Source organism: Pseudomonadota bacterium (genome assembly GCA_018823285.1).
Classification (GTDB): domain Bacteria; phylum Desulfobacterota; class Desulfobulbia; order Desulfobulbales; family JAGXFP01; genus JAHJIQ01.
On the sequence record JAHJIQ010000034.1, the window covers coordinates 1 to 81421 of the forward strand.

The following is an 81421-nucleotide window of genomic DNA, read 5'->3' on the forward strand; positions in this document are numbered from 1 at the left end:
GGTATCGAAATCGATCTGGCCCGGATTGGCAACAGCCGGGCAGTTATCGGTGCCATCCGGCACCGTGTCGCAATCGAGATCATCGGTGCAGCCGTCGGTATCGCAGGCGTCGCCGATCCCGTCGGTATCGAAATCGATCTGCAGAGGGTTCCCGACATCGTAACAGTTGTCGCAGGCGTCACCGACCCCATCCCCATCGAAATCATCCTGGCTGGTATTGGGTACATTGATGCAGTTGTCGGTGGAGTCAGGAATCGCATCACCGTCTGCATCGGGCTCAGGACCGGGGGCGACCGGGTCAACGATCACCCCGTTTACCATGCCATCAGCGTCACCGATCCCACCATCGGTCACGCTGTAGGTGATTTTCTTCCGATCCGGGCTGATTGAGAAACTGCCGGCTATCGTGTAGTCGAGCCAGCCGTTAACCTCGTCATACTTGTACAGATTGGTGACCGAAGCCGGGAGCGGGGTCTGGTAGAAGAGGTCAAACCAGACGGTGGCACCGGGGGTATCGACCCCCACGGTGAAATCGACCAACCCTGCCGGCAGCGCAGCCGGAAGCGCAGGTAACGTCGCCGGATCGACCAGCTCGATCGCGGAAATCCCGGTTACGTTCGGAGCGCCGCTGATATCAAGCCCTGCCTGGACCGGGTTTTCGCCGATCATCGACTGGACCGACTTGATCGTCCCCGGCTGCTGGTTGTCGAAGGTGCCATCGTTGTTCAGATCGACCGTGGCGCCGACTTCCTGCTCGTCAGGACGGCCGTCGTTGTTGCTGTCCGGGTCGCAGCCGTTCGGGAGTCCGTCAAAATCGTCATCGGCTGTGTCGTCAAATCCGTGACACTGGTCCGAACCGTCCGCCACGCCATCGTTATCGATATCGCCGGGGGTGGCGGGGGGAGTTGCCGAAAAGATCTCCCAGTCGTTGCCATCGTATCCGTCCCAGAGAAGGGTGGCACCGGAAAAGACCTGCAGGGTCTGTTCCGGCAAAGTATTGAAGGTGAGCCGGAAGACACCGACCCCGTCATGGATAAAGACATCGTTATTGGACCACCTGTTGCCGCCTCGGCCAAGCCAGGTGACCGCTCCTTCCGGGCTGATCATCGGGGTGGTGTCGTCTACGCTGTTGGCGGTGAGCTGGGAAGTTGCCGCGCCGTCATAAAGGAAGATCTCGTAATCGTTGCCGTCCCAGGCCTGCCAGACCACCTGGCCTGCGTCATTGATCTGCGGATTGAAGCCGCCGGCAGAACCCGGCAGAACGGAAACCGTCGCTCCATCGGACATCCTGATCCCGCTCTGGCTCCAGACCACCTGACCATTATCGTTGATCTGCGGGCTGAAACCGGCTCCGGAAAGACTCAGGAGCGGCGCGACGTTATGCAGGGCCCATGAACCGGTCGGTTCCTCAAGTTGACCCGGAAAAGTCGGGCCGAACTCCCCGATTGTATCGAGCCTTTTGGCGCCATCCCCCATCAGATCGGCCCAGAGGGGCATGGTCTGGCTGCCGCCGTCGGCCGGATCCCAAAGCGGGGTTCCGGTATTCTGGTCGCATTGCTGCAGTTCAACATGGGTGTATGAACAGGAAGGCGACTGCGGATCTTCCAGACTGATCGGCGAGCAGATATCGGATGCCCGGACGATGTAGTAGATCGCGTTGATCCTGACATAATTTCCGGGGGCTACCGGCGGGTGAACCGCCTGGAGCCAGTCAACCGTATAGCTGTCGGTTCTGGTCGGATCGGAAAGGAATATCTCATTGCCGGTCCCCTGCCAGACGACGGCATCGTTGTTGTTGAGCTGCGGGTTTTGGTCATCGAAACTGTTGTCGGTGATCTGAAAAGCATCCACCCCGTCAAAGAGAAAGATCTCGCTGTCGTCACCGTCGAAGGTCTGCCAGACCACCATACCGTTATCGTTGATCCGGGGATTGCTGCTGTCGAACACGTCCCTGGTCAGGGCCGATGTGGCGGAACCATCGGAGTACATGATCTCGTAATTGTTGCCGTCGTGACTCACCCAGACCGACTCTCCATTGCTATTGCCAAGGTGGCTTACGTCATCGGTCGTATTGTCGGTAGTGTTGGTGACGGTCAGGTAACTCGTCCTGAGCGGATCATCGGGAAAGGCGTCGCAGCGATCGGGGGCGGAGTCAAAATCGCGGTTGGCGTAGTCGTCACCTCCGGGGCAAAGATCTTCATTGGCGCAGAGACCGTCGTTGTCGGCATCGTTGAACGGATCATTCGGGCAGGGGTCGGAGTTGTCGCCGACGTTGTCCTTGTCGGTGTCCGCCCATTCGTTTATATCATCCGGGAAGACGTCACAGTCGTCTCCGTGCTTGTCTCCGTCAAGGTCCGCCTGTCCAGGGTTATCCAGGCCGGGACAGTTGTCGAGAACCAGCGGAGGATTCGTCTCGGAATCAGCTGCGGTTTTCTCGTCATTCCATCTGTCCGGGAAACCGTCATTATCGTTGTCTCTACTCGCAGCAATATCAGCCCAGAACTTGTCACAGCCGTTGGGAACCCCATCCAGGTCGGTATCGATAAAATCATCAGCGCCTTCACAGATATCCTTCAGGTCGTGGACCGTATCGTTATCCGTATCAACAAAGGGCACCGGCCAGGAGGGGCCAAAGTGAACAATCTCACCGCCCTCGGTACCGGACATATCAGCGGGAGTCAAGAGTGGCGTGCCCAGGACCTGATCACAGTTTTCCAGCCGGACGAAACTGAAATCATTGTAGTCAGGACCGAGCCAGTGATCCGGTGTTCCGGGAGCCACCGCATAATAATAGATGCCCCCGATCCTCACATAACTGCCGGGCATCACATTGTAATAAGGGTCTGCACTATACACTGCGGGCCAGTCGATCTGGTCGACACTGTTCGGGTTCACCCGATAGACCGACCACCATTTGTAACGATGCCAGACGGTGGCATGCTTTATTTCCAGTCCTACCGAACCGCTCATGTCCGCTTTGTCTGGGAGGCCGCCGGTTTCCAGTGGGGTGCCGTCGATCTGGTTCACCTGCTGCAGATCGGCCCAGACATTTCCGGAGGGGCAGATCAGATCGTCGCAGTTGTCGGAGTCGATCACCGCGTAATGGGTCGCACCGACCTGAAGATAATCACCCGCTCTCACCTTATTGTGGAAACGGTACGGCCAGACGATGGTTTCATTGCCGGGCCCCTGGAAACTCTCAACACCCCAACGGTACGGGAAATAGGTGTAGTGTTCGATGGCGGCGCCGACGATTCCGGGAACGAGCGTTGCCATGATCGGGCCGGTCTGGTTGACCGGGTCGGTGTACAGCGGGGTACCGGTCGCCTGATTGCACTGCTGCAGCTCTGCGGAATTGAAAGTGGCCGGATCGTTCCAGGAACCGGCACTTGAATCCGACACATAATAATCCACGCCGTCGATCCTGAGGTAATCTCCAATATGCAGCGGGTCGTGAGCGATTGCCGGCCAGTCGATGGCGCTGCCGAAAAAGCTGTTGACCGCACTCCAGGAATCGTCGGCTGGAAAACTGTATGTGATTCCCGGCCAGGTTGCATAATATTCGATTTCGGATCCCTCAGCCCCGGTCAGATCCACTTTCCAGGGATTCGTATTATAGGGAGGATCGGTGAATGCGGGTCGCCCGTTTGACGAATCACAGTACTGGAGGTCGGCAGAACCGCTGTTGCCATTGTAAACATAGTATATAGTGCCGTTGACCTTCAGGTATTCTCCCGGCATCGGGATCTCTGTTCCGGACCAGGAAATTGCACTTGGCGTAGAGCCATTCGAGCCGGTCGCCACATTTGAAATCGTGCCCCACGAGGCCTCGGCAGGGGGGATGACTGCAAAGGGCCAGCGGGCAAAATGCTCTAAAGCCAGCCCGGCCGCGCCGGTCATATCGGCAAAGAGAATCCCCCCGGGATTGTCGGGATCGGCAAGAGGCGCTCCGTTTACCGGATTCACCCGAGCAAGGTCGGCCATGATCATGTCCGGCCCAAAATAGTTTGAACCAAAGACAAAATACATGGTGTTGCCGACTCTCAGATAATCACCGACTTTTGCCACACCATGAAAAAACTTCGACCAATGGATTGTCGTGAGAAAGGGTGGATGTGCACTGTCCACCACCCAGCGGTAATTTGGGAAATAGGTGTACAGCTCGATACTGGAACCGACAATACTGCCGTCGAGGGTTGCCGCGCTGCCGGGCGCGCCTGAAAACGGATCGCAATCGACCAGGGTGGCGGAGTTGTAAGTCGCCGGATCGTTCCAGGAGCCCTCAACGGAGCTGCTGACATAGTAGAGGGTGTTGCCGATTTTGAGGTAGTCACCCGGAGTCAACACCCCGTGATTGGCGGCCGGCCAATCGATGGAGTTCCCTGAGTAACTGCTGACCGCATCCCAGGTGGCATCGGCCGGGATGTCATAGGTAATGGCGGGCCAGGACGAATAGTACCCGATGTTCATTCCCGCCATCCCCGCCATCTCTGCCATCCAGGGAGAGGTATTTGCCGGAGGATCATAGAACAGAGGCTTGCCGGTGGCTGGATCGCTCAATTGCAGTTCGGCAATGTTCGGTGTTCCGGGGGAAACACTGTAAACAGAGTAAAGCCTGCCCTCAATCTCAAGATATTCACCGATGGAAGGAACGCCGCCGACCCACGCGATTCTGCTTGCGGTCAGGGGGTTGACGGAGCCGACGCTGACCGAGGAGATTTGTCCGAACGAACTGTCGGCAGGTGGAAGCAATGCATACGGCCAGCTGGTGAAATGTTCAATATGCTGCCCTTCTGTTCCGGAAAGGTCGGCCAGCTGAAAATTGCCGCCGGAATCAATCACCAGAGAACCGTTGATGACATTGGTGTTGGCCAAGTCGGCAAAGACATTGCCCGCAGGGCAGAAGTTGCCGTCACAGTCTCCGGAATTAAACACCAGATACAACCGGTGATCAACTTTCAGATAATCGCCTGTTTTTACCTTGGCATGGACCGAACCGTCCCAGGTAATCTGCCCGGTCGCCGTAAGGACTGTCCAGGGTGGAATGGCGGAGAAATGCTCAATTTCCATCCCCTGAATCACCCCGTCTGCCTCCAGATCGGCCATGACCGCGGTGCCGGGCGGGTTTTCGAGGCCGATTCCCCTGTAGTCGCATTTCTGCAGCGACGCCATGTTGAATCCAGCCCCGTTCCATGACCCGCTTTGCGACGAATAAACCAGGTAATAAGTATGTTGATCTTCAGGTATTCCCCCGGGGGCGGAGGGTTCATTTTCGCCGCATCCCAGTCGACCTCACTTTTTAGCTGCGGATTGAAGTAACCGTAAATGCTGTTGACCTGGGCCGGATCGGGGAAAGACCGGCCGACCCATTCAATGGCGGCACCGGTCGCACCGGACATATCGGCGAATAATGGCATGGTATGACTGCCGCCGTCGGCAGGGTCCCAGAGCAGGGTGCCGTCGGATTGGTCAACCTGCTGAAGTTCGGCGTAATTATAGGCCGGATCGGGATAAGGGGGCTTCCACATGGATCCGGAGGCCATAAATGGGTCCGGAGGTCCGAAAACATTATAGAACACCCCGTTGACCTTTACATAGTCTCCCGTCCGTAAAACCCCATGTTCGGTGTCTAGCCAGTCAATGGCATGTGCCATTCCGGGATCATAGCTGTCGATGGTCCAGGAGAGTGAATCCTGAGGGCCGGGCCAGGCGGTGAGGTAGTCGAGGGTCATCCCGGCAGTAACTCCATCCATTTCCATGGATGCATAGAAAGGATGGTACATCGGGTTAAATGGGTCACTATTGTCGACCCAGGTCAACTGTTCACCGGTCATCTGGTCGACTTCGTAGAGCATCGTTCTGTTATAAGCCAGCTCGCTCTGATCAACACCGGAGCATGGCGGATTGCCCGGATCGTTCATCGGCGAACACCACGATATGCCCATTTCAGTCATATATATCTTGTTATTGACTCGGACATATCTTTGTCTGCCAAGCCAATTATGGGATGAGGCAAGCCATTCGACCTCGCTGGCCATCGCCCCGGTGATCTGCCAGGAAGAGGGAGCCCCTGACCAGTTGGATATGCTGATGACAGTATCTCCACCCTGTACCCCGTCCGTAACCAGATCAGCCTGAACCGGCATCCAGCTCCAACCATCCCAGGAATGAGAAACAGCACCGGTCGCTTGGTCGCAATCCATCAAGGGGAACCAGCCCCCCATGTTATCCCATACAAAATAATATGTTCCCCTGATCAAGACGTATTCACCGGCCATAATGTCAGCTGGTTGAGTCAACATCAGAACATCAGGAGAAGGCAGGTTGGCCACAGTCCAGGTTCCGGCTTCCGCTGAAGTTGATATGCCCCAGCACAAGATCAAACACACCATTACAGAAAGTATAATGTTCTTCATTCCCCTATCCTTATTGAATCCGGCAATGTCACAACTCATATTCCGCATTTCCTCTCCCGAATCATTAAAGCCCTCGCAGCAGATAGTGAAGATTTCGGGCTGCGCGAATGTGTCTCGCTTTGCATGCTTAACCCCATTGATCAGATGCGCAGAAGAATGCCGCCCCGCAATAAAGCAGGTTTACGCATAATGATCCCGGGCTATCATGCAAAAACAGGCCGGTTATCATCAAGACCAGGAATACAACAGAAATAAACAAGACGCCCCCAGTCTTTCGCGTGACGGGCTAACAGGGACCCATCAACATGGCCTAAAAAAACACAAATCCAATTGTCTCACAAGGTTTTTCTTTGCAGGGAAAGCCCTACAAGATTCGTACAATCAGAAGGTTAGGAGAGCAAGAACAATCTCCTTTACACGAAAAAAGCCCCGACTCATTTTACTGGAATCGAGGCTTGGAGAAAGTCACAAAGATTTATTCGGTTATTGCAGCAGAAAGGGGCCATCCCTTTTAGGACAGCCCCTTTTTTTCAACATCAACTGGTGGAAAACGGGATTACATCATGCCGCCCATGCCACCCATGCCGCCCATGCCGCCCATCGGAGGCATGCCGCCGCCGCTGCCTTTTTCTTCAGGCATATCGGCAATCATGCACTCGGTGGTGAGGAGAAGGCCAGCAACACTGGCTGCGTTCTGCAGAGCAAAACGGGTCACCTTGGCAGGATCGATAACTCCGGCCTTGATCAGGTCTTCATACTCTTCGGTGTCGGCATTGAAGCCCATCGCACCCTTCAGGTTCTTGACATGATCAACGATTACCGAGCCTTCACAACCGGCGTTGTTGGCAATCTGCCGAACCGGCTCTTCAAGGGCGCGGATCATGATTCTCCGGCCAAGCTCCTGCTCGCCTTCGAGCTTGATAGCGTTGAGAGCTTTCAGGCAGCGAAGATACGCAACACCGCCGCCGGGAACAATTCCTTCCTCAACCGCAGCACGGGTTGCATTGAGTGCATCTTCAACACGCGCCTTCTTCTCTTTCATCTCGATCTCGGTTGCCGCTCCGACGTTGATTACCGCAACCCCGCCGATCAATTTGGCAAGACGCTCCTGCAGTTTCTCACGGTCATAATCCGACTTGGTATCATCAATCTGGGCCCTGATCTGTTTAACCCGGGCGGCCAGTTTTTTCTTGTCTCCGGCACCATCAACAATGGTGGTGTTGTCTTTGTCAACCACGATCCTCTTGGCAGTACCAAGATCGTCAATGGTAACGTTCTCAAGCTTGATGCCAAGATCTTCGGTAATGACCTGGCCGCCGGTGAGAATAGCGATATCCTCAAGCATAGCCTTGCGGCGATCACCGAATCCGGGTGCCTTGACGGCGGAAACATTCAAGGTACCGCGCAGCTTGTTCACAACCAGGGTGGCCAGCGCTTCACCGTCAACATCCTCGGCAATGATGAACAGCGGACGGCCCATTTTGGCGATCTGCTCAAGGATCGGCAGCATGTCTTTCATGTTGCTGATCTTCTTCTCGTTAATGAGAATGTACGGATCCTCGACATTGACTTCCATTTTCTCGGCATCGGTAACGAAATACGGAGAGAGGTAACCGCGGTCAAACTGCATACCCTCAACCACATCGAGGGAAGTATCCATGCTCTTGGCTTCCTCAACGGTGATAACACCTTCCTTGCCGACCTTATCCATGGCCTCGGCAATGATGTTGCCGATGGTCGCATCGTTGTTGGCAGAGATGGTGCCGACCTGGGCAATCTCCTTCTGCTCTTTGGTCGGCTTGGCAATCTTGCGCAGTTCAGCGACAACCGCCTCGACACACTTGTCAAGGCCACGTTTGATTTCCATCGGGTTGTTCCCGGCGGCAACCAGCTTGCTTCCTTCAGCATAGATTGACTGGGCCAGGATGGTGGCGGTGGTGGTCCCATCACCTGCCACGTCGCTGGTCTTGGAAGCGACTTCCTTGACCATCTGGGCGCCCATGTTTTCAAACTTGTCAATCAGCTCAATCTCTTTGGCAACGCTCACGCCGTCTTTGGTGATGGTCGGCGCGCCGAATGATTTATCAAGCAGCACGTTGCGACCCTTGGGACCAAGAGTAACCTTCACGGCATCTGCCAGAGTGTTCACGCCTTTCAGGATCGATTCCCTGGCTTTAACACCATATTTCAGTTCTTTTCCAGCCATAACATCATCTCCTTTGTAAACAGAAGTAGTTCTTTATCGTATGATTAATAGTTATCTGTCCCGACGGACGATCTTCCGGGACAACGGGATCAGTGATAACTGACAGTCTTACTTGATCACTCCAAGGATATCATCTTCACGCATGATCAGATAATCTTCACCATCAAGCTTCACATCCGTGCCGCCGTATTTACTGAAAAGAACACGGTCGCCGACTTTGAGATCAACCGGAACCCGCACCCCTTTGTCGTTAAGCTTACCGGCGCCAACAGCCTTTACCTCACCTTCCGCCGGCTTTTCCTTGGCGCTGTCAGGGATGATAATTCCGCCAGATGTCTTCGTTACTTCCTCCAGTCTTTTAACCAGAATCCGGTCATTAAGTGGACGAATTTTCATTTTCAAACCTCCCAACTTTTACCATATTTTTGAGTTAATGATGCCTTTCCAGGCTGACAATTTCCCGTCTGAAATGAACAGGACGGTTATGAATGCTGCCGATAAAAATAACAACGCCTGCACAAACCCTGAGCTTTTCCCGGAAGAACCGGAAAACCCGACCCGTTAATAACGGGCCCGGATTGCCTTGCACGACAGACTGAGTTTTCAAGGCAGTTCAGAGTCTAAACAGGACGATCAAAACGCTCCCTGTTTCAGGTTGAGCGAGACTATAGTGACGGGTTTTTTAAAAATCAAGGCACCCTGTAAAAAAAATTACACCCTGATTACAGGCGCACTCTCCAGCCAAAAGGATCAGGCCGATCACCAAACTGAATCGCCTGGATTTCGTCAAAAAATCGCTGGGCCAGAGGGCCGGTTTTCTCATCATTTATCGGGTACTCCCGGCCACGATAATGTAATGCGCCAACCGGCGAAATAACCGCCGCAGTGCCACTCGCGAAGATCTCCTGCAGCGAACCATCCGCCAAGGCATCGATGACCTCATCAATGGCAACCGCTCTCTCGGTAACCTTGATCCCCCATTCCCCGGCAAGCCGGATTACTGAATCTCGGGTTATCCCGGGAAGAATACTTCCGGACAGAGCCGGGGTTACCAGTTCACCGTTGATGGAAAAGAATATATTTGAAGTCCCGATCTCTTCAATATATCTCCTCTTGATCGCATCTAGCCACAGGACCTGAGTATACCCCTTCTTCTTGGCCTCAAGGGCAGCCATGATACTGGCAGCATAGTTGCCGGCGGTCTTGACATGCCCGACTCCGCCGGGCGCAGCCCGGACGTAATCCTCGGTCACATAGATTTTAACCGGATTAAACCCCTCCGGATAATAGGCACCGACAGGGCTCATGATGACAAAGAAAAGATACTCTCCGGCAGGTCGAACTCCAAGCGCCGCTTCGGTTGCGATCATGGTCGGCCTGATATAAAGCGTTGCTCCGGGCGAACTCGGCACCCAGCTTCGATCAAGATCAAGAAGAGACTTCATGGCCGAAAGCACTTCAGGGACCGGTAGCGTCGGCATGCACATCCTGGTGGCAGAGTCGTTCATCCGGCGAAGGTTATCTTCCGGTCTGAAAAGGAATATTTCATCATTTTTACCCCGGTAGGCTTTCAAGCCCTCGAAAATAGCCTGACCGTAATGAAGAGCCATCGCAGCAGGATCCAACGAGAATGGCTGGTACCCTTTGACCTCCGGGGCTCCCCATCCTGATTTACGATCATACGCCATGGTCAGCATGTGGTCGGTAAAATACTTCCCGAAACCCAAAGCATTTTCATCAGGTTTCATTTTCAGCTCCCCTTCCGGAACCTTGGCCCTCTTTACTTTCATAAATATCTCCTGCTATCTGAAAAAAGGACCTCAGGCCCCCTTTAAACTTCACTGAATCCACCAGACACACTGCGCCGAGAAACCCATGCCCGCTCTATACAAATATGCGCCAACTCAGGTATAGCTTTGAAAAATGATGACAATATAGCTAATTAATGTTTCATTTGGAACAATATTTTTGCCGCCGTTCCGAATAGTCTTGCGGAGTCTGCTAAAAAACCGGAAGGCTCACAGGATGCGCGATTTGATGGTTAAGCATTACGGAAACGAATTTGCATCATAACAATTCTTCACTTCATCACATGTTGCCAATATTTTCTTAAGTTCCCTTTCTACAGGTATTGCCGTGGAAACCCAGAAACCTACCCAGATGGTGCTCAAATACTTCCTCCTGCTCTTCCTGCTTTCAATGCTTCTGGTTGCACGCCTGCTGTGGCCCTTTATTTCAATACTGATCCTTTCATTCATTCTGGCCGGTATTTTTCAGCCCGTTTATCAATTTATCAACAAAAAATTTTCCGACTCATTTTCGTCGATGGTTACCTGCCTGCTGGTGATCCTGATCGTTTTTATCCCCTTGTTGTTTTTCGTCGTGGCGCTCTCTAAAGAAGCTCTTGACCTTTACCACCTGAGCAAAGGCACCAATATCAGCCTCAAGATCAAGGAACTGATATTTGAGAGCAGCCTTATGCTCCGCATTCAGGATATCCTGACCGGCTACGGTATTATTCTGGAACCGGATAAGGTAGGCAAGACCCTCAGCGAATTCTCAGGCAGAACCGGCCTGTTTTTATTCAATCAGGCCAAGTCCTGGGCAGCCAATGCCATGCTTGTTGTCTTTAATTTTTTCATCATGATCATCACGATTTTCTTCCTCTTGAAAGATCACGAAAAACTGATTACCTACCTCCTCAGTCTCTCCCCTTTGCCCGACAACCAGGAGCGGCAACTGATCCAGAAATTCAAAAAGATCGCCGGCGCTGTCCTGATCGGCAACGGAATATGCGGCCTGATCCAGGGAGCCCTTGGCGCTCTGGCCTTTGTAGTGTTTAATCTCGGAGCGCCTATTCTGTGGGGAGGCATCATGCTGATTCTCGCCTTCCTGCCGATTTTCGGAATAGGCCTGGTCCTGATTCCTGCAGCATTCCTGCTGATGCTGCAGGGGCATCTTGAACAAGGCCTGGCCATGCTGCTCTTCTATGCAACCCTCTCCTTTTCCGTTGAGTACATTCTAAAACCACAGCTTGTCGGCAAAAGGGTTAAAATGCATACCCTGCTGGTGTTTCTTTCCATTCTCGGCGGGCTGAAACTTTTCGGCTTTCTCGGAATCATCTACGGTCCGCTGATCATCACCACCTTTATGACCATGGCGGAAATATACCTCGCAAATTACAACTGGTATGTAACCCACGATGGCGGACAGCAACCCGGATAGAGACACCTGAGCCGAGACAAGCTGATGTTGAAATTAACAGGAGGCCAGAGAACAGGCAGGGCTGCTGGACAAACCATACGGCACCAGATTCATCCAATTCAGAATGCCTGAGGGCGTTTCGCCCCATGGCTCTATTCAGAAAATCAATTGTGAATTAAAAGAGATACGAAAAGAATTGGTCGGGGCGGCAGGATTCGAACCTGCGGCCTCCTGCTCCCAAGGCAGGCGCGCTAACCAGGCTGCGCTACGCCCCGACTCACAAGGAAAAAGCCATATAAAAAGCGGCCTTTGAAAAAGAAGCAAACAGATACACCCGACGGCATTTTCCGTCAAGTAAAAATGGCATTATATTTCGGCCAGGTTAATTCTTGACGGCCATTTTGAAAAATGATATAAGCTTTTTTCTGATTTGATTGATCTCTTTGCGAAATCATGTCAAATAGCGGAATTGATTCATCATCCGTTTCAGAAAATGTACTACGTGATTCTATAGTTTTTTACCGTTTTCGTGTTCCCCTGTAGCTCAGTCGGTAGAGCAGGTGGCTGTTAACCACCTTGTCGGCGGTTCGAATCCGTCCGGGGGAGCCAGAGAATATAAAAAAAGCCCGGCTCATACGAACCGGGCTTTTTTGTGTGCACAGAAGTCTTAGATGCCTTTCAGGCACCGCCACTTTTCAATTTTTCCCGAACCACAGCAAACGTCTGATTAATGGTTTCCGCCAGCCCCTGCAACGGATCGCCATCACGCAGTCTTATGACCTTATTGAAATTCCCCTCCTGAATCTCCTTCAGATCCTGTTCCATCCGAAAAACCGGACCGGCAACTTTCTGGGGGAGAAATAGAGCGAGAAGCGTACCGCTGATCAGACTGACAAAGGAACCGGCCAGAATAACAGGAATCAACAGATCACTGACCTTTCTGATTTTTATATGGGCCTCATAGAATGAAGCACCAACCTCCTGCTGCGCGTAGAAATAAAGGATCAACGCGGCCACGACAGAGCTTACCACGACAGTCGCCAGTATTCGCTTCAACAGCCATATCTGAAACTTTTTCTTGACCTGGAGATTCAGCTTTTTTCTTTTATGCTTCATCGTATCTCCCTTAAAATACGCTTGTTCTGAAACCGACCCTCTTCACAGTCAGCTTCCTTTTGCAAATTGACAGGCTACATTTACCCTCCGGCAAAAGAGGATGTCAACAAGATTAGAGCTCACACCATGTCAGCATGGCATCCTAAACAAAGATCCTTTTTATGAGGTTTCAGCATTCTAAATTGAAGATTTGAAGCATGGGTGGCATGACACGACATGCATGTAATCCTCCCATCGGACAAAGTCGGATACTCGGGCGGGATCTTCATCCCCCTTTTCGGATAGACATTGATCGGGTGGGAGAGAATTTTTTTGTAATCCGCATGGCAGGAATAACAGATACTTATAGTAGTTACAGCCTCACTGTTGGTGATCACATGCTTGACAACTTCAGGCCCTTCTTTCCGTCGAGCAGCAGATTGACTGTATTTTCTGGTTTTAAGACCAATCGCAACCATTGCCGCCCGGTTGACCGTGACTTTCAAGGAATAACCATTGCCATTTCTGAATAATTCACCTGATATCTCCATTTCCCCGCCACTTTGAGCATCACTTTCGGCCATAATGTCTCGATCGGAGAATGTCTTATCTGTGGAAAAAGCAAAGGTCTTCGATTCGGATCGGTTACCTGACATATCTTCGGAAACAACCGCGAATTTATAATCCCGATTCGCCTTGATACCAGTCAGTGAAACCTCATGAACCCTGGCAAACTGGCGATCAAGAGGAGACTGCTGGCTTAAATCGTTTAATCCGTACAAAACCTTGGAACTGGCTGGTTTATCCGTCTCCCAGCCAACAGTCGCCGACAGGAATATGCCTTTACTCACTTCCAAAACCTTAACATTAGTAATGACCGGTGGATTCTGGCTGCTACTCGTAACCTGATCCAGTTCCTCAAGGGAAGGCACGGAAACCTCTTTGGTTACAACACCCTTTTGTCCAGATCTTGCCTCCAGATGAATCAAGTCCCCCTTTGTGCTGGCCTCAAGATCAAACCAGTGGGTCTTTGCAGGCGTGCGATTTCTACTCAGCCATTTAATATCCGGACTTTCGATTTTACGATCAATGTTATTGTCAAGCCTGGCATCTGCAGCGTGGCATTTTTCACACTGTTTCTCACTGAAAGGGAGATGGATGAATCTCTTGCCGATAGCATCTTGCCAGATATCGTCATGGCAGGAAATACATTTTGACCCTTCCTTATCGGACTCTGAATACTCCGCTGAAGCGTAACCGATTAGCCCAAAAGCCAGGGCAATAATGATCGCCCAACCGAAGAATTTTCTGTCCATTTTTCTCCCTGCCATGCTAATACAGTGCCATTAGAACTTTACAGATCCTCAAAAAGCCTGTTATACGCATCGGCGTTAAACAAGCAACATTGACATGAAGACACTATGATGGATAAATACAGAGTCTCGGAAGAAACCTCTCGATCAATTCCATCTCCCGGTTGTTGAAACAACTCACTCTTTCCCATGTCATCAAGTTTGCAATGAAGGATTATACCACACCATTTTACGGGCAAGAAAGAATTTATTTTTACCGCCCGCTCTCACTCGTCATAGCGCCAAACAAAAAGGCCCCGGCCGAAATAACACGGCAGGGGCCTATCGATAGCATATAAAAGAACTTACTCTAGAACTTACTCTACGGTAACTTCAGCGTCTTCCACGATCACATCATAACGGTAACCGGAACCAAAATCCTTATCGGCCGCAACCACTCCTTTAGCGAGAACCTTATCGCCAACACTGACGGTTGCCATGGTCGTTACCACGAGGTCGTCAGTACCTTGCGCTCCGGTCCCATCCTTGACATGGAGCCAGTTCTTGCCCATGATCCCGCTCATAAATTTAACAACTTTTCCTCTTAACACAATTTCCTTGCCATTCAAATCAACCCTTCCGGCAAAGACTTCTTCGACTGTCTTCCCACCTTCAGCTCTTGTCACATCACTGAAATCGGTTACGACTGCAGCTGCTGCTGTTGGCTTGTTAGCCGGTGCGCCCTGCTGATTAGCACTATCAAATGGCTGATCCGCCCCACCGACCATGATTGAGGTGGCAAAAATTATACTGTCAAAGGTCCGATTGAGAGTCTTGCTTTCAAAACCGTTGATCGGGGAACCTTCAGGGACAAAGACCTCGTCTCCAACCTTCACCACAGTTTTTGGACCGGCAGCCCAGATTTTCTCGGTCCCGGTATCAATTTCCACGTAGGTATATCCGGAAGCATCCATGGTCTCGGTAACTTTTCCGGAAATACCGGCTTCAGACTTGACCACCTGCGGCTTCGCGCCTTCGGTGGCAGATTTTTCCACGTTGTTTTTACAGCCTGCTGCTACCATCAGCAACAATGACAGAATCAAGATTAAAATACTGTTTTTCACGATCGCTCTCCTTAAAGTGAGTTCAAAATCTGAAAAGTCCTGTTATCAAGTTTGACTCAAGGACTTCATTATGCCGCAATACGGACAAGGATGAGAGTATAACATATTGCTGATAACGGTGCCACCACAATGGCACCGGTCCCTTATCCGTCCAGGCATAATCCTTGACAATTCAAGGGTTTTCGTTGTACAATTTTTACGTTTAGTTGTCTCGCAGACTTCAAAAAATGGCGCTGAATCAATTCTGAAAACACACTTCGTCTTTTTTGTTTTCAGTACTTAGGGGGGCTGTGTGATGTATACATCCAACAAGATACTGAGATTTTCCGCTATTGCGTTGGCTGCCGCCCTGATTTTTTTCACGCCTGTTAACAGCCGGGCGGCCGAAGGCCGGCTGGGCAATTACAGCCTGTTGTCCGGCCATGGCGGATACAACACCGTCGGCAAGGGAGTTTTGCGGCTGGCTGGCTACGCTGCAGGCAACTGCGGCAATTGTCACGAACAGCATGCCAGTGTCGGCGGCACCCCTACTGCCCCCTTCGGCTCCCTGCTCTTCGACACCCTGACCGGCAACGCCTTATGCAATTTCTGTCACGACAGCACCCAATCCAACGGCGCCGACAATATCGTTCAGCAGATTTCCAAAGGCTATTCTCATGATCCCGCTTCGACAATCACCACCGTGCTCTGCGTGGATTGCCATGACTCCCATGAAGCGACTCGCGTTACCCACAGCGAAGCAGTTGATGGTAACGCAGTATCGGGAGCGCTTGCCGGGGTAAGCGGAACCGACCCGGTTTGGATCAATCCGGCAGCGCCGACAGAGGGCGGGGAATCAATCAACAACCCCACTTCCTTGACCCCCGTCGATCCCGCCACCCTGGAATACCAGATCTGCCTGAAGTGCCATGGCGGGCAATTCGTTACTGAAGGGCTTGCCGATATCGGTCGGCAATTCAATCCGAACTTTGCGGCGACCCATCCCGTCACCACCTCCGCCTGGAAAAACACCTTCCTCGTGAATAACGCCGCAACCGCAATGAAAGCGCCCTGGCAAACCGCGGACACCCAGATGTACTGCTCCGACTGTCATGCCGGCGAGACCACCCTCGAACCGGTCGGCCCACATGGGTCAGCAAACATTTACCTTTTAAGAGAGGTTATCTCAGGCGCCTCCCCGGACAATCTCTGTGAAACATGCCATAATGTATCCCCTACAAACGGGGGAGCATCTAATTGGGTTTCGGAAAACGCGGCCCTGGGTTATCCACCTAATCGCGACCACGACTACGGCCCGCATCAATATCCCGCCAACGCCCTCGGCTGTGTCGCCTGCCATGGAGGAGTCGGGGATGCGTCACTCGAAAGCAGCATCCATGGTGCAAACTACCGAGGGAATGTCAACAATGCCGGAACGGATGTCGGCAGAAGATCACGGACATTTCTGTTCAACAGCTCCTTAATCACCAAGATCTACTACACCGACAACAGTAACGGAGAAGCTGCGGACGATGTCCAGGGAAACCGGTACTGCGCGGCCACCTGTCATACCACCGACGGGGGCATCGGCCATCGGTTCTAATCGGCGGACTACTGAATTACCACCACCCCCAAGGGTTTTGCGCCGACTTCTACCTTGCCGATCAGACGGTTTGAAGTGAGATCAACGATTGCAAGGCTCCCATCACATTCACCAGTTCCGACATACAACAAACGTTGATATTCGGCAACAACCATCTCTCCAGTCACACCTGAAACAGAAATCACCTTGTTGGCATTGATTTGACCACCCTTCATGACTGTTACCGACATATCCATCTCATCTGTTAAATATATGTTATTTCCACTACTGACGAACCGGGAGGGTGAATAGCCCAAAGGAAAACTCTTGACCATCTTCCGCTCATTCAGATCATAAAGAGAAACACTGCTGGTCTCTGTTTCTGCAATATACAGGTAGTTTTCCCACTCCAGCAAACTGTTCGGCGTTCCGGAGACAACAATTTTTTCCATCACATCGAGGGTTTCCGGATCAAGGAAATAGAGGGTCCTGTCCAGGGTTGAAGAAACAGCCAGTCTCTCCTGGCTGCCAAGATAGAGAGCAAACACAGGTTTCCGCCCCACTTTCATGCGGGCAAGCATCTGTCCGCTCTTGACATCCACTTTCACCAGATTCCCCATGCCATCGAGAATGAATGAACTCAGATAATCGGGCGCCATGATCATATAAATCGGATCTCTCGTCATGGGAATCCGGATCTCTTCCGACAACTCCAGACTAACAAGATCATAAACCTTGATCGTGGCCTCAGCGGACGCCAGGACAAACAACTTCTTATTCGTCGCATCCGCAACAACATAGGTCGGCCTGCCTTGAACCGCGATCGCCCCCTGGACCCAGTTCTTGTCTGCCCTGACCACATATACAGTGTCGATATCGGGGCAGGATACGTATACCTTGTTCGACGCCACTCCGGCGACCAAGAAAGAACCTGCTCTGAAAACCAACGGTTGCGTGCTTTCGGCCTGAAAGGCAGCATCAACATCCCAATTAAGCAGAATCACCTCGCTGGCATGGGGAGCAAGCTCCAGTGGATCCGGCAGTTTGATTTCAATCTCCCCCCGGTCAAGCGGTAAACCATGCCTTCCCTCGCCATCAACCTTCCCCGCATCCGAAATCACCAGTCGCATTCGCTCATATCGGCTGGCCGTAATCACTCTACTCCCCAAAAAAACCTGCCCCTTGCCGATGGTTTCCGAATCCAGAGTGATAGCCGGCTCGGAAATGGGCACCCAGTTTTCACCTTCGAGGATTTCTACTGCCGCGACGGTCGCCGTGACCCGCGGAACTTCATGCCGTTCAAGATTCAAGAAGACGGAGACTCTGCCGCCATCCGGTACGGGGGGCATTTCAGGACAAACCTGTCTTAGAGCGGGCCCGGTCCCGGTCAGGCACCCGGGCAAAAGAAATGCTGTAAATAAACAAACCAAAGCGGTGCTGATAAAAGACAACCAATTGGGTTTACGTGTCCCGTCGGAAAAAGCTTTCATAACTCCCCTCTCTATGTTTGGGTCAGGGAAAAACAGCCCTGACCAAGACGATTCTCCCGATCTCCCCGGCCGATCTCATTAGCGGAACGTAAAGGGTAATCAGGGGGCAAACCGCAATAACCCCAGGTCTGGGAACAGTTATTCGGCCAGGGCCCGGAAGATTGCCACTGAGCAAAGCTAATTTTAGCAGAAGAAGAAGTCGCAAGTCCAGAACGGAACGGCGGGAAAATAATTAAAAAAATCAAGTCGCCGCCCGGACTTTACCGGACCTGCTAAGTTGTAGGAGCGGCCTCCTGTGGGAGCGGCCTCCCGGCCGCGAATGCATTGGATGGCAATTGCCGCCCTGTGTTCGCGGCCGGGAGGCCGCTCCTACTAGGGAAGAGGCGGCGTTGCCGCCGATGGTCGGCGCCACTTGGCTGAGGCATCGCAAGTGTTGGCCGCCCCGGACAATTATAAGTTGAGGCGAGTTGCTCAATCTTTGAAGGTATGACAGTCCCCGCAGCCGTTATAGCCACTGGCGGGCCAGCTTTTATAATCCCATCTGAGACTGCTGTCAAATCGGCTGCCATGGGCTCGGTGACATGTAATACAGGTAATGATGGCGTCACCGGGAGATTTAAGCACAGTCGATTTCGCGCCACCCGTCAAATCATCACTGGCGACGGGTGTTTCCACCAGATACTGGTTGCCGGCACCGCCGTAGTCCTGATATTCCGCGCCAACCGCATCGTTCATATCATAGTCAACCGGATGCCTGATCCACGGAGAGACAAATCCTGGATCACCGACCCCGTTATTTCCGCCGCCGTTATGGAAAAATCCGTGGCAAACAGCGCAAAGATGGCTGATGGAGGAGGTGTCCAGATCATTGTCCGCTGACCGGGCAGAACCTCTGTACTGGTTGTGGTTATCGGCGGCGCTGCTGACGGTGAATTCATAGTCAAGATCCTCAAGACCCACGATCCCGTTCAAAAAACGATAACTGCTGGCAACCGATGCACCGTCGACAGGCAGAGCAGGGTTCGCGTGATGGGTACGGTACATGGCGGGAATCTGCCCGGCAACCGCCAGGTTGCCATGGCACCCATTCGTACCCGCGCAGGTCAGGGCGGTAGAAGGCGAGGTGTTATCGAACACCTTGCTTCCGCCGGGAGGAGTTCTTGGACCTTGCGCCACTATTTCTAACCCTTCAACATTGTGCCCCTTGCCGTTATCCCCCTGAGAAACCCAGTAAAACGAACCTCCAGCCAGAGTGCCGTTAACGACCCCGGCAGCGCTGGTTCCGGTCGTGCCGTAGTTCGGTTCGCCGGCGACATTTGTTACATAGGGCATCGACCCTGCAGTGTTGGTCCCGGAATGACAACCGTAACAGGTGCTGTTCAGCAGGTAATTCTGGACACCAATCCCCCCGGGTGTGACTTCCAGGCCCCCCGCGCTGTTGTGCATGGTGTGACAGTTGGCGCAAAGCTGTTTCATGTCGTTGGTCCTGCACCAGCCGGAACCCTGTCCGGCCAAAAAGAACAGAACCAGAATCGCAAACACTACAGCTTTATACCGCATAAGCCTTCCCCCTTACCGACCGAACACCTCAACCCTGCCATTGCCGGCATCAACAATGCAAAGTCTTCCCCACGGATCAAAAAGGATGTCTTCGGGGTAATAAAGTTTACCGCGGGTATGGCCCCGCTCCAGAAAACGGTACTTGAACACTCCGGATTGGTCAAAAACAGCGATGGAACCATCATGCCGGTCAAGAACATAGAGCAGATTCGCTGCCCCTATCTCAATCGCGTAGGGAAAGGCAAGGTCGCCGTCAAGTTTTATTTTCCCCGCCGGCACGCCTGCGTCGCTGAATCGGTACACAGCTTTTTCGCTCCGTGCCAATCCCCAGACCTGACCGGACTTAATGGCAAAGTCGATAAATCCACCGCTGCAATCACTACAGGCAAACACCCGGCCACTCTTAAGGGAGGAATCGAAGACGACAATGTCGCCGGACAATTTATCAAGAATATAAAATGATCCATCATGAAGGAGGATTCTGTCCGGATAGATGTCCCGACCGTCTGCTTTAAGGGATTTCGGCTCAAGCTTTTTCCCCTTGAGATCAATTTTCGTCAGGGTGTTCCGCCCTTTTTCCACGACCCACAACATGTCCTGGGCATCACGAACCAGAGAAAAAGGCTGGTTCAGGTTGTTACCCGGCTTGAAAGAGTTGAGATATTTTCCGTTTTTATCATACGAGTGCAGGCTACCCGTTTCGGCATCAGCCACATAATAGCGTTCCCGCTCCTGATCAACAAACATTCCGGTGGGGAATTTTACCGGCATGTCAGGAATGGATGTTTTCAGGCCGAACTGCCATTTCCATGGGCTAGCGGCCCCGGCCGGCAGAACTCCAACCCCCAGCAAAAGCAGGATGCACAGCAGGCTCGTGCGAACAAGAGTTCTGCAGCGAGCCTTAAACCCGGTGCCTTGATCGTAAAAAATGGATTTTCCCTGAGTCATATCAGTACCCTCTGTGACACTGGATGCAAAGGTCCTTGGACCCGTCTAATTTCAGGTTGAACTGAAAATCGGTGCCATGGGGATAGTGGCAATTCACACAGGTCATCGCCAGGCCCGTCCTCGGATCAAGAACCGTCTCTCCGACCGGATGAGTGAATTGTCCCTGGGTTTCATGACATCTGCTGCAGACCTGATTGCCGTTTCCTTTAAGCATGGCAAGATTGACCGAGCCGTGGACTTCATGACAGTCGCCGCAGGTGCCGGTATCCGGATGACTGTGCAGCTTGTCAACATAGCTGGCGAAGGTGTCCTGATGACAAGTTCGGCAGACCTGAATCTGGCGGTTCCGGAAAAGTTTTGTGTTATCAGCAGCATGGGGTGAATGACAGTTGATACAACTGTTTCCCTTTTTCCCGGTCAAATGACTATGCGTGTTTTTGACCTGGTTCCGCACCTCTTCATGGCACTCAAGGCATTTGTCGATCCCGACCTTGCCGCCTCCTTCATGACAGTCCCCGCATCCTTCGGCAAACGGCGCATGGAACACTTCCCGCATCATCCCGGCCCGACTGCTGCCATGCGGGTTATGACAAGTCAGACACGCCGCCGGTTTGCCGGGAAACCCCTGGTGCCCCCGGGGCAGTTCCCCCTTGTGACATGACCGGCAGAGCTTTTCCGGCTCACTCTTCAACAGCTGAATCTGCTCCGCCTGGTGAGGCAGATGACAGGCAGAACACTCTCCCTTGGCATAGGGAGCGTGAGAGACCTTATACTCCCTGGTCAGATCCTTGTGGCAATTGAAACAGCCGGCGCCTTGCTGTTCCTCCTTAAGCAGCCCTTTTCCCTTTGCGGCATGAGGGTTGTGACAGGCCAGACAATCTCCCAGCCGCACCGGCCTGTGGATCAGGCTGTCGTCGTGTTCATTAACGATGGGGTCATGGCAGGTATAGCACATTGCGGCAACTTCACGATGCAGAAGCCCTTTGAACCTTGCGACATGGGGATTGTGGCAGATTGTGCACTCCCCCTCGGCAACCGGGCTGTGAACCACCGCCCCGGTAAAAGCCTTTTCCGCATGACATTTGAAACAGACCACCCCGGCAAAAGCGGGCACAACCGCAACCATTACCAACAGCACCGAGAACGGCAAAACCATCATTTTCTTCATTTCCCAGCCCTCCCGGAATGACAGGGCGTGCATTTCCCCTCTTTAAAAGGCGTGTGTGCTTCTGGAAAAAGCAGCGCTTTGTCAAGCCCTCCATGCGGATCGTGACAGTTCAGGCAGGAATCCGCTGCAGGTTTGATATTCTGGTGCGCAGCCATAAAAGTCTCATTCACCTGATGACAGCTTCCACAAACCTTACCGCCCTCCTTGACCAGCAAAAAGGAGAACTGCGATCCGTGAGGATCATGGCATTTGCCGCAATCCTGCCGGGCCGGCTCATGGGCAACCCCGTCCTCCCAGTACTGGGCGACCTGCTTGTGGCAGGAGAGGCACAGAAGAGGGACCTTCTTGCCAAGATTGGCCTGGTTCACCGATCCATGCCCTTGATGGCAGGCAGTGCAATCCAGCGCGGCAACAGGAGCATGCCGCACCTTGTCGGCCGCAATCTTCGCCCCAATGGCATCATGGCATTTCAGGCACAATTCGCCATTTTTCTGCTTGAAATTCAACGGGAAATCACCGGCATGAGGCGCATGACACTCGACGCAGCCCCCTTCGGCAAAAGGAGCATGCCTCTTCTCCTCGGCCATCTCCGCCTCTTTTTCCTTGTGGCAGAGGAGACACAACCTTCCGTTCTCCTGAGGGGCCTTCAACAATGATCCCCCTTCAGCCTGATGCGGTGTGTGGCATCCCGTACACTTTCCTTCGTTAAAAGGCCGATGCAGGCTGAACATCCCCTTTTCTTCGGCAACCGGGGCATGGCAAGTAAAACAGAGCGGTTCTTCCTTGACCCGCAGCAGCCCTTTTTCCTTTGCCTCATGCGGGAAATGACACCCAAGACACTCGCCCGCGGCGGCGGGTTGGTGCGCATTCTTGCCGCCTCCATACAGCTTCCGGTCATGGCATTCTACACAAAGAGTCTTCCCCGGCGCGATCAGCAGCGGCTTCGTGATCGAGCCATGTCCAAAATGACAGGAAAGGCACTCTCCTTTTTTGAAAGGAAGGTGGGCGCTTGAGTTTTTGTCATCATCCGCCCTCTTTGTCTGTTCGTGACAGGCGGAGCATACCACCCCCTGATAAGAATTTAACATGGCCGGCTGGTCGCTCGCGTGGACCGCATGACAACTTGAACAGGCACCTTCAGCATACGGCGCGTGGAGGAGAAGACCCGGACCAACAGCCTGAGTGTGGCATGCGGAACAGAGTGAATCTGCTGCGCCTTTAGCCTTCATCACGCCCGCATCGCTCTGGTGGCAAGATCCACATTGCCCGGCAACCACGGGACTATGCACAAAGGCCTTCAGCAACCCTTTGCTGTCGGAGCTGTGAGGGGTATGACACAGACCGCACTCACTGGTAACCGGGAAATTGAAATGGGCCGTCTTGAAAGTCTCTTTGGCAGGGTCATGACAGGAAACACAAAGCGCGACATGCTCATCCTTCAGCAACGCCTGATTGTCGGAGGCATGAGAAGTATGGCAGACAAAACAGCCATTTGCCAGCGGAGCATGCACGACCTTTCTCTCAAAACCGCTGCGCTCATGGCACTGGTAACAGAGCTCGAAACCGTTGCCTTTCAGGAGTCTCGCATTGGGACTGTTGTGGACCTCATGACAGGTCGTGCACTTCCCCTTCGCGACCGGCTCATGGATAAACTTCTTGCTGATCTCGGCAATCTTGTTTTGATGGCACTCGAAGCACTGGCGCGGCGGATCCTGACGCAGATACAGCCCGCCTATCATTCCGTGCGGCTGATGACACGCCCTGCAGTCATCCTGGGCAACAGGCGCATGGACAACGCCCTGCTTGTATTTCACCGCAAGCTCTGGATGGCAGTCAAAGCAGTGTTTCCGGGCCTTTTTTCCCGGTTGGGCTGTGGTGCCGCATCCGGCCGCAAGCGCCAGCAGAATGAGAACCAATATGATCCGTTTACTTTTTGCTTTCATTCTCCGACTCTTCAACGATTTTTTTCCAGACTTTATAATCAACTTTAATGTTAGAAAGCGATCTCAGTTTTTGCAGATACTCTCTTTTCGCCTCGTCAAACTTGACTTTCCGGACCATCTCCACAACCTGGTCCCGGACCTGGTCAAACGTTTTCTTGTTTCCAGTTTTTCGGTCGAGCAATTTGATCAGCGCGTAACCCAGATCGGTTTGCACCGGGGCTGCAACCTCCCCTTTCACCAACCTGTCGGCAGCCACCCCGAGAACTGGCACCATCTTATCACGTTCTCCGCTGACAATGCGCTCCTCTTTGTCATATTTCTTCCCGAGGTCAAAAAAATCAGCGCCGGTCAAAACACCGCTCCAGATTTTGTCAATAATCTCTTTTTCGTCCTCGATAATCGCGTAAGTAATCATCTCGGCGTCATTAAAAGCGGCACCATTCTGACGGTAATATTCAAGAATATCATCCTCGGTGATCTCGATCTTTTCCTGAAGACCCTTCTCTACCTGCGCCCGCAGATGGTTCTGTCGGTAAAATTCATACCCCCATTTCAGAGGAGGCTCCTTTTCGTAGCCACGTTTTATAGATTCCTTGGTTATTAAGGTCTGGGAAACAATCCCATCCTCTGTAATCTTCTTGACCTGCTCTAGGCTGAGCCCCGGTCGGGACTTTATTTCATTGCGCAAATTCTGCAGATACAGGCCGACCGAAATTTCCATGCCCTGCATAGTAATGACCGGGCGGTCGAGAAAATCGGCGGGGTATTCCTGGTCGGGAACAATTTCTACGAGAAGTTTATCATCGACCTCCACCTCATACTTCTTTTTCAATCTCTCGATGAGCTCATAAGTCAGACGCCCCCTCTCCCGCTTGACAATCTTGCTCCTGATACTTTCCTTTCTATGGATCAGGTCGCTCTCCGCCGGCTGCTCCACACCGTCGACCCGCAACAAAACAAACTTTCCAGGCTGATCGGGAAATGTAAAAGGCTCTGCAACAGCGCCAACCTCCGTTCGTCGCACTACCTCGAGCCAGTTGACCATTTTGTTGGCGCTGAGGGCATCGGGAGTCACCTTCGACTCCTCATGAGCAAGCGGCCCACCCGCTTCACTGCCTAGGCCCTGCAGGTCGGCAAAGACAAGTCGACCGGCCGGCTGGCCCTTGTAGGGGAGCATTTTTTCATATGCCAACCTCGCCTTTTCCATATCGTCGTAAGTCTGGATCTGCAGAAGCCAGATGGGTGTGTATGCCTCCCGATAGTATTTTTCGATATCATCGTCAGAGACGGAAATCTTCGCATCGACTTCCTCACTCTTGAGAAGCATCATCGTCCTGAATTTCAAAAAAATTTCGACCTTCCGGATAAAGTCGGGCCGCCGAAAATACTCCATCTCCTCGCCCTGTTGGGCCAGCAGGTGAAAATCTACAAAACCCTCAGGGGATTGCGGCAATGGCGCGGGTTTATTGTTGTTCCAGTACAGCCACCAATGCTGAAAGTCATCAATCGTATATTCCCGGTCATTCACAATAACCATCTTGTCACTGCCCCAGGCGTACGCATCACCAACGGAAAGCATGAGAGCAGCCAGCCCAAACAGCAGAATTTTCCCGGTCACTCCGCGCATTTCTTCACTCCTCCCTCGAACCAAGTTTCAATGATTTCTGCCGCCATTTTCTCTGAAAGGGCAGTAACCGAGTTGATCAGGCCAAAATGCATTACCTTTCTGTACTCTTTGCCCTCCCGGCGTGCGTAAGTGGTCCAAAGGGTCCGCCCGGAATCGGCTTCGATAATCCTGAGGATCACAGCGGCGGAGGGATCTAGCTTCTGACCATAACGGTCTTTGTCCCGCATTTCGACCACCGAGCCGATAACGATAACCTGAACGCCCAGGCGATCGGCAATGGCCCGGAGTTGCTCCACACTGGGCATCAAGCCCGGGATGACCATCATCTGCTTGAGAATCTTGCGGACATCCCCTTCCTGGGAAAGAAGAAAGCCGGTATTGATCAACTCGGAAACAAATACACGGCCAAAAATATTATCGGCCTGGGAATAGCTCGCTTCGTTGGCAAAAGGAAGAACCGCAACCCGACAGATCAAGCCGTCATCAGGCAGGGGCGCCATCTTCATCAGGACCGGTGGTTCCCTAAAGGAGCACGATGAGGTCAAGGCTGTCAATACGACAACATTCAGGAAAACAGATATGCTTTGCCGGACTTTTTTCATACGCAGTTAAAACTCTTCATCCCAGACCGGCCTCGGAAGATTCTCCTCGCTTTGCACTTCCTGTTCAACGGCCAGCGATTCGAGATCTGATATTTTTCGCTTGGTTTCGTTGCCGAGAATATCCCGCAGGACAATAGTACATTCAACTTTCCGGGTGTCCTTGTCCTCCGGATTCGCCACATCAATAATCAGCGGGTCCGCTTCGGCAACCTTGACAATATTGCTCTTGGCTTCCGGGGGGACCAAACGTTCCGCAACCTTGATCACCTTGCTCGTCTTTCCGGCAGTTGGGAAAAGGGTGTCCGCAACCTTGATCGTCTTGCCCGGAAGCTGCAGATCCATCCTCACCGGGAGCTGATCTCCCTCGGCAACTTTGATCGTCTCGCCGGAGGAAGTGCGCATCTCCATCCGCCAGAAGGCCAGGGGGACCTTGCCTTCGTGGTCCAGGTCAACAATCATATCCCGTCCGCTGTTTTTCGCCTCAAGCACCATGGCCGGGGGAGTCCTGGCCACTGCGACCGGCTCCGAGGAGACCGCCATATTATCGGCCCGGTCCCAGACCTGCAGGCTGATCCGATAAACCCCTTCGGCGGCCGGAAAACCGTTTTTCCCCCTCCCGTCCCAGACAAAACGTTTCGGCATTTGCCCATAGCCGTTGTAACTGGTCTGCTCTTCCCCCGCCTCGTCTTCCACCGTAAGCTTCCATCTCGCCACGGGTTCCCGGCGCAGCATGCGCGGAATGATGATCACCTGATCACGAAAAGCGACCGTCCCTTCCAGCCTGACCCCCTTGAGGTCAAGGACAAGCTTCGGCGGTGTCGTGTCTACACTGTAAGCGCCAAGAAAGGCGACCTTCTTATGCCCTGAAACCCAGTTGATCACCAGAGTGACCGGATAACGACCGTCCTTGTCCGCAACCTCCCATTCGCCGGTGTATGAAGCCCCATCATCTGACTGCTCAGCCAGATAAACCCGCCCGGCGGCCTTGAAGTAAACCCTCGGCCGGTCTTCTTCCGCCCAGTTTTTACGCAAATCCACCCGGCAGACCACTTTGTCGCCACGGCGAACGTGGGAGGGAGAGAGCTCGATGCCTTCAATTTCCAGGGCATGCTGCTCCTTATCGGTAAAGGCAAGCTCTTCGGGCCACTCTCCCAGGACATTCTGGGCGAGCATCGGCAACAACCCCTCGCCATTTTCCGGCTCACCGATACCCAGGAGTTTAACGATATCCTGTTGACTCAAGCCGCCGGTGCCGGTCCAGACAGTGCGCGCATCAGTGGTCCTGACCAGATAGAGAGTAAGACCCATTGACGGTGAGAGTTTTTGTTGACGAAGAGACATGGTGCCGAAGAGGACAAGGTCTGCGCCAAGCTCTTCCCTGGCAAGCAGGATGTGGCGGGTGTCAAGAAAGCCGAGCCAGCGGACCCGGTTTCTGGCCATAAAGGAAATGATCGCCTCCGGCGCGAGAACATCGAAGCCCTTGTGGTCCATGTCCCAAGCCAGATAGCTGGTCAACTCATGGCTCACTCCGTTCTGCCCCTGGCTCAAGTCTTCGATGGGGAAAACCGCCAGGGTCAAAGCTCCAACGGGCGACGCTATCGCCAGCCAGACCAGCATCCCGGCACACATTAGATATCTGGACAACATTTTCCCTACCCCCGTTACAGCATCGGCCATAATGACCGCCCCCAAGCTGCCGGCTACACGCTGTACAATGCTAACCCCTTTTAGAACAAATCATAATATCACAAATCCCTCAATCATTCCAGTTATTTATTGCCAAGACTTTTCAGCATCTTGCCCAACAATTTCAAGGTGATATGAAAGCTGTCGGTCGGTGCTGAGCCGAATATCCTACCGGCAACCGTCTCAGAGGTCCAGCGGCCGCTGCTCTGCCAGATCACCAGCGAAGCCTGGGCATCAACAAGCCGCAGGGTGACCGCCAACTGCGGGTAAGCAGTCGAAGCTCCCTGCCTGTTGTCGATCAAGTCGATGGAGCCGAGCAGAAAGGCCTGGACGTTTAAACGCTGGCCGAGACGCTTGAGGTTGACAAGATCTACCGAGGAATTCGGATCAATCACCTCTTCGGCCATGACACTATCGACAATCCCGCGATCGACCACGTCGGCAACCCCCAGGGCCAGAAGCTGGGTGATCGCGACATTGCGGACCCGTTCCTGGACAAACTCTTCTTTGGTATAGTTTCTAAAGGGCAGTACGGCAATACGGGTCACCGCCGACAGGTCCACATCCTCCCGAAGAAACTCCTCATAGGTGAACCTACCGCTGCACCCGCAAACAAGAATGCCAACCAAAACCAGACAACAAACCAGGGAGAATCTCCGCATCCCTTTTCTCCTTTTTCGAATGAATGAATCGACGAGCTGCTCCGGTCCCGCCAAGAAGCGGGAGCGACGAACAGCGCCACTCAACAGATTGATAAACCACCGGCCACCTCGGGCCCGGCCAGGATCTTTCATAAAAATCAGCTTTAACATATACATACTACAGTGAGCACCTGAAGCTCAGGCTGGAAAAAAACTTCACATGGTTCCTCTGGGCCCCTTCCAACTGCACATAGTCAACGCCGGTCCGCCAGAAAAGCCCTTTGCCCAGGGTCCAGCGCCAGGTGAGGGTCCCGCTTTGGGTCAACAGGAGTTGCTCGGTGGCCGAATAAAGAATTTCCAACTGCATCCGATAACCGACCCGCAGCGCCAGGTTACTACCAAAAGAAATCCGATCTGTAAAATTATCACCGGTTTCATGACGCAGAGACCCATTGATCGACATCACCTCGGAAGACTGCCAGGTCCACAACAGGCCGGAGGCGTATTTTTCGCTGACGCCGGTCTCCAGTCGCGACACTTCATACCTCTCATCAAGTGTCATGCTCAGTGACGGACGTAAACGCGAGGTAAGCGAGAAGCCAGAACCATAAGACTCGGTTTTATTTTCACTGACTAACTGTTTACTCACACTATAACGGCCGTCAAAACTCGACTCAAGGTCGGGATAGAGCCTGGCGCTCAATACAAAGGAATAATATCCATTGGTTGAGGTCTTTTCTCCTCCCAGGTAATGGTCGTTGATGTTTCCGCTGACGCCACCATCCAACGTTGGCAGAAAACCTTTCTGCAACGAGAAACTGAACGCTCTGCTCTCTCTTTCGACAGACGATAAGGCAGTATCCTGAATTGTTATCCGGTCCGAAAAATTCAGGGTCGAGCCAAACCTATGCCTTGGACTGTTAAAGTGCAGGCTAAAACTGTGCCCGGTCTGGTCCGTATCCTCTCCAATGGCTTCATCGGCGAGCCGCTTATCAAATTGATAGTTCAGCTGCATCCGCTCACTGATCTTATACCCTACTCCCAGCCCGGTGCTAATGTGCGAGGTCCGGGACTCCGAGGTGGTGGTGGACCCAGGGGTCCCGGTCTGAAGGCTTGAGACCTCGACCTCGGTCACCTGAACGTTGACCCCCGCCAGCGTATTGTCCATCACGAACTTTAGATAGTTTTGCGAGATGGCGGAAGTAAGTGCGATCACGTATCGACGGTTGACGGAATCGTAGCTGACAGGGGGGGAAACGGAGATAACGGAAGTTTCATCAGTCCAGGTAAAGGGAGGCGTGTTGACCAGGATGTTCGTGTACAGCCGCCAGTTACTCAAGGCGATGGAATTCGCGCCAAGATCGACATCGGTATATAGATAAATCAGATCGACCGGACTGTTGCCGACCCGAACGATGATCGTGTGGTCGTTGGTCAGGGGTGTCGCCGTATAGGCTGAAATGGTCGTGTCGCCATCGGCCAGGGCGGGGATGTTCACGTTCGGAATTGTTGACGGCAGGGCAAAATCGTTACTGTCGATCGGGTTGGGGTCCGCCCCCGCATAGGCCTGAAACACCAGCCCGGGAACTCTCACGCTGCCGCTGCCGACGAAATGCTGGGAACTGGCGCTTGTGTTTTCCGAGAAATCCTGGCTGAAATGAAACCGCAAGCGCTTGTCGAGAAATTCACGATTTGCAGACAGCCGGGCAAGATGAGCCACGGTATCACTTTCCGAGTGCGCAACCCTGTCGGTTCCGGATTCCTGGGTAAAGTTATAATAAAATTGCACAAAACCGGCCTGCCATTCCAGCGCTGAGTTGAAGGTTTGATCCTCTTTATCAGTCAAATGAGGATCCAGCGTATCATAGGTATTACGCTGACTGACCGACATTTGCAGGGTGGGAACTAAAGGTTTCGACCACTTGCTCGACCATTGGAGTTCCGTAGTATCGGAGTCGCTGGATTGCGAAGAATCGCCAAGGGAGTGATTGGCGGAGCCTGAAACCCCCAAAAGAAAAATGTCGTTGTTCACCAGCAGGGACATGGAAGGGGACAACGTGTCCCGCCTGGCGCCGGCGGTTATACCGTACCCCTGGCTCCAGGAGGAATGGATGAGAACCGATTCTTGCGTTGTTGTCCGGTCGGAAAGCATCTGTACGGCATCAACCGACACCCTCTGACTGGAAGACTGGAGAAGCCGACCGTCCTCCATCTCGTTGACATTCTGCGACCCGTTGTAATTGATCCAGGCCTCGGCAGGCACCTGAAAAAGCAACAGAGCGCAGACGAGCAGAGCCCGGAACAGGACACAAGACAACAAACCTCCTTTAAACATCTTCCCCCCCTGGCACAACCAGGCTGGACTTAGCCATCCTGAAAACATAACGAGCCCCGGCGGCAGAATGATACGCGGGCCACCGGGGCTCAAATCTCAACGGCTCGGCTTGTTTTTTGCCTTCTTCCGATCGTAATCCTTCGGGGCATGACAGCCGACCACGCACCCGCCGCCGCTTTCGTTTTTGGTCATGTTGATCGGATAGCTCCAGGCCCCGAACGGAACCTCATAGCGAATATGCTTGGGCTGGTTGCTGGCATGCGCATCATGACACGCCGTGCAGGTCCGGCCTTTTTCGCTGTTCACATGGAAAAAGTGTAGGTTGTAGGTTCCATCCCTGAAGTTCGTCAAGGAATCCGTGTTCTTGGTTTTGGCGATGTCCTTATTATGGCAGCCGAAACAGAGGTCGTATTTTTGCGGCCCATATTCACTGTAGAAATTGGTCGGATAATACCGGGCCAAGAGCTTGGTGAACTGTGAGCCATGCACATTATGACAAGCGGTACAGTCCCCGGTTTTGACCGGACCGTGCCGGTTCTTGCTTTCGGCGATAATGTCTCCCAAGGTGTCGTGACAGGAAAGACAGAGTTTCTCCAGAGAGTCCTTGAGGATTGAGGCATAGTTGGAAGAATGGACCCGGTGACAGGCAACGCAATCACCCTCATCGACCGGGGGATGTTTGACCTTGGCGGTCGTAATCGCCTGATATATTTCCGGAGTGGCCTCAACATGACACATCTTGCAGAGTTCCCCCCCGGGGCGTTTCAGCATATATTTTGCCTTGGCGCTGTGCGGATCATGACACTCGGCACAATTCTCCTGGACCGGGGCATGGATAAATTCCATCACAAACTCCGCTTTGCGGTCTTCATGACACTCAAAACACAACTGCCCGCCGTCAGGCGGGGCGATGAGCAAACTTTTATTCGGCGAGGAATGCGGCCTGTGGCAGGCGATGCAATCACCCTCCTGGACCGGACCATGCTGGTTTTCCTTCATGAAAATGCCCTGCTCGTGGCATTTGAAGCACAGGGCGCTCACCGATTCCCCTTTGGCATTCAGCTGGTAGCGCATCTCGGACTCATGCGGATTATGGCACTCGACACACCCTTCCTCAACCGGAGAGTGGATGACCTTCTGCTCAAACTCCTCCTTTCTCGCCTGATGGCAGACCGTACAAAGCTCCTGCCCCTTGCGCTGGACGAAGCCTGGCTCCAGAGAACCGTGCGGACTGTGGCAGGATATACAGACCCCGGCGCCGACCGGCCCATGGACATGCTTTGCCTTCCCCTTATCGGAATGACATTTGGTGGTGCAATCGGAGCGCGCCGGGACAATCTTTTTATAATCATATACCCCCTTGCGAAGTCGGTGACATTCCTGACAATTTAATGCACCTGGCTTCTGATGAAGATAAAGCCTCTTGAAATCGGCAGGAGGCGCCTGTTTTTTTCGATCAGGGGTATAAAAAACCTTCAGTTCGGCCTTGTCGTTTCCGGCCACCAGCTTGATCGTGTTCATGCCCTTATTGAGAGTGATGAAGTCGCCGAAGGCGCCGCCTTCCTGGACGGGAACCTGGCCCTTGGCGGCGCCGGTATCAACCCCGCTCACCGCGACGGTTTTTGAAGTGGCTCCTGCGCCGGCCAGATACAATTTGCTTTCACTGACCCAGACTCCATTCTGTGGTGATCGCACACTGAAACCGGCAGCCAACGCTTCTTCAGACTGAAACAGCACTAAAACCATGGCCAAAGCAGCCGCCACTAAGGCCAACGCCCGTCTTCTACCCAAATACGTCATCTGCTTCCTCCCCATAATCTCCCTCTCTTAATAAAGCTGAGTTGTGCAGTTTACCTGCTCATACGAAACTTATACCCGAAGGGTGAAAAGCTTGAGTTGTGCAGCTTGCCTGCTCATACGAAACTTATACCCGAAGGGTGAAAAGCTCTGCGTTGTGCTACGCCTGCCGGTACCGATAAGCGGACCTGTGTAACATCGGAAATTATGCCCTTGCGGTATCAACGGTAAAAAGAACAGCCCAGTTGATCCAAATGACTTACGCCACCTGAAGAAACGCAATAACCGGAAAATTACTATAAGCCTCTGATTTGTCAAGAAGAAAGGTTTGCGATTGAATATTGATTCATTTCCCGGCGGCGGTAAATAAATGGCTTGAGAGGTGGTTTCCCACCGGGAGGTCGTTCCAACGAGCTGCGGGATGAACCGGCATTATGTGGGCGGGGCCTCCCGGCTGCGAATTCCACAAGGCCGGCGCGATTTACGGAATGATGATTTTACCAGGTGGTTCGCGACCGGGAGGTCGCTCCCACGGGATAAAATGTTCATGCGGGGATGCACTCACAAGAGCAGCAACCGGTTCATGGCCGCCGGGGCGAAGAAAAAAAAAAGCCCCGATCCGAAGATCGGGGCCTGAAGTGCGTTTATTACACTGTGACCGGAGTCAGCAGTACAAAATTCCCCGCAACTTCTTACATACCACTCGCACCGGCAACACCATAACCGTGACAGGATTCGCAACCCGGAGTATTGGTGCCTCCGGTGATTTGCGCCTGCTGGAGCGAATAATCAAAACGAAGCAGGTCGGCATACGGTCCGCCATGGGAGAAATGACAGGTAATACACATCAACGTGTTAACACCCGCTGTGGTAGCGCCGCCAAAAATATTGCTGCTGCTGGTGCCAAGCGGAATCACATCCTGTACGGCAGCGGTGGTATAATTGGTTAAGTAATTGTAAGTAGCACCGCCGTCATTCAACCGGTAATCCGTTGGGTGACGGAGCCAGGCAGCAGGGGTACCCTGTCCTTTATCCGGACCGCCCTGCACGGTAATTCCTGCCCCATGGAAATCGCCGTGGCATCTTGCGCAAAATTCGTTCATCGATTCGGAGTCATAGGTCGTGGCAGCGGTGTTCGGATAATTCACGCCATTCACCACATCCCCAACGCCGCCGCCGTAGTTGGCATCAGCAGCCATATCGGTTCCGGATCCGTCGAAGAGCATCCGATAGACCGTTGAAGCATTGCCGTGGTGTCCACCGCCCGCCAACGTATGGCAACGTGAGCAGGTGGCAACATCAGTTCCCGGGGTGCTGCCGGGAGGAGTGCCAGCATTTGAACCATCTGTGAACACCAGAGCAAGATCCGTGTATACGTTATGCATATTGGCATCAACATACGAAGCGGTATTCACAAAGTAACCGGCCAGGTTCGGGTTGGTAGCGTCGTTAACCTGCGGGGCGGGAACTGCACCCGTGCCCCTGCCGGTGGTGCCAGAGTTAGCTGAATCGGCGTGACATCCTTCACAGCCAGCGCCCTTGAGCAGACTGGCATTCAAAGTGTCTTCAGTAGTATTTACAGCACCACCACTTTGGCTGTTGTGCATGGTGTGGCAGTTCACACAAGGGCCGGAGACAACGCCAGCGTTTACGGCCATCGGCAGCATGAATGCCCCGGCGACCAGCGATCCAAGTAAAATCCTTTTGTTCAACATTTCTCTTTCCTCCTAATGAATTGAGTGCTTTCAGGCTCCGGAAAGGAGCACTTCCCCTTATTACTTTCATAATTCTTCGGTAAAAAAACCAGATAAATACAATCCCCAATCCACCATGGTTTTTTTACTATGCAATATAATATCACAGGCGACAATTTCAAGTCAAGCGGTTTTTACTCTGCTCCGCAACTTTACGTGGAAACCTTCGATTCTCCACACGACGGAAAAAGCACAGTGGGTACCTGCGAATCATTTTTTTAGCCGTCCACCCTCAGGCCAACTTATCTGTTCCGGTAGAGGAACCAGCCGCCCAGCAACCCCAAAGCGGCAATCGGGCCATAAACCCCCAGGGAGGCGGGCAACCGCAAGACCCGCTGCAGGGGTTCAGCTTCAACCGTACTGACCACGGCTTCCTGTTCAGGCACTGCCGCCACCACTACCGGCTCCTGAATCATCTCCGGCGCCACCGGCGGCCAGATTGCTACGACCGGGCTCTTGAACTTTCTCGGGACAAGCTGTTTCGGCGCGACGGGCAGAGGCCTTGGCGGCACCTGGTGGGCGGGAGGCAGAGAGGTGTCCGGGATCGGATTGATTCCGGCAAGGAGGCCTGGAATCTCCGGCGCCACGACGGCGCCCGGAGGCCCGGCTGCGGCAATGACCGGCGCCGGCGCAACCGGCTTGGCAGGCTCGGCCACCGTAACTTCAGGCGGAGAGGCTTTCTCAACCGGGGCGGGCAATGATCCGCTCGCGAGTTCCGGCGAAACCAGCCCGGCCAGGGGGCGCCTGGCCTGCATGTTCGGATCAATGACCTGGACCCGGCGGTTAAACAGATCGGAGACAAGCACCCTGCCCTCGTCATCAACCTCGATATGGTTCGGGAAATTGAACCACAACGGGTCGAGACCGCGCCCGCCGAACTCAAAGATGTATTTGCCGGTTTCGTATTCATAGGCGAGCGCCGTATGCCGCATATAGTCCAGCACGTAAATGGTCCGGCGCGGGTAGTCCACGGCCAGCGAGAGCGGATTGGACAGCTTGCGCGCCACCCCCCCCTTTTCCCCGAATTTGAAGAGGAATTCCTCCTTGGCATTGTAAACGTAGATGCGGCTCACCTCACTGCTGAGCAGGTAGATCCGGCCGTTCGGATCGATGACCACATCGAAGAGATAGACCGGGACCTCACGATCTGTCTCCTCTTCATCATCCCGATCCCGCTCGGACAGGCCTGGTCGCAACCCGGCAGGCAGATCCGGTTGAAGATCTTCAACCGCACCTTCGGCCGCATCCTCCCCGGCCGGGGGCAGGTCATCCTTGCCGGCAGGGGGAGGCATCTGCTCAACCGGGCGGAAGACCCGATCCATCGGCTTGATCCAGCGCAGGAATTCCCCCTCGGCGGAGAGGACCGCCGCCCCGGAGCGGTCGAGGTACGCTTCCCTTTCCCGAAATCCGACCAGGTAGATCAGCCCCTCATTGCTGACGGCGATCCGCCGGGCAATAAAATCTTTAAGTTCCGGGATTCGAGAGAACACGATCTCCCGGCTCACGAAAAAGGCGGGGTCAAAGATGGTGAGGCGCGGGGTCAAGGCCGAGCCGATGTTGGTATCGCCCTGACAGACGTAAATATACCCCTTGCCGTCGACCGCGACCCCCTGAGGAGCATGCACACCACGGCCCCGGCCGAATGAGCTCACCGGAAAATATTTGTGGTTATAAATGGTAACCCGGCCGGTGGCGCTGACCAGATAGGTTTCCCGGTTGACCGGGTCATACGCCAATTCATGGGGAAAAGATATCGGCGCCCCCTGGTCGTCGATGGTGATGACCGTAATCAGCCGGACCGGAATCAAATCATCTTTGGCCCCATAAGAGTGGGAAACAAGCATGAGGGCAAAAACCGCAAGAAGGGCAAAAACGCGCCGCACGCATTTTAATTCGCTGGATTGTATGATCGAAACCATGATCCTCACTCTGACTCCACCCCAATAAAAGCCGGCGGCAGATGACCTGTGCCGCTTTCGACCGCTCACGGGCAGGACTTTGTTAATTCCTGCCGGCTTCCTGCTTGGCGCTATGGCATTTCACACAAATGTTCCCACCCCGAACGTCGCCGATCAGCAGATACTGATACCTTGAGCCATGCGGGTTGTGGCAGCTGGTACAGGTAAAGGGAAAGCCCTTTCTCCGAGGATCGCTCTTGCCCTTGACCGGATGGTTCTGGACCGGATGCCCGTCCTCGACCCCTTCAAGGTTGGTGTGGCAGCTGACACAAAGGTCGTTGATCTCATGGGTCAGCTGAAACCTGAACTGGGTGGCGTGGGGGCTGTGGCAAATCGTGCACCCTTTGGCGTTTAAAATCCCATGCACCGCAAAGTTCTGCTGGCCCGGATCAAGATACTTCTTTTTGTCAACATGGCAGATTACACAGAGCTGCTTTTCGCCGGCGGCAGGCAACTGATAACGGTTGGCGCTGCCGTGTGGGTCGTGGCAGATCGTGCAATCGCCGGTGCCGACCGGCCCGTGGATATGGCTGTCCTTATTTCGCCACTTCCGTTCGTTGACGTGGCACTGAAAGCAGAGTTCCTCGATCTTGCCGGCCGGCACCGTCAGCAGATCCTTCTCCGGGTCTGGCTGATGACACGATCGGCAGAGCAGGGCCGATGATGGAAAATGGCGCCACTCCCTGCCGGAGACCATCGCGCTGTGGCAGGAATAACATGCCGGTGAAAACCGCCCGTAGAGTACCTTGTCGATCCTGGCCTCGCCCGGCAACTTATCCGTGTGACAGCCGCCGCATTCGGCCGGAATTGTTTCTGTTTTGTGAAAACTGTACGATTTGGGTGCGTTAAAATCGACATTCAACAGAGAACTTAAAGGATTGAAGCGGATTTTGAGCTTGTTGCCGGTGGGAGCCAAAGTAAATGTGTTTGACCCTTTTTTTAACGGGACCCGGTAATGGACATAATAGCGGTTCTCCCTCTCATAGCGGCCTGCCGGTTCGTACCCCTGGCCCGACTTTTCTTCCTTAAGGCTCAATCTGGCAAGATCGTTCTGGTCGTCAACCCTGACGACGACATTCAAGATCGTGTTCCGGGAATTCAAAACCAGATCGGTTTCAGCCGGTGCCAATACCGATATCTGCCCGGCAGAAGCGGTGGCGGCACAAAAAACAGGCAGGACAACCAGCGCCAATATTAACTTCATTGCAATGTTTCCGCCAAACACGGGGAAATAACCGGCTTTGCTTTCAGAACAGGACAAGGCTCTCTCCTTAGATTATGTAAAAAGTTACGCAGACAGGTCGCAACCCATGCTATTTGACATGTGATTTCTTCAGCAACAGTTCGTAAGCCTTGCGATACTCCTTGCCGGCTTCACCGACACCACTCTTCTCCTCAAGAAAGGTGCCGAGAACATAATGGAGGGAGCTGTCGCGGGAATGCCGCATCATCAGGAAACTGATGTCATCCATCGCCTCATCCAGAGCGCCCTCTTTAGCCTTGATCCTCGCCTGGCAGATCTGCCCGGGCAGATAATCTGGCTCCGATTCCATTCCTTTGGCCAGTGACGCCTTGGCCTCGGCAACCTTGCCCTCGTCAAGCTGCAGACATCCGAGGTAGATGTGAGCCTTACCCATATCCGGTTCCAGTTCAATGGCTTTGCCGAACTCCTTCATGGCCGACTCCGGCTGCCCGCGCTCAAGCATGGTCTTGCCAAGATTGAAATAACGCTTGGCCCCCTTCTCCTCGGCGGACTTCTCAACCATAACCGGCCGCAGTTCCTCCTCAACCTGGGCTCTGGTTTTTTCTCCCAGCATGACTTCGATTTCGCCTTTCAAGCGCTTGGAGAGATCACTGCTGTAACCCATCCCTTCAACGATCTTGCCGTCTGCCGCAACCAGCAGGATCGAAGGCATGACGAATATTCCCAGTCCGCCATAGGCCGACTTGTCGACATCGGAATAAAAAGGCAGAGTCACGGCGGTAGCCGAGATCAGTTCATTGATCACTCCGGAATCATCGCCCTGGACATCAATCACCAGACTGGTGAACCCCTTTTCCTTGACAAAGGGTTCAAGTTTCTGCACAACCTGCAGCGCCTTTATGGAACGCTCTTTCTTGGTGGGAATATCGGCGCCGATAAATACCAGCAGCAGCGGTTTGCCCTGGAACTTGTCGAGGGTCGTGTCCTGCTGGCTCCGCATATTCTTGACGGTGACTCCGGGCAGCTGGTCGCCCGGATTGATCGACCGGAACGGAAAGGAGTTGGCCTCTCCGGTCCCATGGAAAAAAAACACGAACGAAAAGGAAATACCAATACACAAGGCCGTGAAGTTGATTCTGCTGCTCAATGTCTTTCTCCTTGTCCCCGGGCCGCATCCGACCCGATTTTCCCCCTCCTTGACAAAGCCGAAAACCACCAGCATTTCAAGGCCCTCCCCCGATCGCAACTGTTTTTAACGCCGAAATCTAGCATGGAAACAGGGAATTGTCAAAATTTGTTTTCTGTCGTCCAAGACGAGAAAAAAGCAACTTCTCACAACCAAAATTGCAACAGCTACCAAGACATTTCGAGCGACTTTTTTTGTTAGGCAAAAACTCACCGCCCGGTCATATTTGCTACCATCAATTATAGCACTTTGATTCTGGGCACGGAAAGCCGACACACATTTTAAAACCTGTGTGTCGGCGAGGCTGCCCCATCATGATCCTCCGTATTTTCTTTTACCATCCCTGCCCCCCTTCCAGTTATTAAAATGAAAGAGCGCCACAAAAACAGGGACCAGCAACATCTGCTTAAAATACCTGTTCTTGGTCATATACAGCACCATATCAGAGATCCCCCTGACTCCCCATTCTAATTGCTTTAAGAGTTTTACAAACAACCCGCTTGCATCATACCCGGGAATCATTCCCTGCCATTCCAGATCATATACCCCCTTAATATATTCCCGAAAAAAGGCATCCCGATAGAATCTTTTGCTCCAGTATTCTAGTGATAAAGGGTGACTATGATAAACGGAAGCATCATGCACATACTGTATGCCAAGCCCGTCTGGTAATGTTCTGGCCCAAATAAAATCTTCCGCAGCAACTGCAACTTCATCAAACGGGTGAGAAACCAAAACCTGTTTTCGTATCGCACAGTTGGCATTTGAGAAAACAACCTTGATCTCGCCATACACATCAGGAGAGAACTGGTTCAAAAGCATTATTTCTTCAAGAGGATTGAGGCCTTTGATTGGCTCCTGCCTGCCAAATGTGGCAGCAATATCGACATCAGCAAGAAGTGGCGCCACCAAACGCTTCATCCATTGCGTATCGACAGGGATACAGTGCCCTGACAAACAGATAACAATCCCTCCTTCGGCCTTACCAATACCGAAGTTAAGGGAAAAGCCGAAACTAAACTCGGTTGAATCAATCTCATATATTCTTGTTTTGAATCGTCTTGCAATATCGAGGGTCGCATCAGTTGAACCCGAATCGATTACAATGACTTCAAAAGTCAAATCAAGTCTTTGTTTGAATATCGACTCTAAGACTTTTTCCAAAGCACAAGCTTCGTTCTTCGTTCTCAAAATGATAGAAACTATTGGTTTTTCCATTGAATTACTCATCAGCTCACCGAACATAAACAAATTACAAAAAACAGATAATTCGTATATCGAAAAACATTCGTCGTTTGAGACCCTTTTTCAAACTCACTCCATATTCACATTAGTTGAATTTTCTCATGTGTTATATTCAAACATTTGCAGGAAGACATGGAATAAAAAAAACCTACACGGCAAGCGGGCATCAATATTGCGGCCACGCCTACCGAATTGCTGGCGCACAGACTCACTCTTCAGAGGAACCACATTGAAGCATGGGACCATGCCACCACTCATCTTTTAACGTTTTGTAATGGAAAACTGCATCCGCCACCTCGGGTAACCGACAGAACTTTATCTTTCTCGATGAGAGTCCGAGATACGCATCACCATATAGTCACTTTCCCCCAAAGCAGCAAAAAAACTGTGCAGAAAGCACAAATAAAAACCCCAGGGGCAAGCTCTTTTGCTGAATGCAAAATATTCGCGTTCCTCGCAAGCGGGGTATTCAATCGTGAATATCAGGCATAAACGCAGCACGATGTAGGGAAACAACCCAACCGAGGTTTAACCCCGTTTCAACATATGACTGAGTTGACATTAACTTTCCTCTGATTTTCAAACAAATCAGCATAGTACGCGAATCACCATCACCCCGGGTTTATTATTGACACCCGACGCAATTATCCTTTACATATTCAATTGGTTGAATTGGGGTGGTCAGCCCCAATTAAAAAATTAACGGCCCTGGACAGATAATGGTTTTGACCTGTCATCCACTTATCAAGGGATAACACAATCCTTTTTTCATAGTATTTTTTTCTTCTCAGGGAAGCACAATGGCCATTCCAATTGCAACAAGCATCGCACCACGTAATATCGATTTGCAGAAAGATGCAATCTCAAGCTGGTTGCAGCTCGGTTTCAAGGTGTTTTCGGTTAATTCGAAAAATGAAATCGAGCAGATCAAAGAACATTTTCCCAATGTTATGTTTAAAGAGACGAAAAGGGATGCATCAAGTATTACCGGAAGACCCTTTATTTTTCTGGATGACATCTTTGAAGTGTTACACTCATCCAGCGCAGAAGTGTGCGCCATAATAAACTCGGATATTTACCTTGATAGTGATTCAGAATTTCAGAATTTTATCACCAACCAGGTACAGGAGGGATTGCTCTTTGGGTCTCGATTTGATGTGGAAAATTTATCCACACTTGAAGGCCAAGAATTTTACCCTGGGTACGATTATTTCTTTTTTTCCCGATCTCTCATCAAAGAATTCATTAAAACCGACTTTTGTCTTGGGGTGCCTTGGTGGGATCATTGGCTCCCTCTTTACAGTATACTTAAGAAACTCCCCACCAAGCAGTTACTGTCTCCTGTCGCATACCATGCTGAACATCCGCTTCGTTGGAATATGAGGTACATGTCAGAGTTTGGGGAAAAACTTGTTGGCTACCTTATGGAGGCCGATTTCAACAACATTATCGATAGCGACCTCATGACTCGCATTACGATATCAAAAAGAAAATCCGACTACGGACTATTGGCAAATTCAATAGTTGGCTTTATTCGCAGGGAGACTGAAAAAGTGTTTTATCATTCGGCAGATGAAAAAATGAAAAACAAGAGTGGTTCCTGCCTGGACTGTCATTTGAGAGAGCTGGAGTTGAAATACTACAGGGACAAAGAGAATCAAAGAGAATCCTATCTGGAAAAGGAGTTGTTGAAAATGAGATTAAGCCTCAGCTGGAGAATCACGGCACCTTTAAGGAAAATATACGATATAATAAACAATTAACACCCGCAACTCCTTGAGAAACAATACCAATTTCATCCACTACAAAACAACCCTCTAGAAGTGATTGCTCGATTCATCTTGAAAATAATATTGGTTAGTGAGTCCGTTTTCCCATTATAACGGATAAACAACACCTTGCATAAACGACATCTAAACTGAAACGGATATCTTGTTTTGAACTTACTCACCAATAATGCTCTTACCTTCAACAATCAGGGTTATGCAGCATAATTCAAATTGTACAATAATCGAAGGCGGCCGACGGACACGTGGATTTACACGAACACCTCGACCCGAACAACCCGTCATCAGTATCATCACTGTTGTTTACAATGGGGCAAGACATATAGAAAACGCTATCAAAAGCGTTCTGGGGCAATGTTATGAGAACGTTGAGTATATAATTATCGATGGTGCTTCTACTGACAACACGCTGGAAATAATTCGCCGCTATGACGACCAGATAGATTACTGGTTGAGCGAGCCTGACCAGGGCATATCTGACGCATTCAACAAAGGGGTCTTCCATTGCCATGGCAAAATCATCGGCACTCTCAATGCCGATGATTCCTATTTGCCAAACATACTCCGTCTGGTGGCTAAAACCCTAATTACAGGGGAAGAAGATCAGATCTTGCACGGTTCCATGATTGGGGTTTGGAGTAACAAGAGTACAGTAATCAGGCCGAGGCCCTGTCCGAAACTATATGTTTATTTTGATACACCCTATTTTCATTCTACAACTTTTATTCCAGCTTCAATATATGAGAAAATTGGCAGATATGACCCCGAATATGGTTATGCAATGGACTATGACTTGTTCTTGCGAGCCCAAAAAGCAGGAGTTAAGTTTCACGAGATTAATGCAGCGATCACCAGATACTCATTTGAGGGGAAAAGCGGCTCAAATCCACTTTCCGCCTATCGTGAAGTGTTGAAATCTCAACGCCGGAATGGACTGTTTTATCCTTTATGCCTGACAACCTATATGTTAAAAACATTGGCTAATCGTTTGAAGAAGTTTTTATTTTGATGAATGTGTGCATTCGACACTACCAAATATTTTTCTCAGATTTATGATGTGGAAAAATCAAAACGCAATGCAGACTCTCTGTCCATAAGACAACAAAAAAAATCTGAAAGCATCAGTTTCCTCTGCCATCGATCTTCTCTTTTATGAGAGCCAGTTCCTGAGCAAGAATTTTGTTTTGTTTTGAAAGCTCTGAAATGACCGTCGAAAAATGGATATTGATTATGACTAGGAAAAAGAAGGCTGTAAAAAAAATCAAGGAGGGAGGATAGAGTACACCCACCCACCCAGCAACGGCATGCAGCAATCCCCTTGAAAATGAAAAAACCAGCATCGCCGCTGTGGCCAGAAGCCAGAGGAGAGCATACTTTTCGCTCAAACGATTGCGGCGAATCAACTCGATCACCGCAAAAAAAACAAGAAAATTGATGATCACACTGAACAGGAGCAATCGATCCATAAACAAACCCACCATGACTTTAATACTTATTTCTTCCTGTACCCGACAGCACGCACCAGATCAATCATAAGGGCAAGGATCACTTTGACCATATAGTAAACGGAGCGAATCGGGGTGATGGAAGAGCGCCCCCCTGCCCTTGGTGACATCAGAGCAGGCACCTCTTTACAGTTCATCCCTACTTTTTTCAGCAGGAGGATGACTTCCGGCTCGGGATAATCATCCGGATATTCTTCGGCAAAAAACCTGATCGCCTGTGGCCCGGCAATCCGAAACCCGGATGTGGGATCCGTAATTTGCCAGCCGGTTAGAGTTGACAACACCAACGACAGAATCCGCCCCCCGATCATCCGTGCGGTCCCCTGGGCATAACTCCCCTCTGCCGTGAATCTGGAACCAACCAGCATGTCGACCCGGGCGGTGACCAACCCGTCAAGCAGAATGCCAAGCTGATCGGCACGGTGCTGTCCGTCACCATCAAACTGTACAGCCAGATCATACCCGTTGTCCCGGGCATATTTATAGCCGGCCTGCATGGCTCCACCGATCCCAAGGTTAAACGGCAGGCACAGTATCGACACACCACGTCTTCCGACAATATCTGCCGTTCCATCTTTAGAGCCGTCATCAATAACGATCACATCACATGAAGAGGCAAAAGCCTCCAGATCCGCAAGAACATCAGCAATGTTTTCTTCCTCATTAAAAGCAGGAACGATTATAAGCGTTTTCAAAGTCCGCTCCAATTGCTACACTCCCCACCCCTAATTTCAAAACCACACACATCGGTGGTGAAACATATGCTACTCAACCTGAAACCACCACTCCAGAGCCTCATTAACAGGAAACAATACTTTCTGATAAATCTCCAACCATCCGACATTAACACATTGGCTTTACAAATTGCTATTGCGCCAATTCACAACCATGTACGGAGAAAACACAATCACCCCCATCACAGAAAATCGTTTCCCGTTTTTTTCTGCTTATGCAGTATCCGCGTGACAACATTCCACCCTTTCTGCACATCCGCCCCGTCAAGCCTTTCCGTTTTATTTTCGGAAATTCCTATCAGCAAAAAGATTATCCACCACCTTTTTCTGCCGCAAAAAGAACCATCCAGGCAAAATAATCTATGGGCCAGATCTTTAAAATTGGCCTGGTCACAAAATTCACAAATCTTGCCAATGGCACATAAAACGAACAATGACTAAACGATGCCCCCTGCATTTTAATATTTTTGAATCCGGCTTCTTTCAGTTTTCGAATCATATGACCAGGGTGGAATGGCCCCTCATCTTCAACCTCTCCATACGGGTTAAATAATTTCTTTAATGGTCGGGTAACAAGATTCAACGGATACCACAGAGATGGTTCAAGAATAACCAGTTTACCCCCAGGTTTTAATATCCTAATGAACTCATCCAGAAAAGGCTCGAATCCAATTTTTATGAGATGATGAAAAAACAGGGGGCTGACTATTACATCAAAATAATTTTCCGGATAGCCTGATGAAAGAATATCACCCTCCCTCGCCTTCATTTCTTCCGGGCATGACCGAATTGCCGCAGGGGACAAATCCATACCGTATATATTGTCAGAAAAGGATTGCACATATTTATAATCGTCTCCCGATCCACACGGTGCGATCAATAGTTTGCCTGCTTTTGCATACTTGAGCTCGGATTCGAGCATCTCTTTCATTTGAATTTTAGGGAATATGTAATTGAACGAATTTCTCCCTGGCGAATAGAAAATTTTCCAATGTAAAATCCTGGCAACAAAGCCTTTCTTTTCAGCGTCCCCTTTCTCATACCAATCGATTTCCATCTGCTTTTTCTTGTCGTAATCGACGGTATTTCCAAATGGCTTTCTCAGCATATCCACATTGCCTCAAGATTGAATTGTTTTTTCGCCACCGTATCTTCACTTGCAAATTTTAATTCGCTGAATTTCATGTTTTCTTCTATATTACCGTTATTCAAAAAACACTAAAGATTATTAATCGTTCGTTAAAATAACTCCTTATTTTTTCAGTAAGGAGTGGCTCTTCCCGACGTTGTCAGGGTTCATATTTACCCACAGCTCATTGTGGATTGGGTTTTATCCATATTCAGCTTGGTACTGTTTACCGGGAGTTTCAACCAAAATGCCTGCTGTTCTTGAACCTGTCAGTGTAGTGATTCCCATGTACAATGGGGCCAAATACATCCAGCGAGTGCTGGACAGAGTGCTCAGCCAGAGGTACACCGGCCGGATTGAAGTGATCGTGGTGGATGACGGCAGCACAGACCGCTCTGCCGACCTTGTCCGCCCCTATGTGGACAGCGAACGCGTCAAATTGCTGGAACAGACCAATCAGGGCGCGGCCAGTGCAACCAACAACGGCATCAGGGCGGCCGGCAACTCCATCATCTGTCTTGTTGATTCAGATGTCTTACTGTATCCTGATTGGTTGGCCAGGGTCATGGAAGAATTTCAGGACCCGGTTGTCGGGGCCGTTCAGGGGTACTACAAAACCCCGGCATCGATTTCCATCTGGGGCCGGGCCATGGGATATGACATTGAAAAACGATATGACGACATTCGGGACAAATATGTGACCCAGGTCTGCACCGGCAATACGGCTTATCGACAAAAGGCGTTACAGGAAGTGGGCCTTTTCGACGAAGACTTCACCTACGGCTATGACAACGATATGAGCTACAGGCTTGTCCGGGCAGGATACCGTCTGGTGTTCCGCAAAGATGCCCTGTGTGACCATTACTGGAAAGAGACTCTTGCCAGCTATCTGAAGCAGCAGTACCACTCTGCCTATGGCCGGATGCAACTGATTTCCCGTTATCCCGACAAAAAAGGGGGGGACTCGGTATCAGGGCTCAGGATGATCCTGCAGGTCCCGGCAACATTGGCAGCCCTGATCCTGATTATCTCGGGAGCGATTCTCTTCTGGTCGGGGAAAACGGCTATCCTTCTTTACGGGGGGGTACTGCTTGGTCTGCTGGTTATCATCGACCGATTCCTGTTCAGCATCGGCGTATTCCGCAAACAACATGACCCGACGGCCTTCTTGATTCCCCTCGTCCATCTCATCCGCAATATTGTCTGGTGCTGGGCCTTGGCAGCCTGGAGCCTGCAAACTCGAAGGAAAAGAGCATGAAGATCTGCCTGCTTATCCCGCCGGCTTCTACACTCGAAAAAATTCCGGAAAGGGTTTATGGCTGTACCTATTCCATTTATAAACAGCCGGAGCTGCCTCTTCTCTACGTCGGCGCGATCCTTGAGCGGGAAGGCCACATCATAGAGCTGCAAGACTTTTCAAGTGATCATGATGGAAAGAGTTTTCAGGATTTCGTACACAGGCAGACATGCGACCTTTACATTCTACACACGGTGCTGCTGGCCCAGACCATCGACATCCTGGCTGGCCGCTTTATTCTGGCCAACTCGGAGGCCCGAATCATCTACTTCGGGCCTCACCCGACCCTGAAGCCGGAAGAGTTCCTCTGGGACGACAGATGCTTTGTGGTCCGGGGAGAAGCGGAACTCACTATCCGGGACCTGGTTGCCGCATTGCCAGACAAACGATTTTCAGCTATCAAGGGCATTTCGTATCTGGCTGACGGTCGTCTGATTGAAAATGAAACCAGCGGGATCATCAGCGACATCGACAGTTTGCCCATGCCGGCCAGACACCTTCTGAAAGACCGGCAAGACTATTTCAACCCGAAATTGTCTGAGCGGCCGGTATCCCTGGTCCTGACTTCCCGCGGTTGCCGCTTCCGCTGTTACTACTGCGTGCCCAACTCGATCAGCTGGGCCAGGGAGTTGGAGTGGCGTCGCTTTCACGACAACAAAAAACCACCGGTCACGCTCCGTTCCCCGGCAAACATCGCGGAAGAGTTCCGGATTATCAAGCAGTCCGGTTATCGCGCCGCGGCAATTGTTGACGACATGTTTCTTTTCGGCGGCAAAAAAAGAATCCTAGATCTGTGTGGACGTCTCGAAGGAGTAGGGTTGCCATTCGGAGGACTGGCCCGGTGCGATCTGATTCTTGACGAAGAGGTGGTCGCCGCCTTGGCCCGCGCCGGTTGCCGCTATATGGACCTGGGAATAGAGTCGCTGGATCAGGGCATCTTAAAGGACATCCGCAAAGACCTTGATGTTGCAAAGGTCAGACAGGCGATCCAGTTGCTGCATCAGCATGGGATCGAACCCAAAGCGAATATCATGTTCGGAGCCTCTCCCCTGGAAACTCAAGAAACTATCAACTCCACGATCAACGAGATATCAAGTTATCCAATAAACTACTGCATGTTCCTGATCGCCACCCCCTTCCCCGGCACGGAATTTTCGCAAAAGGCTCTAGCAAAAGGCTGGGCTTTGGAACCGGAAATCCATGACCTGGAGAAGAACCTGTCACCCACGGAAAAATCACTGATAGCTTACCAGCATCTTCCCAAAGAAGAATTGGAAAAAGCTGTGAAAAAAGCCAATCGGAGATTTTACCTTCATCCTTCACGTATTCTATATCAGCTAAAAAAGATTGATTCTTTTGCGGCACTTAAGAATTTAATCGTGACCGGCTGGCATGTGATCAAGTGACATTCCTTTTCTTCCTGTAAATCATCTCAGACAGAAGGGAGAACAGCCGCCTGATGAAAATGCGAACCCTCCCATACGGAAATTCCCCGAGACTTGCGTAGGGGGCTCCAATCTCAACAGTTTTTTCAGCCCCCCCTCTGTGCCGGGAATCATTTCCTCCCGGAGGGGTCAAGCTTTTGCGCCAGATAATTCCTATAGGTGACAATCTCACCCCCGCTCGTCCCGGTGACAGCAAACCCCCTGTCCAGCGCCGACATCGCTTCCCCGAACCTCCCCATGTTCTCCAGAGCCTTCGCCATCAGGATATAGCCGTTCATGATCCCCGGGGCCAGCGCAACGGTCCTTTGCCCGCACTCCAGGGCCTTGTCGTGTTGACCGAGAGACCCGTGGGCCATCCCCTTAAAAGCCCAGGTGTTGGCAAAGTTGGGATTGACCCTGAGCGATTCGTCGGCCTTCGCCAGCGCCATCTCCGGCTGCTCCTTCATAAGATAGGCGTAGGCCATGGCGGAAAGGACCTTGAACTCATTCCCGCCCAGTAGCCTTTGATCATTCAGGGCGTTATGGTATACCGACAGGGCGGCGTCGAACTGATTTCTTTTCATATAAACAAAACCGATATTGAGCCAGATAAGCCCGCTGGTCGGATCAAACTGAAGCCCTTTGCGCAACACCTCCATGCTCTTGTCGTATCGCCCCAGGGTATTATAGACCCGGCCCAGATTGGTATACCCCCTGGCCATTTTCGGAGACTTCTCCACCACATCCAGCCACAGACTTTCCTCGCTGGCCCACACCTTGTTGCGCTGCCAGGTGCCGATTGCCAGCAGCAAACAGAGCACGGCAGCTCCTGATCTGACCACCGCCGGCCTCTTGCCGCCCAGACTGTACACCTGGGCGGCCGTCACCAGAAACAGCAGCATCGCCGGAAGGTACAAACGGTGTTCATAAATGATCTCGATGGGAAAAACACTGGATTCGATGACCAGGTTGATCAGATACCAGAAGAGCGCAAAGGACCACAGGCGCCCCATCCGCCCCATTCGATAAAGAAGAACAACGAGTACAATCAGCAGCACAATTCCTGCAACCGCAGGCAGGGTCAACGGCGGGTTCAACAGGGAACGGGACAGGGGATAATCGTAACTGAGATTCAGTCTCGACGGCAATGGCAGAAGGAGCAGGCCAAGGTAATAAAAAATTACCCTTGATTCGGTCAGCAGCCGTTCCGCCATGGAAAATCCATACTTGACGTAACCCGCCTGAATCACCACCATCGGCTTTGAACCAAGGAATTTCAACGCGACCGCCCCCCCGACTATGGCAACCAGCAACAGGGCAAGGAGATGGGTCCGGCCGCTCTCCCCGGGCCGGCGCAGAAAATAATAGTCGTAACCGAGAAGCACGAGCGGGATGATCGCCGAGTTTTCCTTGCTGGACAGGGCCAATACCCACAGGAGCAGGGCCGCCCCCCACCATATTCCTCGCCGGGCAGCCCGCGACTCCAGACGCCCCTTAAGGTAACAGATGCAAACCCCGATGCTGAACAGGGCCGCAAAACTGGTCATCCGCTGGACCACATAAGTTACAACATTGGTCTGCAGCGGGTGCAGTGCCCAGAGGAGAACAGCGACCAGAGAAATCTCGGACAGTCGGCGCTCGGAAAACTCCAAACCGCTGTGCCGCAGAACAAGACGAAAAAACCAGTAGAGCAAAAGCGAGGTCAGCAGATGGAGGAGGATGTTGACGAGATGATATCCAAACACCTCATAGCCGCCGAAACGGTAATTCACCGCGAGACTCATCATCGGCAGCCAGCGCTGCGAACTCGGACCTTTACTGAACAGGGGGGAGAGAGACGCCCAGGAAAGGTCCCGGATCCTGATGAAGGAATTGTCGGTGATATGGGCGACATCATCAAAATCAAAAATGCCGTGCAGGGAATTTAAATAGGCAAGGGTGGTCAGGATAATAATGAGCAGAACCGAAATGATATGAAATTCCCGTGAAACGGGCTCTTCGGCAACCGATGGCATCAGCACTCCCCCTGGTTTTCTGTGTCCTGTAGAAAAGTGACAGTAACAAATTTCACGTCAATCCGGAACGCAATTTTTTTTTCTCACCCCTTCAATTTTGCTGATTTCGCAAAAAGTTGCCGCCGAGTGAAGAAGCCGGCGTTTCAGCGTTCAAGTGGGAGAGCGTTTCAGCGTGTGCAGGAAGGATTTTCTGAATTTTCGCGAATTTGTCAATCTTCCGCGCCACTATTTCTTTTTGGGAGTCTCCAGCGAGGAGCCGGTATCGATCAGGTCGATGCCGACACTGTTCAACAACTCATCCACCGCATACCGTCCGGCCATGGCATAGAAAGGATCTGCCGAAGATTTGACCGGGTGGTCGCTGTTCTCATCCTTTCGGTCCCAGATCAGAAGTTCCGTCTCTCGGCCATCGCCCTTCATGGTGATTTCGGCCAGAGGCGTTCCTTCAGGTTTTGCCGCCGATGGCGGGATGATCTCGGTCACCGAAAGCTGGGCGACATCTTCGAGAAAGCCATTTAGTTTTTCCCGGTTCAGCGGCATGCTGCTGCCCTGCAGAAACCAATCCGCCTTGTTTTCTCTCCGGATGAGAACAAACGAGTCCTTGTCGTTCTTCAACCGGATTTCGGTCAGGCGGTCCGGGTCGAGATCGAGGTAGGAGGTGCGCCACCAGGTACCGGGATCCACCTGAACCTCCCAGGCAGCCAGATCCTTCACCAGATACACCTTGTCATCCCCTGCCACCCGGACGTGAATTGATTTATGATTTGGCGCCGTACCCAGATAAAGGACAGCAGGCTCCTTGCCATCGCCTGCAAGCTCCAGGCGGCGGCCGAATTTCTGGTCGGCCACTTTCAACCGGCCATGACTGGCCCTGGTTCTGGTGACCAGCCGCGACGAGTTCAGGGTGGCGAGCTTGGTCACCAGAGAATCGACCTTGTCGCCGTCGGCCGGATACCAGACATCTTTTTCTATAGCAACCTGCCACCCTTTTTCCCTGCGGCGCATTACGAGGGTCCCGCCATCTTCATCGGCAATCTGCACCGTGTTGATCGCGTCTGCCCGCAAACCGGTCAGCAGGGCAGTTTCCGGCAGGGCGCCATCATCACTGCGCCAGAACATGATCACAACCAGGACCAGCTGCACAGCAAGCAATCCGGCCAGTATTGTATTGCGGTTATTCATTCGTCCACTCCAAAGCAGTAGGGCTATAACCAGGCAGATGCGGCGCTGCCGGCTCTTTACTCAAGCTCCATCGGTTCTTCCCGCCTGGCCAGCACCGCGCCGTAACCACTGACCCCGGCGAGAATCAGCAGACCAAGCAGATAGTTCAGCCACTCCCAGAAGGCGTGCCCTTTTCGCGACATCGGCACCAGCAGTCTGGCGTGTGCGCCTCTGGACCTGATGGCAAGCAGATCATCATCAGCCACCGACCAGTCCACCAGGTTCTGCAGAAATTCGAGGCTGTTCAAAAATCTTTCCTGACCCATGGATTGGGAGATGCCCAGCACCGTATCGTTGATAAACTCGGCGCTGCCCACCACCACCAGCCGTGCTGATTCGGCCGATTTTTTGATGATCGGCTCCCGGGGCAGCTTTCCTTTGCTTTCATCGTCCCCGTTCCCGTTTCCGTTCCCATTCTCTTCCGCTTCGCCTTCTTCTTCAGCCGGAGCAGTCAGCCTGGGGTCTTCCCGGTCGGCAAAATAACTCGTGAACACTCCCTGCATCGAAACTGCCAGCGTCCGTACGCCCAAATCATCTCCCAGCGCAAAACCGAGCTTCGGATATCGTGCAAAATCAGGTTGAATATCGCCGGACTCCTGAAGCCATGCTTCAGGACTGGAACGAAGGAGTTTTCTCACCTCCCGCCCGCCGCTTTTTTCCTCGTTGATCAACAGCGGCGAGACCCAGTTCATGGTGACGGCCTGGAGCCGGGAGGTCACCGGGCTCTCCTGGTCCATCCCGTCGCTGCGGACATCAACAAAGAACGGGTAGTCAAGCTGTTTGATCTCCTGAACGGTATAGCCGCCAAGATTTCTGGTCACCGGCACCGGGAAGGGTTCGTTCTGCCTGTCCATGACCAGCGCATCATCCACAGTAATCCCATAGTGCGCGAGCATGGCGGAAAGGTCTTTTTCCGTCTTTCTCAGGTTCAGCCCCCTGGAACCGGGCCCGATATCGAGCAGGTATCTGCCGGCCAGCACGATCACACTGCTGCCCCGCATCAGATACTGGTCGATGGCCAGACGTTCGACTTCACTCAGTTCCTGGGGAGCGATGACCAGGAGCACATCCACGTCCCCGCGCACCCGACCGGTCGTCAGATCCACCTTGACCAGATTGTAGTTTTCCCGGATCACCTCCTGGAAGAGGCGGTAATTTTCCTGGGGTGGGCTCTGCTGGTAGATGGCCATCGGATCGTCCTGGGGAACAGCAGGCTGCCAGACGCCCACGGTCTTCAGAAACCCGGCCGACGTGCGTTTCAGGGATGACTCGATCTCCTTGCGGATCTCCGCCTTGCCCATGTCGCCGGCCAGGTAGATCCTTTCCTGGTGCCCTCCTCCGCTCAGCATCAGGTGAAAGAAAAAGGTGTCCGTTGCAAACAGCGAGGCGGAGAGCGGTTCGATACCGAAACGCTCCATGACCGCCCGCCGGTTGTCGCCCCCGCTGTCCGGATCAACTTCGATCAAGGCGAGTTTGCCCCCGGACTCCCCGGCAATCTCCGTGGCCGCTTCCCGGACCATGGCATGAAATTCGACAAGGGATTCGGGCAGGAGTTTCGGGGTGACCACCAGGGTGAGGCGCAGGTCGGCATCACCGTTTTCAAAAAGATTGGCCAACCCCTGAAAACCGTAGACCACTTTCTTGATTGATTTGGTCAGGTCATATTCCAGATTCCGCAACCCGACATCAAGCTGACCGCCCGGGCGGGACTGGATCTCGATCAGATCGTTGAACTCGAGGGTCACATACTGATCACCGTACTTGATCAGGATGTTGAAGTATGAGTTCACCACCGAGGCTTCATAACGACCGGCAACCTGGAACGGCACCGGCTTGATCCCGTACTGCTGATTGGCCTCCATCTCCAGTTCGGAGTCAAAGCGGGGATCGACAAACGACACCTCCACCCGCCCCCCGGAGGCCACCCGGTACTCGGCCATCATGTCCATGATTCTCGGGACCAGCGGCGCCAGCAGGGGATGGGTTTTCTCGCTGAAATACCCCCGCATGATCAGGGGCTCCTGAAGACCTGCGATCAGGTCGCGGGTGGTCTCGGAGATGGAATACTCCCGGTCTTCGGTGAGATCCAGGCGCAGGGTATGGACCTTGTGAAGCCAGATATTCAGGGCGAGAAGATTGGCGGCCAGAAGGACGACCCCGATCACCATCCCCCGGCGATAGGGGGCGGTGCTTTTCCCCCTGCTCCAGCCTTTCCGGTCCAGGGCAGTGACGCAGAGGGCCAGAAAAAAGGCGGTCAGCGAGCAGTAGTAAATCAGATCGCGCAGATCGATCACCCCGCGCTCGATACTGACAAAGCGGCTCCCGGTCCCGAGGGCCCGGAAAAAATCCCCCGTCTCATTGCCCATTAAAGACGTGATGCCGCTCGAGCCCGCCAGATAAAAAAGCCCGCACAGGAGGGTCGAGAGCAACAGGGCGATGATCTGGCTGTCGGTCCGCGCCGACACATAGAGACCGATGGCGATATAGGCGGAGGACATCAGCATCGCGGCAAGATAGCCGCCGAACACCGGCCCCCAGTCCATTTCACCCAGAAAAGACACGGTAACCGGCAGGCAGAAGGTAAGCGAAAGAGAGATCCCGACGAGGATCAGCACAGCAAGAAATTTGCCGAACACCAGCTGCGAGATCCGCACCGGCAGGGTGAAGAGCACCTCCATGGTCCCCATCTTCTGTTCTTCGCTCCACTGCCGCATGGTAAGCGCCGCCACCAGAAAGATCATCAAAAGCGGCATCCAGCGGAACAGGGGCCGGATATCGGCAATGTTCCTGGCAAAAAAGGTCTCGACCCAGAAAAAGAGAAAGAAGGACGAAAGAAGAAAGGCGCCGATGAAGATGGCCGCCATCGGCGAACCGAAATAGGTCTTTAATTCCTTGCGGATAATCGCGACGATCTGGTTCACCGGCCACCTCCTTCACCCGTGGTCAGGCGGTTGAAAACCGCCTCCAGCGTCTGTTCGGCCCTTTTCAGCTCACAGAGACGCCAGTTGTTCTTTCGGGCAAGATCATAGATGTCCGGGCAAAGCTCCCGGCCGTCGGTTGCAGACACCCGGAACACCGCCCGCTGCCGTTCATCCCGGCTTAACAGATCGACCCGATCGACCCCGGCAAGGTCGGAAGCCAGCCGGAGAACCGCGTCTTCGTCACCGGGAGCCAGCTCAAGGGTGAAAAGGGCATCGGTGCTGGAAGAGAGTTCGGTGAGCCGCGCATCGGCCCGGACCTCGCCCGCCATGATAATCACTGCGCGATCGCAGGTCGCCTCCACCTCGGAAAGGATATGGGTGGAAACGAGCACCGTACTGCGGGTGGCCAGCTTTCTGATCAGGTGCCGGACCTCGACAATCTGGGTGGGATCAAGACCGTTGGTCGGTTCATCAAGGATCAGCACCGAAGGCTGATGGAGAATGGCCTGGGCCAGCCCGACCCGCTGCCGGTACCCCTTGCTCAGGGTGGAAATACGCCTGGTCAACCGGTCTTCGAGACCGACGGCCCGGATCGCCTCACCAAGACACCGACCCTGTTCCGGCTCTGGGATATTCCTCAGTTCGGCAACCATCTTCAGTTGCGACTGGACGGTCAGTTCAGGGTAAAGCGGCGCATTTTCGGGAAGATAGCCGATCATGCCCTGCACCGTCCCGGGATGCTCCACGACATCAAAGCCGCCGACCTCCGCCGAACCGGAGGTCGGGTGCAGATACCCGGTCAGAATCTTCATCAGGGTCGTCTTGCCCGCCCCGTTCGGACCCAGGAGACCGATGACCTCTCCAGGTTTGACCGAGAAAGAAACCCCCCGCAATGCTTCGGTTTCACCGTAGCTCTTCGTCAGTTCACGAACTTCGATCATCTTGAAAACCTTCAGTCAATAGTTCTTCCCCGCCTTCATCATTGGACATTCCGTGTTGGATACTGGATATTCATCTCCCAAAACATTCAGAAGCTACAGAAAATCCGTTCAGAAAAGCGCCAAATTTAAAACTTTACACTCTTCACTCTTCACTCTTCACTTTTCATTGCCTTTTCCCACGGCCCGTTCCAGGATCCGGTAGCTGCGCTCGACCATATCCCGCGGCTCCACCATCAATCCTGCCTGGATCATCGCATTGTCGTGGATCTGCTCCACGATGCTCCGGGCAAACTCCTCATCGGAGTCCCGCAGGGAGTCGAGACCACGGATCAACTGATGGCGGGGGTTGATCTCCAGATTCTTGTTGCCGAAGACCGCAAGTCCGCTGTCGTGCTTTGCGGCCCTCATGATCCTCTCCATGCTGCTGGTCATGAACCCGTCGGGGTTGACGATGATCGCCGGGCTGCCTTCGAGCCTTTTCGAGACCTGGACTTCCTTGATTCTCGTCCCGAGTACTTCCTGCATCCATTTCACCAGGGTGTCCAGCCGGTCTCCGGCGACACTTTCACCTGGAGCCTCATCTTTCCCTCCGCTCTCATCGGCAACTTCCGGCAGCTCAAGGTCTGCCCGGTCGGCGGACACCAGCTTCTTGCCGGCAAATTCCCCGAGGTGACTGAAGGCAAAGTCATCGATCGGCTCAAGGGTGTATATAATCTCAAGCTTTCTTTTCCGGAAAGCCTCGACATACGGGCCGGACTCCAAAGCCTCACGGCTCGGGCCGTTGATGTAGTAAATCTTGTCCTGCCCCTCCCGCATCCGCCCGACATAGTCTTCCAGGGAGATCATCTTGCCCGGCTCCGTTGCCGAAGACTCAAAGCGGAGCAGTTTCGCGATCGCTTCCCGGTGGGTGAAATCAGAGGTGACCCCTTCTTTCAGATAAATACCAAAATCCCTCCAGAATTCCAGATATTTATCGGGATCAGCCTTGGCCTCCTCCTCAAGGTGTTTCAGGTAGCGCTTGGTGAGCAGCCGGTTGATCTTGACCACCAGGGCGTTATCCTGCAACGCCTGGCGTGAGATATTAAGCGGCATGTCCTCGCTGTCGACCACCCCCTTCAGGTACCGGAGCCAATCGGGGAGAATGTTCTTGCTGTGTTGTTCGATCAGCACCTTCCGGCAGTAAAGGCTCACTCCCGGATCGACCCGACCGAAGCCGAGGGATTCGAAATTCTCCTTGGGGCTGAAGAGGAGGGCCTTGATCGCCAGAGGGGCATCGGCGGTAAAGTGCAGTCGGTAACTCGGCTCATCAACGGCATTGCCGATAAACTTATAAAACTCATTATACTCTTCGTCCTTGATCTCGGACTTGCTCCGGGCCCAGAGTGCCTGGACCGTATTGACCTCCTCGCCGCCGACCTTGATCGGAAAGCTGACAAAGCTCGAGTAGCGGGTAATGATCCTTTTGATCTCCGATTCATCGGCATACTGGTACGCATCTTTCTTCAGCCTGATGATGATCTTTGTGCCGCGATGAATGCCGGTGCACGGGGAAATGGTGTAACTGCCGGTCCCGTCCGATGACCACTCATGCCCCTCTTCGTCCTTGAGATACGAACGCGACTGCACGGAAACGCTTTCCGCCACCATGAACGCGGCGTAAAAACCCACCCCGAACTGGCCGATCAGGTTCACTTCCTTTCTGGCGCTTTCGTCGAGGTGGGTCAAAAATGTTTTCGACCCGGAATGGGCAATGGTCCCCAGGTTGTCGACCAGCTCGTCACGGGTCATGCCGATCCCGGTATCGGTGATGGTCAGCACATGCTCTTTGTCGTTGCAGTCGATTTTGATTTCAAGGGACAGGTGGTCGTCAAAGACATTCTCGTCAAGGAGCCTCTGATGGCGGAACTTTTCCAGGGCATCGGCGCTGTTGGAGATCAGCTCGCGCAGGAAAATATCCCGCTCGGTATAAAGAGAGTGGATCACGATATCCAGCATCTTCTTGACTTCGGCCTGAAATTCCCTGGTTTCGGTCTTGGGTGACATCTTTTTTACCTCTTTATCAGTTGATATTGTTTGCTCGATAATAGTGTGCGGGGTTCTTTTCTACTGATACTGCAACGGCAGCCCGGCCGCTTTCCAGGCCGAGATCCCGCCTTGCAGATTATAGACCTCGGGATACCCTTTCCGGTTTAAAAACTGGCCCACCGCATAGCTTCTGCCGCCCACCGCACAGATCAGGAGCAGGGGCTGGTTTTCCGGCAGGCTGGTCTGCCCTTTGGCGATCTCCCAGAAAGGAACCAGCCTGGAGTTTGCGATAAATCCCTCCCGCAGTTCCTGCGGGTTTCTGACATCAACGAGCAGGAGATCTTTTTTGGTGGCGATCAGGTTCTGTGCCTCACCGGGGGATATCGTCCTGAAAATCCCGGCCTGCCGGCTCTGCTGGGCCGGCGCTGCGGCAGGCCTGGCCGCAGGAACCACTGCGCTCTTCTTCTCGGCTGCCGGCTTTTCACCAGAACAGGATACCGCTGCCAGACAACAGAAAGAGAGACAGAGGAGCTGAATAATTCTTTTCATAAAGTACCTCATACGTTTTAATGGATAACCGGACACCGGTTCGGGAAATTCCTGCCTGCCATGTCCCATCGGTTGGCCGGGCAAAAAATCAAGTCGGCAAAATCCTGGAAACCTGCACGACAGGTCACCCTGATGCCACCGGCAAAACAGGGCTGTACTCTAATCACCGCCCCGGATCATTTCAAGAACGACTCTAAAAAAAATGGATCTGCTGACCGTATACATCATTGCTCTGGCCCTGGCGGTTGACGCCTTTGCCGTCGCTCTGGCCACCGGGGTCTGCCTGCCGGTGGTCGGCTTTCGCCACACCTTCCGTCTGGGCTGGCATTTCGGCCTGTTTCAGGGGGGCATGGCCATTATCGGCTGGTCGCTGGGCCTCACCTTCCGCTCCCTGATTGAACATTTCGATCACTGGCTGGCCTTTGCCTTTCTCGCGGCGGTCGGCCTGAAAATGATCTTCGAATCCTTCTCGAAAGACGATACCTGTGAGCGCACCGCCGACCCGACCCGGGGAGCTTCCCTGATCATTTTGTCGGTGGCGACCAGTATTGACGCACTGGCGGTGGGATTAAGCTTTTCGCTCCTCGGAACAAGCATCTGGCTGCCGGCCCTGATCATCGGGGTGGTCGCGACCCTGCTTACCATCTTTGGCCTTCATCTCGGAAAAATAATCCGGGGAGCGGCAAAACTCGGTCATTTCGCCGAAGGTTTCGGCGGGTTTGTCCTGATCGGTATCGGCATCAAAATCCTTCACGATCACGGCGTTTTCTAGCACCGAACCGGCTCGCCACCCTGCCCCTTCCGCCTGGCCGGAAAGGTTTTGGTTCACCGAACATCCCCCTCAGGCTATTTTCATTGACATCCCGACCGCGCCGTTGTTAAGTTTACGCTTTTTCAGACACAGGCAGAACTACTTAGGGGCCGTAAAGTAAAAACTGTTACATAAAATGGCCGCCTGGATCCGGCCCATTATGCCGTTTACAGCCTCCACATGTGACAGTTATTTTGAACGACGGCTTACGCTACAACCTGAGACCTGATGACCGCATCCCGTCCAGGAACATTCCGGAGATCAGATACATGAGTATTCGTGAAGACGCTATTAACGGCACAGTGACCCCGCTTTTTGAGGCCTGCGCCACCAACGAAGGATTCGCGCTGAAAGACCTGATGGCAGGTGTTGCCGCAGGCACCATCGCCATTCCCAAGAACAACCACCACGATTTTGAACGGATCATGGCCATCGGCAAAGGGGTTTCCACCAAGGTAAACGCCAATATCGGCGCCTCCAAGGACTATCCGGAGATCGGCCAGGAACTGCAGAAACTCTGCGTCTGCCTGAAGGCCGGGGCCGACACGGTCATGGACTTGAGCATGGGCGACAATCTGAACGAGGTCCGCCGCGAGATCCTGAAAAGCTGTCCCATTCCCCTCGGCACAGTGCCGATTTATCAGTCAATCGCCGAGGTGGTTGAGAAACAGAAAAAACAGATCGGCGAAGTCACCGTCGACCAGATCTTCAACACCATTGAGCAGCAGGCCATCGACGGTGTCGACTTCATGACCCTCCATTGCGGCATCACCCGTTCCACCCTGGAAAGGGTCAGGAACCATGAACGGATCATCGGCGTGGTCAGCCGCGGCGGCTCGTTCACCATCGAGTGGATGAGTTACAACAACAAGGAAAACCCGCTCTACGAACGATTTGACGACCTGCTTGCGATCCTGAAAGAACACGAGGTCACCCTCAGTCTGGGCGACGGCATCCGACCGGGCTGCCTGGCCGATGCCACCGACCGCGGCCAGGTCCAGGAGCTGATTCATCTCGGCGAATTGACCCAGAGGGCGTGGGAGGCCGGAGTTCAGGTCATTATCGAAGGCCCCGGCCACATGCCGATGAACCAGATCGAAGCCAATATCCTCTTGCAGAAGCGTTTATGCCATAACGCCCCGTTCTATGTACTGGGGCCGCTGGTCACCGATATCGCTCCCGGATACGATCATATCACCGGAGCAATCGGCGGGGCGATTGCCGCTGCCGCCGGCGCCGACTACCTTTGTTATGTCACCCCCGCCGAACACCTCAAGCTTCCCAGTGCCGACGATGTCCGCGACGGGGTCATCGCCTCCCGGATCGCCGCCCACGCCGCCGATATCGCCAAGGGGCTGCCCGGCGCCCTCGACAAGGATATCGCGATGGCCAAATGCCGGAACAATCTCGACTGGAAAGGGCAAATCGACCTCTCCATGGACCCGGAAAAAGCCAGACGCTACCGTGATGAGGGCGGCTCCTATAAAGGGGATGCCTGCTCGATGTGCGGCTCCTACTGTGCGATCAAGGTGTACAAGCGGGCCACCTCGCCGAAACGCCTGAACAATTAAAATCGGAGGCAGAGATGTTTGATTTTCTGGTCCCAGTCTTTTCCGCGATCAAGGCTTTTTTTATGTTTTTCAAGCCGGTTCTGGACTTTATCATTGCCACCAAGATTCCGGAACAGATCGACACCATTGACTACAAAGGGCTCTTCACCAACGGCTGGTTCCTGGTCCCCTACCTGGCCATGATCGGCTGGAACGTTTATAAGCAGCAGGTCACCTCCCTGGTCCTCATTATTCTCTTTACCGGAAGCTGGGCCTTTTTCGGTACCCCGATGATGCAGGAGATGATTGGCCAGGAAGAGATGCAGCTTGATGCGGTCCTGCCGCTGGTGGCCGGCGCCTGTGTGGTGCTGGGAATCGCCATCTATGTCTTTCTCTTCAAGGGGGATTGAGCCTCTTTCAGAGCCCCCATGCCGCCCGAACAACAACCTTAACCCTGCTTTTCTGCTCCCGGACCCATGTCGGAACGCATCAACGAGATCTATCGCCGCCTCCTGGACCACTTCGGCCCCCAGGGCTGGTGGCCCGGCGAGACCCCCTTCGAAGTCATGGTGGGAGCGGTTCTGACCCAGAACACCAACTGGGGCAATGTCGAGAAAGCGATCACCAATCTGAAGAACGCGGGGTTTCTCTCTCTTGAAGCCCTCGCCGACCTCGACCGGAATGTTCTTGCCGAACTGATCAGACCGTCCGGCTATTACAACCTCAAAGCAAAACGGCTCAAAAACCTGCTCGCCGCCATTACCGAAAATGAGGGAGATCTTGATGATTATTTCGCCTGTGATCTTGAAACATTGCGGGAAAAACTGCTTCAGGTCAAAGGAATCGGCCCGGAGACGGCCGATTCAATCATCCTCTACGCCGCCGAAAAACCAAGCTTTGTGGTTGATGCCTACACCGTCAGAATTCTACGCCGGCATGATCTGGTCTGGGAGGAGGCGGATTATCACGAGATCAGGGAACTGTTCATGGACTCCCTGCCGGAAGACACAGCGCTCTACAACGAATATCATGCCCTGATCGTAAAAACCGCCAAAGAATTCTGCCTGAAAAACAACCCCCGCTGTGAAGAGTGCCCCCTGAAAGGCATTTAAAAGCGCAGCTCGCACCAGTCTCGATTCTGAGCTTCCGCAACATCCCGGTTATGCAGAAAACCCTGGTGGGTATCGACCCCTTTCCGCAAAGCAGGATCAGAGTCGACCGCCTCTATTAAACCCCGGTTCGCTATCTGCAGCACGTACGGCAAGGTAACCCTGGTCAATCCGGAGGTGGAGGTCCGGGGGACTGCGCCCGGCATATTGGCCACACAGTAATGAATCACCCCCTCCTCCTCGTAAACCGGCTCCCGGTGGGTGGTCGCCCGTGAGGTTGCAAAACAGCCGCCCTGATCAATGGCCACATCGACGATCACCGAACCCTTGCGCATGGTCTGCACCATCCGCCGCGAGACCAGACACGGGGCCCTGCCACCGGGGATAAGAACCGCGCCGATCACCAGCTCGGACTGCGGCAGAAGTTTTGCAAGTTCCTCCGGCCCGGAAACAGCTGTCTCCAGGGTAAGGGATGATTTCTGAAACTCCCTGCTGATCCGGGCGAGTTTGTCCGGATTGCGGCCCGCCATCGTCACTTTTGCTCCCATCCCGAGGGCCACCCGGGCCGCACTGGTGCCGACAGTTCCGCTGCCGATGATCAGGACACGAGCGCCATCAACCCCGGAAACCCCGCCCAAAAGAATCCCCAGGCCACCCTGCTCTTTTTCCAGATAATGCGCCCCGGCCTGGATCGACAGTTTGCCGGCCACTTCACTCATCGGCGCGAGCAGAGGAAGCGAGCCGTCAGCCAGCTGCACCGTCTCATAGCCGATGGCCGTCACCTTGCTCGCCAGGAGTTGTTCGGTCAGCTCCGGGAGCGGCGCCAGATGGAGATAGGTAAAGAGGATCAGATTTTCACGCAACAATGGGTATTCGGCGGGGAGCGGCTCCTTGACCTTGACCACCATGGCAGCCCGGTCCCAGACCTCTGCCGCCGAAGAGACGATCTCGGCACCGGCAGCCAGAAAGTCCTCGTCGCTGATCCCGCTGCCGGATCCCGCCCCCCGTTCAACAAGGACCGGATGCCCAGCGGCCGTCAGTTTCCCGACCCCTTCCGGAATCATCGCCACCCGGTTTTCCTGGGGTTTGATCTCTCTGGGAACACCGATGATCATAATTCGTCCCTCCTCAACCACTGAGCAACCCGCCGCCGGAAAACCGGAAGTGAAAAGTGCAGAGTGAAGAGTGAAGAATTGAACTGAAAAAAACACATCGGAAAGAGGGAGAGACCTCCCTCTCTTAACTCTTCATTCTTAATTCTTCACTGCCTAAAAAGGCTATATCGGCAGGATATGAATCTCTTCCTTGACCGGATGGACCCCTTTCAGGAAGAGGCCTTTGCGGCCGTCGATACTGATCTCGTCGCCGAACCTGATCTCCTGGCCGTTGATCTCGGCCCTTTCTTCGGTATCATAGACCTTCAGGGCGTTGCAGCCGACCGCGCAGGTCTTTTCCAGCCTCAGGGTGACCACCGAGGCATGCGAGGTCTGGCCGCCGCGGGCGGTGAGAAGGCCGTCGACCCGGGCGATATCGCGGATGTCCTCCGGCACGGTGTCCTGCCGGATCAGGATCAGCGGGGTATCCGGATCCTGTTCCCGCAGGGCGTTGATGTTGGCGGCGGTAAAGACAGCCCGGCCGGAGAGGGCGCTGCCGCTCACCCCGATACAGTGGCCGAGAACATAGGGCCTGATATCGCAATCGAAAACGAGGAAGCGCTCCTTCTTCTTGATCGTGATCATGTCCCTGGTCTGCAGAAGATAGAGATCTTCGGCTTTCGGCCCTTCGAAGGTGAATTCAATTTCCTGGGGGTTCCAGTGTTTCACATAGACCAGATCGCGGGAGATCTCAAGGAGCCGCTGGTACACCGCCGGGAATTTCTTTTCCAGAGACATCTCCCCGTCCCGGCCGTCGATCTCCGACTGCTCGACCGAAACCGGGTGGGTGGCGACGAGTCCGCTGACGATATCCTCTCCCTGATCGCTCACCGCATAGTCTCCCCACAGGGCCACCCGCCGCACTTTCCGGTAGGGGTGGGCGGTGAAGAGAACCCCGCTGCCGGAACTGTCGCCAAGGTTGCCGAACACCATCTGCTGAACGATCACCGCCGTTCCCCAGTTTTCCGAAACATCCATCAACTCCCGGTATTCGCGGGTCTTCTCGGCATCCCATGACTGGAGGACCATTTCGATCGCCCCGGTGAGCTGCAGCCAGGGATCATCGGGAATTTCAATGCCGGCACTGCGGATGTTTTCCCGGTACTCCAAGGCCAGTTCCTTCATCTGGCCCGGGCTGAAATGCTTTTTCACCTCGACCTTGTGTCTTTTTTTTGCGCTGTTCATCAGGGCCTGAAATTTATCCCGGTCAAGCCCTCCGGTCATCGCCCACGACTGCAGAAAGCGCCGGTAATTGTCCCAGGCGAAATACTCCTTGCCGCTGCTTCTGGCAAATCCTTCGACAATGTCTTCGTTTAAGCCGACGTTATGGATGGTGGCCATCATCCCCGGCATCGAGATTGCCGAACCGCTCCGCACCGAGAGCAGAAGCGGGGTTTCCGGATCGCCGAAATTCCTGCCGGTCGCGGCTTCGATCTCGCTCAGCATGTCCCTGATCCGGGCCATCAGATCGTCCCGGGCCCGGCTGAACTTCTTGACCACCGGCCAGCACCGGAAAATCTCGGTGGTGATGACAAATCCCTGGGGCACCGGTTTGCCGTCGGCGGCAAGCTGGGTCAGGTTGTACCCCTTGTTGCCGAGCAGAATCAGGTTCTTGGAAAAAGGCCCCCGCTCGGTCAGGGAGCTGATCACCATCTCCGGGTTGTAGGTCATCAGGAGATCGAGGGACTTCTCATCAAGAACATCCCGCTGGTTCTCGAGGGTCTGGTAGATTCGGGTGATAAAATTATCCAGATGCTGGAGGCCGAAGGTCCCGGCGATCAGGTCACGCAGGAAGGTCTCTGACAGCCTGTGGGTACTGCCGGTCGCATCGCCCGCACTCCAGAGAGAGCGATATTTGGCCAGGAGATTATCCTCACCGCTGCAGATCTGGGGAACGATGATGGCGATATTGCCCTCGTGGATGTTGGTATAGTAGGCGTAGATGACATCCTTCACCCCTTCTGACAACCCCCGGAAGATATCAAGATACTGGGTATAGGAAAAGCGCTTGATCCCGATGGAGCTGGAGAGAAAGGAAAGATAGGTCTCAAGGCGCCGGCTGGTGATCCCGTCGATGCTGAGCGCCCGCAGATAAAGCCGTAAACACTTGATTATTTTAATAAAAGTCGCCCTGGTGATAAACGAGGGGTTGACGATCTCCGGCAGTTTTTCCAGATAGATGTTCGCCAGGTTCTCCAGCCTGAAGGTGAGCCCCAGGGCATCGAATTTACGCTCCCGATAGCGGCCGTAGACCGACGGGATATCAACGGCGATGTGCCGCTTGTGATAGATGTCCTCCTTGGCCTCGAACTGCTCTTCGCTTAAAATGACCTCCTGCAGGTTTTCGAGGCTCGTCAGAAGCGCATCGAGGTTCTGGAAGACATCGCTCGATTCCAGGGCGACCAGCAGGTCGGTCATTTCCGGGAAGCCGCTGTTGGCCGCCTGTTCAAGCTGCAGCCGCAGTTCCTGAAAACCGAGGTTGTACTTCTGGTTGACCAGCCTGAACATCCTGACCAAGAGAGAAAAGCGCCGGGTTTCCGTTTCCGACAGGTCCGTCTGGCGACTGATGAACGAATCAAAGCGACGTTCCTCCCAGTTGAAAATCTGCTCAATCCCGGTGGTCCCGCGGCTGCTCATCATCCTGGTCATCAGGGTATGCAGATCATCCACATACACCCCTTCGGTCCGGATCTGTTTGAGTACCTCCTCCGGCAAGTACGGAGCGAGAACGCTTTTGTCCAGCGAATTCCAGAAATCGAAGATCGCGAGGATGAAATCAACAATCAGGTTGCTGCTCTCGACATGGCTCTGCTTCCTCAGAAAATGGATCAGCAGGTCCTTGCGCTGGTGAATTTCATCGATCTCGGTGGAAACGTCGCGTAGGATTCCTTCCGCCCCGATCTCGTTGAAGAAAACCGGCATCAGCTTGGCAAACTGCTTGACCAGGTTGTAGACCGGTTCGATCGGGTGATTGAGCAGGCTGCTGATGTCCCGCTGGAAGAGGTCGGTGTCCTTGACACAGGTCCCGGAGAGCTTCAGGTTGATGATCAGCGCGGAGAAGAGAGTGGAGCACCACTTTGGCTCCTGCATGATCAGGGAGAGCCAGACCCTGATGTTTTCAAGGTGGGAGGGGTTGTATATCGGCTGCCATTCCTCATCGACCCCGCTCACCTTGGCGTACTGAAAACCAAACCGGACCGTTTCCCAGAGGAAGGTCTCCACCAGGCGGCTGCTCTCCCGCTTGAAAACCTCGGTGCCGAGGACCTGGATGCACTGCAGGGAGGTGTGCGGGTATCGCCTGACATTGGCCTTCAGAAGCTTGAAGGTGGTCAGGAGGAAGGACTCGATCTCTTCGAAATCCTGCTGCCGGATCAGCTGGATCAGGCTGCGGTTGATCTCCCTTAAGGTCTCTTCATGGATCAGGTAGAGCCCGGCGGTGTCCATGATCCGGAACAGGAAGAGAAGTTTTCGGTTTTCGGCAAACCGGTCGGGAGCTGCGCTTTCGACGATATCGCCACCTTCCTCAACCAGTTTTTCCGGAATCTGTTTGTACAGCCGGACCAGATCCATATGCGCGGGCAGCTCCAGAAGATGCTCCAGCGCCGACCTCGGGCTCTCATCAACAGCAATGGCCTCGGCCTCCTTTCGATGCACGTTGATCTGCTGATGCGAGATGGCATTGAACAGCTGGCCTGCCTGCCAGCCGCTGCACAGATCACCGCATTCCGCGGCAAACCAGGGCTGGGGGTCTTCCTCCTGGAGCCAGTACTCATAATTGAGCTGGAGGATCTTCTTCATCAACCCGGCCAGATCGGTAAAATCGTAATCCGACCGCCCGGCCTTCTCCAGCATGGTCCGGGCGATCTTTTTGATCGGGTGGTGTCCCTGGACCATAAACAGCATCGTGCTTTCCTCAAGCTCCTGCAGCTGCCGGAAGCAGAAGGCAAGGGCCGACTCGTAGCGCGGCAGATCTTCAAGCTCGAGGGCGGAAATCATCTTTTCCAGGTAGGCCAGCAGAGACTCCATCGCCATCGCCAGCTGGTTCTCGTTCTTTCTGGTTTCCCCGGCCGCCTTCAGATAGATCAGACAGAACTGCTCAAGGGCCTCCGGCCCCTTTTCGTGCCGCTTGTAGTGATTCAGGTTTTTCAGGGTGAAAGCCCGCAGCTTGGGCAGGATGATCATCCAGTTGTGGAAGGGATGGCTGATCTCGTAGAGCAGATAGTGGAGGCTGTTGGCAATGCCCTTGTAGGAACCGACAATTTCCTGAAGGACCGCATAGGACGGATCAATCTCGACTTCGCTGACCGCAGTTTCCAGCAGATTGGCTTTCAGGGCATCCGATTCGATCTCTGGCTTGTCGGAAGTCATAAATTTTTCCGCTCAGGAAAGGGGTAAAAAAACGGCATGGAGGTCAGCCGATCTGAACCCCATGCCGTAAGTTTAAACTCAATCCGGCAAAGCCGGAAGGGAAAAATTTAGAATGTAGAATGCAAAATGCAAAATGCAGAATGTGGGGTCACCTCTGACTTCAGATTATCAATTATGCCTTTCATTTTTCATTCTCCATTTTTCATTTTGCATTGGCTCCGCAAAGCGGAGATCAGATCAGCTTCTTTCCTTCCATATGCCGGATCAGATCGAGGACCCGGTTCGAGTAGCCCCATTCGTTATCGTACCAGCTCAACACCTTGACCATGTTGCCGATCACCTTGGTGGACATGGCATCCACCACCGACGAGTGGGGGTTCCCCTGGTAATCGATCGAGACCAGCGGCTCGTCGGAATATCCCAGATACCGGTTCGCTTCCTCAGCCAGCGCCTGATTGACCTCGGATACCGTGGTTTCCTTTTCAACTTCCATCACCGCGTCAACCAGAGAAACATTCGGGGTGGGAACACGCACCGCCAGGCCATCGAATTTTCCCTTCAGCTCCGGGATGACCAGAGACACCGCGGCGGCCGCCCCGGTCTTGGTCGGGATCATCGACAGGGCCGCAGCTCTTGCCCGGCGCAGGTCCGAATGGGGGAAATCAAGAATCCGCTGGTCGTTGGTATAGGCATGAACGGTGGTCATGAGCCCCTTTTTAATCCCGAACCGGTCCAGGATCACCTTGGCGAAAGGTGCCAGACAATTGGTGGTGCAGGAGGCGTTTGAAACAATGTTATGCTCGGTCGGGTCATACTCATCTTCATTCACGCCCATGACGATAGTCTTCACCTCGCCCTTGGCGGGCGCCGAGATCACAACTTTTTTCGCCCCGCCGTCGAGATGGGCCTGCGCCTTGTCGGAATGGGTGAACAGACCGGTGGATTCGATCACGTAATCAACCCCGAGATCCCCCCAGGGAATGTCTGCCGGGTTGCGGTGGGAAAAGATCTCCACCTCCCGGCCGCCGACATTGATCCCTTTTTCGACGCCCTTGACTTCCTGCCCATAAACACCCATGACCGAATCATATTTCAGCAGATGGGCCAGGGTCGCGTTATCGGTCAGATCGTTGAGGGCCACTATTTCGATATCACCGAAGGCCGGATCCAGATCACGGGCCCGAAAAATATTCCTGCCGATCCTGCCAAAACCGTTAATCCCGACTCGAATTGTCATTTTATTTCTCCTTGAAGGTCGCTCTTCACCCGATGAGATCCGGGTATTTTCCTGACAACTTTTCTAGAAGGTTACCACGAATGGCACACCTGCTTGCAAGTACTTTTTATCTCGGGGAAAATACGGTAAGTATACAAACATGTCGCGCCGCCATAACCGGCATTTGTTCTTATCCTGAATCCGTGACGGCTTCACAGAGAAATATTCGATATCACTCTGTTATTACGAATTTATTGAAGCTGGATCAACGGCGACTTCGATTCACCCGCCGCCCGTCGGGGCGCCCGACAAGGAAGGACCTGCTTCGTTGGCAAATCGTTGATATACCGCAGTATAATCAACATCGTTGCCCCCTTGCATCTCCTCCCTTCTCAAACGCTCACGGATTCAGGCTTATCAAAAAAAGGAAAACTCAATGCATGACGACAGAGACGGATCAAATGGGCATATACTGGAACGGTTTCTTTTCGACGCGGTCGCGGAACTCCTGCGCCACGAGGATGAAGAAAAATTTTTCGCCTGGATGCGCCGCAACACCGCCGACTATTTATTCATCGACGGGCTGCCGGCGAACGAAGAAATGGATAAGCATTTTGCCGCCACCATGGCCCGCATGCTCTGGGATGTGACCCCGCTGCCGGGCCATAATTTCCAGACCAGACCGGGGGCCGCTCCGGAAAGAAACTCGCCGTGCCCCTGCGGGTCCGGGAAAAAATACAAACAGTGCTGCCGGCAGTTTGAATCGAGCACCCCTGCGCTCACCAGTGACCAGATGTGGCCGGTGGTCATTGGCCTGTTGTCGCCGTCGGAACTGGAAAGGGCCTGCGCTTCCGGCAATGCGCCGCTCGAGGCCCTGGGCGCCGCGGCTGAAAGGCTCTTGGCCGAGGATAAACCGAAAAAGGCTCTGCAGATTATCGAACCGCTTTTTCGATCACCGGCCAATTTCAAGAAAAAGGATATGGACCTCCTCTTTGAAATGCTCTTATACATCTATGAACAACTGGGATACTCCGGCAAGAAGATACAGATGATTGACCGGATTATCGAACAGGCCCCCAGATCACCGCTTCGCGGCTCGGCCTTTCAGCGGCGGGCAGCAATCTGCATGGATGGGGGAGACGACCGCTCGGCGTGGCATTATTTCCAGCGTGCGCAACAGGACAATCCGGATGATCCGTCCAACGGCGTGCTTGAAATTAATCTGCTGGTTGCGGAATCCCGTTTCGAAAAGGCCAAGGCCCGCGCCGGATTCTGGCTGAAGAAGTGCGGGAAACTGAAATCGGTCGCGGAAGTAACGGAAGATTTCTTCCGCGAGGCGTCCAGCAATCCGCAAAACCTCTTCAGCGATATCGCCATCGGTATGGCGGGCGGCGCCGGAGGCAGGTTGAAAAAATGGCTGGCCGAGGTTTCCGGGCGAAAGCTTCCGAGTTACACCTTCACAAAAGAAACAATCGAAATGCCGGGTCCGCCTCCGGAAGAGAAAAGAAAGCCGGAACAACAATCGCTGTTTACGACTTTTTCCCGGGAGGAGCACGACGATGGTGATGGGCTGTCGGAATCCGCCGGGGAAGAGACAGCGTTTTCCTGCGAAAGCATCATCCTGGAGCCTCCCGGACCGGTGCGGACGGTTGAAAAACAATGGCGGAATCGATTCAATTTCTCCAAACCCTTCTCCATCCATTTGCAGACCCGGGGAGAATTCGATCCCTGGGACCCTGATTTGGAAAAAGAGTGGTGTGACTTCCTGGATCGTCATCCTGAGGCCTTTGACAGCCTGGAGATCCTCGATGATATCGCAGGCGCCGTTGAAATTCATCCGGAAGGCCGGCAACCCTGGATCATGTTGGAATTGTCGCCGGGCCTGTTGCAACGCGCCTCCGAGATTATCAAGCTGGCGCTGGCCGACGAGCCGGATGCGGTGGTCACATGGCTGATCTCGGCCAACCGCCCCGCACTGCGCCTCCTCTACCGGCACTATCTGTATATCATGCATCATGGTGATATTGATGAATCGCTCGTCACCGGTCAATGGCTGCTTCGCTTGAATCCGACCGACAACCACGGCATTCGCGAAGACGTGATCAATGAACTGCTCAAGGCGGGAGCGGATGAGCAGGCCCTGGCCCTCGCCATGGGCTACCCGAATGATCTCATCCTGGCCACGTCCCTCGGCAAGGCCCTCGCCCTCTATCGCCTGCAGCGCATGGATGAGGCTAAAAAAGCGCTCGGCGAAGCCGTCCGCCGCAATCGACACGCGGTTGATTCCCTGGTCCGGGAGAGGGTCGGCAGGCCGAAGGTCTCGGAGATGGGGATCAGCATCGGCGGCAGGGACCAGGCCTGGATATACCGTCAGGATATGCGCAACACCTGGCAAGAGACGCCGGGCGCCATCGATTGGCTGAAAAAAACCGCCTCCCGCTTGAAAAAAGAATCAGAAAAGAAAAAAATGAACTGATATCCAAAACCCTACAGACATTAATGAAATTGTCCGTTAGTTCTTTTGAATCAGGGGGCAATGCAATGTCTGATCTTATAAACGGTTATGAAATAAAATTGATTGCTGAAACCAGGATTGAGGCGATACCGAACCGGCAAGGTTTATTCGAGTTTGAAATAGCAGATTTCCTTAGTCTCATCACAAACGGTGATGTTTCAATGAAAACAAAACTCGATAACATGCGGTTTGTGCCTGAGATCCTCATTATCCAGAAAGCGAAATTGAAAAGACCGACCATTGACGAGTTCGCCAGAGAAACCAGAACCGAAAGCGATAAAGAAATGAGGACTTTTAAAACCTGCATCCGATGCGGCGGCCGCAACTCCTGCATAATCAACGGCTGCGCAAGGACCCCATGCGGATCAATCTGCGATAGCTTGTGAACAGCAGCCCAAGTATTCAAAGATATCTTAACTTTTGAATGCTTCCAAACACCCATTTGTCAAGCCAGACCCCAGTCTAAGCCAGACCCCAGTCTCACTGGTGGTTTTCGCCGAGATGTATGACGTCCACCCAGTCCAGAATATCCGTCTGGTTAAGTTCCTGCCAGCGTCTCATATCCGCTTCAGTGGCGCAGACATTGATAGCTCCAGACAGGTTCAAACAACAATGACCACACTGTTTGCATGTAAATTTAAAGGAATTCATTTATCCGGATCATTTTTTGAGGCCTGAATTTAATACGGTTGGATTGTTATGCATGGCGTTAAAACATCCGCATTTGTTTTTCGAACAATGGATATACGACACTGATAATAACAAAGGGGTTTGGAGCCCTTTTGTTATGATGCTCCAATGTGGTTCCCAAAACCAATGAGAGTTCGTGTCTGCCGCTTTCAACAAACTGGTCCCAGTATTTTTCTTTCACTTTTTCAAGCGCTGTCTGTTCATTCCCGTTGTTGTCTTTCAGGCAATTCCAATACAGTGCTCCGATCTCCCAGTCTTCGATCATCAGTTTACTTGTCTTTCCCTGGCAATCTTCGAACCTGTAGGAAAATTTATATGGAAGCTTCCGGACAATCTCAAATTGACGGGCCACGGTCTCTTCATCGCTGAATAGATGGAGTTGCTGTTTCTGCTTTTCCAGATCGGCAAGTTTTGCGGCATTCCATTCACGCTCAACAGGTTCAAATGTGAACTCCAGAAAACGAATGGGACGGAAAACCGCCAGGGACAGTTCATTCCGATGAGCAAGCTCAATCAATTGTTGCAGGTCGTCGTATTTTACTACTTTGTCTAAAAAAGATTCCCGCCTTGCGCGCCAGCAATTATCCGTCGGCAGGGGCGGTCCAATTGCATTCAGGGAAGAGGGGAGGATTTTATGACTTTCGGGACGGCCGTCCTGGCTTGATCTTTCAAGTTCCGCTTCCACCCACTGGTATTTGCCATACTTTTGTCCATCATAGAGCTGGCGGAAGCGGATCGGGTAGAGGCGTCGCCATTCGCCGTTTTCCGTAACACCGGCCGTGCAGACCAGTTCGGCGTATTTTTTAGATAGGGTTGGATAGGTTTTGACAGTGATCAGGATCTTCTCGATCATAGATGACAGACTGTCAATTTGTTGTGGCGGGCGAGAAAGTCACTGATACAGTGCCTGTGACAGTCTTGAGATTCTCGTTCAAAACAGGTCAATGCGATCCGATGATGACTTTTGAATTGCTGTAAAATGCGGGTCAACCCAACGTGTCTTTCCGGCAGGCTTTTTCGGTAATCGGAAAAGAGCGCTTCGTAGTCGTCTCTTGTCTTCAGGTCTTTGCGGTTCTGTGAATCTATACCTAATTCCGGGATGTGGAGATATTCAATGCCGAATTTCGGCAGAAGTGTTGATAGGGACCGTTGGCCAAATCCGAATTTGCGGCTTAACGGGTTTTTTCTGACATCGCAGAGAAGTTCGATGCCGTTTTTGATCAGTTTGTTGATATAGTCTTCAAACTGGATGCCTTCATAACCGATAGTGTAAATTGTTTTTTCCGTGGTGGTCATGATTGCCGCAGCCTTCTCTACGCATGCCAATTCCTTATTGTCGAGGAGCTGTTCCTTGATCTCGCTATTGATCGCGTAGTATGGAAAACGGCGATATACTTCCTGGACGAGCGACTGCCCTCGGTTGGGTTTTTCCCTCAGCCAGGCCCGGACTGCGTCACGTTCGGGATTTTTTTGTACCCAGGGCAACATGGCGATAGGGCTTTGTAAGCTCAGTTCTTTGTTTCCCTGTGCCAACCAGCCGCGTTTGTGCAACAGATCCAGGTCGTCGGCAGCCTGAAACGAATAACAGCCGTAGCGATACGGGACAAATGCGTAATGGTCAACGCCGGTTTCTTGGATATACAGAAACAGCAGTTTGTGGAGATCCATTTTCTTGAGAACTCCACCCGCCTGTTCCAGAAGAAACAATAGGAGTTTTTGGCGGTTATAGGTTGGCGGTTTGATCATGTCTGGTGACGTTTTGCCAGTCGTTGTATGATAAATCATTAATGATATCAATGCGTTCGTTGCATGTAGCACAGTAACAGAAGGGCTGAAAATAGACAATGAGCATTGTATGAATAGATGAAAAAATAAATCTGTAATTCGGAAGTCACCTTACTCAATTATTTCTAACCTTGCCCAAGTCAATATATTTCCAAAATTACTTGATTGCGGAATATAGAAATTACCGGCTGGGAAAAATAATTGCACCAAACTTGTGATGCAGACCGGCCACAAATCTGACGGATTGTATGATCGGGAGGGTTTGTTGCAATTTCATGGGTGTCGAAGTTCAACTTTCATTCATTTCCCGCCCTTCCGTCCGTCTCCGTTTTCTCCATTTATAAAGTTCATGACCGGTAAAGATCAGGACCGGGAACGGCAGAAGGAGCCAGAGGTCGCCCACCGGGACCGGGGCGGTGTTGAAGACTCTTCGGACCGGTTCCACATTCAGGAGCATCCAGATCCAGACAAGTTCAACCGCCATCGCCCCGAGCAGCATCCGGTTGGTTGTAAATCCCACCGAGAAGGCGGAAAATTCCCAGCTCCGCATGGTCCAGGCATTCAACAACTGGCAGGAAACCGCGCCGAGCAGGGTCATGGTCATCGCCTGGCGATGGAGAAAGGGGTCGCCAAGCTCGACCGTCCCGTATTGCCAGCCATGCAGCAGGAGAAAACCGAGAAAGGCGCTCATTGCCGCCGCCGCCTCGATCACCCCGAGAAAGAAATAGCCGCGCTTGAATACCTCCCAGTCGAGGATCTTCTCCCCACGACCCACCGGCGGCCTGCGCATGATGTTCTTTTCCGGTTTTTCGCTGCCCAGGGCGAGTCCGGGCAGCATGTCGGAACCGAGATCGATGGAGAGGATCTGGATCACCGACAGCGGCAGCGGGATCTTCAGGAAGAACTGGAGAATGTACGGGACGATCTCCGGCACATTCGAGGAGAGGATGTAGGTAACGAATTTCTTGATATTGAAATAGACCGTTCGTCCCTCCTCGATAGCGATGACAATGGAGTTGAAGTTATCGTCCAGCAACACCATGTCGGCCGCCTCCTTGGCTACCTCGGTGCCGGCAATCCCCATCGCGATGCCGATATCGGCCTTCTTCAGGGCCGGGGCGTCGTTGACTCCGTCCCCGGTCATCGCCACAACCTCATCATTGTTCTGCAGGGCCGTGGCAATTCTTAATTTCTGACTGCTGGCCATCCGGGCAAAAAGGATATTTTCCCTGCCGAGCATTTCCTCAAGCTGGTCATCGCCGATCTCCTCAAGTTCCTGGCCGGTCAGCACCCGGTCATGGGCAAGCCCGATCAGCCGGGCAACGGCGGCGGCCGTTTTCGGATGATCGCCGGTGATCATCATCACCCGGATTCCGGCCTCACCGCAGATGGCAACGGCGCCGGCGACCTCGCTGCGCGGCAGGTCCATGATCGCCGCAAGACCGAGCAGGACCAGCTCCTCCTCCCGCTCGCCGTCACCGACTGCCAGCGCCAGAACCCGGTAGGCCAGATCCTCAAGTTCTTCCGCCCAGGCATGCACCTGGGTGCGATACGCTTCATCGATCGGCCGGGGTTCACCGTCACCTGCCCGCCAGGTTGTGCATTTCTCCAGAACGACCTCCAGCGCCCCCTTGACAAAGAGATACTCTCTGCCGCCTTCGGCATACTGGGTCGACATCATTTTTCGATCGCTGGTAAAAGCATTCTCCCGGACCCGCTCATACGGCGGCTGAGAAATCCCCCGTTTTGCCACTGCAGCGACCAGAGCGAGTTCGGTCGGATCACCCCGCAGCGCGTCATCATCGATTTCGGCACGACAATTCAGCAGAGCGGCGGTCAGGAATTCATCAAGCCGTTCATCCGCGCCAGCGGCCCCCTGAACGGTAAAGTCTCCCGCTTCCCGGTAGCCTTCGCCGGACACCTTCACCAGTTCGCCTCCGGCCAGACGGATCTCTTTTAAAGTCATCTCGTTTCTGGTCAAGGTGCCGGTCTTGTCGGTACAGATTACCGTGGCGCTACCCAGGGTCTCCACCGAATCGAGATTTTTGATCAGCGCGTTGCGGCGGGCCATGCGCTGACTGGCAAGAGAGAGTGACAAGGTAATGGTCGGCAGCAGCCCTTCCGGGACATTTGCGACAATCAGCGACAGGGCGAAAATCGAGGCGAGCAGGGGTCCCTTGCCGGAAAACAGACCGAGCGCAAAAAAAACCAGCCCCATCAGCAGGGCAATGATCGTCAGAATCCGGGTGATGTGAATAATTTCCCGCTGCATCGGCGTCAGGCTCTTCCCGACATTCCTGGTGAGACTCGCGATCCGGCCGAATTCGGTGGCGCCCCCGGTGGCGGTGGCCACGGCGATGCCGCTGCCGGTGGTGACGGTGGTCCCGGCAAAGACCATGTTTTTCGCGTCAAGCGCGCGGCGGGCGGCTCCCGGTTCCAAAGTGCGTGAGGCGGGGGCCGACTCCCCGTTCAGGGAGGACAGGTTCAGGTACAGGGAATTCGCCTCCAGCAGAACACCATCGGCGGCCACCTTGTCCCCTTCTTCAAGGAGCATGATATCACCGGGAACAATTTCCTCAGCGGCGACCGAGACAACCTCGCCTTCCCTGCGGACGGTGACCATGGTCGGCATCAGCCTGAGCAACGCTTCCATCGCCTTGTCCGCCCGGTATTCCTGCCAGAAGGTAAAGGTCGCATTGACGATCACTGCGCCGAGGATCGCGTAACCGAGAATATCCATCCCCTCTCCGGGCGAAAACCGGTCGGCGACAAAAGACAGGGCGGCCGCCACTTCAAGGAGAATTGCAAAAAACTGGGTGTACTGGCCAAGGTAGGAGAGCAGATAATTCTTTTTTTCCGCCTGCTCCAACCGGTTCGGCCCGAATTCCCTGTGCAGTCGCTCGACCCGGGACCCGGCCAACCCATCCTCGGAGCTTTTCAAATGGCGAAGCAGGGTTTTGCTGTCAAGCCGGAACAGGTCCATGCTCATTCGCTCCCGGCGTAATAGGCAATGGTGTTGACCGGGGTCAAACGAAAGAGCCTTTCCAGGCGGTTTTCCCCGAAAATCCTCGGTCGGCGTGCCAGACGCCGCCCACCGACAACCAGCAGTTCACAGTCGTGATGGGAGAGATGATGAAGGATCTGGCCGATTTCGTCGGCAGCCAGGGCATGCTTGATTCGAAAGGGGATTTCCAGCAGTTTCAGGGCGCGGGAATAATGTTCGAGTCGATCATTGATCCGCTGAAAGAGCTTTTTGGTGTCACCGATCTCCAGCCGGGCCATCCGACTGCGGCTGACCGGGCTGATCGAATAAATCTCGGCGGAACTTCCCAGGGCTTTGACCATTGAAGTGAAGAACAGAAATTTTTCCACCGACAACCGCTCTTCCCGGATCGGCAGAACCGCTTCCCTGGTCATCGCCCATGCCTCGATCCGGGCGACGCGGACGATCGCAAGATCCGTGGCCGGACGAAGGCGGCTCAATTTTTCACTTAGCGAATCCTCAAAAAATCGGCGCCGCATCCGGGTCGAACAGAAAACAATATCGGCCCTGGTCTCCCGGAGATAATCACAGATTGCCTTTTCCGGCTTCCCCTCCAGGAACACCCGTTCGGTCTTGACCTTGTACCCTGCGGCAACCTCCTCAATCACCGCCATACTGCTTTCGACATCAAGTCTCTCGTCAGTCGGGTTGGCAACATGGAGCAGGGTCAGGGTGAGGTTATACAGGGACGCATAACGGGCGGCATAAAAAGCGGAAACTTCCGAGGTGATCAGGCCGTTCACGGCCGCGACTGCTTTCATCAGCACACCTCCGGTTATCGGGCGGCCGAAAGGTGTCGGCCACCGAAAGGTTAACTGCTCGATCGACTATCTTACCTTACTAGAGATTTACCGGTCCCGACATTAAACTTCGGGTTGCATCTCCTCCGCCGCAGCCATCTCCATGGCCCGGTGATAGAGTTTGAGATACCGGTTGACCACGTTGTCCCAGGTGTAATGGCGGTTGATCTCGTTCACCGCCGCCCGACGCATCTCAAGCATTTTGTCTTTGTCGCTGCGGAAGAGATGAATCGCTTTCAGCATGGTCCCCATCAGGGCCGCGGAGTTATGTTCGCGATAGGCAAGGCCGGTGACCCCGTCGACTACCTTGACCAGGCCGCCGATGGCGTGAACAATCGGCAGATTGCCGAACAGTTGGGCGATATAATCGGTCAGGCCGCACGGCTCATATTGGGACGGGACCAGAAAGAAATCCCCGGCGGCATAAATCCGGTTGGCGAGGACCGGATCAAAACCGCGCAACAGACAAACCCGTCCCCGGTACCGGCTGTCGGTGGTGAGGGCAATCAGCTCCTCTTCAATCTTCGGCTCACCGGTGCCGAGAACCAGCGCCTGGAATTTCTTGTCCATCGGCAGGAGGGTCTCAAGGGAGCCGACCAGTTTATCGACACCTTTCTGGGCGGTAAAACGGCCGATAAAGGTAAACAGAGGTTGTTTCGGGTGAGAGTCGAGAGAGCCGGTTTGATCGATCCCGGGAAGATCGCCTGCCTGCAGATCCTTGATCAGGATCGCCCGGCAACGGGCCTTGCCGGCATACTTCCCGTCGGCGGGAGAAAAGGCGGCCTCGATCCCCATCGCCGCAGGCTGCATCGGATCATAGTCCGCCGGGTTGATCCCGTTGGTGACTCCGGCAAGCACAACCTTGCGATCAATCAGCCGGTGGCCGAGCCAGCCGGTCAAGCGATCATCCCCGGTCTCCTGCAGTTCCCGGGCATAATTCTCGCTTACCGTATTGAGAACCCCATAAGCAGAAGCGGCAAGGAAGGGGTTGAAATGGCCGTCCAGCAGGTTGCCCAGAATCACCTTTGAGGGAAGACCGGTAATGGTTTCGGCAAAGGCGAGATCGGCTATCTCCTGATGGTACCCCCAGCCTGCATTGTGAATGGTGACCAGGCAACCCGTCTCGTGAAAGTAATGGCGGTACCCTTCGATCTCCCGGATCATCGCCGGGACCAGTGCGGTATGCCCGTCGTGACAGTGGATCATATCGGGCTTTTCGCCCAACCGGATCATCATCGCGATGGCCGCCTTCTGCAGCAGCACGTTCATCGCGAAATAATCGTAATGCGCCATTCCCTGCCGGTGGAGCGGATTTCCCGCCGCTTCTTCTGCGGTATAGGTATAGATGCTTTTCTTTTCCCGATAGCGCTCGGCATCGATCAGATAAATGACAACCCCGCACTTCTCCGCGCTCCAGAGCCGGACACTCTCCTGCCGCTCCCGCCCCACATAGTGCATGTTGATCAGTAAGGAGAGATCCAGGGGTTTAAAGCCAAGCGCTTCGGGGTCCAGGAACCCGTACAGCGGCATCACCACGCTGACCTGTTTGCCCTTCCGGACCAGCGCTTCAGCAAGCTGCCGGGACACATCCTTGACCCCGCCGGCCCCGGCCAGCCCGCTGTACTCGCGGGTCAGCATCAATACTTTTTTCAGCTGTCTTTTAGCCATCGATAGTTTTCCGGATAAAGATATCAGGGTTTGTGTACCGTCCGCTGACGGAGGAGATGATCGGCGAGGGTTAACGCGACCATCGCTTCACAGACCGGCAGGATCCTCGGGATCGCCGAAATATCGTGTCGGCCGCCGATCTTGACCTTGACCTCATTGCCGTCTAGGTCGATGGTCTTCTGCTCTTTGGCGATGGACGGGATGGGTTTCACCGCCACCCGGGCGACAATCTCCTGGCCGCTTGAGATCCCGGCAAGAATTCCCCCGGCATTATTGCCGATAAATCCGTCCCCGGTGATCGGATCGTTGTTTTCGGACCCCTTCATGGCGGCGGCCGCAAATCCGGCGCCGATCTCGACCCCCTTGACCGCCCCGATCGACATGAGCGCCCGGGCAAGGTCTCCGTCGAGTTTGTCGAACACCGGTTCACCAAGTCCGGCCGGGCAGCCGGTGACCAGAATCTCGACCACTCCGCCCAGGGTGTCGCCCTCTTTGCGGACCAGTTCAATCCGCTCCTCCATCCGCGCCGCCGCTTCACGATCAGGGCAGGAAAGGGGGTTTTCCGAGATCACCGCAAGATCCCTCCCTGCAGCAACAATGCCGCCAAGGGCCACGGTATAAGTGGTAACCTTGATCCCCTCGCCCGCCAGCAGTTTTCTGGCCACCGCCCCGGCGGCCACCCGCGCTGCGGTCTCCCGGGCCGAAGCCCTGCCGCCGCCCCGGTGATCGCGGATTCCGTATTTTTTCAGATAAGTAATATCGCCATGACCGGGCCGGAAAATATTCTTCAGGTGATCATACGATTTGCTGTGAGCATCCTGGTTGAAAATCGCAAGAGAGATGGGGGTGCCGGTGGTCCTGCCCTCAAATATTCCGGAAAGAATCTGCACCTTGTCCGGCTCCTTGCGAGGGCTTGCAGCCGGTCCGCCCTGGCCCGGCCTGCGCCGGTCGAGATCCCGCTGGAGATCTTCTTCCGTGAGTTCAAGACCCGGAGGACAGCCGTCAATCGTTGCCCCGACTGCCGTGCCATGGGATTCTCCCCAGGTCGTCACCGTAAATATTCTGCCGAAGGTACTCCCCGCCATTTTTTCACCACAAGTAAAATATTAAGTAAGTTCATGATTTTATTTAAAAAAATTTGAGATGTCAAGAAAGGCGACATCAGAATCGCGATTGCAGCGCCGCCATGATCTCAGCGACCACCTGGTCAAGCGGCCGGTTCGAATCCACCTCCAGATGTGAGCCTTCCCTGTATAAAGGCTCCCTTGCCGCAAGGACCGCCGCCGCTTCTTCCCGAATATCAGCCCCGGTCAGCGACGGCCTTTGCCCGGGTGAAGCGGGATCAACGGCCAGTCGGCTGCAGATACTTTCAAGATCCGAGGTGAGCCAGACCACCCACCCGCTTGCCTTGAACCGGTCCCACACCTCCTGATGCAGGATCGCCCCGCCGCCGGTGGCAATCACCTTGCCGGTGGTTCCGGTCAGCTCGACAAGCAGCTCCTTCTCCCGGGCCCGGAAAAAATCCCACCCTTTCTCGGCCACAAGATCGCTGATCTTCCCGAACCGACCTTCGAGAACCTTGTCCATATCGATGAATTCGTAGCCGGTTAGTTCGGCCACCATTTTCCCCACCGAACTCTTGCCGGTGGCCCGGTATCCGGTGAGGATGATTTTTTCAGGCTTTTTATCAGTCTCAGGCATGATTTGCTTTAGTAAGAATTCAGGATTAACAACAACGACAACCCGATCCGCCATCGAAGTGTTCACACATACCATTAGACGGGAGTTTCTGTCAAAAGCTCTTGCGGCAACAGGTAATTTTTCGTAAAAGGATGACCTGGGGAGCCGCACGGGGTGTTGTCGGCCGAGGGCAGCAAATGTTCATTTTGCAGGAGGCTCCTGCTTAATCTATAATTTTTTTTCGGAGTACAGCATGAAACATATCATCGTCCTCGCGACCCGCAACGAAGGGAAAGTAAAGGAGTTCCGAAGCCTGCTCGGCGACGACAAGGTCGACCTGCGCAGCTTGAACGATTTCGGCCCGATCCCGGAAGCGGTGGAAGACGGCGAAACCTTCGACGACAACGCCTACAAAAAGGCGCACTTCACCGCCAGGGTGCTCGGCCTGCCCGCCATCTCCGATGATTCCGGCCTGGTCGTGAATGCCCTCGACGGCGCACCCGGCGTCTACTCCGCCCGTTATGCGGGCCCGGAGGCCACCGACCAGGACAACATCAAAAAACTTCTCCAGGAAATGGCAGGGAAAAGCGACCGTTCGGCCGCCTTTCACTGCGTGATCTCCATTGCCGTCCCCACCGGCCCGGCCCTCACCTATGAGGGACGCTGCGAGGGAGAGATCACCACCGAGCCGAAAGGTGATGGCGGGTTTGGCTATGATCCGGTCTTTTTTTCTCCGGAACTCGGCAAAACCTTCGCTGAAAGCACTCTGGAAGAGAAAAACCGGGTCAGCCACCGGGGCCGCGCTCTCGCTGACGTAGCCGCGGAAGCTGACAAGATCATGGCCTGGCTCGACGCGCGGATCACCGAGGCAAAACCGCCCAAACCGGACCACAGCCAGTTTGAGGATAACGACTGGTCTTCTTAAATCAATGCACAGGTGATACATGTATCGTGCTTCAACCAAAAAATTCACCGTTGTTTTCACGGTAATTTTCGCGGCGGAATTCCTGATCATGTATCTGATCGGCCACCAGAGGGAAGACAGCTTCTGGGAAAATCTCAAGATCATGCTTATCGACGCCGTCGCCCTCTCGATTCTTGTCGCCCCCGTCCTCTATCTATTTCTCGTAAAACCGCTGGAAGACTCTCTCCGGGAGATCAAGATCCTGAAAGGCCTGATGCAGGTCTGCTGTGTCTGCAAAAAGGTCAAGACAGGCGAAAACAGCCGAAACGAAAAGGACTGGATCAATATCGACCGATATCTGCAGGAAAATTCAGAGATTTTATTTTCGCACGGTTACTGTCCGGAATGTCACAAAAAAGAAATGGTAAAACTCGAAGAATTCAAACGAAAAAAATCCGGCCTTCTTCAAGGGTGAGGAGTAGGATTTTATTCAGATCCTGACCAGCTCCACCTTCCCCCAGGCGCCAAGTTCTTCACC

General features: G+C 53.4%; 58 protein-coding genes and 2 tRNA genes. 16 read left to right on the plus strand and 44 right to left on the minus strand.

The window, feature by feature from the left end; translation table 11 throughout:
- The 5 genes from KKG35_08780 to KKG35_08800 form a co-directional block, all read right to left on the minus strand.
- The coding region (locus KKG35_08780; protein ID MBU1738220.1) for a hypothetical protein at positions 1-5172 on the minus strand (5172 nt) is incomplete at its 3' end.
- Positions 5079-6203, minus strand: a complete 1125-nt coding sequence (locus KKG35_08785) for a hypothetical protein (protein MBU1738221.1) — start codon at positions 6201-6203, stop codon at positions 5079-5081. The genes KKG35_08785 and KKG35_08780, both read right to left, overlap by 94 nt.
- A gap of 769 nt (positions 6204-6972) precedes the next feature.
- The gene (gene groL, locus KKG35_08790) at positions 6973-8622 is read right to left on the minus strand and encodes a chaperonin GroEL (GenBank protein ID MBU1738222.1); all 1650 of its coding nucleotides are present in this window, start codon (positions 8620-8622) and stop codon (positions 6973-6975) included.
- A gap of 108 nt (positions 8623-8730) precedes the next feature.
- Positions 8731-9018 carry a co-chaperone GroES gene (gene groES / locus KKG35_08795; protein MBU1738223.1) on the minus strand — a complete coding sequence of 96 codons (288 nt, stop codon included), beginning with the start codon at positions 9016-9018 and terminating at the stop codon, positions 8731-8733.
- A 326-nt stretch (positions 9019-9344) separates the two neighbouring features.
- Positions 9345-10412: a branched-chain amino acid aminotransferase gene (locus KKG35_08800; GenBank protein ID MBU1738224.1), complete on the minus strand. Its 1068-nt coding sequence runs from the start codon at positions 10410-10412 to the stop codon at positions 9345-9347.
- 370 nt (positions 10413-10782) lie between these two features.
- Here KKG35_08800 and KKG35_08805 point away from each other — a divergent pair, with 370 nt between their 5' ends.
- Positions 10783-11847 carry an AI-2E family transporter gene (locus tag KKG35_08805; GenBank protein ID MBU1738225.1) on the plus strand — a complete coding sequence of 355 codons (1065 nt, stop codon included), beginning with the start codon at positions 10783-10785 and terminating at the stop codon, positions 11845-11847.
- 176 nt (positions 11848-12023) lie between these two features.
- Here KKG35_08805 and KKG35_08810 read toward each other — a convergent pair.
- Positions 12024-12101 (minus strand) — tRNA-Pro (locus KKG35_08810).
- 258 nt (positions 12102-12359) lie between these two features.
- Here KKG35_08810 and KKG35_08815 point away from each other — a divergent pair.
- Positions 12360-12435: transfer RNA gene (locus KKG35_08815), tRNA-Asn, on the plus strand.
- Positions 12436-12504: 69 nt separating this feature from the next.
- On the opposite strand, the gene KKG35_08820 is transcribed toward KKG35_08815, so the two are convergent.
- The 3 genes from KKG35_08820 to KKG35_08830 all read right to left on the minus strand — a co-directional run bounded on the left by KKG35_08820 (position 12505) and on the right by KKG35_08830 (position 15337).
- Complete coding sequence (locus KKG35_08820) at positions 12505-12942, minus strand: methyl-accepting chemotaxis protein (protein MBU1738226.1); 438 nt, start codon at positions 12940-12942, stop codon at positions 12505-12507.
- 119 nt (positions 12943-13061) lie between these two features.
- Positions 13062-14237, minus strand: a complete 1176-nt coding sequence (locus KKG35_08825; GenBank protein ID MBU1738227.1) for a hypothetical protein — start codon at positions 14235-14237, stop codon at positions 13062-13064.
- A 353-nt stretch (positions 14238-14590) separates the two neighbouring features.
- On the minus strand, positions 14591-15337 hold the full coding sequence (locus KKG35_08830) for a hypothetical protein (protein ID MBU1738228.1): 747 nt from the start codon (positions 15335-15337) through the stop codon (positions 14591-14593).
- Positions 15338-15632: 295 nt separating this feature from the next.
- On the opposite strand from KKG35_08830, the gene KKG35_08835 reads away from it, so the two are divergent.
- Positions 15633-16919 carry a hypothetical protein gene (locus KKG35_08835; protein ID MBU1738229.1) on the plus strand — a complete coding sequence of 429 codons (1287 nt, stop codon included), beginning with the start codon at positions 15633-15635 and terminating at the stop codon, positions 16917-16919.
- An 8-nt stretch (positions 16920-16927) separates the two neighbouring features.
- Here KKG35_08835 and KKG35_08840 read toward each other — a convergent pair whose 3' ends face one another.
- The 11 genes from KKG35_08840 to KKG35_08890 form a co-directional block, all read right to left on the minus strand.
- The gene (locus KKG35_08840) at positions 16928-18247 is read right to left on the minus strand and encodes a hypothetical protein (GenBank protein ID MBU1738230.1); all 1320 of its coding nucleotides are present in this window, start codon (positions 18245-18247) and stop codon (positions 16928-16930) included.
- Between the two features lie 612 nt (positions 18248-18859).
- On the minus strand, positions 18860-19948 hold the full coding sequence (locus tag KKG35_08845) for a hypothetical protein (protein MBU1738231.1): 1089 nt from the start codon (positions 19946-19948) through the stop codon (positions 18860-18862).
- A gap of 12 nt (positions 19949-19960) precedes the next feature.
- The gene (locus KKG35_08850; protein ID MBU1738232.1) at positions 19961-20896 is read right to left on the minus strand and encodes a hypothetical protein; all 936 of its coding nucleotides are present in this window, start codon (positions 20894-20896) and stop codon (positions 19961-19963) included.
- Between the two features lies 1 nt (position 20897).
- Entirely contained in the window at positions 20898-22064 is a 1167-nt protein-coding gene (locus KKG35_08855) for a NapC/NirT family cytochrome c (protein ID MBU1738233.1), read from the minus strand.
- On the minus strand, positions 22061-24007 hold the full coding sequence (locus KKG35_08860) for a hypothetical protein (protein MBU1738234.1): 1947 nt from the start codon (positions 24005-24007) through the stop codon (positions 22061-22063). The genes KKG35_08855 and KKG35_08860 overlap by 4 nt, the downstream gene beginning before the upstream one ends.
- Positions 23991-25634: a peptidyl-prolyl cis-trans isomerase gene (locus KKG35_08865; protein MBU1738235.1), complete on the minus strand. Its 1644-nt coding sequence runs from the start codon at positions 25632-25634 to the stop codon at positions 23991-23993. Before KKG35_08865 ends, KKG35_08860 begins: the two co-directional genes overlap by 17 nt.
- Positions 25622-26140, minus strand: coding sequence for a hypothetical protein (locus KKG35_08870; protein MBU1738236.1), 519 nt, complete (start codon positions 26138-26140; stop codon positions 25622-25624). The genes KKG35_08865 and KKG35_08870 overlap by 13 nt, the downstream gene beginning before the upstream one ends.
- Before the next feature lie 102 nt (positions 26141-26242).
- Positions 26243-27913, minus strand: a complete 1671-nt coding sequence (locus KKG35_08875) for a hypothetical protein (protein MBU1738237.1) — start codon at positions 27911-27913, stop codon at positions 26243-26245.
- 92 nt (positions 27914-28005) lie between these two features.
- The gene (locus KKG35_08880) at positions 28006-28584 is read right to left on the minus strand and encodes a penicillin-binding protein activator LpoB (protein ID MBU1738238.1); all 579 of its coding nucleotides are present in this window, start codon (positions 28582-28584) and stop codon (positions 28006-28008) included.
- Between the two features lie 157 nt (positions 28585-28741).
- On the minus strand, positions 28742-30898 hold the full coding sequence (locus KKG35_08885) for a hypothetical protein (GenBank protein MBU1738239.1): 2157 nt from the start codon (positions 30896-30898) through the stop codon (positions 28742-28744).
- A 96-nt stretch (positions 30899-30994) separates the two neighbouring features.
- On the minus strand, positions 30995-32698 hold the full coding sequence (locus KKG35_08890) for a hypothetical protein (GenBank protein MBU1738240.1): 1704 nt from the start codon (positions 32696-32698) through the stop codon (positions 30995-30997).
- 418 nt (positions 32699-33116) lie between these two features.
- Here KKG35_08890 and KKG35_08895 point away from each other — a divergent pair, with 418 nt between their 5' ends.
- Positions 33117-33332 carry a hypothetical protein gene (locus KKG35_08895; protein ID MBU1738241.1) on the plus strand — a complete coding sequence of 72 codons (216 nt, stop codon included), beginning with the start codon at positions 33117-33119 and terminating at the stop codon, positions 33330-33332.
- Positions 33333-33387: 55 nt separating this feature from the next.
- On the opposite strand, the gene KKG35_08900 is transcribed toward KKG35_08895, so the two are convergent.
- The 5 genes from KKG35_08900 to KKG35_08920 form a co-directional block, all read right to left on the minus strand.
- Positions 33388-34410 (minus strand): hypothetical protein, encoded by a 1023-nt coding sequence (locus tag KKG35_08900; GenBank protein ID MBU1738242.1) that lies wholly within the window; start codon positions 34408-34410, stop codon positions 33388-33390.
- 281 nt (positions 34411-34691) lie between these two features.
- Positions 34692-36368 carry a hypothetical protein gene (locus KKG35_08905; GenBank protein MBU1738243.1) on the minus strand — a complete coding sequence of 559 codons (1677 nt, stop codon included), beginning with the start codon at positions 36366-36368 and terminating at the stop codon, positions 34692-34694.
- An 82-nt stretch (positions 36369-36450) separates the two neighbouring features.
- Complete coding sequence (locus KKG35_08910; protein MBU1738244.1) at positions 36451-37611, minus strand: cytochrome c3 family protein; 1161 nt, start codon at positions 37609-37611, stop codon at positions 36451-36453.
- Positions 37612-37720: 109 nt separating this feature from the next.
- On the minus strand, positions 37721-38758 hold the full coding sequence (locus KKG35_08915) for a redoxin family protein (GenBank protein MBU1738245.1): 1038 nt from the start codon (positions 38756-38758) through the stop codon (positions 37721-37723).
- 351 nt (positions 38759-39109) lie between these two features.
- On the minus strand, positions 39110-40015 hold the full coding sequence (locus KKG35_08920; GenBank protein MBU1738246.1) for a glycosyltransferase: 906 nt from the start codon (positions 40013-40015) through the stop codon (positions 39110-39112).
- Between the two features lie 827 nt (positions 40016-40842).
- Between KKG35_08920 and KKG35_08925 the strand changes: the two genes are divergently transcribed.
- Together KKG35_08925 and KKG35_08930 are read left to right on the plus strand one after the other, a co-directional pair.
- Positions 40843-41805 carry a hypothetical protein gene (locus tag KKG35_08925; protein MBU1738247.1) on the plus strand — a complete coding sequence of 321 codons (963 nt, stop codon included), beginning with the start codon at positions 40843-40845 and terminating at the stop codon, positions 41803-41805.
- Positions 41806-42025: 220 nt separating this feature from the next.
- Complete coding sequence (locus KKG35_08930) at positions 42026-42838, plus strand: glycosyltransferase (GenBank protein MBU1738248.1); 813 nt, start codon at positions 42026-42028, stop codon at positions 42836-42838.
- 112 nt (positions 42839-42950) lie between these two features.
- Here KKG35_08930 and KKG35_08935 read toward each other — a convergent pair whose 3' ends face one another.
- From KKG35_08935 to KKG35_08945, 3 genes are all read right to left on the minus strand, one after another.
- Positions 42951-43271, minus strand: coding sequence for a DUF2304 domain-containing protein (locus KKG35_08935; protein ID MBU1738249.1), 321 nt, complete (start codon positions 43269-43271; stop codon positions 42951-42953).
- A gap of 50 nt (positions 43272-43321) precedes the next feature.
- The gene (locus KKG35_08940) at positions 43322-44041 is read right to left on the minus strand and encodes a glycosyltransferase family 2 protein (GenBank protein ID MBU1738250.1); all 720 of its coding nucleotides are present in this window, start codon (positions 44039-44041) and stop codon (positions 43322-43324) included.
- A gap of 337 nt (positions 44042-44378) precedes the next feature.
- A complete protein-coding gene (locus KKG35_08945; protein MBU1738251.1) occupies positions 44379-45182 on the minus strand; it encodes a methyltransferase domain-containing protein in 804 nt (267 codons plus the stop codon).
- A gap of 262 nt (positions 45183-45444) precedes the next feature.
- On the opposite strand from KKG35_08945, the gene KKG35_08950 reads away from it, so the two are divergent.
- Both KKG35_08950 and KKG35_08955 read left to right on the plus strand, forming a co-directional pair.
- Positions 45445-46455: a glycosyltransferase gene (locus KKG35_08950; protein ID MBU1738252.1), complete on the plus strand. Its 1011-nt coding sequence runs from the start codon at positions 45445-45447 to the stop codon at positions 46453-46455.
- Positions 46452-47900 carry a B12-binding domain-containing radical SAM protein gene (locus KKG35_08955; GenBank protein ID MBU1738253.1) on the plus strand — a complete coding sequence of 483 codons (1449 nt, stop codon included), beginning with the start codon at positions 46452-46454 and terminating at the stop codon, positions 47898-47900. Before KKG35_08950 ends, KKG35_08955 begins: the two co-directional genes overlap by 4 nt.
- A gap of 149 nt (positions 47901-48049) precedes the next feature.
- Here the strand turns inward: KKG35_08955 and KKG35_08960 are convergent, their stop codons facing one another.
- From KKG35_08960 to KKG35_08985, 6 genes are all read right to left on the minus strand, one after another.
- Positions 48050-49933 carry a tetratricopeptide repeat protein gene (locus KKG35_08960; protein ID MBU1738254.1) on the minus strand — a complete coding sequence of 628 codons (1884 nt, stop codon included), beginning with the start codon at positions 49931-49933 and terminating at the stop codon, positions 48050-48052.
- 225 nt (positions 49934-50158) lie between these two features.
- Positions 50159-51115, minus strand: coding sequence for a DUF4340 domain-containing protein (locus KKG35_08965; GenBank protein ID MBU1738255.1), 957 nt, complete (start codon positions 51113-51115; stop codon positions 50159-50161).
- A 56-nt stretch (positions 51116-51171) separates the two neighbouring features.
- Positions 51172-54075, minus strand: a complete 2904-nt coding sequence (locus KKG35_08970) for a Gldg family protein (protein ID MBU1738256.1) — start codon at positions 54073-54075, stop codon at positions 51172-51174.
- On the minus strand, positions 54072-55016 hold the full coding sequence (locus tag KKG35_08975) for an ABC transporter ATP-binding protein (protein ID MBU1738257.1): 945 nt from the start codon (positions 55014-55016) through the stop codon (positions 54072-54074). The genes KKG35_08970 and KKG35_08975 overlap by 4 nt, the downstream gene beginning before the upstream one ends.
- Before the next feature lie 156 nt (positions 55017-55172).
- Positions 55173-57059 (minus strand): molecular chaperone HtpG, encoded by a 1887-nt coding sequence (gene htpG / locus KKG35_08980; GenBank protein ID MBU1738258.1) that lies wholly within the window; start codon positions 57057-57059, stop codon positions 55173-55175.
- 60 nt (positions 57060-57119) lie between these two features.
- A complete protein-coding gene (locus KKG35_08985) occupies positions 57120-57590 on the minus strand; it encodes a rhodanese-like domain-containing protein (GenBank protein MBU1738259.1) in 471 nt (156 codons plus the stop codon).
- Between the two features lie 202 nt (positions 57591-57792).
- Between KKG35_08985 and KKG35_08990 the strand changes: the two genes are divergently transcribed.
- The 4 genes from KKG35_08990 (at position 57793) to KKG35_09005 (ending at position 61063) form a co-directional block, all read left to right on the plus strand.
- Positions 57793-58362 (plus strand): manganese efflux pump MntP family protein, encoded by a 570-nt coding sequence (locus KKG35_08990; protein MBU1738260.1) that lies wholly within the window; start codon positions 57793-57795, stop codon positions 58360-58362.
- 308 nt (positions 58363-58670) lie between these two features.
- Complete coding sequence (thiC, locus tag KKG35_08995) at positions 58671-59972, plus strand: phosphomethylpyrimidine synthase ThiC (GenBank protein MBU1738261.1); 1302 nt, start codon at positions 58671-58673, stop codon at positions 59970-59972.
- Between the two features lie 14 nt (positions 59973-59986).
- On the plus strand, positions 59987-60361 hold the full coding sequence (locus KKG35_09000) for a hypothetical protein (protein ID MBU1738262.1): 375 nt from the start codon (positions 59987-59989) through the stop codon (positions 60359-60361).
- A 66-nt stretch (positions 60362-60427) separates the two neighbouring features.
- Positions 60428-61063, plus strand: coding sequence for an endonuclease III domain-containing protein (locus tag KKG35_09005; protein MBU1738263.1), 636 nt, complete (start codon positions 60428-60430; stop codon positions 61061-61063).
- Here the strand turns inward: KKG35_09005 and ald are convergent.
- From ald to gap, 3 genes are all read right to left on the minus strand, one after another.
- Complete coding sequence (ald, locus tag KKG35_09010; protein ID MBU1738264.1) at positions 61060-62175, minus strand: alanine dehydrogenase; 1116 nt, start codon at positions 62173-62175, stop codon at positions 61060-61062. The two genes, KKG35_09005 and ald, sit on opposite strands and share 4 nt — an antisense overlap.
- Before the next feature lie 162 nt (positions 62176-62337).
- The gene (locus tag KKG35_09015; GenBank protein MBU1738265.1) at positions 62338-66582 is read right to left on the minus strand and encodes a phosphoenolpyruvate synthase; all 4245 of its coding nucleotides are present in this window, start codon (positions 66580-66582) and stop codon (positions 62338-62340) included.
- Between the two features lie 232 nt (positions 66583-66814).
- Entirely contained in the window at positions 66815-67819 is a 1005-nt protein-coding gene (gap, locus tag KKG35_09020) for a type I glyceraldehyde-3-phosphate dehydrogenase (protein MBU1738266.1), read from the minus strand.
- A gap of 415 nt (positions 67820-68234) precedes the next feature.
- Here gap and KKG35_09025 point away from each other — a divergent pair, with 415 nt between their 5' ends.
- Both KKG35_09025 and KKG35_09030 read left to right on the plus strand, forming a co-directional pair.
- The gene (locus KKG35_09025) at positions 68235-70274 is read left to right on the plus strand and encodes an SEC-C domain-containing protein (GenBank protein MBU1738267.1); all 2040 of its coding nucleotides are present in this window, start codon (positions 68235-68237) and stop codon (positions 70272-70274) included.
- Positions 70214-70699, plus strand: a complete 486-nt coding sequence (locus tag KKG35_09030; GenBank protein MBU1738268.1) for a hypothetical protein — start codon at positions 70214-70216, stop codon at positions 70697-70699. Before KKG35_09025 ends, KKG35_09030 begins: the two co-directional genes overlap by 61 nt.
- A 323-nt stretch (positions 70700-71022) precedes the next feature.
- On the opposite strand, the gene KKG35_09035 is transcribed toward KKG35_09030, so the two are convergent.
- From KKG35_09035 to KKG35_09065, 7 genes are all read right to left on the minus strand, one after another.
- A complete protein-coding gene (locus KKG35_09035; protein ID MBU1738269.1) occupies positions 71023-71856 on the minus strand; it encodes a hypothetical protein in 834 nt (277 codons plus the stop codon).
- Positions 71853-72848, minus strand: a complete 996-nt coding sequence (locus KKG35_09040; GenBank protein ID MBU1738270.1) for a DUF488 domain-containing protein — start codon at positions 72846-72848, stop codon at positions 71853-71855. Before KKG35_09040 ends, KKG35_09035 begins: the two co-directional genes overlap by 4 nt.
- 229 nt (positions 72849-73077) lie before the next feature.
- Positions 73078-75771 (minus strand): cation-transporting P-type ATPase, encoded by a 2694-nt coding sequence (locus tag KKG35_09045; GenBank protein MBU1738271.1) that lies wholly within the window; start codon positions 75769-75771, stop codon positions 73078-73080.
- 2 nt (positions 75772-75773) lie between these two features.
- A complete protein-coding gene (locus tag KKG35_09050; GenBank protein MBU1738272.1) occupies positions 75774-76592 on the minus strand; it encodes a universal stress protein in 819 nt (272 codons plus the stop codon).
- A gap of 102 nt (positions 76593-76694) precedes the next feature.
- Positions 76695-78299 (minus strand): glycogen/starch synthase, encoded by a 1605-nt coding sequence (locus KKG35_09055; GenBank protein MBU1738273.1) that lies wholly within the window; start codon positions 78297-78299, stop codon positions 76695-76697.
- A gap of 23 nt (positions 78300-78322) precedes the next feature.
- Positions 78323-79384 carry a chorismate synthase gene (gene aroC / locus KKG35_09060; protein MBU1738274.1) on the minus strand — a complete coding sequence of 354 codons (1062 nt, stop codon included), beginning with the start codon at positions 79382-79384 and terminating at the stop codon, positions 78323-78325.
- Between the two features lie 76 nt (positions 79385-79460).
- The gene (locus KKG35_09065) at positions 79461-80000 is read right to left on the minus strand and encodes a shikimate kinase (GenBank protein ID MBU1738275.1); all 540 of its coding nucleotides are present in this window, start codon (positions 79998-80000) and stop codon (positions 79461-79463) included.
- Between the two features lie 232 nt (positions 80001-80232).
- Between KKG35_09065 and KKG35_09070 the strand changes: the two genes are divergently transcribed.
- Both KKG35_09070 and KKG35_09075 read left to right on the plus strand, forming a co-directional pair.
- Positions 80233-80904, plus strand: coding sequence for an XTP/dITP diphosphatase (locus KKG35_09070; GenBank protein ID MBU1738276.1), 672 nt, complete (start codon positions 80233-80235; stop codon positions 80902-80904).
- Between the two features lie 19 nt (positions 80905-80923).
- On the plus strand, positions 80924-81358 hold the full coding sequence (locus tag KKG35_09075) for a hypothetical protein (GenBank protein MBU1738277.1): 435 nt from the start codon (positions 80924-80926) through the stop codon (positions 81356-81358).
- The last annotated feature ends 63 nt before the right edge of the window (positions 81359-81421 follow it).

Coding starts and splice junctions, on each gene's coding strand:
- KKG35_08785 (MBU1738221.1), bottom strand. CDS start 6,203: ATGGATTGCGACCAAGCGACCGGTGCTGTTTCTCATTCCTGGGATGGT.
- groL (MBU1738222.1), bottom strand. CDS start 8,622: ATGGCTGGAAAAGAACTGAAATATGGTGTTAAAGCCAGGGAATCGATC.
- groES (MBU1738223.1), bottom strand. CDS start 9,018: ATGAAAATTCGTCCACTTAATGACCGGATTCTGGTTAAAAGACTGGAG.
- KKG35_08800 (MBU1738224.1), bottom strand. CDS start 10,412: ATGAAAGTAAAGAGGGCCAAGGTTCCGGAAGGGGAGCTGAAAATGAAA.
- KKG35_08805 (MBU1738225.1), top strand. CDS start 10,783: ATGGTGCTCAAATACTTCCTCCTGCTCTTCCTGCTTTCAATGCTTCTG.
- KKG35_08820 (MBU1738226.1), bottom strand. CDS start 12,942: ATGAAGCATAAAAGAAAAAAGCTGAATCTCCAGGTCAAGAAAAAGTTT.
- KKG35_08825 (MBU1738227.1), bottom strand. CDS start 14,237: ATGGACAGAAAATTCTTCGGTTGGGCGATCATTATTGCCCTGGCTTTT.
- KKG35_08835 (MBU1738229.1), top strand. CDS start 15,633: ATGTATACATCCAACAAGATACTGAGATTTTCCGCTATTGCGTTGGCT.
- KKG35_08840 (MBU1738230.1), bottom strand. CDS start 18,247: ATGCCCCCCGTACCGGATGGCGGCAGAGTCTCCGTCTTCTTGAATCTT.
- KKG35_08845 (MBU1738231.1), bottom strand. CDS start 19,948: ATGCGGTATAAAGCTGTAGTGTTTGCGATTCTGGTTCTGTTCTTTTTG.
- KKG35_08850 (MBU1738232.1), bottom strand. CDS start 20,896: ATGACTCAGGGAAAATCCATTTTTTACGATCAAGGCACCGGGTTTAAG.
- KKG35_08855 (MBU1738233.1), bottom strand. CDS start 22,064: ATGAAGAAAATGATGGTTTTGCCGTTCTCGGTGCTGTTGGTAATGGTT.
- KKG35_08860 (MBU1738234.1), bottom strand. CDS start 24,007: ATGAAAGCAAAAAGTAAACGGATCATATTGGTTCTCATTCTGCTGGCG.
- KKG35_08865 (MBU1738235.1), bottom strand. CDS start 25,634: ATGCGCGGAGTGACCGGGAAAATTCTGCTGTTTGGGCTGGCTGCTCTC.
- KKG35_08870 (MBU1738236.1), bottom strand. CDS start 26,140: ATGAAGATGGCGCCCCTGCCTGATGACGGCTTGATCTGTCGGGTTGCG.
- KKG35_08875 (MBU1738237.1), bottom strand. CDS start 27,913: ATGGCCGATGCTGTAACGGGGGTAGGGAAAATGTTGTCCAGATATCTA.
- KKG35_08880 (MBU1738238.1), bottom strand. CDS start 28,584: ATGCGGAGATTCTCCCTGGTTTGTTGTCTGGTTTTGGTTGGCATTCTT.
- KKG35_08885 (MBU1738239.1), bottom strand. CDS start 30,898: ATGTTTAAAGGAGGTTTGTTGTCTTGTGTCCTGTTCCGGGCTCTGCTC.
- KKG35_08890 (MBU1738240.1), bottom strand. CDS start 32,698: ATGACGTATTTGGGTAGAAGACGGGCGTTGGCCTTAGTGGCGGCTGCT.
- KKG35_08895 (MBU1738241.1), top strand. CDS start 33,117: ATGAACCGGCATTATGTGGGCGGGGCCTCCCGGCTGCGAATTCCACAA.
- KKG35_08900 (MBU1738242.1), bottom strand. CDS start 34,410: ATGTTGAACAAAAGGATTTTACTTGGATCGCTGGTCGCCGGGGCATTC.
- KKG35_08905 (MBU1738243.1), bottom strand. CDS start 36,368: ATGGTTTCGATCATACAATCCAGCGAATTAAAATGCGTGCGGCGCGTT.
- KKG35_08910 (MBU1738244.1), bottom strand. CDS start 37,611: ATGAAGTTAATATTGGCGCTGGTTGTCCTGCCTGTTTTTTGTGCCGCC.
- KKG35_08920 (MBU1738246.1), bottom strand. CDS start 40,015: ATGGAAAAACCAATAGTTTCTATCATTTTGAGAACGAAGAACGAAGCT.
- KKG35_08925 (MBU1738247.1), top strand. CDS start 40,843: ATGGCCATTCCAATTGCAACAAGCATCGCACCACGTAATATCGATTTG.
- KKG35_08930 (MBU1738248.1), top strand. CDS start 42,026: ATGCAGCATAATTCAAATTGTACAATAATCGAAGGCGGCCGACGGACA.
- KKG35_08950 (MBU1738252.1), top strand. CDS start 45,445: ATGCCTGCTGTTCTTGAACCTGTCAGTGTAGTGATTCCCATGTACAAT.
- KKG35_08955 (MBU1738253.1), top strand. CDS start 46,452: ATGAAGATCTGCCTGCTTATCCCGCCGGCTTCTACACTCGAAAAAATT.
- KKG35_08960 (MBU1738254.1), bottom strand. CDS start 49,933: ATGCCATCGGTTGCCGAAGAGCCCGTTTCACGGGAATTTCATATCATT.
- KKG35_08965 (MBU1738255.1), bottom strand. CDS start 51,115: ATGAATAACCGCAATACAATACTGGCCGGATTGCTTGCTGTGCAGCTG.
- KKG35_08975 (MBU1738257.1), bottom strand. CDS start 55,016: ATGATCGAAGTTCGTGAACTGACGAAGAGCTACGGTGAAACCGAAGCA.
- htpG (MBU1738258.1), bottom strand. CDS start 57,059: ATGTCACCCAAGACCGAAACCAGGGAATTTCAGGCCGAAGTCAAGAAG.
- KKG35_08985 (MBU1738259.1), bottom strand. CDS start 57,590: ATGAAAAGAATTATTCAGCTCCTCTGTCTCTCTTTCTGTTGTCTGGCA.
- KKG35_08990 (MBU1738260.1), top strand. CDS start 57,793: ATGGATCTGCTGACCGTATACATCATTGCTCTGGCCCTGGCGGTTGAC.
- thiC (MBU1738261.1), top strand. CDS start 58,671: ATGAGTATTCGTGAAGACGCTATTAACGGCACAGTGACCCCGCTTTTT.
- KKG35_09000 (MBU1738262.1), top strand. CDS start 59,987: ATGTTTGATTTTCTGGTCCCAGTCTTTTCCGCGATCAAGGCTTTTTTT.
- KKG35_09005 (MBU1738263.1), top strand. CDS start 60,428: ATGTCGGAACGCATCAACGAGATCTATCGCCGCCTCCTGGACCACTTC.
- ald (MBU1738264.1), bottom strand. CDS start 62,175: ATGATCATCGGTGTTCCCAGAGAGATCAAACCCCAGGAAAACCGGGTG.
- KKG35_09015 (MBU1738265.1), bottom strand. CDS start 66,582: ATGACTTCCGACAAGCCAGAGATCGAATCGGATGCCCTGAAAGCCAAT.
- gap (MBU1738266.1), bottom strand. CDS start 67,819: ATGACAATTCGAGTCGGGATTAACGGTTTTGGCAGGATCGGCAGGAAT.
- KKG35_09025 (MBU1738267.1), top strand. CDS start 68,235: ATGCATGACGACAGAGACGGATCAAATGGGCATATACTGGAACGGTTT.
- KKG35_09035 (MBU1738269.1), bottom strand. CDS start 71,856: ATGATCGAGAAGATCCTGATCACTGTCAAAACCTATCCAACCCTATCT.
- KKG35_09045 (MBU1738271.1), bottom strand. CDS start 75,771: ATGGACCTGTTCCGGCTTGACAGCAAAACCCTGCTTCGCCATTTGAAA.
- KKG35_09050 (MBU1738272.1), bottom strand. CDS start 76,592: ATGAAAGCAGTCGCGGCCGTGAACGGCCTGATCACCTCGGAAGTTTCC.
- KKG35_09055 (MBU1738273.1), bottom strand. CDS start 78,299: ATGGCTAAAAGACAGCTGAAAAAAGTATTGATGCTGACCCGCGAGTAC.
- aroC (MBU1738274.1), bottom strand. CDS start 79,384: ATGGCGGGGAGTACCTTCGGCAGAATATTTACGGTGACGACCTGGGGA.
- KKG35_09065 (MBU1738275.1), bottom strand. CDS start 80,000: ATGCCTGAGACTGATAAAAAGCCTGAAAAAATCATCCTCACCGGATAC.
- KKG35_09070 (MBU1738276.1), top strand. CDS start 80,233: ATGAAACATATCATCGTCCTCGCGACCCGCAACGAAGGGAAAGTAAAG.
- KKG35_09075 (MBU1738277.1), top strand. CDS start 80,924: ATGTATCGTGCTTCAACCAAAAAATTCACCGTTGTTTTCACGGTAATT.